Here is a 115,343-nt window from a genome sequence, read left to right as displayed (position 1 = left end):
AGGGAAATTCGCAGCAGCAATGCTACGGTGCCAGTGGTTATGCTGACGGCCCTTGGTGAGAAAGCGCTGGTTAGTCAGTACCTGCTGAATGGTGCTAATGATTATATCGTCAAACCTTTCAATCTGGATGAGGTTTTTGCCCGTATTACCGTGCAGCTGCGCAGCCAGCAGGCTTTGACTGGCGAGGAAGAAGGCCAGTCCTTTAAAAATATCCGTCTACTCAAGGCTACCTTTGAGGCGGTCTGCGGTGAGAAAAGCGTCCGTCTGAGCAAGAAAGAATATCATATCCTCCAGCTCTTGCTCCGTCATCCCAAGAAGATCTACACCAAGGAAGAGCTCTTTGAGCAGGTCTGGGAAGAGAGCTATCTGCCTGGGGATAATACCCTGAATACCCACCTCAGCAATCTACGTAAGAAACTGGCTCAGTTGGACCCAACAGAGGAATACATAGAGACTGTTTGGGGACTAGGTGTCCGGCTCAAGGAGGACTGATATGTTGGTGTTAGTCATTTTATTTGCCCTTATCAGTCTGTTTCTGGCTATTGGTTTCATACGCTATCATCTGGCGGTCAAGGATGTGGCACAGCAGATTCGTCGGAAGCGACAGACAGGGAGCCAGAATCGTCTGGCTCCTGCTGCTCATGCCCCCAGTATTTTGGAATTGACAGAGGAAGCAGAGCTGCTCTTTAGGGAGCTAGATAAGACGACCTTTGTTGTCCAGCAGGAAAAGAAGACGCTGGATATGGCTATCAGTAATATTGCCCATGATATCCGCACCCCTCTGACCATTGCCAGTGGCTACACCCAGCAGCTGCTGAAGGATGATAGTCAGGAAAGTCAGCAGCTGGTCAAAATTGCAGATAGTCTGGGAATGGTATCCAAACGGCTGGAAGCCTTGATGGAGTACCGCCGGTTGATGGAGGGAGCCATTCGGGCCAATGTCCAGCCGACAGATATATCTCAGCTGGTAACCCAGCAGCTTTTTACTTATTATGATGCCTTCCAGAAAGCCCAGATTGACTTGCAGGTAGAGCTGGCTGAAGGTCTAGAGCTAGAGACAGACCCAGAAATTCTAGAGCGCATTGTCCAAAATATGATAAGCAATGTCCTCAAGCACGGCCGTAAGGCTGCCAGCATTTCTCTGAAAAAAGAGGGCGAGCATTGTATCTTTACCGTCAAAAATATCGTCCAGCAGCCTATCCAATATCTGGATAAGCTGACCAATCGCTTTTACTCAGAAAACCTATCCAGCAGCGAGGAGTCTTCAGGGTTGGGGCTCTACATCACCCAGCAGTTAGTCGAAATCCTAGGCGGAGACTTGACAATGAAAGCCGAGGACGACTGGTTTGAACTGGTTGTGACTTTGTAAATGACTTTTAAAAAAGCAAAAAAAGAAAGAGTTAGCTCTATTAGCTAGCCTCAAAATCCGCTCATAAACCTCAGCTAATTTTCGAATTGGTGGAGGTTTATTTTTAGATTAAGTCGAAGAAAGGCATGATAAAGATGCCTTTTTGTTTTGTGGTTTGAAAAGCTAGTCAGCTTAGAGAGGACATTTTACTGGTCAAAGTAAAAAATCAGCCAACTACTCTAAACCCTTGATATAACTGACTTGCAACTGACAGTTGACAAAGATTCCAAGTTCAATCATTCAAAAAGCAACTAGATTTTTTCTTTATTCCAAGTCCAGTCGCTAGAAAGGCAACTGGCTTTTTTGTTAATCTGAAAGCAGAAATCAAGTTTTTGATTTTGGAATGAACGAGTCGCTGTCTTTGAAGATTTGGCTCAAAAACTTGAGTTTAATTATATTATAAGGAGGTATTCTCATGAATACAGAAACAACTATCAAACCACAACCAAAACTAATTTTGCCGTTCCTAGCTTGGAACTTCGGCTGGACATGGGGATTCTGGCTGCTAGACATCATCCTCAAAAAACTTTGGCCTGACAGTCCACCTACAGCCTATCTTGCTCTTGAAGCTATTCTAAATGGTATTGCTATGTTTGGGCCTATGCTGGCTAGCCTGATTGTACTGAAAAAGAAAGGCTTCAAGGCCATTTGCTCCTATCTCTTTTCAGGCAAGAAAGAGACCTGGCTCTACTTGCTAATCTATGGTGGCGGTCTGGCTACCTTCTATGCTCTAGCTTCTGGCGGCAAGTTGGTAGACGGCGCTTTAGTAAGATTTCCTTGGTTTTTTATCTATTGTATTGTCCTATCGGGCGGGATTGAAGAATTTGGCTGGCGGGGCTTCCTACAGCCGGCCTTAGAGAAAAAATTTTCTTTCTTTGTCTCTACCTTGATGACCGGTATTATTTGGGCCATCTGGCATATTCCTCTCTGGTTTTACGATCGCTTTTATGATCGAAGCCAGGATCTTTTCTCAGTTTTTATCATTTTCAGTATCCTTCTATCTTTTTGGCTTGCAGCTCTGTATAAGAAGACCCAGTCTGTCCTTGCTTGTAACATCTTTCATGCGCTCTCCAACACCCTCATCCCGACTTTTGTTGGGATAGCTCAAGCTAACAATTTGGATTTCTCTCAAGTCAATCCCTTCTTTTACTTTGGAGGTGTGATTCTCCTGACACTTTATAGTATCTATCTCTGGTATCGGACGGATAGGGAGGAAAAAGCACTTCCGTCTAAAGAAGAAGTCTAGCATTTTATGAAGAGGTGACAATCAGACTTTGCAGTCTCTCCGCCTTGTGCTATAATAAGTGTCAATGAAAGAAAGTATAAAAAATAAGAAAGAGTAGGTAAAACAATCCATGAATCTATCAGACAGAATCCAGTACCTGCGAAAAGCGCGGGGCATTTCTCAGGAGGGGCTAGCCGACCAACTCGGTGTGTCCAGACAGGCCGTTTCCAAGTGGGAGAGCGAGCAGAGTATGCCTGATTTGGATAAGATCATTTCCATGAGTGACTATTTTGAGGTGACCACAGATTATCTGCTCAAGGGAATTGAGCCTGTAGTCCAGAAAGAGGAAGAGCAGTCAATCAGGCACAGGAGAATAGCCAGCAATATTTGCTATCAGCTCTCTCTTGGCTTGGTCGGTCTGGGCATCATCCTCTCCATTATCCTAGCTGATTTTCTCAAGACTAGTATCTTGCTAACGCCGGTGCTGATTGTCCAGGGAGTAGGGCTGCTGGTGTGGGGAACAGGCCGCAATCTATCCGAGGCAAGGCCTTCTTTTCAGGTTAAGCTAGCCTTGATTTTATTCTTGCTCTTTGTTCCCCTCGGATTTCTATCTAATGTTCTTTTTCCTATGGGCAAGATCTTTCCATATCCGACCAGTCTGGCAGCCAGTCTTGCCTTTGTCACTTTCTACCTTATCCTAGGAGTCTGCATCAATCTGTTCTTGAAAAAGCAAGATTGGAAGCAGTGAAAGAAAGCCGATAAAGAGGGCTAGACCAGAAGGAGTGAAATCCGCTCATAATCCAATCAAAATCCGCTCAAAAAAACTCAGCTAATTTAGTGATTAGCTGAGTTTTTATTTTACAAATCTCTCTTCTTCAGTGTAGCCAGTCCTGCTAAGGTAAAGACCGTAATCAGACTGAGAGCAAAGATAGCTGTTTTGATGATGACACCTAGTATTGAAGCGTCTCCGTAGACGAACTCCATCTTGATAGCCTTGAACCATTCATTATTGGCATCGAACATTTGACTAGGGAGACCGAGTAAGATGTAGGTCATGATATAGGTGATGAAGACGACACTATAGTTTCGAGTCAAGTAGAGAACAAAGCTGGTAATGCAGTACCAAGCATAGGTACAGATGACCTGCATGACAAAGAGTATTGCGAATTGTCCCCAGAAATTAGCTGGCAGGGTTCCCATATTACCGCCGGTTCGGACAAATTCGATGACAATACCTAAAATGTAGAGCAGTATGAACTGCATAGGAAGTAAGCTGCCGATAACCAGTGCTTTAGAGAAGTAATACTGGGTCCGAGTCTTGCCTGTAGTCAGGTTATTGTGATAAAGTTTGTCATTGAGATCAACGCCTAGGAGCAAGCTAGTCATGACATTGCAGGCAATAAAGAGCATGCCACTGTTGTAGGAGACGACATCTATGGCAAAAAAGATACCGTTGTCGGAACTGACGACTTTGGAAGTGAAAATGGCGAGGAGAATTCCAAAGATGCAGAAAGCCTGCACTCCCCAGAATCCTACGGAGCGGAAGAGACGGTAGTAATCCGCCTTGATACTATTAAACATGAGTGTTTCCTCCTTGTTGGTTGATTAAGTCTGTAAAGTATTTTTCTAAGTCTTTGTGGGCGTAGTAGATTTCCCCGATTGGGATGTCGGCTAGGACTAATTCCTTGGCAATCTTGCGAATTTCTTGTACCTTACCGGAAATATGCAGCTCATCTTCCTTTTTGGTCGGTCTGAGCTGGTAGCCTAGCTTGTCTTGCACTAAATGGGCAGCTTGCTTGATATTATCCGTTTTGAGGATGATATAGTCGCCGCTTTCTCGGTCAAATTCTTCCTTAGACAGCTCCTTGATGAAATGCCCTTGATTGATAAAACCAAAGCGAGTTGCTACTATATAAAGCTCGGACAGGATATGGCTGGAAATGATGATGGTGATGCCTAATTCTTGATTGAGGCGCTTGACCATTTCTCTAAATTCCTGAATCCCAACTGGATCTAAACCATTGATGGGCTCGTCCAGGATGAGCAAGTCGGGACGCCCCAAAATGGCAATGGCAATGCCCAACCGCTGTTTCATCCCTAGAGAGAAATTGCGAAATTTCTTCTTTCCAGTATCGGTCAGGCCGACATATTGAAGGGTTTCTTTGATGACTTTGTCAGCATTTGGAATGCCCCGGTCGGTACAGTAGTAGCGCAGATTTTCATAGGCCGACATGTGGGCATGAGCTACAGGGGTCTCGATAACAGATCCAGTATGGCTGAGGGCTCTGGTCCATTCTTGTTGGTTCTGAGAGCCCAGAACAGATACGGTTCCTCCGCTAGGATAGATGACTTGCGTGATGATTTTGATCAGCGTGGTCTTACCAGCACCGTTTTTTCCGATAAGACCGTAGATCTCTCCTTTCTTGATGGAAAGACTGACATCTTTCAGAGCATATTGATCACCGTATTTTTTAGTGAGTCCTTTCACTTCTAAAACATTTTGCATGATGTTTCTCCTTTAATTACTTTGTTTATACTTTTAGTATACAAACTAAATTTCAAATATTTCTCAAGAAATTCTAAAATATTTCTCAAGAATTTTAAAATTGGAAAGATTAAAATGAGCCAGTCAAGAACTGGCTCATTCTCTACTATAAATCCTTTTTGTGGAAAGTATAAAGACTTGCTGCGGTGAAGACGATTCCTAAAAACAAGGCGATTAGAACAATTCTCAAGGTTACACCGTTGCTTTGAAGTGTCTCAAAATCAAAGCTCATGGTTAAATGCTGTAGCCACAGAGACTTGGGATAAAGTTGCGCAAGAGCTCCGGTTAAGGATGCGCAGAAAAGGTAACCTCCCAGGGCAGCAATCATAGATTTACTCAGATAAAGAATAAAGGAAATAATAGCTGTCCAAGCAATGACAGTCAGGCACTGCACAAAGAATAGAAGAATAAACTGAAGCAGGAAGGTAGCGGATAAATCACCAATACCGTTTAGAATGGCTGCTAGGATAAAGTTGATGCTATAATAGAGAGCCAACTGCAGGAACGTTACGCAGACCATGACTAGGGCTTTAGAGACGAAGAAACTGGTACGGGAAACACCGCTGGTTAATGTATTCTTGTAAAGCTGCTTGTTCAGATCTGTCCCGATGACGACCATAGACAGGATAATGATGATAAAAGTATTATTACCGATAGCGTTAGACACCGCTTGTATAAGCTGGACGGCATTTAATTTGCCAAAGACTGCGCTCAAGGTCGTCAGTAGAAAGATGAATTCGGTAATCCAAACAGCCTTGGAACGAAAGAAACGGTAAAAATCTGCTTGAAAAGTATGTAACATGGTTTTTTCTCCTTACTGGACTAAATCTGTAAAGTATTTTTCTAAATCTTTGTGAGCTGCATAGATACCATTGACATGAATGTTGGATAGGACCAACTCCCTGTTGATGTCATTTAGTTCCTGTTCTTGGGCGACAATGTGCAACTCGTCAGATTTATCAGCGTCCTTGAGCTGATAGTGGAGCTTGCCTTGGATGAGATTGGCAGCCTGTTCTTTATCGCTAGTCTTGAGGACGATATAATCTTCGCTGGCTCGGTCAAAGTCATCCTTGGTAAATTCTGCGACAAGCCGTCCTTGGTCAATCACTCCAAACTTGGTGGCTACCAGATAAAGCTCAGACAAGATGTGGCTGGAAATGATAAAAGTGATTCCCAATTCTTGGTTGAGTCGCTGAATCATCAGTCGAAATTCCTTGATGCCAAGTGGATCAAGGCCATTTATGGGCTCATCTAGAATCATGAGTTCAGGCTTGCTTATAAGGGCAATAGCGATCCCCAAGCGCTGCTTCATTCCTAGCGAAAAGTTGCGGAATTTCTTTTTACCAGTATTGCTCAGTCCGACATAGGCCAGGGTTTCCTTGATGAGCTGGTCGGGCTGGGCAATCTGGTGGACCTTGCAGTAGTAGTTGAGGTTTTGATAAGCAGTCATCTGATTGTAAGCGACTGGTGTTTCGATGACAGTTCCTATCTTGCGCAAGGCTTCGTTCCACTCCTTAGAGTTCTGCGAACCAAAGACAGACACGGTTCCGCTGTTGGCATGAATGAGCCGGCTAATGGTCTTGAGAAGAGTGGTTTTGCCAGCTCCGTTCTTGCCAATCAGTCCATAAATTTCGCCCTTCTGGATCGAAAGACTCACATGATCGAGGGCATATTGCTGACCATATTGTTTGGTAACTTGCTTTACTTCTAAAACAGTTTGCATGGTATATTCTCGCTTTCTTAGGTTTGATTTTAGTATACAAGCTAGACTTCAAATATTTCTCAAGAAATTCTAAAATATTTCTAAAGAAATGCAGAACCAATCCAAATGCAATAAAAAAGCAGCCAAAGGGCTGACTGCTTAAATTTATAAGTCCCTGTGCTGAAAAGCTTGGTAACCACCTAAGAGAGAACCAGCTAAGATAAGGAATAAGAATAGTTCAGAATTTATCTGAGGGAAAACGATGACGAGGCTAGACTGAAGCATAATCAGGGCGAAAAAGACGAGATAGCTGGCTAGGGTGGAGCGGGTCAGGTAGAGAAGACAGGTAACTACGGAACTGCAGGTTATAATAAAGAGAAAGGAGCGAAAGAAAGACAAGAAAAAGCTCCAGAAAAAGTTCTTTGGCATAGTTCCAAGTCCGTGGAAGAGGTTTCCAAAGATAAAGGCTGCAGCAAAGGCTGTTATTAGTTGAAAGATGATAATTATGACAAGAACAGCTATTTTTGATAAGTAAAATTCTTTCCGAGAAACCCCGCTAGCCAATATATTTTTGTATAGTTTTCTAGTCAGGTCACGACCTAGCAGAAAGATGATGAGCACAAGGACAGTAATCATGACAAAGGGCAGGAAATCTTTAGCAAGCTGCCCGAGAGCTTCAAATCCTGTCCAACCTTGGATGACTGTTTCTTCTGAATCAGAAGACGTAGAGATATAAAAATTAAAGTTTCGTTCACCAAGAGAGCTGATGAAAATAAGAAAAAAGAGTAGCCCTTCTATTAGCCAAAAAAGTTTGGAGCGGACAAGTTGGTAGAGTTCCGCCTGAATAGTATGTAACATGAAATCTCCTCTGAATGATTAAGATTGTTCCTGCATTTTATAAATCTTTCTTTTTGAAAACCATCAGCCCGCCACCTAGAAAGAGCAGGGTGACCGTTACCACTGTCAGGATAGCCTTGATAACAGCTCCGCCATCTGCTGCCATATCTGTGTTAAATCGCAGAGTCAGATAGATCAGCCATTCATTGTCCGGGTAAAAGATGAGGGGAATAGTCAGTAAGGTACCGCCAAGGAAATAGGTCAGAAAGCTAGACACGATGGAGTGGCTGGCATAGAGTACAAAAGAAATGATGGCAATCCATGCAATCGTGCCGAGAAATTGGACGAAGAGAGCAGCTCCCAGCTGAGGCAAAAAAGAGCCAGGGGCGCTGCCAATTCCGTTGGACAGACTAGCGGTCATAAAGGAGATAGATAAAATCATCAGGAAGTGAAAGGCTGCGATACTAACGCAGACAAAGAATTTAGAAAAATAATAGCTGAGCTTAGAGATGCCGTAGCTCAGACAGTTTTTATAAAGTTTCCGAGACAAATCCACTCCAAGGACCATACTGATACCAATGATAGTGAAAAAGAGCAGACTGTCTGTTTTGCCTGCAAAATAGTCCAGAGCTTGAAGGCCGGTTAGTTTTCCTAGAGATTGACTAGCAGCCTCATTTCTGGAGATATTTGCTCCAAAATGAATATTTGCATGGAAGAAGGTTGTTGAGATAATCGCACAGAATAATAAAAACTCAGTAATCCAAAAGCCTTTTGAGCGTATGAGCCGGTAAAAATCGGCTCGAATGAAATCCATCATGATAAGCCCCCCTTTGTCATTTGACCAAGTCTGTAAAGAAGTTTTCTAGGTTTTGTCGTGCATAGTAAATCTCCTGCACCGGTATATCTGCGGCTGCAAGTTCCTTGACAATATTGCTAATCTCATGCGAATGGGTGAAGATATGAATCTCGTCAGAAGCATTGACCACCTTGATACGATGCATGAGCTGGTCGTGAATCAGACGGCTGGCTTCTTCTAACTGCGATGTTTTAAGCACGATATAGTCTTCGCTCTGTTCTTCAAACTCCGCCTTGGAAATCTCGCGAATCAGCCGTCCTTCCTCGATAATGCCGAACTGGGTACCAACCAAGTAGAGTTCAGACAGAATATGGCTTGAGATGATAAAGGTCATTCCCAACTCCTCGTTGAGCCGCTGCACCAGCTGGCGGAATTCCTTGATGCCGACTGGATCCAGGCCATTGATAGGCTCGTCTAGTATCATTAGGTCAGGTCTGGTAAGAAGCGCGATAGCCAGACCCAGCCGTTGTTTCATCCCGAGTGAGAAGTCGCGGAATTTCTTCTTGCCGGTATCTGTCAAGTCCACGTATTCCAAGGTTTCACGGATGACCTTGTCCGCATGGGGAATATGGCGGAGCTTGCAGTAGTAGCTGAGATTTTCATAGGCTGTCAGGTGGTTGTGAGCGACCGGTGTTTCGATGACCGATCCGACCCGCTTAAGGCTCTGTGTCCATTCTTGATAGTTCTGAGAGCCAAAAAGGGAGACATTGCCACTGCTTGCTTCCAAGAGCTGGGTGATGACCTTGATCAGAGTGGTCTTTCCGGCCCCGTTCTTGCCAATTAAACCGTAAATATCTCCTTTTTTTATCGTCAGACTCACATCGGTCAGAGCGTACTGCCGGCCGAATTTTTTGCTGACTTGCTGTAAAACCAAAACATTTTCCATGATCAATTCTCCTTTTCATGATATTAGGAGAGAAAACTCCTCTTCTTATTAATTAGTATAGCGCCAAACCTTCAAATGTTTCTAAAGAATTTCTCAAATATTTCTAAAGTTTTTGATGAGGATTAAAAGCAAGTGGCAAATTGTGGAACTCTTAGTCCTCAATCTCCAGCTCGTATAATCCCCTGACTGCATTGCAGGCATAGATTTTCTCAGCCTGAGCCAGATCAGCCAGCGTTAAAACTTTCTCAGTAACCTGACCCTTATCCAGTAGCTGCTGGCGGTAGATGCCCTTGAGCAGGCCCAATTCAGCTGGAGGCGTGTAGAGCTTGCCGTCTAGTTCCAACAGCAGATTGCCAATAGAAGTTTCCAGCAGCTGGCCTTGGGCATTGTAATAAATCTGCTCTTGCTGCTCCAAGGTCAGATGTGGCCGATGGCTGGTTTTGAAATAGGTAAAAGGCTGAGCTAGATTGGCTGTTTGCTCAACTAGTTTTGCCTTTCTGAAAGTCTCTGTCAGCGGTAGTAGAGGAGCCGCTGACAGCCCAATACTGCCGTCTTTTTTTAGAGAAATACGTAGCCTGTAATCCTGCCCTTTATCTAGCTGAGCGCAGGTTTCTTCTAACTCTTGCTCTAGCGTGTCTTGGTCAAAAGGATAGGCAAAGTAGCCAGCTGCTTCTGTCAGTCTTTGCAGGTGTTGCTCTTGCAAGGTCAGCTGTCCGTCCGTCACTTTTCCTGTAGAAATCAGGTCGAATCGCGGATTTTTCCGATAGAGGACGGCAGATTTTTGCTGGGTTTCGATGTATTCAGATTTCCACGTGCTGTCCCAAGTGATTCCGCCGCCAACGCCATAGATAGCTTTCCTTCCCTCCAGCTGAATGGTACGGATGGCGACGTTAAAAATCCGTCTCTGGTCTGGCAGGCAGATGCCGACTGTACCGCAGTAGACCCCGCGGGCAGCTTTTTCTGTCGCCTTGATGATAGCCATGGTCGAAATCTTAGGAGCACCTGTAATGGATCCGCAAGGAAAGAGCGCCTTGAAAAGATCTGCCAGCCCAATTCCCTCATGCAGCAGACTTTTAATGGTAGAGGTCATCTGCCAGACTGTAGAGTATTGCTCGACGCTGCAGAGATGCTCAACCCGCTCACTGCCCGTCCGAGAAATGCGATTCATGTCATTACGCAGCAAATCGACAATCATCATATTTTCAGCTCGGTTTTTGGCGTCCTGAGCCAGCCAGGCAGCCTGCTCTCTATCTTGCTCTAAGGTCAGTCCCCTATTGGTAGTTCCTTTCATAGGACGAGTGGTCAGTTGACCTCGCTGCTCCTCGAAAAAGAGCTCAGGGCTGATAGACAAGATGGCAGTCTCGTCATGCTCTACATAAGCATTGTAGGCCGCATTTTGCTCAACAACCAGCCTGTTGTAAATAGCCAAGCTATCCTCAGGATTGAGCTCCGCACACAGCTGTACCGTGTAGTTGACCTGATAGGTATCGCCCTGGCGGATATGATGATGGATAGTCTCGATAGCTTTCTGGTACTCTTGCTCAGAAGTCAGCCCCTGCCAAGCCGCTGGCATCCCCACTTCCTTATAGGTCAAGGGAATGGAAGCCTGCTTGGCCTTATCGTGGATAGTAAAGTAGAGGAGGTATTCTTTCTGGAGCGGAGCGGAATGAACTTGGAACTTTTCCTCGAAGGCTGGCGCTGCTTCATAGCTGACATAGCCGACAGCATAGTATCCTTTCTCCTGCCAGCCCTCAATCTCTGTCAAAAGTTCCTCCACTTGGTCAAGACGGCGAGTCTTTAGCTCCTTGATGGGATTCGTAAAAATCAGGCGTTGGCCTAACTGCTTAAAATCAATAATCGTTTTCTTGTGCATAAAGCTATTTTATCATAAGATAATTTGAATGAAAACGGATTTATCAGATGAGACAGTCATTCTTTTATAAAGGTTGACAGATTAGAAAGTGGCTAGGTATACTATTTTTAAAAAAGAAAGAATGAGATTGCTATGAAATCAAAGAAATTGTTATTAGTAAATGGAATTGCCGGTATCTTAGGAGGCCTGATAATCCTTTACGCTTCTTCGAATAGATGGCACTGGGAAATCGTTGCTTTAGTTCCCAAGATGGTCGAAAACTCTGGTTGGGGCGGCTTGATAGTATTAACAAGCTTGCTGTTTTTGGGGCTTTCTATTGTCGGAATGGCTCATTATAGCGAAGACTCAAGAGTCAATAAGATGAGCCATAAGCTTCTTTTATTTGCTTTCCTTGCAGGAGTTATTCCGTTTTTGGGAGAGGCGGCTGGCCTTCTGGCTCTCATCTCAGGAAGTTTCTATCTTCAAGATTTGCAAAAATTTAAGAGTGAAGACAAAGCTGATTAACCTATTTCCTTTTGCTCGAAAGCCCGCGAAAATTATGATAAAATAAGGAAATGACAAAACCTTAAAAGGAAGCCTTATGAAAAAAATAAATGAATCTTATAAACTGATTGTCTTTGCGGCGCTCGCTCTGGCTCTGGTTCTCTATATCGGGAACATCTGGTCTGGCCTGCAGAGTCTGACTTCGGTTTTTTCGCCTATTATACTGGGTGGAGTCCTAGCCTTTATCTTTAATGTCCCGATGAAGAAACTAGAAGACTTCTTGGACAAATGCCGAGTCCCTCAGAAATTGCAACGCAGTCTGGCCTTGGTTTTAGAGGTGCTGATTTTAGCTCTCATTATGACAGGAATTGTTTCTATTGTCGTGCCGACTCTGACCACAGCGGTCAATCAGCTGAGCGCAACAATCGGCAAGGTAGCGCCTCAGGTAGCCAAGTGGCTGCAGCAGTCTGGCTTGCTTTCTTCTAGTCAGCTGAAAGATTTGACCAAGCAACTGCAAAACAGCGATATTGTCAACCGAGCCATCTCTCTTCTGGGCAGTCTGACGGGCAATATCTCTGCCATTTTTGGCAATTTCTTTTCTATCATCATGTCTATTTTTCTCATGTTTGCTTTTTTGAGCAGCAAGGAGCATTTGCAGACAATCACTAGCCGTCTCCTGCAGGTTATGCTTCCAGAGAAGGCTGTCAAACGCCTGTCCTACGTAGGTTCTGTCATTGTCGAGACCTATGATAAGTTTCTGATGGGTCAGATGATTGAGGCCGTCATTGTAGGGTTCTTAGTCTTTATCGCCTACTCGCTGACGGGTTTGCCTTATGCGGCCTTGACAGGAGTTCTGGCTGGAGTGCTCTCTTTCATTCCCTACATTGGGCCATTCTCAGCTTGTGCTCTGGGAGCTATCTTTATCTTCACCGACAGCCCTTGGAAAGCCCTTCTTTCAATCGCAGTCTTTCAGGGAGTGCAGCTGATTGAGGGCAATATCATCTATCCGCGTGTGGTCGGCCAGTCCGTCGGTCTCCCAACACTCTTTACCTTAGCCGCCGCCCTGATTGGGGGCAACCTCTTTGGCTTGGTCGGCATGATTTTCTTCACGCCTATATTCGCAGTTATCTACCGCTTGGTTAGAGAGTTTGTTGTGGAGAAGGAGGAGAAAAATGAAAGTGGAGAAGCTGCCTAATTACTTAGCCGATGAATTTGCAAAAATAGGAGCTTAATTATGAAATGGACTAAAACAAAAACAGTTATTACCTTGGGAGTAGTATTACTCTCATCTTTACTGGCTTGGACTCTCTATCTCTACTGCAATAAACAATATTACGGACAATTTCATAAGTATACGGGTAAAGCAAAGATTGATGATTATGAAATGATTGCGGATGGTGCGGGCGCTATTGTCCATTGGGTTTCAACAACCCCAGAAGAAGACAAAAAGATGGCTGAGTTCGGTAGTTATGCTTCTTACAAAATTGACCAAAACAGTTCTCGCTATATTCTGCGGCAGAATGTTAAACTGAAAGAGCTCCCCTTTCGTTTGATGGAAAGACCATCTGACGGTGCTTATTGGACTCTTAGTGTCTATCGTATCAATGACAAAAGACTTGAAGAAGAAAAGGAGATAGATCTCTACAAAGTTGTAGAGAATTACAATTCTAATTATTTACCAGCAGAGCTAGGAGGAATTTACACTTGGCAGGGTCAAGACTATTTAAAAATTCGGATACGAGATTTAAAGAATCCTCAGGAGACGAAGCCGCTTTTCCTCAATTTAAAGAATCGAAAAATGGAGGAAATTGAGATCTTAGCTCAAGATTACGTGAGAAAACCTTTTATAAAGCAAGCGACTGATTGGGACCAAAAAGCAAGTGGCATTTATACCACTACTCCTGGTGGAGAAGTTTGGGTAGATAAATCCGTTTTAGGCCAGACTCAATTTGATAGTAGTTCGAAGGCTTACAAGCTTCTAGAAAAAAAAGGGACAACAGTGTATTTATTACACTCGCAGAACAGTGCAGAAGGTTTTAGTAGGGAGGCAGCTGTCTACAGTCTACTTATGCCGGATACTGTGAATGTATATGAAGCTGTGACCATTCCTCCAGAGGTGTCTGTCGACAGTCAGGAGCATATCGTCAACTCTAAAGAAGAGTTTGACAGATACTATGATATTGAAAAAGCTAAGAAGGCTTACCACGAAACAGAATAAGCAAGACAAGCTATTACGAAACCAGCGAGAATAAAAAATCGCTGGTTTTTCTTTTTCCAAGGTCATAACTTCTACCTATAGCAAACAATAATTACAGTCAATGGTGCTTCTAAAATGGGGATTTTGGACTGGTTGACGAGAGGGGTTATAGTTTTAGGCTATATCAAACTCTGGGAAATTCCAATTATACAGAGGGGGGATTTTCTGATAAGATAAAATCAAGAAAAATTTTGGAGGACGTTTATGTCAACGACTATCATTGGTTTCCCACGTTTGGGCGAATTCCGCGAATTGAAATTTACAACTGAAAAATACTTTAGACATGAAATCTCAGCAGAAGAGCTTCTGGCTGCGGCCAAAGAGCTGCGCGCTAAACACTGGAATATTGTTAAGGAAAAAGGAATTTCAGAGCTTCCGTCAAATGATTTTTCTCATTATGACAATGTGCTGGATGCGGCCTTTCTCTTTAATGTGGTGCCGTCATCTGTACAAGGCTTGGAGTTGACTGACTTGGAGCGTTATTTTGCCTTGGCTCGTGGTTATCAGGGCGAAAAAGGGGATGTCCGTGCCCTTCCGATGAAGAAATGGTTTAACACTAACTACCACTATATCGTTCCTAAATTTGAAAAAGAAACCCAAGTCAAGCTGGCTGGGCATAAGATTTTTGATGAATTTGCAGAAGCGAAAGAGTTGGGCTTGGTAACCCGTCCAGTTGTGGTTGGTCCATTCACTCTCCTGCAAGTATCTGACTTTGAAGATGGTGTGGCACCGGCTGACTTTGTAGATGCCCTGGCTGCAGCTTATCAAGAAGTCTTTGCCAAATTAGCAGAGCTAGGTGCAGAGCGTATCCAGCTGGATGAGCCAAGTCTGGTCAAAGATCTGTCAGCAGAAGAAAAAGCTCTCTTCTTGGACCTTTATAAGAAGCTTTTAGCAGACAAAAAAGGTCTTGAAGTTTTGATTCAAACCTACTTTGGTGACGTTCGTGACGTCTATACAGACCTTGTAAACTTGCCAGTAGATGCGATTGGTCTGGACTTTGTAGAAGGCAAGAAAACTCTTGACCTTGTAAAAGGTGGCTTCCCAGCTGATAAGACACTTTATGCAGGGATTGTCAATGGTAAAAATATCTGGCGCAACAACTATGAAAAGAGCTTGGCAGTGCTTGAGCAAATTCCAGCTGAAAATCTTGTTTTGACAAGCTCATGTTCACTTCTCCATGTGCCATTTACGACTGCTAATGAAGAATTTGAACCAGCAATCTTGAACCACTTTGCCTTTGCGGTGGAAAAATTGGATGAAATCCGTGACTTGGATGCTATCCGCAATGGCGGTGGTGCAGAAGCACTTGCAGCTAACAAAGCTCTCTTTGCAGCAGAGCGTGTTGGGCAAAATGCAGAGCTGGCTGCTCGGATCGCTGGCTTGACAGATGCAGACTACACTCGCCTGCCGGTCTTTGCAGAGCGTGAGGAAATCCAGCACAAGACACTCAATCTGCCACCATTGCCAACTACGACAATTGGTTCATTCCCTCAAACTAAGGAAGTCCGTGCTAAACGCTTGGCCTTCCGTAAGGGTGAGTTGTCAGCAGAAGACTATGACAAGTTCTTGGCAGAGCAAATTGACGAATGGATCAAATGGCAAGAAGAAGTTGGATTTGATGTGCTTGTACACGGTGAGTTCGAGCGTAATGACATGGTTGAGTACTTCGGTCAAAACTTGTCAGGTTACCTCTTCTCTAAGAATGGTTGGGTACAATCATACGGTATGCGTGGGGTGAAACCACCAATCATCTGGGGTGATGTGACTCGTCTCAACCCAATCACTGTTAAATGGTCTAGCTATGCACAAAGCCGTACAGACAAACCTGTTAAGGGCATGCTGACTGGTCCTGTTACCATCCTCAACTGGTCATTCCCACGTGAAGACATCTCTATCAAGGATTCTACCCTTCAAATCGCCCTGGCAATCAAGGATGAGGTGCTTGATCTTGAAGCTGCAGGTGTTAAAATTATCCAAATCGACGAGGCTGCTCTTCGTGAGAAATTGCCACTCCGTCGCAGCGACTGGTACGAAGATTACCTTGACTGGGCAATTCCAGCCTTCCGCTTGGTACACTCTACAGTAGCTCCCGATACGCAAATCCACACTCACATGTGTTACTCAGAATTTACAGATATCATCCCTGCGATCGACAACATGGATGCGGACGTGATTTCCTTTGAAGCTAGCCGCTCTAACTTGGAAATCCTGGATGAGCTCAAGGCTAAGAACTTCCAGACAGAAGTGGGGCCTGGAGTTTACGACATCCACTCACCACGCGTGCCAAATGAAGGGGAAATCGACCATACGATTGAAGCTATCTTGGCTAAGGTGCCAAGCAGTAAGGTCTGGATCAACCCTGACTGTGGTCTTAAAACTCGTGGTATCCCAGAAACCAAGGCTAGCTTGGTGCGCTTAGTAGAAGCAGCCAAAGCAGCTAGACAACATTTGCAATAATCCTCCTCGAACCTCAAAAGTTGATCTTGATGGAGGAACATACCAAAATTGAAGCGGAGCTGACAATCCTGCAGGAGCTGTTCTTCTAGGATTGTCCTCGGCTATCACTACCATCATTGAAAGGAACTTTTTGTTATATGGTTCGTCGTCACACACCCAGTCTCTCATTTGAAGTATTTCCTCCCAATCCGGCAGTAGGCAATGATAAGATTTTTCAGGCGTTGAGAGAGATGCAAGATCTGGCTCCTCACTTTATCAGTGTGACAGCCAGCAATAATAAGTTTGACATTGAGGAGACAACGGTTCGTTTGACGGAGTTCATCGCCAACGACCTCAAGATTCCAACGATTGCTCACCTACCTGCGGTCTATCTGACCAAGGATATGGTGTCCAATATCTTGCAGTCTTTGGATCGGGTTGGTGTCCATCAGATTTTAGCTTTGCGAGGGGATATTTTTCCAGATGTAGCGCCTAAGGATGATTTCACCTATGCGACTGACTTGATAGAATACATCAAGACAGAAGCGCCGCACTTTAACATCGTCGGAGCCTGCTATCCAGAGGGCCATCCGGATTCTCCAAATCAAATTTCGGATATTCAAAATCTCAAGAAAAAGGTGGATGCTGGCTGTTCTAGTTTGGTGACCCAGCTTTTCTTTGACAATGAGCGCTTTTATGATTTTCAGGACAAGTGTATTTTAGCCGGTATTGAAGTGCCTATCCATGCTGGGATTATGCCGATTCTCAATCGTAATCAGGCTCTGCGCCTGCTCAAGACCTGCGAGAATATCAAGCTGCCAAGAAAATTCCGGGCTATTCTGGATAAGTACGAACATGACCCAGAGTCTCTGAGAGCAGCAGGTCTGGCTTATGCTGTGGACCAAATTGTTGACTTGGTGACCCAGGATGTGGCGGGCATACACCTTTACACTATGAATAATGCTGCAACAGCCTACCATATCTATAAGGCTACTCATGCTCTCTTTAATCATAATCCATCTGTACAATCTTTTTAAGATGAATGAAGAAACCACTAATCAGATTCAGTTGCTGTTTAGTGGTTTTTGTTTTATAATAAGGATAAAAATTTTATCCAAATCTAAGGAGGAGCTGATGGAGCATTCGCTGACCTTGGTTAAGTCTATGCAGTTTGGCCAAGAAGATTGTTTTTTTGCCTTCTGTGGTTATTCAAAAACGGAAGCCCATCATAGCTTTGGGCCGGCTGTTCGGGATGTTTATGTCATTCATATCGTACTGGAGGGACGGGGGACTTACTCCGTTGGCAATCAGCGCTATGATTTGCAGGAAGGGCAGGGCTTTGTGGTGCCACCGGGTCAGTCGGTCTTTTATCAGGCTGATGGAGAAGAGCCATGGTCTTATGTCTGGATGGGACTGGGTGGGCACCTCTTGCCTCGTTATCTACAGGCTCTGGGACTACAGTCTGGCCAATGGTCTTTTGAGTTGCCTTCTTTGCAGGAATTTAAGGCCTTGGTCTTTGAAAGTCTGGCCTATGAGGGCAGCGGAATAACAGCTGAACTAGCTCTGCAAAGGCAAGTTTATCGCTTTCTAGAGCTCTTGTCCCAACGTCTTAAGCAGACATCTTTAATCACGGAAAGTCGTCGAGTCAATCCTTATGTCCAGCAGGTCTTGGAACTGCTGAGCAGTCATCTGCCAGAAAGTCTATCTGTACAGGAGTTAGCTCAGAAATTGGCTCTGCATCCTTCCTACCTATCTCGGCTTTTCAAGGATGAAGTAGGCAAGGGGATTAAGGAGTACAGTAATGATTTGCGGCTCAATATGGCAGCTGATTTGCTGACGAGCAGCCAGCTTTCGGTGGAAGAGATTGCCAGTAAGACAGGCTTTGCTGGAACACAGAGCTTTTCAAAAGCCTTCAAAAAGGCGCGTGGCCAGTCGCCCTTGAATTTTCGCAAGGCTAGCTCTCATCTGGGACAGGAGCTGTAAAAAGTCACATTTGGATAAATAATACTAGAAAGAAAGGCTTACCAAAAGGGGTGGCCTTTTTTATAATGAAAGGGGAAGCGTGATTGCAGAATGTGAAAGGAGAAGGTCATGAATAAGGCGAGTATTTTGTTTAAGGAAGAGTGCAGGCAATTTCATCTGACTAACGACGAGGTTTCTTATATCTTTCGGGTTTCGGAGGATGGTAAACTCTTGCAGCTATACTACGGAGCGGCGGTTCCGGAGCGGGATTATTCTTATCTGGTGGAGCTGCAGCATCGGCCCATGACAACCTATCGGAAAGAAGGGGATTTACGCTATTCTTTGGAGCATGTACGGCAGGAATTTCCAGAATACGGCACGACAGACTTTCGCCATCCCGCTATCTGTCTGCGGCAGGAAAATGGCTCGCGTATTACTGACTTTGTCTATGTCAGTCATCAGATGGTAGATGGTAAGCCAGCTTTAGAGGGGCTGCCCGCTACTTATACAGAGATTCAAACGGAGGCTAAGACTCTTATCTTGACCCTGCGAGATGAGTTGACAGAAGTGGAAGTTCAGCTGTTTTATACGATTTTTGCTGATTGGCCGGTTATCGCTCGCTCCAGCAAAGTGATTAATCAAGGTAGGGAAACTTGCTATTTGGAATCCCTAGCTAGTCTGTCGCTGGATCTGCCAGATGCTGATTATGACTGGCTGCAGCTATCGGGAGCATGGGCCCGGGAACGCCATATCAAGGAGCGACCGCTTCAGCAGGGGATTCAGTCTATTGAGTCAACCCGCGGCATTTCCAGTCCCCACCACAATCCTTTTGTGGCTCTTAAGCGATCGGAAACGACGGAATTTTCAGGTCCAGTGCTAGGAGCGGCCTTGGTGTATTCAGGCAATTTTCTCATTCAGGCTGAGGTGGATACCTATGATGTGACACGGATGCAGCTAGGCATCAATCCTTTTGGCTTTGAGTGGAAGCTGGCTGCGGGCCAGTCCTTTACCAGTCCAGAAGCTCTGCTGGTATATTCTGAGCAGGGCCTCAACGGTATGAGTCAAGCCTTTCATCAGCTATTTCGTCGACGACTAGCTAGGGGTTACTGGCGCGAGCGAGCGCGTCCTGTGCTCATCAATAACTGGGAAGCTACCTATTTTGACTTTAGTGAGGATCAGCTGCTGGAGCTTGCTGAAAAGGCTCAGGAAGTAGGGGTGGAGCTCTTTGTGTTAGATGATGGCTGGTTTGGCCAGCGGACTAACGATCGTGCTGGGCTGGGTGATTGGTTTGTCAATCCAGAAAGGCTGCCGCAGGGGCTGGGCTCGCTAGCAGAGCAAATTCACGGTTTAGGCATGAAGTTCGGTCTTTGGTTTGAGCCGGAAATGGTCAATAAGGACAGCCAACTCTACCGAACTCATCCTGACTGGCTGCTGGCAGTGCCAGATAGACAGCCCCACCATGGTCGGAACCAGTTTGTTTTGGACTATTCTCGGCCGGAAGTAGTGGATGAGATTTTTGAGCGTCTGTCAGCGATTATCGAGGAAGCGCAGCTGGATTATATCAAATGGGATATGAATCGCCCTCTGACGGATGTCTTCTCAGCTGCCTGGCCAGCTGATCAGCAAGGAGAGATTTTTCACCGCTATGTCTTGGGTGTTTATGACTTGTATGAGCGTTTAATCAGTCGGTATCCAAGCTTGTTATTTGAGTCGTGCTCTTCAGGTGGAGGCCGATTTGATCCAGGTATGCTCTACTATGCTCCTCAAGCTTGGACCAGTGATGATTCGGATGCGATTGAGCGCTTGAAAATCCAGTATGGAACCAGTCTTCTCTACCCTCTTTCGTCCATGGGAGCCCATGTCTCCATCGTGCCCAATCATCAGACCAATCGTCTGACTCCGTTGAAGACGCGGGGCAATGTCGCCTTTTTCGGTTCCTTTGGCTATGAGCTGGATCTTAATCAGCTAAGTCCAGAAGAATTGGCTGAAGTCAGGGAACAGATAGCTTTTTACAAGCGCCATCGAGAGCTAATTCATAATGGAACTTTTTATCGACTGCAGTCGCCCTTTAAGGGAGATGGGCAGACAGCTTGGATGGTTGTCAGTCAGGATCAGAACACGGCACTTTTAGGCACTTTCAAGGTCCTCAATCAAGTCAATCGTTCTCATCAGCGCTTGCAACTGAAAGGACTGGCTGTGGATAAGGTCTATCGGCTAGAGGGGCGTGCCTATACGGGGGCTGAGCTTATGCGAGTTGGGCTGGTTACCACGGACGCTTCCAGCGGTCAGCTTTTAGAGGATTCTGGGCAAAAGCCGAGCTATGACTTTGATTCCAAACTTTGGCTGTTTGAAGCAGGGGATGAGTAGATAAGCTGGGAAATAAAAAAGCAGAAGGAACAAGCTGATTAAAAGCTGTCCTTCTTGTTTTTTCTCTAAATAAAGAAAGGATAGTACCAATATCTCTGATAATTCTATAGGAAAAGGCTTTCGAAAAGATATATAATAGGATGGAGCCTTTATAAAATAGAGCTGGGTCAGAATGAGAGAATTTGTAAAAAATGAAGAAAGCATTTGCCAGATTGGATTATTAGAATAAAGTAATCGGTAAATGCAAGGAGGAGAGGGCTTTATGACAAGAAAAATCATCTTTCTGGATGTGGACGGGACCATCATCGACTATGATAATCATATACCGGAGTCTGCTGTTGTCGCCATTCGCAAGGCACGGGAAAAGGGACATTTGGTTTATGTCTGCACAGGTCGCAGCAAGGCTGAGATGCCGCCGGAAATTTGGGATATTGGCTTTGATGGGATGATTGGTGGCAACGGTTCTTATGTGGAGCATGAGGGGGAGGTTATTCTGCACCAACTGATTCCGCGAGATGTCGCTAAAAGGCTAGTCGACTGGCTTCAAGAGCGGGGGCTAGAGTTTTACCTAGAGAGTAATAACGGTCTATTTGCAAGCAAAGGCTTCCGCGAAGCAGCGCGACCAGTGCTTCGGACCTACGTCCTTGGAAAAGGTGTTAATCCAGAAAAAGTAGTAAATATGGAGGCAGAAGAAGCTCTTCACGGCCTGGTTTATGGCGGGGAGCTCTATCGGGACGACCTGAACAAAGTCAGCTTTATTCTCAGGAGCTACCAAGACCATCTGGACTCTGAGGCAGCTTTTCCTGAGCTCAAGGCAGGAACTTGGGGTGGCAAAGGTGAGCATGATCTCTTTGGTGACCTAGGTGTTAAAGACATCACCAAGGCACATGCCATTGAGGTTCTCCTGAAGAATCTTCACGCTGACAAGGCGGATACTCTGGCTTTCGGTGATGCCAAGGTTGATATTCCTATGCTGGACTATTGTCAGGTCGGGGTCGCTATGGGAAATGGCGGAGCGGAAATCAAGGCTATGGCCGATCTGGTGACAGACTCGGTCAGCCAAGACGGTCTCTACAAGGCCTTTGAAAAGTTAGAACTCATCTAAAGGAGATATGAATGATTGCAAAATCTCTTTATCTGATGCGGCATGGCCAGACGCTTTTCAACCTACGCCATAAGGTGCAGGGTTGGTGTGATGCTCCTCTTACTGATTTTGGCATCTATCAAGCCAAGGTGGCAGGGCAATATTTTAAGGATGCCGGAATTACTTTTGATGATGCTTATAGCTCTACTCAAGAGCGGGCCTGTGATACCTTGGAATTGGTAACGGACGGTAAGATTCCCTATAAGCGTGTCAAGGGACTCAAGGAGTGGAACTTTGGCACTTTTGAAGGGGAAAGCGAGGATCTTAATCCGCCCCTGCCCTATGGAGATTTCTTTGTGACCTATGGCGGTGAATCACAAGATCAGGTCAGGGAGCGCATGGCTGCGACCGTTCTCAAGCTCATGCAAGAGACAGATGGCCAGTCCGTGCTCATGGTCTCTCATGGCGCAGCTATGGCCAATTTTGCCAGAGCTTGGCAGAAAAACTGGCGTCTGGAAAGTCTAGGTCACATGACCAATTGCGGTATTTTGAAGTTTACTTTTGAACATGACCAATTTTACCTAGAAAAAGTGATTGGTCACGATTTTAGCAACTGGAAGGAAAAATAAATGAAAGATTTATACTTGATGCGGCACGGTCAGACTTTTTTCAATCAAGAAGGCTTGGTGCAGGGAGCTTGCGACTCTCCTTTGACTGAACTGGGGCAGGAACAGGCCCGGCAGGCAGGAGCTTATTTGAAAGAGCGGGGCATTCGTTTTGGACGTCTCTACTCTTCTACTCAGGAGCGGGCTTCTGATACGCTGGAACTTGTCTCTGGCCGGACCGACTATACTCGCCTTAAGGGCATTAAAGAATGGAGCTTTGGTCTTTTTGAAGCTCAGCCCGAACGCCTGCAACCGAAATTTCGGCCAGGAGCTACCTCTTTTGAAGACCTCTTCGTCCCCTATGGCGGAGAAGGTGTGGACCAAGTCGGTGAGCGCGTGCTAGTCACTCTGACTGAGGTCATGGAGCAGGCGGATGCAGAGCCAGTCTTGGCCGTCAGCCACGGCGGTGCCATGTGGGCCTTCTATCTCAAGATTGCGGCTCAAGACCTCGACCCCAAGGTACGCTTTGGCAACTGCGCCATTTGTCATTACCATTATGAGCAGGGACACTTTAAGCTAGCAGAAGTCATTGACCCGCTGACGGGTGATGTTTATGAGTGTGAATGAAAAAGCAAATTTTTTTAACGGCTCATAGTAATGAAGAAACAGAAATATTATCACTACAATAAAAACCTCAGATTTTTCTGAGGTTTTTTGGTTTATACTTGACTGTAGGTTTCAGGGCGACTTAGTTCTGCGTCTTCTTTTTTGCTGGGTATTGGCTGTGCTTGGCATTCTTTATTCCATTCACTTCGAGTAAAGACCATGGAGAGTAGTGCCAGAGCTGCAAAGGCCGTTCCTACGTACCAATAAGGCATATCCAGCGTCGTGGAGCGGCCAGATAGGTTGACGATGCCACGGAAGAGCATACCGGCTGTCATAATGGCTACAGCTGAGTTCCAGAGGTTGAGGCTGAGCCGAGAGAGGTTAGGGATGACCTTCATGAAGAGCAGGAGTAGGATTCCGCCCGCTAGAGGAATGGCAAATAGATAGTGCATGTGGCTAGATGTTTCGCCGAAGCTGAATGATTCATAGATTCTGCTGAATGAAAAGAAGAAAATAGTTAATAGTGCGTAGATGAGGGCTGTTTTTCTAAAACGTTTTTTGCTGGGATTAGTAACCGATGTAGACAATATCACTCACCGACCTTTCTGAGATAGTGTTTCCGTTGGTTGTAGGTTTGTTAATGACCTGACCGTTAAAGTAAAGTGTAGAGGAGCCGCCGCCATCAAGGTTATAAGCGGTCTTGACACCGTAAGACTTCATGATTTCTGCCATCTGGTAGAGGGAAAGCCCCTCGCTTTCTGTGGTGCGTCCGTCTGAAACAATGATGATATAGTGGTTTTCATCAATGATACCGATAGCTGTCCGAGGATTGGAAGACATGGACTGGCCGACTTCGGAGTTGGTATCAACGACAATTTCACCATTTTCTACAAGAGATGGGCCGAAGGCCAAGAGATTAACCACGCCGTCTTTAACCAGTTGATCGGCAGAGACTTGATTTTCATAGATAATCTTGAAGGAGCCGTCTTTGTAAATAGCCAAATCACCATTGCTGGAGTCTTCTCGGACGGTATCGCGGTAGACGGCGCCATTGCGGATGACATAGCCAGTTGTGTTGGCTCCATAGTAGTCGCCATTGACCGCTAGGATGGCATTGTTGTTAGCAGCCGTTTCTGAGGTCTTGGCGGTGACATTGTTTCCGTAGGTGTTTTGGGCAAAGGCCGTTTTCAGGTATTCTGATGAGCTGACGGTCACATCAGCGATGTAGACCTGGGTGTTGCTGACGGTCTTTTCAGTCAACGTGACCGAGATGTTGTCGTCTGAATAACTGGTATCCGTCACAGTCGCTGTTTCCGCAGCCTTGCTGGCAGCCTCGGCATTGGACGACGAACTCGTACTTGAAACCGTGGAAATGGTCTCTGCGATGACAAAGGTTTTCAGCATGGAGTAGCTGAAAGAAGCTGTCAGAAGCAGCCCGAAAATGGAGGCATAGGCATAGCGTTTCTTTAAAAATTTCATGATACGGTGTGTGTCCTTTCCTTAAAAATAAATCTCTTTTGGACCATCCAGGAGACGGTGAAGAGTAAAATGCCGACGATGATTTTGACAATCAGAAGATTAAGACCAAAGACAGCGTAGAAGAGGCGAATCAGCAGTGTATCTAGGATAAAGAGCACCACAGCTAGGCTGAAATAGCCAGTTCCTGTCTTGAGTATACTGTCGTCGTTCTTAAAGACCAGCCTTTTATTGGTCGAATAGTTAAATATTGAGCTGGTCACGCGGGCAATTCCGTTAGCTAAAAGAATTCTCAGGCTGGTCGGCACAGCGGCTAAAAACAAGAGAGCCAGAGCATAGACGATGTAGTCAACGACGAAACTGCTGAGAGAAGTCAGAGCGAATTTAAAAATATTTTTATAAATCATGAGCCCATCCCGAATCGGCCGGAAGTGGGAGCCTTGATTGTCATTGATATAGACCGTCTCAATGGGCACTTCCAAAATGGGATATTCCTTGCTGGATTCTAAGAGCATGTTCATTTCATACTCATAGCGCTGGCCCTCTACCTTTAGCATAAATGGGATCATGTTGGTCGTAAAGGCTCGCAAGCCTGTCTGAGTATCGGAGACACCCACGCCAGTCTGAAGCCTGAAGAAAGCCCGAGTCAGACTATTGCCGAAGCGGCTGCGCAGAGGCACCTTGCCAGCAAATGCGCGTGCTCCCAGAATCAGCCGATTGGGATTTTCAGAAGCTTTGGCCGCTACGCGGAAAATATCCCAGACCTTGTGCTGGCCATCCGCATCTGCTGTTACCACCGTTCCGTATATCTTCAGTGCTTGGATAAAGGTAAAAGCAGTTTTCAGCGCTTGCCCCTTGCCTTGATTGACCTGATGACGAAGCACAGTCGCGTACTGCTCCGCCTGCTCAAAGACTATCTGGCATTTAGATGAGCTGCCGTCATCGATAACAATGATATGAAAATCACTCTTATGGTGAATTTTTTTTATCAGCTTAATAAGATTATAATCAGGCTCATAGGCCGGAATCACTAGATAATCCATATCCATACCTCTTTCTTAGATGATTTGTAGAAAGTATACAGACTGCGGCTTAAAAATTCCTAATATAAGTTAGTTTTAAGAAAATGTTAACATTTCTTTAAGGAAAGAGCAGGGGTAGAATGTGGTAGAAATGCGATGGGAAGAGGGGTTGAGGTGAAGTTGTGGGATGAATTATAGAGTATGAAAGGTGATTTATGTATATACTTATAAAAACTAGAAAATTCAAATGTTGGCAATCTATTACTATGATTCAAATATAAATATTGGGAAAATATTTTCCTGCAACAAAAAAACGGCCATAACGGTCGTTTTTTGAAATTATTCTACTTCCAATTCTTCTTGGTCGATTTTATGGGCTGTTCGGTAGGCTTGGTAAAAGATAAAGACAGCCAGAGCAGTCATGGCAGGTACGATGATTGGGATGTCCGTTTCGATAGCAGTCAGCGGTGAATTCCAGAAGAAGTGGAGAACGAAGGCTGCTAGGAAGTAGAAGAGCCCCACTCGGAAATAATTTTTCTGAGTTTTGGCATAGCGTAGCATGAGAGCCAGACCGAGAGTGGTTAGGGCGGTGTAGAGCCAGTGAGAGGCAATGCCGCCAGTGATACGTCCTAGAATCCCAGAGATGGTGAAGGAGAAGCCTTCGGGCAGGTCAGAGAGGATATAAGAGAAATCTTCGCTAATCTGAAAGCCCATGCCAGCCGTAATGCCCAGCAGCAAAAAGGATTTGAGCTTTTTGACGGGCACTAGATAGACAGCAAAGGCAACTGCCAACAGCTTGAGGGGTTCTTCAACCAGCGGAGCTGCGATAGCATTTTCTAGGTCACTGAGCAGAGTATTTGGGAAGCTGGTGCTAACCCACTCGTGGATATAGGTATTAGCCAAGCCAGAGGTCCAGCCAGAAATGAAAAGGCCACCTAGCAGAGCTACCCCAAGGCTAAGTGCAGGCGTCTGCCATTTTTTTCCCAGTTGACGAATCAAAAGCAGGGCAGGGACGATATAGAGCAGAGCCAAGAGGGCTGACAGTCCGACAATCCCATAGGAAGTACCTGACATACTGCCAGTAGTATAGGCTTGTGTCTCGTATTCTAAGCCAATCGCGCTCAGAAGGAGAAAAATGAAAAGAACAATATTTTTCTTCATAAGTAACTTTCTAAAATTTTATTTTCATCCTAGTATAACAAAAAAATCCTAAATAAAACCAATTTAAAAACTGGAAATTAAGGGCTGGTATAATACTTTACTTGCCAAACTGTCTCTTTTTGTTTATATTAGTTCTATAAGGTTTCTTGGAGGCGTTTGCATGACGAAAGATCTGTTGAGGTTGAAATTGCTGGGAAGTCCGAGTGTCTTTCTCAATCAGGAGGAAGTCTTTTTTCCTTTTGCCAAAATCAATGCTCTGCTTTACTATCTCCACATCAATGGTGCAGTCAATCGGGAGGAGATTGCAGGAATCCTCTGGGAAAACAAGGATAATCAGACTGCCAAAAAGAATCTGCGCAATACCATTTATCAAGCTAACAAGCTACTAGGAGGGGAGTGGATTGTCGCTCCTAACCGGACTGTGCTGTCGCTTAATACCGAGTGTGCGATTGAAAGTGATGTAGAACTTTTTACGAACCATCCTGCAGAGCATCTGTCTCTCTATCAGGGTGATTTTCTGCAGGGCTTCTATCTCAAGGACAGCGAGGCCTTTGATTATTGGGTGTCTAAGATGCGGACCCGATATGAGCAACTTTATATCCAAGCCTGCTACCAACAGCTGGAAACAGAAAAAGACCGGCTGGATTTGGAAGGGGCTGAGCGGAATTTGCGCCGCTTGATCAGCATTGATGAGTTTGATGAGAAAAACTACCATCTGCTCATGAAGCTCTATCAGGATAATGATCGGCCTGGCAAAGTGATAGAGACTTACTACAAATTGGTCAATATTTTGGATAAGGAACTGGGTATTAGCCCTACGGAACCTATCCAGCAACTATATCATGAGGTGCTTGCCAAGGACCGTAGCGAGCGCAAGACCAAGCAGTTTCTGCGCAATACGGACCACTTTTTCGGGCGGGTCGATGAAATCAAGCGCTTGGAATCTTATTTCTCTAAAGTGATAGAGACTCAGGAGGCGCGTGCTCTGGTTCTAGTCGGTGGTACTGGTATTGGAAAGCGGACAGTGACTCGTCAAGTACTGGCCAACCAGACCAAGTATTTCCAGATTGTCATGGCTGAGTGCTTCAAGGAAGAGATGAAGGCAGAGCTCCAGCCTTGGCGTGGCTTGCTGGACGGTCTGGGCGACTTGGTTATTCAGCACCAGATTCTCTCTATCAGCCAGTGGCAGGTCATTTTGGAGAGTTATTTTCCCATTTTGACAGGCGGCGCTTCTAGTCTTCAGTTGGATGCGGACAAGCTGGCTCAGTTTGTGGTGGATATTCTGCAGAAGATTTCTAAGAAAAAAGCTTTGATAATCTTGATTGAGGACTGTCACTGGATGGATAAGGCCAGTGTTGCTGTCCTAGAGCAGGTTATGAATCATTTGACCGGCTATCCTGTGGCCTTTGTGCTGACCAAGCATCTGAGCACCCCTTCTTATTTGGAACATTTTTTCAATCACCTGCTGATACGCAATAAGCTGGGCTTTATTGAGCTGCAGCCGCTGAATTTTAAGGATAGTGCAGCTTACTTGCAAGCCCAGACAGGTCAGATAGCCATATCTGAAGAAGGCCTTGAGGATATTTATCGGGTCAGTCAAGGCATCCCTTTCTTCCTGTCGGAATATGCTGAGCAGCTCCTGCGAGGGGAGAAGTTTCATCCGCTGACTCCGTCCATCAAGGCCAAGCTGTCTCTGAAGCTGGATTACCTGAGCAGTCAAGAAGAGGAGTTGGTGGACTATCTGGCTTGTTTTAGGGCTCCTGCGTCGGTTTCGCTCTTAGCTAGGTTATTAGGTCTGCCGATGGAAGAAGTGGTCGAAATCACTGAGGAGTTTGGACAGAAGCAGCTCTTGATGGAAGAGGAGCAGGGCGAGGAATTGGTAGTGCGGTTCAGTCAGGAGCTTTTGAGAATCTACGCCTATGAGCGCTTGTCACTTGCCAAGAAGCGAATGCTGCATCACCAGATTGCCCAAGGCATGGAAGACCAGCTGGGAGACTCTCTCTATCATGCTCAGCTGCTCAATGAAATCGCCTATCACTACAAGATGTCCAAGCAGCCGATTAAGTCTCTGGAGTACGAGCTGCATTATCTTGAGGCTACGCTGCAGTTTCATCACGAGCTCTTTCCAATTTATTCACGGGAGTTTGGTTTTATCGAAAAGACGGATGATATCAATCAGTCCGCAGTTTTAGACCAGTTTGACCGTATACGTCGGGAGATAGAGGGCTTAGAGAGAAAACATCAGAATCACAAGGATTTTCAGCTATTGGTTCTCCGCTTTCTCTATCTAGAAGGACGCTATGCCATTCGGACGGGGAATTACCAGCAGGGGATGGACAATATCCAGCAGGTGATTATTTCGGCCAAGGAGCTGCAGCAGATGGATTTTCTCCTAGAAGGCTATCGGCAGATGATTTACTACTGCATCCAGACGGAGAATATCCCGGAGATGCGTTACTATACGGAGCTGGCTCTGGATGCTTCGGTTCAGGCCAACAATCACGAGGCCATTGCTATCAATCTCCGGCTCAAGGGGCTCTATCATCTCATGATTGGGGATGAGGAGCAGTCGCTTCACCATCTCTACCAGTCTATTGATTGTTTCAGCTTGACGGCTTCGCTGCGTTCCAAGTACTCGATTCAGATTGCGGCGGCTCTAGACTATCTGGCAGAGATTGAGCAGATTCGCGGAAATTTCACGACTGCGCTGACCCATCAGAAGGAGGCCATTAAGCTGACGGAAAATAAAACAGCAGAGCCTTCGATTTTTGCTTTCTACATCGGCTTGGGTATGACCTATTATCAGCTGAAAGATTATGAGCAGGCGGAGCGAATTTTCCTCAAAGCTAAAACAGCTTTGAAATCTCTCAGCTTCCCTTGGAAAGAGACCCAGTTGGAAGTGTATTTGGCCTTGATTGGCTGTGAGAAGAGAGATTATCTGCCTGTGCTTGATCTTCTGAGGAAAAAGGATAGCCTCATTAGTCGCTATGGCAATCCGCGGGACAAGGGGCTGATCTACTATCTGATGGCTGTGGTTAAGTATCGCCTGCTGACTGGCAGCTTGCAGGAAGCAGACTTTGAAGACTTGCTAGATCAGGACTTTGAGACCTACTATGAAACAGCCAAAAGCCAGCTCAATCCCTACCGAGACCGGCACCAGCTAAAGGAATTGGAAAACTTGCGTCAGGGCTTGAACAAAAAATAAGAGAGGATGAAAGCTATCTTCATCCTCTTTTTAATATTTAAAATAGCCAAAAATCTATCAATCATGTGCTTGTGCCCAGACTTGGGTCAGGTAAAAGACAAAGCTGGCTGCCAGATTAGCCGTATGGTTGTCTATATCGTGAGGTGGAGAGACTTCGACGATATCAAAGCCGATCAGTTTGCCTGAGGCAGCAATGTGCTGGAAGACCAGAACCGCTAGATTGGGATCCACACCGAGCGACTGAATGGCACTGACACCAGGAGCGGCACCAGCTGCAAAGCAGTCAATATCAATGGTCAAATAGACCTGCTCCTTGTCGGCCAAAAAGGTATCGACCACCTTACAGACTTCCTTGTAACCCATTTGGTAAATATCCATACCAGTCAGAAATTGGATAGCCTTGGATTTTGCCACAAAGTCAAAGAGAAAGAGATTGTTATTATGCTCCTGAATCCCTAGGATAAGGTAGTTAAAGGCCTGCTTCTGAGCTAGAGTGTCATCGAACATCTGGCGAAAACCGGTACCGGAGTTAGGACCAGTCTGGTCATAGGGCCGCAAATCAAAGTGGGCATCCATATTGATAACGGCCAAGTCTTGGTCAGGTCCTAGTGACGACTTGAGGCCCAGATAGTGGCCGTAGGCTGTTTCGTGGCCGCCACCTAGGACAATGGGCCGGAGATTGAGCTCTCGCAGGCGTTTGACTGCCCGAGCCAAGCTTTGCTGCAGCTGCTCCAGAGAGCGGTTAGGCCCGTCAATATCGCCAACATCAAAGACGCGGACGTTTCTACCAAGATGCCAAGGAAGCTTGGCTAGCTGAGTTCGGATAGCTTGTGGTCCTTCGACAGCCCCCACTCGGCCGTGGTTGATATAAACCCCTTTGTCACTCTTGAAGCCAATCAAAGCAAAGTTGACGCCATCAAAGGGCCTTAAGTTAGGGTCATTTAAGTCCAAAAACTCAATAACCATGCCCCACTTGGCAGCATATAAATCATCATCCAGTCTCTTATGATAGTAGCTGTTATCTAGCTGATAGTAATCTTCTAACATGATTTTATCCTTTTCCATAACGATACTTGCGACTTTATTATAAGAGTTTCCACCAAGCCTGTCAATGACTTTTGGCGGGAAAAGAAGCCCAGCTGAACGAGAGCGGGCTTCTTAGGTTAGCTTTTTTACAGAGTCATCAGCTTTAGAACTGAATGCTCAAGTCTACAGCCTTTTCAACGGCTGCTAGGAATTCTTCGTTTTCAATCAGCTCAGAAGCTTTGTTGAGCTCTTCATAGATTTCGATGTCCTTGTCAAACTCGATAAAGCGGACATGCTGACGGAAGAGGTCGTAGGCTGGCTTGGTTCCTTTACCAAGTTCATGGTTTTCTGGTTTCAGATCCAGAGCTTGGCAGGCTGCCATGATTTCTGTTGCCACGATGCGGCGAGAATTCTTGAGAATTTCAGCTGCCTTACGTGCTGCAGTAGTTCCCATGCTGACAAAGTCTTCTTGGTTTTCACAAGATGGGATAGAGTCTACGCTGGCTGGATGAGACAAGACCTTGTTCTCAGAAGCAAGCGAAGCACAAGCGTACTGGGTAATCATAAAGCCAGAGTTGAGTCCTGGGTGTTTGACCAAGAAGGATGGGAGCTTGCTCAGTTGGCTGTTGACCAGACGTTCCACGCGACGCTCGGATACATTACCGATTTCAGAAATAGCGATGCCTAGGAAGTCGAATGGCTGAGCCATTGGTTCACCGTGGAAGTTACCGCCTGAGATAACATGGCCTTCCTTAGTAATGATAGGGTTGTCTGTAACAGAGTTGATTTCAATCTCAACCTTAGTCTTGACATAAGCGATAGAGTCCTTGCTGGCACCATGAATCTGAGGAATACAACGCAGGGTGTAAGGGTCTTGGACCCGTTGTTGAGTGGCTACGGTTGTGTTGCCACTGCCTTCCAGAAGGTTGCGGATATTGCGGGCTGTAGCTAGCTGACCGCTCTGAGGTCGAATGGTGTGTAAGTCTTCTTCAAATGGACTGGTAATACCATTATGGACTTCCATGGAAAGAGCGCCAGCGACATCTGACAGTTTAAGCAGCTGGATGGCATCGTAGGTAGCCAAGGCTCCGATACCTGTCAGGACAGTCGTACCGTTAATCAGCGCCAACCCTTCCTTAGCTGCTAGAGCAATTTTCTCGATACCGGCCTTGTCCAAAGCTTCTTGTCCAGAGAGCAATTCACCTTGATAGTAAGCGCGGCCCAGTCCTAGCATAGGCAGAACCATGTGAGCTAGCGGTGCCAAGTCACCAGAAGCTCCCAGAGAGCCTTTTTCTGGAATATAAGGCACAACGCCTTTATTGAGCAATTCCAAGAGCTTTTCGACAGTGGACAAACGAATACCAGAATAGCCCTTGACCAAGGAATTAATCCGAATTAACATGATAGCACGGACTGCATCTTCTGGCAGGGGATCGCCATAGCCTGAGGAGTGCGTACGGATTAGGTTTTCTTGCAGCTGGGTCGTATCTTCTGGTGAGATGCTGACATTGCAGAGAGAGCCAAATCCAGTTGTAACACCGTAGACTACCCGTTTTTCGCGGACGATATCATCTACGATTTTGCGGGAAGCTTCTACAGCTTTCTTTGCTTCTTGGACAATTTCGCAGGTGGCTCCATGACGAGCCACTGCGATAACATCTTCAAGTGTTAGACTGTTTCCGTCTAAGTGAATCAATTTTGACATGTAAAATCCTCCATGATGGGATATAATGCTTAGAGTTAGTCAGGGTTAGTAGGAACCTTTTTTCGGCCGTGCATAAAGAAGTATACTAAGCTGGCAACAGCGGCTCCAATGACACCATAAACGACGTTCATCGGATTATCAGCTACAATCATAACCAGGCTGACAACAACAGCTAGGATAGGGATGACAGGGCCGAATGGTACGCGGAAGACAACCTTCTTTTCTGGATACATTTTTCTGAGTTTCAAGACCGCCAAGGCAGTTGGGATGTATTGGAAGAAACGGAAGACCACGCTGAGGGTAGCCAATTCTTCAAATTTTCCAGAGAAGAGCAGAGCGATTGAGAATGCTCCAGAGATTAAGATAGCAACTACAGGAGCGTTTTTAGCATTGGTTTCTGCAATTTTCTTAGGCAGCAAGCCTTCTTCTGCGATAGCTGCTCCAAAACGCGGTACCATGATGGATTCCCCGATATTAAGACCTGCGATAGAGATGAGGGCACCGATAGAAACAATCCAAGCGCCTGCAGGGCCGATCATTTCGACAAAAGCATCTTGTACAGAAGCATCTGTTTGCAAGATACGGCTACCCAGCATAGCGATGGTTCCAGCGATAATCAACATATATAGAACAGATACAATACTGATAGAGCCCAAGATAGCCCGAGGCACATTCTTTTCTGGGTTGCGCATTTCACCGGCAACGATAGACATAGTTTCAAATCCAATGAAGCCGTAGAAGATATAGACAGCTGTGTTGGCAATGGCAGTCATGACATTGGTTCCAGGTTCAAGCTGTAGGAAAGGAGTGAAATTTCCTTTATCTACTCCGCCTTTGATAAAGAAGATAGCACATGCTGCAAAGGCAATGATTGGGATTAACTTAGCTACAGTTGCAGTGAGTGTGAAAATTTTTGAGGTCTTCAAACCAGCAATGTTCATTAAGCTGAGCAAGATAATCAAAGCGATACTAAGCAAACGCTCGTAAGGAGTGAAAGCTGGGAAGGTAATGACAAAGAGTCGGGCAAAACCAGCAGCCATAGCTGACCAGGCAATACCAGTTACGACCCAGCCTAGGAAACCAACGTTAAATCCAATGAAGTCTCCAAAGGCCGCTTTGGAATATTGGAAAGCTCCGCCGTTTTTATTAAAATAACCAGCAGTTTCTGCCAAGCAGACGGCTAAGAGAATAACGAGAAGGGCGGTTCCAAGCATGACAGCTAGAGAGGCAGGACCAAGTCCTTTATAAATCTTTTGCGGTAGGAGGAAAATCCCTGAACCGATAACGGCATTGATACCGTAGAGAGTTGCACCGGAAAAGCTGAATTTCGCTTTTTCCTGTTCTTGTTCTTGTACAGTGAGTTTAGTTGCATCCATAATAATGTTTCTCCTTTAGAGATATGGGATCCTTTCCAAGTAAAGATAGACTGGTGACAAGGCATCATGGTATCTTTACTTAGTAGGGATGTGGGTCAAACCAGCCCAAATAGCAAGGGGTGTCCCCTTTGGCTGGTTACTCGAAAACATTATATGCAGCTCAGTTTCCTGAGTCTCTTTTTCCACTATCAGAAGCTGCTCTGCCTCTAGGTTAAGCGCTGGCAGGTTTGTTCCCGTCACAGTCAGATCCTCTAAAGCATAGATAAATTGAATTTCGTCATCTCGGCTAAGCTCTTGCCCATTCGAGATGGCAATCATCTGTCCCTGATAATGGTCGTTGTAGATTAAGTTAAAGTCGGTACAAGTCCCCCGACTTGTGATAGAATCACTCCCTTCAAATACATAGGGAGTAAAGGGAGCTAGAACCGTTTCCTCCTGCCGGCTGGCATTGTGGAGATGTAGTGTGTGGTCCAGGCTCATGAGAATGCGGTGAAAGCCGCTGAGGTCAGAAAACTGACTTTCAGCCAACTCCACAGTCGCTGTTGAGAGTCGATAGTCAAAGTCCCGCTTGCTATAGTGGCCAGTTGGCGGGGAAAGATAAAGCTGTTTTGTCTTTCCCCCCGACCAATCGGAAACTTGAAAATCGTTTGCTCTTAGAAGGGTTACATTTGTCATTTTTGGTATTTATTAGAACAAACCGCTGATATTGCCGTCTTTGTCAACATCAATCTTTTCGCTGGCTGGTACTTTAGGCAGTCCTGGCATGGTCATAATCGCACCAGTCAGAGCGACGATGAAGCCTGCACCGGCAGAAACTTTGAGCTGGCTGATAGTCACAACAAAGTCTTTAGGTGCGCCTAGCTTTTTAGCATCGTCTGAGAAGGAGTACTGCGTCTTAGCCATACAGATAGGATAGTTGGAGAAGCCCAGCTCTTCCAGTTGTTTGAGCTCGCGTTTAGCAGCAGGAGTCAGGCGAACGCCCTTGCCTCCATAGACCTTAGTAACAATTTTGTTCAGCTTGGTTTCAATAGAGTCCTCTTCATTATATACAAATTGGAAGTGATTGTCTCCTTCGGCCAGTTCAACGACTTTTTCAGCCAACTCTTTACCGCCGGCTCCGCCATTCGCCCAGACGTCAGAAATCACTACGTCAACTCCGCGTTTTTGGCAGGCGTCATAAACTGCTTGTAGTTCCGCTTCGGTATCCAACGGGAATTTATTGATGGCAACGACTGCTGGCAATCCATAAACATCTTGAATGTTTTCCAGATGTTTTTCTAAGTTCGGCAGTCCGTCTACAACAGCTTGGACATTTTCTTCGGCCAAATCACTCTTAGCTACACCGCCGTGCATCTTGAGAGCGCGGATGGTAGCAACTAGAACTACAGCAGATGGGCGCAGGCCAGATGTACGGCATTTGATATCGATGAATTTTTCAGCACCAAGGTCAGCACCGAAACCAGCTTCTGTGACTGCATAGTCGCCATATTTGAGAGCTAGCTTGGTAGCTAAGACGCTATTACAGCCATGAGCAATGTTGGCAAAAGGTCCACCGTGAATCAAGGCTGGTGTGTGTTCCAGAGTTTGAACCAAGTTTGGATGGATAGCGTCTTTGAGCACAGCAGCCATAGCGCCACCAGCTTTCAGATCCTTAGCAGTTATTGGCTTACCTTCAAAGCTGTAGCCAATGATGATTTTTTCCAAACGGTTCTTGAGGTCGGTAATATTTTCTGACAGACAGAGAATAGCCATAACCTCAGAAGCAACTGTGATGTCAAAACCATCTTCACGTGGAACACCGTTGACCTTGCCTTGTAAGCCATCCACGATGTGGCGTAGTTGCCGGTCATTCATATCCACTGCCCGCTTCCAAGTGATGCGACGAGAGTCAATGCCTAAGGCATTGCCGTGGTGGATGTGGTTGTCAATGAGGGCCGCCAGTAGGTTGTTGGCAACACCGATGGCATGAAAGTCACCAGTGAAGTGGAGGTTGATGTCCTCCATCGGCACCACCTGGGCGTGACCACCGCCAGCAGCTCCGCCCTTGATACCAAAGACAGGTCCGAGTGAAGGCTCCCGCAGAGCGATAACGGCTTTTTTACCGATAGCAGCCAGAGCATCGACCAATCCGACAGAAGTCGTGGTCTTACCTTCTCCTGCTGGTGTCGGAGAAATAGCTGTCACGAGAATCAGTTTGCCGTCTGGCTTGTCTTTTAGTGCTTCTAGTTGGCCGGCGCTGATTTTTGCCTTGTAATTTCCATAAAGAGACAAGGCATCTTCAGCAATTCCTAGCTTTTCTGCCACCTCTTTGATGGGCTTCATTTGAACCGAATTCGCAATTTCAATATCTGATAAAACCATATTGTTACCTCTTGAGAAAAGGAAGTCCATTCATGGGAAAGAGCAGACTTCTCTTCCGTTTATCTATTAGACAACTTTCAAAATTTCTTGATAAATTTCATCGGCTAGAGCGCAGCCTTTTTGTAGGAGCTCTTCACCCTTGCTGCGGTAGTCTGCGACGAATGCTTCATCCTTGACACCTGACAGGTTGATGAGGACATTGAGCCAAGCTCCTTGCAGACCCGCCTTAAGGTTGAGAGCTGCGACTCCCAGGTCGCTGGCAGCATTGGTATTGGACTTGCCAACAGCTTTTTGAGTTGTTTGCAGGGCAGCAAAGATATCTTCCATCATACCATAAGGTGACTTGGTCGCTTCCTTGAGAGCTTTCTGCATCGCTTCACGACGGGCAGCCTTGTCTTCCTCTGTTTCCTTAGGCATATCAAAGACAGCAGAGACTAGATTGAAGGCTTCAGTGTCCTTGTCAATAGCTGTGAGCAGGCTTTCTTGCAGTCGAGCACTTTCTGCATGCACTTGAGCAATTTCTGCTTCAAATTCTGCGTATTTTTTCTTGCCAAGGGTTAATTCACAAACCATCTTAGTCAGGGAAATACCGTTCGCTGCGGAAAGAGCAGCGGCAGAGCCGCCTCCTGGTGCAGGAGCATCTGAGCCTAGGACTTGGGCGAATTCTGTCAAACTTAAATCTACTAATTTCATAGGTTTCTGTCCTCCTAGCCCAGCAAATGGTTTTCCAGAACTTGCTTGCCGTAGTCAAAGTCTTCGATTTGCAGATAGTATTCAGCTGCATCAATCAAAGCCTTGGCTGGAGCCAAACCGATGACTTCTGAGCCTAGGATTCCAACTCCATAGCGCTTGGCTTCAAAGCGAACAGTTTCAAAGACACGATAGAGTGGGAATTTTTCCAGATTGACCATGTTGATGGAAACCTGAGCAATGTTGCGGTCTTCCAGCATAACGCCGATAGCTTTACAGTACTTGTAGCCACCGCTTGAACCACGGATGATTTTGGCAATATTGTTGGCAATTTCCAGATTGTCTGTATCCAAGTTGATGTTGTAGGCAATGAGTGGCATTCTAGCTCCGACAGCAGTGACACCAGCAGTTGGGTGAATCTTTCTTTCACCGTAGTCAGGTGCCCAGTCAGCTTCCAAGAGTTTTTCAGGCATGCCTTCAAACTGTCCCTTACGAACCTTAGCCAAGTTCTTACGCTCAGGACGAGTCGCTGCATCTTCATAGAGGAAGATAGGGATACCGAGCTCACGGTTGATCCGCTCAGATACAGTCTTCGCAATTTCTACGCATTCCTCACTTGTGATGTCTTTGATCGGTACAAAAGGCAGGACATCAGTTGCGCCCATACGAGGGTGTTCACCCTGGTGCTTGGTCAAGTCAATATTTTCAGAAGCGTATTTAACCAAACGAAAGGCAACTTCCTGAATATTTTGATCATCGCCGACCAAGGTAAAGACGCTGCGGTTGTGGCTGGCATCAGAAGAGTGGTCCAGAAGTGTTACGCCTGGCACGCTCTTAGCTGTTTCCACTAGACCGTCGATGACCGCTTGGTTGCGGCCTTCAGAAAAGTTAGGAATACATTCAACAATTTTTGCCATAAGATATTACCTCGTGATATCAATTATTTTAATTTATAATATGAACTTAATAAAGCAGAACCTCCTCCTGAGCTAGGCACATACCCAGCTCAGGTTGGAAGTTGGGGGACAAGTTTTTCCTATTAGAACAATTTCTTAACAGATTCTTTGACTAAATCTTCGTCAGTCAGGAATGGAATCGTAATGTGGTCTGTTCCTTCATGGAGACGGTTGTATTCGATAGCTGTCTCAATAGCATGCTCATTGCGAGCCCAGTTACGACGTGCCACTCCGCCGATTGTATCCCAAGCGATAGCAGATTTGATGATTTCATCGATGCGTTCGCTGCCGTCCAGTACCAAGCCAAAGCCACCGTTGATAGACTTACCGATACCAGTTCCGCCACCGTTGTGGAGAGCTACCAGACTCATACCGCGAGCTGCATTACCAGCGTAACATTGAACCGCCATGTCGCAAGTAACATTAGAACCGTCCTTGATATTAGAAGTTTCACGGAATGGAGAGTCCGTACCAGATACGTCGTGGTGGTCACGGCCAATCATGACAGGACCAATCTTGCCTTCGCGTACTAATTCATTGAACTTGAGGGCGATATTGACACGGCCCATACAGTCTTGGTAGAGAATGCGAGCCTGAGTTCCAACAACCAACTGGTTCTTTTCTGCATCGCGGATCCAGTTGTAGTTGTCGCGGTCTTGATAGCGGCGGTTAGGGTCGATGACTTCCATAGCTGCGTGGTCAGTAGCGACTAGGTCTTCGTGCTTACCGCTCAGACATACCCAACGGAAAGGACCATAACCATAGTCAAAGAGCATAGGCCCCATGATATCTTCTACATAAGATGGCCAGATGAAGCCGTCTTTGTCGTCAAAGCCGTTCTTAGAAATTTCCTTGATGCCAGAGTCATAGACTGCCTTCATAAAGGCATTTCCGTAGTCAAAGAAGTAAGTGCCATTGTTAGTCAAGGTCTTGATTGCCTTGAAATGACGTTCCAAGGTTTCGTCAACCAACTTAGCAAAGGTTTCCTTGTCTTCAGCTAGGAGGCGAGTCCGCTCTTCAAAGCTGATACCAGCTGGACAGTAGCCGCCGTCATAGACATTGTGGCAAGAAGTTTGGTCAGACAGCAAATCTACATGGATATTGTTCTCGTTGACATATTCTAAGAGGTCTACGATGTTACCATGATAGGCAATGGAAGTTGATTCGCCAGCTTCCAGAGCTTTCTGAGCTAAGTCGATTGCTTCTTTTGGACTTTCGGCTAACTGGCTAATCCATCCTTGGGAGTGACGAGTTTCAATCCGAGAATAGTCTACTTCTGCCACGATTGCTACAGCTTTAGCAATTTCGGCTGCTTTCCCTTGAGCTCCACTCATGCCGCCCAGACCAGAAGAGATGAAGAGTTTGCTTGTCAGGTCGCCATCATCAGCTACACCCAGTTTCAAGCGTCCAGCATTGAGGAGGGTGTTGAAAGTACCATGGACGATACCTTGAGGGCCGATGTACATCCAGCCGCCGGCTGTCATTTGACCATAGTTGGTCACGCCCATTTCTTCTGCAATTTCCCAGTCCTTCATGTTGTCGTACTCACCGACCAAGAGGCCGTTGGTGATGATAACACGAGGTGCTTCTGGTTTAGATTTGAAGAGTCCGAGTGGGTGGCCAGATTCCACGACCAAGGTTTGATGGTCGGTCATGATTTCCAAGTATTTCATGATGAGGTTGTACTGCATCCAGTTAGCGCAGACAGATCCAGTTTCCCCATAAGTAACCAATTCATAAGGATAAAGGGCGATTTCAAAGCTCAGGTTGTTGTCAATCATGACCTGCATAGCTTTGGCTGCAGTACAGTTCCCTTTATACTCATCAATTGGTTTGCCGTAGATGCGTTCTTTTGGACGCCAGCGGTAGCCATAAATCCGTCCGCGAGTTTTCAGTTCTTCCAGAAATTCTGGAATCACTTCCTCATGGAATCTCTTTGGAATATAGCGAAGGGCATTTTTAAGAGCAATTTCGGTTTGAGCTTGAGTCAAACGGAAGCCCCGGTCAGGTGCTCGACGGATGCCTTCTTGGAAAACTGTTTTTTCAGGCAGTACATCGTCTAATTTGACGGTCATTGCTGCTGCAATTTCATTTTCGCTAAAGTATGACATGAAAAATCCTCCTTTTAGTCAAGTGTAAAATATCTTTCTCCTACATTCTATAAGACTTCCGTCCATAAAGAGTCAAGAAAATGACAAAAACAGTAAAAAAAGCGGAGCTCCTATCTTTTACAAGCTTTTGACTATAATTTGACGATAGTGTATTATGATGAAAAGCAAATATGTCGGAAAATGAAATGGAGGAACAAGCATGACTGCTGATTTACTATTAACTCACTTTAATCAAGTCTTCTGTCCCAAGGACCTCGGCCATCCCCTTTTTGGCGAGGAGATGAAGGAAGCTCAGGTCTTGGAGGACGGCTACATTGCAGTCAAAGACGGCAAAATCCTAGCAGTTGGCAGCGGAGAGCCGGATGCCAGTCTGATTGGACCAGATACTAAGATTCAGTCTTATGAAGGCAAGATTGCCACACCTGGCTTGATCGACTGTCACACTCACTTGGTCTACGGCGGCAGCCGGGAGCATGAATTTGCTAAGAAATTAGCCGGGGTCCCTTATCTGGAAATTCTTGCCCAAGGCGGCGGTATTCTCAGTACGGTCCGGGCGACGCGAGAAGCTTCTTTTGATACTCTCTATGATAAGTCTAAGAGACTGCTGGACTATATGCTGCTACATGGGGTGACGACTGTTGAGGCCAAGAGTGGCTATGGTTTGGACTGGGAAACAGAGAAGCGCCAGCTGGATGTCGTTGGGGCTTTAGACCGTGACCACGATATTGATTTGGTTTCGACCTTTATGGCTGCCCACGCCGTTCCACCAGAATACAAGGGACGCTCTCAGGAATATCTGGAGCTCATCGTCGAGGAAATGCTACCTCGGGTAAAGGCAGAAAATCTAGCTGAGTTCTGTGATATTTTCTGTGAAAAAGGCGTCTTTACAGCTGACGAGTCACGCTACTTGCTTTCTAAGGCTAAGGAAATGGGCTTCAAGCTCCGCATCCATGCTGATGAAATCGAGTCTATCGGTGGAGTAGATGTAGCAGCTGAACTGGGAGCAACTAGTGCAGAGCACTTGATGGTAGCAACTGATGAGGGCATTCGCAAGATGGCACAAGCCAAGGTTATCGGGAATCTCCTACCAGCAACTACCTTCAGTCTGATGGAAGATACCTATGCACCAGCCCGCAAGATGCTGGAAGCTGGTATGGCTATCACTCTGACTACCGACAGCAATCCAGGCTCCTGTCCAACTGCTAACCTGCAGTTCGTTATGCAGCTGGGCTGCTTTATGATGCGTCTGACACCGATCGAAGTCCTTAACGCGGTGACCATCAATGCGGCCTACTCAGTTAACCGCCAAGATAAGATTGGCAGCTTTGACACTGGCAAGCAGGCTGACATTACCATCCTAGACGCTAAGAATATCGACTATCCACTTTATTTCTTTGCGACCAACCTGACCCATCAGGTTTACAAGGCTGGAAAACTGGTCGTAGATCAAGGAAGAATTGTCTAGACTCTCTAAAAACGAATCGTATTTTTCGGACTCTCTCTGGTGACAGAGAGAGTTTTCTTTATATCAAAACTTTCCCTTGCCATTCTGCTGGAAGTCTGCTATAATAATTATTTGTGAGCAAACCTCACTTACCCCTTGCAAAGTCTCGGGGTCATTAGACCAAAAGGAGGAAAAATCAATGGCTAAATACGAAATTCTTTATATTATTCGTCCAAACATTGAAGAAGAAGCTAAAAACGCTTTGGTAGCACGCTTTGACTCTATCTTGACTGACAATGGTGCAACTGTTGTTGAATCAAAAGACTGGGAAAAACGTCGTCTTGCATACGAAATCCAAGATTTCCGTGAAGGACTTTACCACATCGTTAACGTTGAAGCAAACGACGATGCAGCTCTTAAAGAGTTTGACCGTCTTTCAAAAATCAACGCTGACATTCTTCGTCACATGATCGTCAAACTTGACGCTTAAGAAGGTAGACTATGATTAATAACGTTGTACTGGTGGGTCGCATGACCCGTGATGCCGAGCTTCGCTATACTCCGCAGAACCAAGCGGTCGCAACATTTACTCTAGCTGTCAATCGCAACTTTAAAAATCAAAGTGGCGAGCGAGAAGCAGATTTTATCAATGTTGTCATCTGGCGCCAGCAGGCAGAAAATCTTGCAAACTGGGCTAAAAAAGGAGCCCTGATCGGAATTACAGGCCGTATTCAAACGCGTAACTACGAGAATCAGCAAGGCCAGCGTGTCTATGTCACAGAAGTTGTTGCGGACAATTTCCAACTCCTGGAAAGCCGCTCTAACCGTGAAGGTCAGTCATCTGGCGGATACGGTGGGAACAGCTTCGGCGGCAGCTCTGCTCCAAGTTATGGCAGTGCAGACTCGTCTAACCAAGTACCGAACTTTTCTCGTGATGAGAGCCCATTTGGCAATTCTAACCCGATGGATATCTCAGACGACGATCTACCTTTCTAAGGATCGAATCTAACTATAATATAAAGGAGAAAACACATGGCTCAACAACGTCGTGGCGGATTCAAACGCCGTAAAAAAGTTGATTACATCGCAGCGAACAAAATTGAATATGTTGATTACAAAGATACTGAGCTTCTTAGCCGTTTCGTTTCAGAACGTGGGAAAATCCTTCCTCGTCGCGTAACAGGAACTTCAGCTAAAAACCAACGTAAAGTAACAACAGCTATCAAACGCGCTCGCGTAATGGCTTTGATGCCTTTCGTAAATGAAGACTAATTTGAGTCCCTGCCTTTGGCAGGGATTTTTTAGATGCTAGAGGAGTGAAGAGAACACAATGAAAAGACAGCCAAAATTAAGCTGTCTTTTTATTATTTATTTGATTTGCTGGTTAATATCTCGTCGGCCCCATAGTTGCGCTCTTGATATTGAAGCGTTTTTTGAGATAGAAGCGCAGGGCTAGATTGATGAGATAGGGAATGTTGAAGCTAGTTTAGAGCCCTTTACGAGTTAATAGCGCTAGGGAAAATGATATAGGAGTCCAAAATTCTATGAAAAAAGATAAAATGTTATTTAATTAAATTACGCGGGTTAATTAAAATATTTAAAAATAATTAAAATAGCTAAATTAAAATATGTAAATAATTGCACATAAATAGTTGACATTATTTTAATATAGGATTACAATGAGGTTATTAGTGGGAAGGGCTTTCATTTATCTTGTTTCAAAAAATTTAAATTCAAATATTTAATAAAGAAGGTGAAATTATGTTCCGCTTCGACTTGGAAAAACTTTTGGCAACAGTTACAATTTCTGTTGGTTTTGCAACTATTTCTTTTAAACAGTATATTAAAGAACTACGTAAAACTATTTGATATTTTAATATAATAATATTTTAATATGAGATGAAGTCCTTCCTGCTATAGTTTGTAAAATTTTTCTTACTTTTAAAAACTGACGAGGCTTATAATCAACTTTAATAATGATGGAGGTATTTCTAATGAAAATCAAAATATTACTTTCTATTATTTTGGTTCTTTTATTTTCTGGCCTGTTAGTCTTTGTAAATAACTATAATAACCAACAATCAAATGTTCAAGAAAATAAACCGCGTTATTTTAAGGTAGAAGCACAAGAGGATTTGATTTTAGATGGAGTGGTAAAGGCCAGAAAAGTTCAGGAGCTTGAGGATGCAGAAATGAGTCGCCTGCTTGTTGTTAATGGCCAGCACGTTACAAAATGGCAGCAGATTTATAATACGGGCTATGTGGCTCCTATTGATGGTACATTTACTGTTGATGAAAATAAAAAATTTGCCATTATCAGCGATGAACAATACATTTTGTCTTCTTTTTCAGAACTAGATAATGGCTTGATTAATCAGGATATGGAAGTGACTGTGAAGAGTTTAGATGGTAGTCAGGCTTTTCAAAGTCATATAAGTTGGGTTGGACTTTTACCTCGTGAAGGAGGGGAAGATGTCTCCAGATACGGATTTGAAATTCAGAGTAATGGTCTTCATATAGGGCAGCATTTTAATATATATGTTAAGTATAAAGAAGTTGTTATCCCCGAAAAGTACATATCCTCAGGCTTTCTCTATATGAAAAAACCAGATGCAAAAGCATGGGAAAAGTTTAAGCCAAGCTTGGTTCAAAGAGGTGGTGTCTATTATGCACCGCTTAGCGAGGTCCCTGTTGGAACACTTTTAAAGGAACATAAATCATGATTCATTTAGAGCTCATTAATAAGGATATTTTTTATAAAAATGGAGATGCTAAACAACGGATTTTAAATAATATCTCTTTGAAAATAGAGGCCGGGGAGTTTGTTTCTATAGTGGGGCCATCTGGTTCTGGGAAATCAACTTTAATCAATATTATTGGAATGTTGGATTCTGAGTATTCTGGAAAGTATTATTTTAATGATAAATTAGTCAGTAAATTTTCAGATGAAAAGATTTCAAAAATTCGTAATAGAAGTATCGGCTTTATTTTCCAAAATTTTAAACTTTTATCAAAATATACTGTAAAGGAAAATATCCAGTTACCGCTTATCTATAGTCCTTTTGGGGATATGTCTGATCGGCATATTAGAGACTTGCTGGCTATGGTAGAGTTGGAAGAAAAAATAAATGAATACCCGACTAATCTATCCGGAGGTCAGCAACAACGGATAGCTATTGCTAGGGCTTTGGTTAATAATCCAGAAATAATTATTGCTGATGAACCGACGGGTGCCTTAGATTCAAAGATGTCGCAGAAGATTCTCAGCATTTTGAAAAAGATTAATCAGACTGGTAAAACAGTTATTATGGTTACCCACTCCTTGGAAGCTGCATCTACAGCGGACAGGACTCTGCACATTGTTGACGGAGTATTGACAGAAGACTGAAGGGAGAAAAGAGATGAGACTTACCTTTCTTTTAAAGAGTCTGTTTAAATCCTTGAGTGCTAATAAAAGGCAGTCGTTACTGACGATAGGATCCTTGGTTATAGGAGTTGTGAGTCTCTTGCTTGTGCTTAGCCTAGGAAATGGAGTAGGCCAGTCGATTGTTCAACAGTTAAATTCGGTCACTGGAGGACGGAAGACCTTTACTATTAATTGTACAAATTATAAGGATGGGGCTGGATTTACTGAGAATGATAGACAGAGATTGATGGGATTTGCTAATATTCAAAATGTAGAACTCTCAATTAATCCTCAGCTCAACACAGTTTCTGTTCACCTCCTTGGAGATAGGAGTATGGATGGAAGCGTTGTGAATTATGATCAACTCTCATCAAAATATAATGAGAAGAATAATGATATTAAAGTTATTAGTGGGAAAGCCCTAAGCGAGATTCAGCAATCAAACGGAAATGAAATTGCTATTAAGGACACGGCTTCGAAAAAACTGTTTCCTACAACTAGTAGTGAGGGAGAACTCGTTTCAATAGGTGGGGATTACTACAAGATAAGTGCTGTCTATCAGGGAAGTGAGGAGACACCGGATTTATTAGTGACGGAGAAAATGTTTCTTAGGAATACTAGCTACAGAAATCATTTTAACCAAGCAAAAATCAAATATAGAGGAAGTAAAAGCAAGGCTGAAAAGCAAGTCCTCAAGTATTTAGAACGCTATGGTTCCTCAAAAAAGAAGGGTGTCTATGAGATTGAAGATCTTCATCAAGTGGTAGGTCAAATCAATCGAACAACCTCTCTAGCGACTAATTTGATTGCCGGAGTTGCTGGGATTTCTCTAATTGTTGCAGGCTTTGGAGTCATGAGTGCAACCTATTCATCTGTCGCAGGAAGAAAGAGTGAAATTGGTCTCAGGAGAGCATTTGGGGCAAAAAAATCCAGTATTCGCAACCAATTTATCGTTGAAGGATTATTTTTGGCTTTTATTTCCTCATTTATCTCAGTGGTTTTTGTACTTGTCATTAGTCAGCTTTTGGGAAATTCTATGGGGGTTCGTTTAATCGTAACAAGGGATAATATCCTCACAGCTGTCTTGGTTCCTTCGGTGATTTGTTTTATTTTTACCTATTTTCCAGCGGTATCAGCTTCAAGAAAGAATGTCCTGAATTTATTGAGGTAAAAAGATGGCAAAAAGAAAACTAGAAAACGTTTTAGTAGCGGCGGGTCTTGTCGTTCTAGTCTTACTGTTGTCAATGTTTGGAAGCTTGCTTATCCTGATAATAGCCAGTAATAAACTTTCAGTGGATATGTTGTTTTTGTCTACGAGAGTCTGTTTGCTTTTGGCATTTCTAATAGTATTTTACCTATATTATTGTATTTATAGGGAAAATTTTTTAAGATCCTCCAAATTTAAGCAAAAGAGCCCATTGAACGCTTTGTTAATATTTTTCACTTTCTTTGTATCATTTATAGTTCTTATACATGTCATTGATAAATATCCTAGGGAGCAATTGTATACGCTTTTATCAATTTTTTTAATAACTTCTATTGCGGAAGAGTTATTATTCAGAGGGTTGGTAGAGTTTCATTTGAAAAAAGAATTTGATTTTGTTTGGGTCATTATTATTCAAGCTTGTTTATTTGCTTTTTTAGGTCATCAGTCTTTTGATTTTTTTAGCAATCTTTTCATTAGGCTTCCATTAGGAATCGGCTTGTCTTTGATACATCGGTATACACATTTATATAGTTCCTGTATTGTTGTGCATTTTGTTTATGATACAGTTATGTTTGCTTTATCTAAATAAGGAGAGAAACAATGAAAAAATTTGATTATTTTATTTTAACTGCCCTAACTTTAGAAATGATAGTTACTTATGTTTTTAGGTTATCTCTAAGCGCAGGTATTTTAGTTGTTCTAACTACAATGTTACCTTTGGTCGTTTTAGCGCTTGTTGGGGGACGTTTCATCCAGTCTATTAGTAATAAATTTTCAGTGTTTAATATTTTAGCCTCAGCCATAATTGCTACTTTGATAGTTTTGCCCTATAGCTTGCTATTTCCTTGGCAAGAGATACTAAAAACCGATCAGTCAGGCATCGCATTTTCTCCCAGTGTAGGAAGTATAGTATCAACATTGATTACTCAGATAATTCTTACTTCGCTGGTGTTTATCATAGTTAAACATGCTAGAAAAGAGTCAAAAGAATAATAATGAAGTCTCTATATAGATATATCGTTCATCGTAATTTTTTAGGAATTGGAATATTTATACTTCTGCTTTCAGTTGCTGTAAATATTCTGATTCCTCTAATTGTAAGAGAACTTTTTAATGAATTTGTAAAAGGCCAATTTCAATACTCAAAAGTATCTATTTTAGTTCTTTTATTCTCGCTGAATGTACTATTAGGTACAATTGGTAATGCTATTATTGAGATAGTGGGAGAAAAGTCTGTCTACGAATTGAGAACCAAGTTAATTGATGGAATTGAACATCTAAGAATAAGAGTTGCTCAAGATTATAATACTAACGAAACAGTGAATCATGTTGTGAATGATACTGAAATATTGGGAGAGGTAATTTCTTCAACTTTACCAAGCTTCGTTGTAAATGTTGTATCGTGGATAGGAGCAGTTGTCATGCTGTTTGTGATGGATTGGAAGTTGACATCACTGGTTATTGTTTTTGCAATATGTATAATAATTATTATTAAATTTATAGGCAAAAAACTTGCAATCTTAGCTGATAGTTTCCGGAATCAACTTGCAATACTAAATAACAGATTGTCTCAGCTTCTAAATTTTTTGTTGAGTATAAAAATTAGTGATTCAACGAGTACCTTCGTTAGTTATGTAAAATTAGAAAATAAACGCTTATATGATTATGCTTTAAAAGGGGTAAAATATCGTGTTATTTTAGCGCCTTTAATCAATTGTTTGTTATTATCATTGATAGTCTTGGTCTTCAGTTTAGGTTTTTACGAAATTAAAATAGGACTTCTGTCAGTCGGTACTTTTATTTCTTTCATGATGTATTTATATCAATTGGTTCCAACGACTTTAGCTATTTCAACCTCTCTTGGAAATTTTGCTGCAGAAAAAGGAGCTTTAACTAATATAATTGAGCTTATGAAAAATTTCTCGGAAAATTCTCAGGATTTTAGTGTGAGTGCTAGAGAATTTTCTTTAGAAAATATTAGATATGAGGATGTCTCTTTAGAGATAGATGATTTTAGATTACTAGAGCATATTAATCTGGATATAAAATTGGGGGAAATTGCAGTAATTATAGGGCCTAGTGGAGTTGGTAAGACAAGTTTTATCAAGCAATTGTTGAAAGTTTATGATATAAATAGCGGGAAGATTTTTATAGGAGATATTGATTTAAAAGATATTGCTATAGCAGAATGGTACAATTCAGTAAGTTACGTTAGTCAGGAGACTTTTTTCATTGATGGTTATAGTTTGATAAGTAATTTAAAAATGGGGAAAGAATATTCGGATGAGAAAATCAGGAGTGTGCTGAATGATGTAGGCTTGTGGCAAGAGTTAGATTGTGGTAATCAATTAAATGAGATAATCATAGATAAGAATAGACTTTCTGGCGGTCAATTGCAACGTTTGGCTCTTGCAAGAGCTCTTTTGGAAGACAGGAAAATACTTATTCTTGATGAAGCAACATCGTCTTTGGATCAATTTAACGAGAGGAGAGTATTGGATCTTTTAAATAAGAGAAAATCACAAGCATTGATTATCCAGATATCTCACCGAAAACAAGTTATTGAATGCGCCGATCAAATTATAGATTTGGAAAAGTTCAAAATATCATAATAAAAGAGGCTCAAACGAACCTCTTTTTATCGTTTATCTGCCTGGCCCCATAGTCGCGCTCTTGATGTTGAAGCGTTTTTTGAGATAGAAGCGCAGGGCTAGGGCGATAGCGCCGACAATAGCAACTACGATATTGGACAGGCGGGGGTTTAGGAACTCAGGCAGGAGACTAGTCAGGACGATGGACATGCTCCAGAGGAGAATAGCCGCTGCCATGGTCAGGATGGATTTGAGCAGCTTAGGGCGCTGGCTGCGGTCTTTGTCTGGTCCGTAGAAACGGTAGATAAAGTGGTAGAGGGCATAGAAAGAAAGGCCACCGACGATGCTTCCGAGTACGAGAGTCGTCAGCCCATAGACAGACGGTTGAGAGGAAGCTAGATTGACGATTGAGGTCAGGAGGGTAAAGAAACCAAAGATAAAGAGGACGGAGTCCAGCATCATCCATTTAGGATCGTCATTTTCTTTTGGATGTTCGGCATCATAGCGCTCTTTTGCAGTCAGAGAAGCTGCCCAAGTAGTTGGGGCTCCGTAGAGGCCGCGGGCTGTGATACCCTTGGTTTGGTTTTCCAGGATTTCCGGCAGAATGCCTTCTAATATGGTCTGGATTTCCTGATCGGATTTGCCGTCTTGTAAGAGCTGGTTAGTCGCGATATGGATAAATTCTTTGTTTTTTTTGCTGAGTTTGTCGAGGGATACTTGTGACATAGGTCTTCTTTCTAAAGGTTAAAATAGTTTTTTGTGCATGAGATAGGCCATGACCGAAGCACTCATGGCAAAGGCGATGAACATGATAATCCAGAAGGCATGTGGTTCACCGTTGAGAGGCAGTTCGTTATTTTTGAAGTTCATCCCATAGGCCGAGAAAATCATGGTTGGGATAGACATGACGATGGTCACCAGAGCCAAGGCTTTCATGATATTGTTCTGGTTATTAGAAATGATAGAGGCAAAGGTCTCTGTCATACTGTGGAGGATGTTGCCGTAGATATCAGCCATCTCAATGGCCTGTTGGGTCTCAATCAAGGTATCTTCCAGCAAGTCCTCGTCTTCTAGGTATTTCTTGATATTGCTGGTGGAGCTGGTCAGCTTCTTAATCACGCGCTCATTTGTTTTGAGAGAGGCCTTGAAATAGACGATGGTCTTTTCCAACTCCATAAGCTCAATCAGTTCTTCATTTCGCGTGGACTTGTGCAGTTGACTTTCAATCTGCTCACTCTTGCGGTCAATGGAGCGCAGGGCTGTCAGATACAGCTCGGCATTGTGGTAGAGAATCTGAAAGATGAAACGTGACTTCATAAAAGTATAGAAGTTGCGCAGGCGCCTGTGAATGAAGATGTCCAGCAGAGGTAATTTTTCCAAACAAGTGGTAATAATAGCCTCTTCCGTGATGATAATACCAAGGGGGATCGTGACATAGTAAGTCTGGTTATTCCGCTCCTCAGTGATGGGCACGTCAACGATGATCAGTGTATACTCATCCTCGATCGTAAGTCGGGACATTTCTTCTGCATCGAGCGGTGCTCGCAGGTCTGCGATGTCAATACCAAAGGCGTTGGCGATTTCGATTGATTCACTCTGGGAAGGGTTGACAAGATTGATCCAAGTGCCTGATTCGAGCGAATCAATCTCTTTGAATTCTGTCGTAGTTGATAAAAAGACTTGCTTCATAATCATTTTCCTTTCCAGAGTGTTTTTTTGCATACCGTACTATTATACTACAAATTCGGGTTTTTGGGGCAAAAGTTTGCAGAAAAATTTGTTATAATGGAGAAGGTTTATAAGTGAAACGAGGTCAAAATGCAAGATAAAATTGTGATTCACGGAGCGCGAGCTCATAATTTAAAAAATATTGATGTAGAAATTCCGCGGGACAAGCTAGTCGTGGTGACGGGGCTGTCCGGTTCGGGCAAGTCCAGTCTGGCTTTTGATACCCTATATGCTGAGGGGCAGCGCCGCTATGTGGAGAGTCTGTCGGCCTATGCTCGGCAGTTTTTGGGCAATATGGAAAAGCCGGATGTGGACTCGATTGATGGTCTCAGCCCGGCTATTTCCATCGACCAGAAGACGACTAGTAAAAATCCGCGCTCAACAGTAGGAACTGCCACTGAAATCAATGACTACCTGCGCCTGCTCTATGCTCGTGTTGGAACGCCATACTGTATCAACGGTCATGGAGCTATTAAGGCTTCGTCTGTCGAGCAGATTGTTGACAAGGTCTTGGAATTGCCAGAGCGTCAGCGGCTGCAGATATTAGCGCCGGTCATCCGCAAGAAAAAGGGTCAGCATAAGACCGTTTTTGATAAGATTCAGAAGGACGGTTATGTCCGTGTGCGGGTGGATGGCGATATTTACGATGTGACGGAAGTGCCAGAGCTTTCTAAGAGCAAGCAGCATGATATTGAGGTCGTAGTAGATAGAATTGTCATCAAGGAAGGGGTGCGTAGTCGTCTCTTTGACTCGGTCGAAGCTGCTCTGCGGATTGCTGAGGGCTATGTGGTGATTGACACTATGGATGGTCAAGAGTTGCTCTTTTCTGAACACTATGCCTGCCCTGTTTGTGGCTTTACAGTGCCAGAGCTAGAGCCACGTCTCTTCTCTTTCAATGCGCCTTTTGGCTCCTGTCCGGACTGTGATGGTCTGGGGGTTAAGCTGGAGGTGGATCTAGATGTGGTTGTGCCAGAAGCTGGCAAGACCTTGCGCGAAGGAGCGCTAGCGCCTTGGAATCCCATCTCCTCCAACTACTATCCGCAGATGCTGGAGCAGGCCATGGCAGCTTTTGGTATTGATATGGACAAGCCTTTTGAGGAACTGACTGAGGAAGAAAAACAGCTGATTTTCTTTGGTTCAGATGGGCGGGAGTTCCATTTCCACTATGAAAATGAATTTGGCGGCGTGCGCGATATTGACATTCCTTTTGAGGGGGTTGTCACTAATATCAACCGCCGCTACCATGAGACCAATAGTGATTTTACTCGGACACAGATGCGGGCTTATATGAATGAGCTGACCTGTGCAGCTTGTCATGGTTATCGACTCAGTCCTCAGGCCTTGTCTGTCAAGGTTGGCGGCGAAGACGGCTTGCATATCGGTGAGATTTCAGACTTGTCCATTGCAGATCATTTGCTTCATTTGGACAAGCTTAGCTTGACTGACAATGAAGCTACTATCGCACGCCCTATTCTTAAAGAAATTCATGACCGCCTGACTTTCCTCAATAACGTTGGTCTCAATTACCTAACTTTGTCTCGCTCGGCTGGGACTCTATCGGGAGGTGAGAGTCAGCGGATTCGTTTGGCGACCCAGATTGGTTCTAACTTGAGTGGCGTCCTCTATATCCTGGATGAGCCCTCTATTGGTTTGCACCAACGTGATAATGACCGCCTGATTGCCAGCCTCAAGAAGATGCGCGACCTGGGCAATACCCTCATCGTGGTTGAGCACGATGAGGACACCATGCGGGAGGCTGACTGGCTGATTGATGTGGGACCAGGAGCCGGTGTTTTCGGTGGTGAAATCGTCGCAGCTGGCACTCCTCCACAAGTAGCCAAGAGCAAGAAATCCATCACAGGCCAATACCTGTCAGGTAAGCGCGAGATCCCAGTACCATTGGACCGCCGTGTAGGCAATGGACGCTTTATCGAAGTGACTGGTGCTCAGGAAAATAATCTGCAGAATATCACGGCCAGATTCCCCTTGGGAAAATTCATCGCTGTGACGGGAGTTTCTGGGTCTGGTAAGTCAACGCTTGTCAACTCTATCCTTAAAAAGGCCATCGCACAAAAACTCAACCGCAATTCTGCCAAGCCAGGTAAGTTCAAGAAAATCAGCGGCATTGAGCATGTGGATCGACTGATTGATATTGACCAAAGTCCGATTGGTCGGACACCGCGCTCTAATCCCGCTACCTATACTGGAGTCTTTGACGATATTCGCGATCTTTTTGCCAAGACCAACGAAGCCAAGATTCGCGGCTACAAGAAAGGCCGTTTCAGCTTTAACGTCAAGGGCGGTCGCTGTGAGGCCTGCTCTGGTGATGGAATTATCAAGATTGAGATGCACTTCCTGCCTGACGTCTACGTGGCCTGTGAGGTCTGCCACGGCACCCGCTATAATAGCGAAACTCTAGAAGTTCACTACAAGGAGAAGAATATCGCTCAGGTTCTGGACATGACGGTCAATGATGCGGTGGAATTCTTCCAGCATATTCCCAAGATTGCCCGCAAACTCCAGACAATCAAGGATGTGGGACTAGGCTATGTGACTCTAGGGCAGCCAGCCACGACCTTGTCAGGTGGTGAAGCCCAGCGGATGAAGCTGGCCAGCGAACTTCACAAGCGCTCGACTGGCAAGTCCTTCTATATCTTGGATGAGCCAACCACGGGTCTGCATTCTGAAGACATTGCCAAGCTCCTTCATGTGTTATCACGCTTTGTGGACGATGGCAATACAGTACTCGTTATCGAGCACAATCTGGATGTTATCAAGACAGCTGACTATATCATCGACTTAGGACCAGAGGGCGGTGTTGGTGGCGGCACGATCATTGCGACGGGTACACCGGAAGAAGTTGCTGCTAATCCAGCCAGCTATACCGGCCAGTACTTGAAAGGCAAGCTGCACGTGAAATAATTCATCAAATCTCTGTTTGATATTAAAAACAGGGATTTTTCGTGTCGGAGAATGCTCGTTGGATTCTAAGTCCTAGATACGGTTTGTCAAAAAAATGTCCTATTTGACTGGTTTTTTGATATAATAAGCTTAGTTATTTCATGGAGGTGGCTCATGTTATCAAGAGTTGAAAAGTTTGAAGCAGCATTGGCTCAGACAGACTGTGATGCTGTTTTAGTAACCAATCTGAAAAATATTTACTATCTGACTGGTTTCAGCGGGACAGAAGCGACGGTTTTCATCAGCAAAACACGCCGGATTTTCCTGACAGATGCGCGCTATACGCTGATTGCCAAGGGAGTAGTCCAAGGTTTTGATATTGTCGAAACGCGCGATGCGATTGGGGAGATTGTCAAGATTATTGCGGACGACAAGCTGCAAAAAATCGGTTTTGATGACGAGATTTCCTATGCCTACTTCAAGATGCTGGAAAGTGTCTTCTCGGCCTACGAGCTGGTTCCCATGACGGGCTTTATTGAAAATCTGCGCATGATTAAAGATGAGCAAGAAATCGCGACCATTCGTAAGGCCTGTCAGATTTCGGACCAAGCCTTCCTAGATGTACTGGATTTTATCAAGCCTGGTGAGACGACTGAGTTAGCTGTTATGAACTTTTTAGATGCCCGTATGCGCCAGCTAGGTGCTTCAGGCGCCTCTTTTGACTTCATCATCGCTTCGGGCTACCGCTCTGCTATGCCTCATGGTGTGGCTAGTGACAAGGTCATTCAAAAGGGTGAAACCCTGACCATGGACTTTGGCTGCTACTACAATCACTATGTCAGCGATATGACGCGTACTGTTCATGTGGGGCAGGTGACAGATGAGGAACGGGAGATTTATGATATTGTCCTGCGCAGCAATCAAGCCCTGATAGAAGCAGCCAAGGCTGGACTTAGCCGAATTGATTTTGACCGGATTCCGCGCCAGATTATTAATGATGCTGGCTACGGTCCTTACTTTAGCCACGGGATTGGCCACGGTATCGGCCTGGACATCCATGAGATTCCTTACTTTGGCAAGTCAGAAGAGCCGATTGAGGCCGGTATGGTCCTGACTGATGAGCCGGGTATTTATCTGGACGGCAAATACGGCGTCCGCATCGAAGACGATCTCCTCATTACAGAAACAGGCTGCGAAGTCCTAACTCTTGCGCCGAAAGAGTTGATTGTTATTTGAGAATTATCAGGCTTTATGATAGAATAAGTAGAAATATAATTTTAAAAAGAGGTAATATAGAATGATTGAAGCAAGTAAGCTGAAAGCTGGAATGACCTTCGAAACAGCTGATGGGAAACTCATCCGCGTTTTGGAAGCGAGCCACCATAAGCCAGGTAAGGGAAATACGATAATGCGTATGAAGCTGCGCGATGTTCGTACTGGCTCTACCTTTGATACCAGCTACCGTCCAGAAGAAAAATTTGAACAAGCCATTATTGAAACTGTTCCAGCTCAATACTTGTACCAAATGGATGACACTGCTTATTTCATGAATACTGAGACTTATGACCAATATGAAATTCCAGTAGCCAATGTAGAAGAAGAATTGAAATTCATCCTTGAAAACTCTGATGTGAAAATCCAGTTCTACGGAACAGAAGTGATTGGTGTGACAGTACCAACAACAGTTGAATTGGTCGTGACAGATACTCAGCCATCTATCAAGGGAGCAACCGTTACCGGATCTGGTAAACCAGCGACACTTGAGACAGGTCTTGTTGTCAACGTACCAGACTTCATCGAAGTTGGACAAAAATTAATCATCAACACAGCAGAAGGAACTTACGTTTCTCGCGCATAATATAGAAGAGGTAATAACTATGGCAGCTGAACAATTAGGTGAAATCGTCATTGCGCCACGTGTTTTGGAAAAAATCATTGCCATTGCAACGGCAAAGGTAGAAGGTGTTTATTCCTTCGCAAATAAGAGTATGTCAGACAGTCTTTCTATGCGTTCACTCGGTCGCGGAGTATCACTCCATACCGATGAGACAGGTGATGTGACTGTAGATATCTACCTGTATTTGGAATATGGTGTCAGCGTTCCGACTGTTGCAGTAGCGATTCAGAAGGCTGTAAAAAGCGCTGTTTTTGATATGGCTGAGGTAGAGTTGTCTGCTGTCAATATCCATGTGGCAGGCATTGTTCCAGAAAAGGCACCGAAGCCAGACTTGAAAGATCTATTTGATGAGGACTTCCTCAATGATTGATATACTGTTGGAATCCAGAAGAGGTCTGCGCCAGCGGGCTTTTCAGGCCCTGATGAGCCTAGAGTATGAAGGGGATCTTGTAGAAGCTTGTCGCTTTGCCTATTCCTATGATAAGGACGAAGAGGCAGACAAAGCGGCGGAAGCTGATATTCCAGCCTTCTTGCTCAATCTGGTCTCTGGTGTAATCCAGTCCAAGGACGACTTGGACAAGAAAATTGCCCAGCACCTCAAAAAGGGCTGGACAGTGGATCGTCTGACGCTGGTCGAAAAAAACATCCTGCGTCTGGGGATCTTTGAGATTACGGAGTTTGACACTCCACAGCTAGTAGCGGTCAACGAAGCCATTGAGCTTTCCAAGCAATTCTCTGACGAAAAGTCCAGTAAGTTCATCAACGGGATTTTGAGTCAATTTATCGTTGAATAAAATGAAGGTCAAGACAAGTGTCTTGGCCTTTTTGCTTGTCAATTGTCGTTTGAATCGCAAATAGCTTATCGAATCATCAAAATCCGCACAGAGAGCATGAAATATCTGAGTGAAAAAAACTCTTCTTGAAAGCCTTTACAAGTTCAAAAAGAATCTGTATAATAAATACAGAAAACGTTTGCATAGATGTTCTCTATAAGAAAAAATAAAGGAGTTTTCTGTTTATGAAAAATAACGATTACCTACAGTCTCGGATGGGCGAAAAGCGTCATTATTTCGGCATCCGTCGCTTAAAAGTAGGAGTAGCCTCTGTTGTCATTGCCTCAGGTTTCCTACTGGGAAATGCCCAATTAGTCCAAGCGGACGAGGCGAGCACATCGGGCAGTCCAGCAACAGAAGCAGTCTCTGATGCAAATGCGGCAGTCCAACCTAAGTCAGCAGATGAAGAAAAAGCTGGAGAGGCAGATAGTTCAGGAGCAGGGACTTCAGATCAGGCTGCGCCTACTGGTGTGCAAGCAGATCAAGCTCCAGCTAGTGCAGGTTCAGAAGCAACTGGGCAAGATGCAAAGGAAACTGCTACTCCCACTGAAAAAGAGAAGCAAGAGGCAAGTAACCAACCAGTTGTATCAGATACTTCTGCGCAAGATGCTATCGCAGAAGGCAATATTCGCTTTCATTTCAAAACCTTGCCTTCACAAAATCTAGACAGCTTGGGCTTGTGGACTTGGGATGATGTCGAGACGCCTTCTAGCCAAAAGGGAGGTTGGCCAACCGGAGCGACTAGCTTTGCGACGGCTAAAGAAGATGACTATGGTTATTATCTTGATGTTAAAATGGCTGAGAAAAGAAGCAAGATCAGCCTTCTAATCAATAATACAGCGGGTCAGAATATTACAGGTGACAAGACAGTCGAGCTACTCAGTCCTCAGATGAATGAGGTTTGGTTTGATACGGATTATCAACCTCATACTTATGAGCCTTTGAAAAAAGGGATGGTACGGATCAACTACTATCGTACAGATGGTCAGTATGATAAGAAGTCGCTCTGGCTCTGGGGAGATGTCCAAAATCCAAGCAAGAATTGGCCTGACGGAGTGGATTTTGAAAAGACTGGCAAATATGGTCGCTATGTAGATGTTCCCTTGAAAGATGCTGCTAAGATGATTGGCTTTTTGCTTCTAGACGAAAGTAAATCAGGAGATGATGTGAAGATTCAAAATCAGGATTATAATTTCGCTAATTTGGAGAAAAACAGCCAGATTTTCTTGCGTGATGCGGATCCGACAGTTTATACCAACCCTTACTTTGTCAATGATATTCGTATGACGGGTGCCCAGCATGTAGGATTGGCCGAGATTGAAGCCAGCTTTTCTACCTTAGAAAATGCTAAAAAAGAGGACATTTTAAAGAACTTAAAGATTACAGACAAAGATGGCAATGAAGTTGCTGTTAAAGATGTGGTTCTGGATCCTAAGACTAAAAGCGCTAAATTCATAGGTGATTTTAACCAAGCTCAGTCACCTTATCTTATCAAATATGGCAATGATCAATTCAAAACTAGCATGAACTGGCAACTGAAGGATAGTATTTACAAGTATGATGGTGATTTGGGAGCGCGTGTTTCTCAAGCGGGCAAACAAGTAGATGTAACTTTCTGGTCACCAAGTGCGGACCAAGTCGATTTGGTAGTCTATGACAAAGAAGATCAGAACAAGGTCATTGGACGCCTGGCTATGCAAAAAGGCGAAGCTGGCACATGGACCAGTAGCTTGACACCTGAGAGCGGTCTAGGTATTTCAGACTATCGAGGGTTTTTCTATCATTATGAAATTACTCGCGGTGGCAAAAAGGTTCTTGTGCTGGATCCCTATGCCAAGTCTTTAGCTGCTTGGAACAGTGAAGATGCGGACAAGGGGGATGCCTACAAGATTGCCAAGGCAGCCTTTGTAGATCCAAGTGAATATGGACCGAAAGACCTGACCTATGCTACTATTCCGAACTTTAAGAAGCGGGAAGATGCCTTGATTTATGAGGCGCACGTTCGTGATTTTACTTCTGATCCAGCTATTTCAAAGGATTTGAAATCTCAATTTGGAACTTTCTCAGCTTTCATTGAGAAATTAGATTATTTGAAAGACTTGGGAGTGACCCACGTTCAGCTCTTGCCAGTTCTAAGTTATTACTTTGTAAATGAGCTGAAAAATGCTGAGCGCATGGACAAGTACTCTTCCAGCAACAGCAACTATAACTGGGGCTATGATCCGCAAAACTACTTCTCGCTGACAGGTATGTACTCCAGCGCGCCGAAAGATCCAGCCAAGCGCATTGAGGAATTCAAAAATCTTGTCAACGAAATTCATAAGCGCGGCATGGGCGTTATCCTGGATGTGGTCTATAATCATACGGCTAAGACCTCTATCTTTGAAGACTTGGAGCCCAATTACTACCACTTTATGGATGCGGATGGTACACCGAGATCAAGCTTTGGTGGCGGCCGCTTGGGCACTACTCACTATATGAGCAGACGGGTCTTGGTGGATTCGATCAAGTACCTGACAGACCAGTACAAGGTAGACGGTTTCCGCTTTGATATGATGGGAGATCATGATGCTGAGTCCATTCAAAAAGCCTATGAAGAAGCCAAGAAGCTCAACCCAAATCTCATTATGCTGGGTGAGGGCTGGAAGACTTATGCAGGTGATGAAAATAAAGCTGTCCAGCCTGCTGACCAATCTTGGATGAAGTCAACAGACACGGTAGCGGTCTTCTCAGATGATATTCGCAATACCTTGAAATCGGGTTATCCAAATGAGGGAACACCAGCCTTTATCACGAATGGCAAGCGCAACATAGAAAATGTCTTCAAAAACATCAAGGCGCAGCCAACCAATTTTGAGGCAGATAGTCCAGGGGACGTGATCCAATACATCGCTGCTCATGATAATCTGACACTCTTTGATATCATTGCCCAGTCGATCAAGAAAGATCCGGCACTAGCTGCCAATTATCAGGAGATTCATCGCCGCCTGCGTCTGGGAAATCTGATGATTCTGACTTCGCAAGGGACACCATTTATCCACTCTGGTCAAGAGTACGGCCGGACCAAGCAATTCCGCGATCCTGCCTATAAATATCCGGTATCCGAAGACAAGGTTCCTAATAAAGCGCATTTGTTGACCAATGAAGACGGCACGCCGTTTGACTATCCCTATTTCATTCATGATTCTTATGATTCGAGCGACGCGGTCAACCACTTTGACTGGACCAAAGCGACTGATTCGGAGAAGTTCCCTGAAAATGCTAAGAGTCGTGCCTATATGAAAGGCCTGATTGCCTTGCGGAAATCAACGGATGCCTTTACACGCAGCTCCAAAGATGAAGTGGAGCAAAATGTAACCCTTATCACCCAGCCTGGCAAAGATGGTGTTGAGAAAGAAGACCTGGTCCTTGGCTACCAAGTGGTTGCGTCAAATGGCGATATTTATGCAGTCTTTGTCAATGCAGACACCAAGGAACGACAATTCAACTTTGGTGAAGCTTACAAGCATCTAGCAGGTGCAGAGATTGTGGCAGATGGCAATACGGCAGGAGTGACAGCCATTTCTGATCCGGCAGGTGTCACCAGAAACAGCAATGGTTTAGCCCTGGCTCCGCTAACAGCGACTATTTTGCGACTTCGAAAAGCGAACCCAGCTCAGGAAGAAAAATCCCAAGATCCAACAGCTCAAGAAGAGCAGCTATCTGTCCCTTCTGTATCCAGTGCTCAGCCTCAGGCTTTATCCTTGGATGGGCAAAAACTTCAGGATTCAGCAGTAAAAGAAGCGACTAGCCAAACAGAAAAAGCTTTGCCAAAAACGGGAACAAGCGCTTCCCTACTGGCACTTTTAGGCGGCTTCCTTGCTTTCCTAGCTGGCTTACTAACCTTTAGAAAGAAGCAGTAATCATTTGATGAATGCCCTGTGAGAAATTTTTTAGACTATGGCTAAATAAAGACGACTTCCAATAATGGAGGTCGTCTTTGCTTGTTTATATCTGTGTTAAACACTCTTGCCTGGTAAGAGACTGACTGGCAGGAAATAGCCAGTCGTTTGGACTTCTTGGCCAGCTATTTTTTTGAGGAGCAGGTCCACAGAGAGGCAGGCAATATCTTTCAGTGGCTGCTTGATTGTTGCCAGCTGTGGGTAGTAGTTCTCCACAAAGTAAGTGCCATCGTAGCCGATGATTTTCAAATCTTCGGGAATCTGGATGTCTAGCTCCTGAGCGACTTTCATAATTAAGATGGCTGTCAAATCATCTGAAGCAAAAATAGCATCGGGCTTAGTTTGACTCAGGATTTGCTTGATTTCCATTTCCTTTCGGACTGGAGAAAAATCACTGGACACATTGATAATCGGTGCGTCCGGCAGGACGGAAGCAAATCCAGCATGGCGCAGGCCGGTCGGTGAGTTGGAATTGTCATTGCCAGTAATCATGATGATGTTTTGCGCTCCAGCCTTGACCAAGGTCTGAGCCGCCAGCACTCCGCCGCCATAGTTGTCTGAGGAGACAACTGGGATATCCGGCGAAAGATTGCGGTCAAAGGCAATGATTGGTGCGGTCACACGATTGTAGTCCTCGATGCCTAGATTGTGGCTGCCAGAAATGATGCCGTCCACCTGATTGGCTTCCAGCATCTCAAGGTATTCACGCTCCTTGTCAGAGTCATGTTCACTATTGCAGATAATGGTTTTATAGCCTTGTTTAAAGAGCTCATGCTCCAGCTTGTCAATCAATTCTGCATAAAAGACATTGCTGATATTAGGGAAAATGAGTCCAATTAACTTGGCTGATTTTCCTTGGAGACTGCGCGCCAGATTGTTAGGCTTGTAGGCCAATTCTCGCATGGCTGCCTCAACCTTGGAAATCGTTTTGTCAGACAAGTAGCCTTTTCTGTTGATGACGCGGGAAACAGTTGTGGGGCTGACTCCTGCTAGTTTTGCTACATCAGTTAGCTTTGCGACCATATTCTAATTCATAGTAAGTACCGGTTGGATTGCCCTTAGTAATGGCAATGCCTGTCTGGTCTTCTCTCGGGAAGACACGGCCGGAAAATACTTTTTCTCCTTTATTGATGAAAATTTCAAAAATTGATTTATCTATAAATATACTAGCATTTGTAGTTTCTTTGTCAATATTGCAGCTTCGGCTGGTTCCAAAGTCTAGAGCAAATGGCTCACCCGCTTGACTGCGGTCAACGGTCACTTGACCTACCTTGAGGTCGAAGTTGATGCGTAACCCCTTGCCATCCTTGTCTGCAAAGAGGACGATTTCATGCTCAGTGTCCGCAGCGAGATTCAGTTCTAGTTCATAGCTATTCTTACTGTCTGTCCTAGAGGTGAAAGGCTCTTCTTCTGCTCGCAAATTCTTGATAGCAGGCACTGGGTACTGGTAGAGCTTGCCGTCTTTCAGGGTTAATTCCTTGACGAGGGAGAAGGCCCCTTGATGGTCGAAGCGGTCAGATGGGTATTCCACATCAGGCAAGCCTAGCCAGCTGACAGTCAGTGCACGACCGTCAGGTGCGTTAAAGGCTTGGGTCGCGTAGCACTCAAAGCCGTAGTCCAGATTTTGGATAGGGCTAGGATCAATCATAGCAGCTTTGCTTGTGTCAAACGATTGACCTATTTTATACATGTTTGGATAAATGTTGCCATAATCCAGTAGGTCCTTAGACAAACCTTGAGGGCAATAGAGCAGGACTGGTTGGTCGTTGATAAAGACTAGATTAGGGCACTCCATCATATAGGCTGTCTTGTCATTTCCAAAGTCTAAATCGCCGACGGCTTCCCAGTTGGTATAGTCATTATCAAGAGCCTTGTACAGCTTGACATAGCCTTGTTTGTCTAGATTTTGCCCACCAACAATGGCATAGAATTGCCCTTTGTAGTTGAAAATTTGTGGATCGCGGAAGTGGTCGGTCGCTTCAGCAGGCTGCTCAATCAAGACCTTGTCAATTTTTTCCAGCTTACCTGATTTATCTAACAAGGCACCGATTTGATAGGGGTGACGCACCCAGTTCTCATCACGTACATTGCCAGTATAGAAGAGAAAGAGCTTGTCGTCAAACTGCATGGCAGAGCCCGAGTAGGCGCCGTGGCTGTCCAGAGGAGTATCTGGCAGCACCCGAAGACCAGTTTCCGTGAAGTGAACTAGGTCATCGCTTTCCAACTGTATCCAGCACTTGAGACCGTGAGCTGCTCCGAAAGGAAAGTTTTGGTAGAAAACCACCCACTTGCCGTCAAAATAAGAAAAGCCATTGGGGTCATTGAGCAGACCTGTCTGAGGCTCCACATGGTAGTTAGCCCGCCAAGGAGATTTAGCGATGTTTTCTTTGATCTGCTGTAGCTCTTCCTGAGTCCAGTCTTCATAGCGTTTGTAGCGTTTTTCAGTCGTCCAAGCCAATCTTTTGTCCTCCGAATCATATTATTTCTTATTACTATAGTAAACGTTTTCTGCCGAAAAATCAACATTTAAAAGCAAAAAAATATTTTTTCTGCAAAACGCTTGACATATTTTTGAATCATGGTAAAATAATATTCGTAAAGGTGATAAAATCGCTTTCAAAAGTTAAAAATATTTATAAGGAGATTTTTGCAAATGAATAATACTGAAATTGCAAAAAAAGTCATCGAAGCCCTTGGCGGACGTGAGAATGTCAACAGTGTGGCTCACTGTGCGACTCGCTTGCGCGTCATGGTAAAAGATGAAGGTAAAATCGACAAAAATACTGTCGAAAATCTGGAAAAAGTTCAGGGTGCCTTCTTTAACTCAGGCCAGTACCAGATTATCTTTGGTACCGGTACGGTTAATAAAATCTATGACGAAGTTGTAGCCTTAGGATTGCCAACTTCATCAAAAGATGACATGAAAGCAGAAGCTGCCAAGCAAGGAAATTGGTTCCAACGTGCTATCCGTACGTTTGGTGACGTATTTGTACCAATTCTTCCGGCTATTGTTGCGACAGGACTTTTCATGGGAGTTCGTGGAGCAATTGCTCAGGATCAAGTTTTATCTTTATTTGGTACCACAGCAGATGCATTTAAAGCAACTGATTTCTACACCTATACAGTAGTATTAACTGATACAGCATTCGCTTTCTTCCCAGCTTTGATTTGCTGGTCAGCTTTTAGAGTCTTTGGCGGGAACCCAATCATTGGTTTGGTTCTTGGTCTAATGATGGTTAACTCAGCACTTCCAAATGCTTGGGATGTAGCTGGTCAGGCAACTAAATTTGCTGTTGATCCTTCTAAGGATATTTTAGACAAAATTGCTAATATGGATGTTCTTGGAAGTTTGAAATTCACTAGCGAAGTTACAGCAACAAAAGTCCATCCGATTTATTTCTTTGGTTTTATTCCAGTAGTTGGCTACCAAAACTCTGTGCTTCCAGCCTTCTTTGTAGGTTTGTTTGGTGCTAAATTTGAAAAATGGTTGCACAAGAAAATTCCAGACGTTTTGGATCTTCTTCTTGTTCCATTCCTTACATTCCTTGTAATGTCTATTTTAGGACTTTTTGTTATTGGTCCTGTCTTCCACATTGTTGAGACATATGTTTTGAATGGTACAGAGTTCCTTCTTAGCCTTCCGTTTGGTCTTGCTGGTTTGATTATCGGTGCAGTTCATCAACTGATTGTCGTAACTGGTGTTCATCACATCTTCAACTTACTAGAATCTCAGTTGGTATCTCAAACCGGGAAAGATCCATTTAATGCGATTATCACTGCTGCTATGACAGCTCAGGCTGGTGCGACTTTGGCTGTAGCTGTGAAGACAAAATCTAAAAAACTCAAGGCTCTTGCATTTCCTGCGGCACTATCTGCGGGATTGGGAATTACTGAACCAGCTATCTTCGGGGTTAACTTGCGTTTTGTTAAACCGTTTGTAATTGGACTGGGTGCTGGTGCTGTTGGTGGTTGGTTAGCTTCTATTATGGGGCTTGCAGGTACAAGTTTCGGTATCACAATTATTCCAGGTACACTCCTTTACCTGAATGGTCAATTGTTGCAATATATCTTTATGGTTGTTTTAACAACTGGTTTGAGTTTTGTACTGACTTATATGTTCGGTTATAAAGATGAAGACACTGTTGAAGAAAAAGCTGTAACTGAAAAACTAGTCGAAGAAGAAACAACTGGTAATGTGCCAGCTGCCCTCCAAGACGAAACAATTATTTCTCCAATCGTTGGTCAGGTAGTGGCTTTGAGCGATGTGAATGATCCTGTTTTCTCTAGCGGAGCGATGGGAAGAGGAATTGCCATAAAACCTAGTGAGGGTGTGGTTTATGCACCGGCTGATGCTGAAGTGACGATTGCTTTTGCAACAGGTCACGCTTATGGTTTGAAGACAGCTAATGGTGCTGAAATTCTGATTCACGTCGGAATTGATACAGTATCTATGGGCGGCGAAGGTTTTGACCAAAAGGTTGCTCAAGGCGACAAGGTCAAAGCAGGCGATGTTCTGGGAACATTTGAAGCTGAGAAAATTGCGGCCGCTGGTCTGGATGATACGACTATGGTCATCGTTACCAACACAGCTGACTACGCTTCTGTGACTCCAGTAGCAGAAGGAGCTCTTGCTAAGGGCGACGCAGTTATCGAAGTGAAAGCCTAATGGAATTTAGAAAACGAACAAAAGTTGATTTGTTCGTTTTTTATGTCATAAGTACAGTCTTGTTGAAAAAGATTTAAAAAGACTACTTTTGGCAAGAAGTCTGCAAGAGATATGCTATAATGAATAGAGTAGAAATCAAATTTTAAAAGAGGATTTATAATGACAAAATTGTATGGAAGTTTGGAAGCTGGTGGCACTAAGTTTGTCTGTGCTGTAGGCGATGAACGGTTTGAAGTTGTTGAAAAGACACAGTTTCCAACGACCACGCCTATTGAAACGCTAGACAAGACGATTGAGTTTTTTTCTCATTTTGACAATCTAGCTGGTCTGGCTGTTGGATCTTTTGGGCCAATTGATATTGACCCTAACTCAAAGACTTACGGCTTTATCACGACGACGCCTAAGCCGCATTGGGCTAATGTGGATATTGTCGGAGCTCTGCGCCGGGCCCTCAATGTGCCCATTTACTTCACGACGGATGTCAATAGCTCAGCTTACGGTGAAGTAGTAGCCCGCAACAATGCTGGAGGCCGCATTGAAAATCTGGTCTATTATACGATTGGGACAGGAATCGGTGCCGGTGCTATCCAGCGGGGCGAATTTGTAGGGGGGACAGGTCACCCAGAGATGGGACACTATTATGTAGCTAAACACCCTATGGATGTGGAAAAAGAGTTCAATGGCGTTTGTCCTTTCCACAATGGCTGTTTGGAAGGATTGGCGGCTGGGCCAAGCTTAGAGGCAAGGACTGGAGTTCGTGGGGAAAATATTAAACTCAATAGTTCCGTCTGGGATATTCAAGCTTACTATATCGCTCAGGCGGCTATTCAGGCGACAGTGACTTTCCGTCCGGATGTCATCGTCTTTGGTGGCGGGGTTATGGCTCAGCAGCACATGCTGGATCGGGTTCGTGAGAAATTCACAGTTCTGCTGAACGGCTATTTGCCGGTTCCTGATGTTCGTGACTATATCGTGACACCGGCTGTGGCTGGAAATGGCTCCGCAACGCTGGGGAACTTTGTACTGGCTAAAGAAGTTAGCGAGCGCCACGCAAAATAAGCCTATAGGGTCTGATTTATCAGGCCCTTCTCTATGAGGAAAAGCAATGGAAAAAGCAATTGTCAAAGATATTTTCTTCCTGCAGCAACCATCAGAGCAGGCTAGTAGAGAAGACCTTTATCTGGCTCAAGACTTGCAAGATACTCTGCAGGCAAATCAAGAAAACTGTCTGGGACTCGCAGCCAATATGATTGGGGTGCCTAAGCGGGTCATTATCTTTCTGTATGGCATGGTACCGGTAGTCATGTTTAATCCGGTGCTGCGCTCTAAATCAGAGCCTTATCAGACAGAAGAGGGCTGCCTGTCTTTGACTGGAAGCCGTCCTACCCAACGTTATCAGGAAATTACAATCGATTATCTGGATAAAAATTGGCAGCAGCAGACCATGACCTTGAAAGGGCTACCTGCCCAAATCTGCCAGCACGAATTGGACCATTTGGAAGGAATCTTGATTTAAGGAAGTCATTCAGCCTGAGAAGGGCTGAATTTTTTAATCGAAAAAATGGTTCTCATAGAAACTTTTTTCTTGACATCTTTCTTCCATGTGTTAAAATAGTTCTCATGAAAACTAATTGGTTCTCACGAGAACCAATCTAGGAAGGAAGTTTTGATGGAAAAGCCTTTATTAGAAATGAAGCGTTTTGGACGAAAGATTCATCTCATAGTGGAAAAGCTTGCCAAGGAGCAAGGGATTGAGTCCATGGCTGGGCCGCAGGGGCAGGTCTTGCATATTGTCGCCTGTCGTACGGAAGAGGGGAAGGATACCCTTATTAAGGATATTGAGCAGGAGTTGGATATTTCCAAATCGGTGGCCTCTAACTTAATGAAAAGGATGGAGAAAAATGGCTTTATCCAGCTGGAAATCAGCAAGACAGACAAACGGGCCAAATATATCCGTCTCACTCCGCAGTCGCAGGAAAGAATGAAAAAAATCCGTGACTTTTTTGATGAAATGGATCGTTCTATTTTGAATGGTGTTTCTGAGCAGGAACTACTGATTTTTTCTCAAGTCATGGCCAAGTTTTATCAGAATATCGAAAGTTTAGAAAATGGAGGCAAAGATGTTTAAGTTATTTAAACGGCTGACGGCAAGGGAAGTGAGCATGATTGTTCTCAGTGTGCTCTTTACCTTCCTAACGGTATATTTGGAATTAGAAGTTCCAACCTATATTTCGACGATTACAGAGCTATTGCAAACACCGGGGACAGGCTTGGCGGATCTGTGGGAGCCAGGTTTGAAAATGATTGGCCTATCTTTTGCTAGCTTGCTGTCAGCTATTGTGGTTGGCTTTTTTGCCGCTCGTATAGCAGCCAGCTTTACCCAAAGCTTGCGGAGCGATATTTTCAACCGTGTGCTAGACTATTCACAGACGGAGATTAAGAAATTTTCAATCCCTAGTCTGCTGACTCGGACGACGAATGACATTACCCAGGTACAGACCTTAATTACCATGGGGCTTCAGGTAGTGACCAGGGGACCGATTATGGCGATTTGGGCCATGACCAAGATTATTGGCAAGTCCGAGAACTGGCTAACTGCAGTTCTTATTGCTGTTATAGTCAATATCCTGCTGACAGTAGTTTTGGTGACATTGGCCTTTCCCAAGCAGTCAGTGGCGCAGCGCTTGGTCGATAAGCTAAACAGCGTCACTAGAGAGAGTCTGACTGGGATTCGCGTGGTCCGGGCTTACAATGCTGAGGACTATCAGGATGAGAAGTTTGCGGCGGCCAATGATGAAGTAACCCGACTCAATCTTTTCATCGGTCGTCTGATGGCTATGATGAATCCAGTTATGATGGGGATTTCCAGCGGCTTGACACTGGCGATTTACTGGATTGGTGCTTATTTGATCCAGGAGGCTGGGCTGCAGGAGCGTCTCCCGCTCTTCAGTGATATGGTCGTCTTTATGTCCTATGCTATGCAGATTGTGATTGGATTCTTGCTCATGGGTGCCCTCTTCATCGTCCTGCCTCGGACCATTGTATCCGCTGGCCGGATTAATGAAGTTCTGGACCTGCATTCTTCTATCACCAGTCCGGAACAGCCTAAGGCAGCAGCGGATAGCAAGGGAGAGGTGGTCTTTCGAGACGTGTCCTTCCGCTATTCCAAGAATTCAGAAGCGGTCATTGAGCATGTCAGCTTTACAGCGCAGGCTGGTGATACCGTGGCCTTTATCGGTTCAACTGGTTCAGGGAAATCCACGCTAGTCAATCTCATTCCTCGTTTCTACGATGTAACTGAAGGAGAGATTCTGGTAGATGGTGTCAATGTTCAGGATTACCAGCTGGAAGACCTGCATAATAAGGTCGGCTACATCCCGCAAAAGGCGGTGCTTTTCTCTGGCGATATCGAGAGCAATCTGGACTTGGGTCAAAGCAAAGAAAGCCCGCTGGATGAGCAGAAAATGTGGGAGGCTCTTGACCTAGCACAGGCTAAGCCCTTTGTCCAAGAGAAGGAAAAGGGGCTGAAAGCTGAAGTGGCTCAAAGCGGAACCAACTTCTCTGGTGGCCAGCGTCAGCGTTTGGCCATTGCCAGAGCTTTGGCTCGTAAGCCAGAAATCCTCATCTTTGACGACTCCTTCTCAGCGCTGGACTATAAGACAGACCGCATTTTGCGCAAGGGACTGGCTGAGCGGACGCGGGATATGACCAAGCTGATTGTGGCGCAGCGGATTTCTACTATCATGGATGCGGATCAAATCTTGGTCTTGGATGCTGGTAAGGTGGTTGGTCAAGGTACTCACAGAGAGCTTTTGGCCAGCAACGAAGTCTATCAAGAAATTGCCTACTCACAATTATCCAAGGAGGAATTAGAAAATGGAAAATAAGAAGCCTTCATTATTTAGCCAGATACGGCCTTATCTCAAAGGCTTCCAGCTTCCTCTTGCTTTGGCATTTGTGGGAGCTGTCTTGTCAAATATTATCACGGTCTATGGGCCAAATAAACTAAAAGAAATTACCAATCTCATCTCTGAAGGTTTGGCTACCAATATTGATTTAAAAGCTGTGTCTGAGATTGCCCTTCTGCTGACCGTGCTCTATGCAGTCGGAGCTCTGCTCAACTACGGGCAGTCCTTTATCATCAGTACGGTTATCCAGTATTTCTCCAAGCGGCTGCGGAAGGCCATTGCAGAGAAGATTAACAAGCTGCCGCTGGGCTATTTCGATGGTCATTCTCAGGGGGATACTCTGTCGCGCGTGACTAATGACGTAGATACGGTCGGCCAATCCCTCAACCAGAGTCTGGGGAATGTTATCTCTGCCAGCCTGCTCTTGGTGGCTGTGGTTTTGACCATGTTCTTCATGAACTGGATCTTGGCCTTGGTAACCATCTTGGCTACTGTAGTCGGCTTTGTCTTTGTCGGCTTCATCATGGGCAAGTCTCAGGGCTATTTCACCGCCCAGCAAAACGATCTGGCTGCAGTAAACGGTTATGTGGAGGAGATGTACTCCGGTCATAATGTTGTTACCAGCTATAATGCCATTGATCAGTCTAAGGAGCGCTTTGCAGTTCTCAATCATAATCTCTATAACAGTATTTGGAAGTCTCAATTTATTTCTAGCATGATGATGCCGCTCATGTTCTTTACGGGGAATTTTGCCTATGTGCTGGTTATTTTGGTCGGTGCTGCTCTGGCCATTAATGGCTCTATTAGCATCGGAATTATCGTCGCCTTTATGGTTTATGTGCGGACCTTCTCTCAGCCTTTGTCACAGATTGCCCAAGGTATCGCCGTCTTGCAGCAGGCTGGTGCTGCACTGGTTCGTGTCTTTGAATTTCTAGCTGAGCCTGATATGGAAGACGACCAGCATAAAGAGCAGCAGCTTACTGCTGTCAAGGGAAATGTTGCCTTTGAAGAAGTCTTCTTTGGCTACAAGCCGGACCAGACCATCATCCATGATTTCTCAGCCCAGGCCAAAGCCGGACAGAAGATTGCTATTGTCGGTCCGACGGGTGCCGGTAAGACGACTATCGTTAATCTCCTTATGAAGTTCTATGAAATTGACAAGGGACGTATCAGCATTGATGGTATAGATATTAAGGATATGAAACGCTCCGAGGTTCACGATGCCTTTTCAATGGTCTTGCAGGATACCTGGCTCTTTGAGGGAACTATCCGAGAGAACTTGATTTATAATCAGGAGCATGTGACGGATGAAGCAGTTGTTGCTGCAGCGAAGGCGGTCGGTGTTCATCACTTTATCATGACGCTGCCGCAAGCCTACAATACGGTGCTGGATGATACAGTCAACCTGTCGGTCGGTCAGAAGCAGCTGCTTACCATCGCTCGTGCTCTGCTGAAAGATGCGCCGCTCTTGATCTTGGATGAGGCCACTTCGTCAGTCGATACGCGGACGGAGGAGCTGATTCAAAAGGCGATGGACAAACTCATGGAAGGCCGGACTTCCTTTGTCATTGCCCACCGCCTGTCCACTATCCGAAATGCAGATCTTATCTTGGTCATGCGTGATGGAAATATCATCGAGCAGGGCAACCACGATGAACTCATGGATCAGAATGGCTTCTATGCGGACCTCTATAATAGTCAATTTGTAGAGGAAGATGCAGGTTGATGCTCAAATAAAACATCAGGAATGTTCCTTTTCCTGATGTTTTTTTAAATTTAACAGAATTTTAAAAAATGCTCAGTTTTCAGTAAGGACGCTCTAGAATCTTGACTTTTTTCAGAGGTGCTCTAGGAAAAACTTGACAGCTTTTCTTGTTTATATTAAAATAAATTTAATATACGAACTGAAAACGAACACAACGGCGTGTTTGGACGACATATATGTGAGCAACGGTGCTACAAAAAATAAAACTTCTTTATTTTTTGTAGTACTTTTTTTATCAGCAAATCTGGAGTAAAGTAATGAAGCAATTTATGCTGGCTGGTGTTTCCAGCGGTGTCGGAAAGACAACAGTTACCCTAGGGATTTTGAAAGCTCTGGCAGACAGAGGCTATCAGGTTCAGCCTTATAAGGTTGGACCAGATTATATTGATACGGCTTACCATAGTCGGATTACCAAGCGGCCGTCGCGGAATGTGGACAGCTTTATGATTCCTGATGATCAGAGTTTGGCTTGGTCCTACTATAAATGGCATGGAGACGCGGATGTGGCAGTGGTTGAAGGCGTCATGGGCCTCTTTGATGGTCTGGGTACGGACAAGGACTGTGCGTCCTCTGCTTCTGTTGCTAAGAAGTTGGGTATTCCAGTTGTTCTCATCATCGATGGGAAGGCGACATCCACCTCGGCAGCAGCTATGGTCCATGGCTTTGCGACTTTTGATCCGGATTTGGATATTGCTGGGGTCATTATCAATCGGGTGGCTTCACAGAACCACTATGAACTCATCAAGGGTGCCATAGAGCGGTATACGGATGTTGAAGTTCTGGGTTATCTGCCTAAGAATGCAACAGCAGAGCTGCCATCGCGTCATCTGGGTCTCATCCCTGACGTAGAAATGGATGATTTGGACCGTCGATTTGAGGAGTTGGGAGCGGCAGCAGCCACGCATATAAATCTAGACAGGCTGCTAGAAAAGGCAGAACTGCCCGATAAGCGGATGACCAATCCTTTCCATATTCGCAATGACCAGCCCTTGACTTTGGCTTATGCTTTGGATGATGCTTTCCACTTTTACTACGAAGACAACCTGGACTTTCTAAGAGAGCTCAATGTCCAGCTAGTGCCTTTCAGCCCTCTGAAAGATAAGGCACTCCCAGCTGCAGATGCTTATTATTTTGGCGGCGGTTTTCCAGAAGTCTATGCTCAGGAGCTGATGACAAATGCTGATTTCCGGGCTTCGGTTAAGAAAGCTCACGAGCAGGGCCGGCCAATCTACGCAGAATGCGGCGGACTCATGTATCTGGGAGAGCTGCTGGAAGTAGAGGGTCAGGCCTATGAAATGGTCGGCATTTTCAAGGGCAAGAGCCTGATGACCCCCGGCCTGAAAAGCTTTGGCTACTGCCAAGCAGAAACGCAGGTAGACAGTCTTTTTGGTCCTAAAGGTACAGCGGTCAGGGGACATGAGTTTCACCATTCAGTCTTTGAAACGGAGGAAGATACGGTCCTCAAGCTCGAGAAGGTCAGAGACGGTCAGGTCGTAGCTGCCTGGACAGGAGGTTATCAAAAGGGCCGAACCTTTGCCAGCTACCTGCATGTTCATTTTTATCAGGACGAGCAGCTGCTGGCCAACTGGCTGAACTATATCAAAGAGGCGAATTGATATGACACTCATTGCAATTTTTCTAGCCGTCTTACTGGACTGGCTGATTGGCGACCCCTATAGCTGGCCTCATCCAGTCAAGTGGATGGGTTCCTATATTTATCTGTGTATACGCTTGCAGGAGAAAAGGCAGTTTTCGCCCTATCTATTTGGCTTTTTTCTCTGGCTGACAACAGTTGGACTGGCGCTGGGAGTCAGCTGCGGGCTGCTCTGGCTGGCTGGTCTGGTTCATCCTGTCCTCTACTGGATCGTCTGGATCTATTTGGCCTATTCCAGTCTGGCGGCTAAAAGTCTAGCTTTTGAGGCCCAAAAGGTTTACCATAGGCTCAAGTTTGGCACTTTGGAAGAAGCTAGAAAGCAAGTTGGCATGATTGTCGGCCGTGAAACTTCCCAGCTGACACCAGAGGAAATTAGCAAGGCAACGATTGAGACGGTGGCTGAAAATACCAGTGACGGGGTTATCGGCCCTCTGCTCTGCCTTTTTCTGGGCGGACCAATCCTAGCCATGACCTATAAGGCAATCAACACCTTAGACTCTATGGTAGGTTATAAGACGGAGAAATACCGCAAAATCGGCTTGATATCTGCCAAGATGGATGATCTGGCCAATCTGATTCCTGCGCGTTTGACTTGGTTTTTCTTGATTCTCAGCAGTCAGATTTTACTGCTGGATTTCAAGGGAGCTCTGCGGATTGGCTGGCGGGATCGCTACCAGCATGCTAGTCCCAACAGTGCTTTTTCGGAGGCAGTTGTAGCTGGTGCTCTGGGCATTCAGCTGGGCGGACCGCACGTCTATCACGGAGAGCTAATCGAGAAGCCGACCATTGGAGAGGCTTCCAGGCCGGTTGAGGCGGATGATATTCAGACGGCTATCTCTCTCCTTTATACAAGCACCATGACAGGTTTAATCTTGTTCACTCTTTTTTATTTAGTAAAGCAAGCATATTTCTAGGAGTATACTATGACATATATCCAAAATCCTTCCTCTATCGAGGAAAAGAGCTTTCAGATTATTCAGTCTACGATTACTGAAAAAGATCCTGATTATGTCTTCCATTCGGAAATGGAAGAATCCATTATCAAGAGGGCTATCCATACGACGGGAGATTTCGATTATCTCTATACCATGCGTTTTGAGCATAATGTCCTTAAAAAAATAGAAGAAGTAATCAGAGCTAAGGGGACTATTCTCCTGGACTCTAATATCTCTCTTAACGGTATTAACAAGCGCGTGCTTGACCAGCTAGGTGTGAGCTACCGCTGTTTAATCAGCGATGAAGAAGTGGTTGCGTTGGCCAAGGAAAAGCAGATTACCAGAGCTATGGCGGCTGTTGAGATAGCAGCCAAGATTGAAGGTCCTAAGGTATTTGCCTTCGGTGGTGCTCCTACGGCTCTGTCTTATCTGATTGAGCTGGCAGAGCAGGGAATGGTAGAAGCGGATGCAGTGATTGGGGTTCCAGTCGGCTTTATCAATGTCGAAGAATCCAAAGAGGAACTGCTTCAGTCAGGTCTTCCTGCCTTGGTAAATCTCGGCAGAAAAGGCGGCAGCACGATTGTAGTAGCCATTGTCAATGCCATTATCTACCAGCTGAGAGAAGTGGTGACGGATGACTATGTCCGCTACTCTACACCATCCAGTAAAGAAGGAGGAAAGAACTAGATGTCCTATCTAAAAGCAGCGCACAAGATTGAAGAAGCAAGTTTCAGCAAGATTCAGGAAATTATTGACCAAGAGCATCCGGATATTCAATTTTCGGATCCTTTCGAAGAGGCAGTGCTCAAGCGGGTGGTCTTTACCAGTGCAGACTTTGACTACCTTTACAATATTAAGTTTTCCAATCAGGTTATTGAGAAAATTCTCTACGTCCTCCGAAACAAGGGCACGATTTTTACGGATACGACCATGGTCTTGGGCGGTTTTAATAAGAAGTTGCTGGATGACCTAGGTGTTTCCTATCGCTGTCTGGTCAATGAGCCAGCAATCTTTAAGGAAGCTAAGGAAAAGGGAATTACTCGCTCCATGGCCGCTGTAGAATATTCGGCTAAAGTGGACGGTCCAAAGCTCTTTGTCTTTGGGAATGCTCCAACTTCTATCTTTAAGGTTTTGGATATGGTCGAGGAGGGAAGCTTGCAGCCGGATGCGGTTGTCGGAGTTCCGGTCGGCTTTGTCGGAGCGGCAGAATCCAAGCTCAAATTGCATGAAAGTTCTGTGCCTTCTATCGCGGCACTGGGGCAAAAAGGTGGCAGTACCATTGCGGCAGCGGTCATCAATGCCATCCTCTACCAGCTCAAGCTAAACACAACAGACTATGAGCGTTACAGTGTTTCCGATAAAAAACAGGCTCCGGAGAAAGGAGAGGGCTGATGATGGATGAATACGCTTATGTCAACGGTAAGAAATTAAAAAAAGGCTTTACAACTGGTACTTGTGCGACAGCAGCGACCGTTGCAGCCTTGAGCATGATTTTAAATCAGGAAAGAGAAGAAAAGGTCACTGTGCATACGGCTTCAGGTGTGGAAGTGACCATGGATGTCCATAATCCTTCCTTTAGTGAAAAAGAGGCGACAGCAGCCATTGAAAAAGATGGCGGCGATGATGCAGATGCAACGCACGGCCTCTTGATTTATTCGACTGTGACACTTCTACCAGATCAGACGGAAATCGAGATTGACGGTGGTCAGGGCGTCGGGCGTGTGACCGAGAAGGGACTGGCCTGCGATGTCGGCATGGCAGCCATCAATCCGACTCCTAGACGGATGATTGAGCAGCATGTCCGTGAGATTATCGGTCCCAACTGTGGAGCGCGGGTCATCATTTCCGTTCCCGGAGGAGAAGAAACGGCCAAGCTGACCTACAATTCTAGACTAGGCATTATCGGCGGTATTTCAATCTTGGGAACGACAGGGATAGTCAATCCCATGTCTGAAGAAAGCTGGAAGGCGGCTATCACGATCGAGCTGACCATGCTCTATAATCAAGGTCATCGCTCTGTCGTCTTGGTGCCAGGGAATTACGGTGAAGATTTTGCTACTAATACTGTGGGGATTCCAGCCGGGCGCATTGTCAATATGAGTAACTTTGTCGGCCATGTCCTCAAAGAAGTACAGCGGATTGGATTTACCAAGGTTTTGATGATAGGACACATGGGCAAGTTTGTCAAAGTGGCGGCTGGGATTTTTTCTACCCACAGCAAGGACTCAGATGCCCGTATGGAAACTCTGGTGGCTAATCTAGCCTTGATGGGGGCGCCCATGGAGCTGCTGGAAAAGGTTGACAAGTGCTTGACGACCGAGGCGGCTGGTACAGCCATTAAAGAATTTTCTTATGAGGGTGTCTATCAGGTCTTGGCGGATAAGATTAAGGCTAGAAGTGAGCGCCTGCTCCGCTATCGTAAGCCAGAAGTCAGTATTGAAGTGGTCGTCTTTGGGACTGAGGAAGGCTATCTGGCATCAACTCAGCCTTTAGAGCAGATAAAGGAGGAATGGACATGATTTATGTTATCGGAATTGGTCCGGGAGATCCTAGCTATGGTCTTCTAGGACAGGAAGCCTATTTTGAGAAGGCTGACCGCATTTTGGGCAGTGAACGCCATCTGGAAATTTTGCCGCCGGCTTATAAGGATAAGGGCTTGGTTCCTCCTAAAAAATTAGCCGCGCTGGCAGAATTGCTGGAGAGTTTTGGTGAGGATGAAGAAATTCTATATCTGGCCTCAGGCGATCCGCTGATTTACGGCTTGGGTAAGTGGCTGTCAGAGAAGTTCAAAGGGCGCGTGGTCATTTCACCGGGTATCAGCGCTATGCAGTATTTGGCAAGCAGGATTGCTCTGCCTATGAATGATGCTTATCTGACTAGCAGCCATGCTAAGGCGCCTAACTTTGACTTGATTATGAGTCTGTCAAAAGTCTTTATGGTGACCGATCAGAAAGTTGGCCCCTACGAGATTGCTCAAGAGGCTGTTAAAAGAGGCTTGGATAAAGTATTAGTTATCGGCGAGCAGCTGAGTTATGAAGATGAGCGCATTACTATTCTGCCTGCGAGTGAGGTAGAAGACAGAGAATATGAAATGAATGTGGTGGTAGTATTAGATGAGGGATTCGGAATTTATCAGGGCTAAAGTCCCTATGACTAAGGAAGAAGTCAGAGCCATCAGTTTGGATAAGTTGGAGCTGCATCGGGCCAAGCGCATGCTGGATGTCGGCTCTGGAACTGGCAGTGTCACGATTCAGGCAGCCCGAACCTATCCAGAACTGGAAGTGGTGGCAGTGGAGCGCAATGAAGACGCGGTGGCCTTGACGAAGGAGAATATCCAGCACTTTGGCTGCCACAATGTCCGTCTCCATCAAGGACTGGCTCCGATTGAGCTGGAAGGCAGCTTTGATGCCATTTTTGTCGGAGGAACCGGGGGCAATATGCAGGAGATTTTCGACTGGTGTGCCCAACTCATGGAGCCAGGTGGCCGTTTGGTTCTAAACTTTATCCTGCTGGAAAACGCTCTGGAAGCAGCTCAAATAGCAGAACAGATGGACTGGGAGGATTTAGAGATTGTTTCAGTTCAGGCTAGCCGCTGGACAGCTATAGGCAAGGGGCACTATTTCAAGCCTCAGAATCCGACTATTATCGTTTCCTGTAAGAAAAAAGAAAGAGAGGCTAATTGATGTCCAAAGTACATTTTGTTGGAGCAGGTCCAGGTGATGTGGAGCTGATTACGCTCAAAGGTTACAAGCAGCTGTCTGAGGCTGATGTGGTCATTTACGCAGGCTCCTTGGTCAATCCAGACCTGCTCAACTACTGTAAGGAAGGGGCTGAGATTCACGACAGCGCCAGCATGCACTTGATGGAAATCATTGATGTCATGGAGGCTGGCGTCAAGACTGGTAAAGATGTGGTTCGTCTGCAGACGGGAGATTTCTCCATTTATGGTTCCATTCGAGAGCAGATCGAAGAGATGAAGAAACGGGGTATTGAGTTTGACTGTACGCCGGGCGTCAGTTCTTTTCTGGGAGCTGCTTCCAGTATCGGGGCAGAGTATACCGTACCAGAGGTTTCTCAAAGCCTCATCATCACTCGGATGGCTGGCCGGACGCCTGTGCCAGATCGGGAATCCCTGAAAAGCTATGCTCAGCATCGGACCTCTATGGCCATCTTCCTGTCCGTTCAAGGCATCGAAAAGGTCGTCAGCGAGCTGATTGAGGGTGGCTATCCTCCAGAAACGCCTGTGGCTGTCATTTACAAGGCTACTTGGCCGGATGAAAAGAAGGTCTTTGGCGATTTGACAAATATTGCTGAGAAGGTCAAGGAAGCTAAGATTAGAAAGACAGCTTTGATTTTGGTCGGTGACTTTTTAGGTCAGGAATTCTACTATTCCAAACTCTACCATGCGGATTTCCAGCATGAGTTTAGACGGGGGAAGAGCAGCCATGCCAAGTGATTCTCAAACCCGCTACGCAATCGCAACAGTGACAGCAGTCGGCAAGGACTTGGCTCTGACTCTGCGAGAAAAGCTGGGCAAGGAAATTCCTATCTATACGACACCTCGATTGGCAGATGACAGGGTCATTGCCATCGAAGGACGTGTGATTGAGGCGCTTGGTCAGCTCTTTCAGGAAGTGGATGTCCTCATTTGTATCATGGCTATCGGTGCAGTTGTGCGAGCTATTGCTCCGGTCTTGAAAGACAAGGCGACTGACCCAGCAGTGGTAGTCATGGATGAGAAAGCGACCAATGTCATCAGCCTGCTGAGCGGACATCTAGGCGGAGCCAATCAAGTGACGCTAGACATCGCAGAATTGCTCGGTTCCAATCCTGTTATCACGACAGCGACAGATGTGCAGAATGTAACAGCTCTGGACAATCTGGCCCAATCAGTCAATGGCTGGCGGTCGGAATTGAGAGAGTTCATCAAACCTTTCAACAGCTATCTAGGCAGCGGCCGAACAGTCTATTTCTATCAGGAAAAGGATTGGGTCACTGACCTTCGTGGCCTAACTCTTGTGAATGAGGAAGAACTTGCGGCTGTTCTCAAGGGAACAGACCCGCTGATTCTGCTGACTACAGAAAAAAAGGACCTTCAAAGAGACAATCTGGCTCTCATCTATCCTCAACCCTATATCTTAGGAGTTGGAGCGAGAAAGGATGTGTCTCCTGCTGTCTTCCGAGAAGGCTTTGAGGAATTTTGTCAGCAGCAGGGGATTTCTGCCAGCGAGATTTCCAAAATCGTCAGCATTGATGTCAAGAAAGATGAAGCAGCCATTCTGGCCTTGGCCGAGGAATTGGGCTGTCCCTTTGAGACCTTTAGTAAGGAAGAGCTGTCTGTTGTAGCAGACCGCTATCCTCAGTCAGATTTTGTCAAAAAGACAGTCGGAGTCGGCAGTGTCGCCTTGGCCAGCGCAGATCTGGCCAGTCAGGGTCAAGTCCTGACAGAGCGCTTTGCCAAGAACGGCTGTACCTATGCGCTTGCAAAAGCAATAACCAAAAAGTAAATCAAAAGGAAAAAGCAGATGGTCCTATGAACCAACTGCCCTTATAAAAATTTATCATACCCATAAAGGAGAAAAAATATATGTTATACGTTATCGGATTAGGCCCAGGTAAAGAAGAATTGATGTCACAAGAAGCATTGGCTGCTATAGCCGATTGTGAAATTATCGTCGGCTACTCGACTTATATGCGATTGATTCTTGATTTGGTCAAGGACAAGGAGCTCGTAGCGAATGGTATGCGTCAGGAAATCGACCGTTGTCAAAAGGCTATTGATTTGGCTAGAGAGACTGGCAAAAATGTCGGAGTTGTTTCCAGTGGAGATGCCGGAGTCTATGGAATGGCCGGCTTGATTTTAGAATTGCTGGGAGATGCCAGTGATGTAGAAGTTAAGGTGGTTCCAGGTATTACAGCTAGTCTGGGTGCCGCTGCTGCTATGGGTGCTCCCCTCATGAACGACTTCTGTCACATCAGTCTGAGTGACTTGATGACGCCTTGGGAAATGATTGAGAAGCGTCTGCATGCCGCAGCTCAAGGTGACTTTGTTGTCTGTCTCTACAATCCTCGGAGTAAGGGACGTCCAGACCATCTGGCAAAAGCACTTTCTATCATGTCTGAGTACAAGTCAGAGGATACTATTGTCGGTATCGGTAAGGACATTGGCCGTAAGGATGAGGAAATCATCTTGACGACTATCAAAGACTTGGATGAGACATTGGTAGATATGACGACAATTGTTATCGTTGGTAACAAAGAAACTTATGTTAAAAACGGCCGCATGATCACACCTCGAGGATATACTTTATGATGAAATTACTGCTGGGAGGGACATCCGACAGCACCGCTATTTTAGAAGTGCTTGACCGCTTGAAAATCGATGTGACCAGCTCTGTTGTCACAGACTACGGCCGGCACTTGGCTTCCAAGTTCGGCCAGCCGGTCATTCAGGGCCGGCTGACAGCTGAGGACATGGTTGCCTTCATCAAAGAGAATGATGTGGATGAAATCATTGATGCGACCCATCCTTTTGCGGATATCGTTTCCAAGGAAGCCATTCGGGCGGCAGAGATGGCCGGTGTATCTTACCTGCGCTTTGAGCGTCAGGCGACCTTGGATTTGAGCGGAGCCATCGTGGTGCATTCGACCCAAGAAGCGATTGATGAGATTGCCAAGCGCGGCTACAAGACAGTCTATCTGGGAACGGGCAGCAAGACCTTGCCGCTCTTTGTCAAGGGGCTGCCAGAGCAGCGGATTGTGGTTCGCGTTCTGCCGACTTCGGAAGTGCTTCTGGCTTGTGAGCAGCTGGGACTGGTAGCGGATCAGATTGATGCGATTAAGGCTCCATTTTCCAAAGAGTGTAATAAAGAGCTCTTGCTGCGCTCTGGAGCAGATGTCTTTGTTTCCAAGGAGAGCGGTACGGTCGGTGGTATTCGTGAAAAGATTGATGGCTGTCAAGAGCTGGGGATGGACTGCATTATCATCTCTCGGCCAATTGTGGCCTATCCGCAGATGGTTTCTAGCTTAGAAGAGCTAGAGGCTTATCTGACAAAATAGCTAATAAAAGGAGAAAAAATGTCCGGTTTAGTAACATTACTGGGAGCAGGTCCTGGCGATGCGGAGTTGCTGACCCTCAAAGGAAAGAGACGGCTTCAAGAAGCAGATGTCTTGGTCTTTGACCGCTTGGTCAATCAAGAGCTCTTTCAGCATCTAAAGTCTGACTGCGAAAAGATAGATGTCGGCAAAAAGCCAGGCCAGCCCTGCATCCGACAGGAAGAGATTGAAAAGATTCTTATCGAAAAAGCCCGTCTGGGCAAGCGGGTAGTCCGCCTCAAGAGCGGTGATCCCTATATCTTTGGCCGAGGCGGAGAAGAAGGAGTCAAGCTGGTGGAAGCTGGTGTGGATTTTGAAGTGGTGCCAGGAATCACCTCTGCCGTGGCTGGTCTGACCTATGCAGGGATTCCTATGACTTATCGGGATGTAGCGACTAGCTTCCATGTCTTTACAGCCCATCTCAAGGATGAGACAGAAATGCTCAATTGGGAAGCAATTTCTGAGCTCAAAGGAACCTTGGTCTTCCTCATGGGCATGAAAAATCTGCCTTCCATCGTCCAAGAGCTAACGGCTAGAGGCTATAGCAAGGACAAGCCAGCCGCCATCGTTGAATGGGGAACCCATCCTCAACAGCGCTCGGTGGATGGAACCTTGGGTAACATAGTAGAACTAGCAGAAGCTGAGGACTTTAAGGCGCCGAGTGTCATCGTGGTAGGTGATGTCGTGGCCTATAGACAGCTGCTGAATTTCCATGAGAATCTGCCGCTTTTCGGTCGGAAAATCTTCATCCAGCAGTCAGAGACTGGCAGGCTTCCTCGCTTGCTCAGGGATGCTGGAGCTGCACTGACCACTTTCCCTGCTCGAGATTTGGTTGAAGAGTTAGAATTACAGCTGCCGGACTTGGAGCAGGTAGACGGTCTCCTCTTTGCAGATATGCAGAGCTGGCCCCTCTTCTTGAAAGCCCTCCGCAAGGCAGGCAGAGACTTGCGCAGTCTGCCGCACATCCGCTTTGCGGCTATTGGTCATCATACGGCCAAGTCTATCGAAGCGAGTGGGATTGTGCTGGATCGGATGACGCCTCAGCAGTCGGATGCGGATTTTGCAGCTGCTTTGGAAAAAGAAGGCGGCAACTGGTATATTCTGACAGCTGAGCATAAGAAAGCCAGTCTGGCAGAACTCTATTCGCTGCCGATTATTGCTAGTCACAGGCTGGCCTTTGACAGTCAGATTAGCAGTGACAATTGGTCAGAGATGGAAGTTGTCTGTCTTCCGAACTCTGCTGCGGCCATGAACTTTGTAGCAGCTAGTCAAGAAGCTGGATTTGACTGGACAGATGTTCCTATCGTTGTCATGGGTGCCAGCACGCGGGCTGTTTTAGAGGAAGCAGGCTTTAGCGAGATTGTTGAGACAGATGAAGCGACGATTGCTTCCATCCTTGATAAATGTCGGGAAATTCTCTGAAAGGAGGTGAATCATGAGTAAAGCTATAGTAGTTGTCAGTTTCGGAACAACCTATCCCGAGACCAGACGCAAAACAATCGAGGCTTGTGAGCAGGCTATTCAGGAACATTTTCCAGACTATCCGGTCCACCGAGCTTTTACTTCCAATGTCGTTAGACGGCGGATTAAGAAGCAGGAAGGGCTAGATATTCCTACGGTCAAAGAGGTGTTAGAGCAGCTCTTGGAAGCGGGCACTGAAGAGGTCTATATCCAGCCTCTCCATGTCATTTTGGGCAGCGAGTATGAAAAGATTCTTGCCCAAGCCAAAGAGTTTGAATCAGCTTTTAAAAAGCTGGTCGTTGCCAAGCCTCTGCTCAACAGTCAGGAAGACTATGAGGCTGTCAAGGATATTCTGCTGGAACGGTATGGCCATAAAGGTCATGATGCAGCAACCGTTCTGATGGGGCATGGCAGTCAGCATTATGCCTTTACAGCTTATGCGGCCTTGGATCATATGATGAAGGGAAACTCAGTCTATATCGGATGTGTAGAAAGCTATCCTCCGGTTGAGCTGATTGAGCAGGAACTGAAGAAAGAAGGTGTCCGAGAAGTTCATCTAGCACCCTTCATGCTGGTAGCAGGCGACCATGCGACCAATGATATGAGCTCAGATGAGGAAGGTTCTTGGTATCACTTCTTCAAGGAGCGGGGATATGAGGTCAAGGCCCATCTGGTCGGTCTGGGCGAATATCCTAAGGTTCAGCAGCTCTACATCCAGCACTTAGAAGAAATCATCGAATAGGAGGAAGGCATGGCAAAATTTTACGGAATTGGTGTGGGACCGGGTGATAGCGAGCTAGTGACTATCAAGGCCAGTCGGCTTTTGGAAGACTTAGATATTCTCTATACACCTGAGGCTAAGAAAGGGAGTAAGAGCTTTGCATTAGGCATTGCAGAGCCCTACCTGAAAGAGCATCTGGAAATCAAACAGCGGCATTTCCCTATGGTTCGTTCCAATTCGACCAAAGAAGTCCAGTGGCAGGCCATCTCTGCTGAAATCGCAGAGGATGTCAAGTCTGGCAAGAATGTCGGCTTTATCACACTGGGTGACCCCATGGTCTATAGTACTTACAGCTATCTGCTGGCCCTGCTGGAAAAGGAAATCGACTGTCAGACCATCCCTGGTATCACCTCTTTCTGCAGCATGGCTTCTGAGCTAGGTCAGCCCCTGACCATGGATGAGGAGTCTCTAGCGGTCATGCCAGCTACGGCTTCAGCTGAGAAGATCGAGGCGGCGCTTGAGCTGCATGACTCGATTGTGATCATGAAGGTGGCTAATCACCTAGATACCGTCCTGCCCCTGCTCGAAAAGCTCGGTCTCTTGCAGCAGACTTTTATGGTTAGCAATTCTTCGACGGATAAGCAGCAGACCCTGCTGGGCCTCGAGGGAATCACACCAGAAACCAAGCTGCCTTATTTTACTACCTTCCTCGTGAAAAAGAAGATTTTTTAATATCAGAACCCATGTTCATGGATAAACATTCATCCTTTTGAGCTTAGGTTCTTAGTAAAGGAAAAAAATATGAAACTATTGAAAAATAAAAAAGTAACTTTTGTGGCCTTGTTGGCTATTTTGGCGGTACTGAGTACCCAGTCTGTGTCAGCTATGCATATCATGGAAGGCTATCTTCCACTCTTTTGGTGTATCTTCTGGTTCGCCGTATTCCTGCCTTTCTTTGTGGTCGGCTTGATGCGCATCAAGAAAATCGTTGCAGAGGATCCAAATTCCAAGACCATGCTGGCCTTGTCCGGTGCCTTTATCTTTATCCTGTCTTCTTTGAAGATTCCGTCTGTTACAGGATCTAGCTCGCATCCGACTGGGGTTGGTCTGGGGACAGCTATGTTTGGTCCGTCCGTTATCAGCGTTTTGGGAACCATCTGTTTGCTCTTCCAAGCCCTCCTCTTGGCTCACGGCGGCTTGACTACTCTGGGTGCCAATGCATTCTCAATGGCAGTGGTTGGTCCATTTGTCGGTTATTTTGTCTATAAGTTTGCTAAATCCATCAAGCTGTCTACACCGGTATCTATCTTTATCTGTGCGGTGATTGCGGACTTGGCGACTTATGCGACAACTTCTATCCAGCTCGGTTTAGTCTTCCCAGATGCTAACAGCGGTTTTGTTGGTTCTGCATTGAAATTCATGGGTGTCTTCTTGACCACTCAAATCCCGATTGCTATCGTAGAAGGATTGCTGACAGTTGTCCTCTATAACTTGATCTCAGAAAATATCAAAGAAAGAGCAGGTCTGTTCAAATGAAAAAATATAAGAATATCATCTTAATCTTGGCTGCAGTAGCAGTCACTCTAGCTGCCTTTATCTTTGCCCCTAAGGGTGTGGAATACAGTGGAACAGATGACGCTGCTGAAAAAACCATTAGCACTATCCAAAAAGACTACGAGCCTTGGTTTTCACCGATTTTTGAGCCAGCAGGTCCGGAAGTAGAGAGTCTGCTCTTTACCCTGCAAGGCAGTATCGGAGCGGGGATCATCTTCTATGTCATTGGCTACCACAAAGGGAAAAAACAAGGCCAACAAAAGGAAGTTTCTGAACATAAATAAAAGCCTTCAACAGTAAGAGCGAGCTCTGGTTCTTGATAGCGATTCAGCTTGTCTTGGACCGGAGTTGCTCTGTGCTGGGAGGTATTGCAAAACATAGCTAGAAAGGAGAGCTACCTCATGTTTGCGATTGATAAATACGCCTATCAAAACCGGTTGAAAAATCTGCCGGTTGCTTATAAATTTGTCATCTATGTACTCTTGTTAGCTGTCAGTTTTTCTGGTGTCAGGAGTCTGCAGCTAGGGCTCATTGTCTTGGTGGCGCCTCTGACTTGCTATCTAGCTCGGCTTCCGTGGTTGCGCTATCTAAAGTGGTATCTGCACGCCAGTATTTTTATTCTGATTAGTCTCTTGACCTTTGTCTTGACCTATCAGAATAATCAGGAACAGCTCTTGCTGGCCTTGCCTTTAGGTCAGGGTTATCTGGGCATCAGCCAATCCTCTGTTCAGCAGACCATTTTTATCCTCCTGCGCATCTATTCATCCTTGGTTTCGACTTATTTCTTTGTTCTGACGGTACCTTTTGCTCAGATGCTGCGGCTTTTTAAAGCCATGCACGTGCCACGGGTACTACTAGACTTAATCGTCCTCATGTATCGCTTTATTTTCCTGGTCTTCTATGAGTTTGTGACCATTCGGGATACCTTGGACTTGAAATTCTCCTTTTACAATAAAAGGAAGCAACACCAGGCTTGGGGCAGATTAGCCAATACTCTCTTTGTCAAACTGCTGGATGATAATCAGCATTTAAATGAGGTGCTGACGCTAAGATTTGATGCAGAGCACAGTGAATAATGAAAGCGCATTTACAAGAAGACTGCTTTTATACTATAATGGAAAGTAGATAGGAAACTCAGATGTTACAAGTGAAGAATATTTCTTTTGCGTATGACGAAAATCCAACGCTGCACGATATTTCTATGGACTTCGAAGAAGGCCGGATTACCGGCATTCTAGGAGTTAACGGCTCAGGTAAGTCTACCATCATGAAAATTATCACCCGCCTGCTCAAACCGCAGAAGGGCAGCATTTTATATGATGGTCAGCCTGTGGGCGACTCTAAGAAGGCCTTGTTTCAGTATCGGCAGCATGTCAATATGGTCTTTCAGAATCCAGAGCAGCAGCTCTTTTATACCATTGTGAAGGACGATATTGGTATGGCCTTGGAAAACTTAGGCTATGAAGAAGACGAGATAGCAAGCAGAGTCGCGACGGCTTTAGAGATGATGGACATTTCCCATCTGCAGGACAGACCCTTGCAGTATTTGAGCTACGGCCAGAAAAAGCGGGTGGCTATTGCTGGCATGCTGGCCCTGCAGCCCAAGTATCTGCTGCTGGATGAGCCTACGGCAGGACTGGATCCAAAAGGGCGGGACCAGATGGCAGCGACCATGAAAAAGCTGGTCCAGGCTGGAACCAACATCATCGTATCCAGCCATGACATGGATCTGATGTATGACTGCTGTGACTATGCCTACCTACTGGAGAAGGGGCATTTGATCGCACAGGGCAGCAAGTTTGATTTCTTCCAGCAGGGAGATCTGCTAGTAGAGGCAGGCTTGGCTGTACCTTGGATTGTCAAGCTTCATCAGACTATCCAGACGCCACTGGCAGAAAATGAAGCAGCTTTCTTTGAGCAGCTAGGAGGAAATGGAACATGGTCAAATCATTGATGGTACAGGGGACTGCCTCAGATGCTGGGAAGAGCATTATTGCGGCGGGCCTCTGTCGGATTTTCAAGCAGGATGGCCTAGAAGTGGTGCCTTTTAAGTCGCAGAATATGGCGCTTAATTCCTTTATCACCAAAAAAGGAGATGAAATGGGCCGGGCTCAGGTTGTTCAGGCTGAGGCAGCTGGTAAAGAGCCGGATGTCCGCATGAATCCAGTTCTGCTCAAGCCAACATCTGACCGCAAGTCCCAGGTCGTCTTTTTAGGCCGTGTACTGCGGGATATGGATGCCGTCGAATACCATGAATACAAGCAGCAGCTCCTGCCTAAGATTAAGGAAGTCTATGAGGAGCTGGGCGCTGAGAATGATATCATCGTCATTGAGGGTGCTGGCAGTCCAGCTGAAATCAATCTCAATGATCGAGACATTGTCAATATGGGCATGGCCAAGCTGGTCGATGCGCCAGTGATTTTAGTGGCGGATATTGATAAGGGAGGCGTCTTTGCCTCTATCTACGGAACGATTGAGCTCATGCCGCCTGAGGACCGCAAGCGGATCAAGGGGGTTATTATCAATAAATTCCGTGGCGATGTGGCCTTGCTGCAGTCTGGTATTGATATGATTGAAGAGCTGACTCAGGTGCCGGTTATCGGAGTCGTGCCTTATGCCCAGCTGGATATTGACAGCGAAGACAGTGTCGCACTGGTGCAGAAGAGCCGGCGCTTTGATAGCAGAAAGAGTCTGGATATCGCAGTTGTCAGCCTCAAGCGCCTGTCCAACTTTACGGATTTTCATAGTCTTGAAATCCAGCCGGATGTTTCTGTTCGCTATGTTCAGCCTGGTGATGCGATTGGTCGGCCGGATCTCTTGATTTTGCCGGGCAGTAAAAACACCATCGAAGACATGAACTACCTGCGAGAGTCTGGTCTTGAAGCCGAAATTCTCGAGTGTCTAGAGCAGGGCGTGCGAATCTTTGGTATCTGCGGCGGCTATCAGCTGCTGGGGCAGAAGATTAGCGATCCGCTGCACCTAGAGTCTGACTTAGAGGAGATTAGCGGGCTGGGTATTTTAGAGACAGAGACGGTGCTTCAGCCGGTCAAGCGGACGACTCAGGTCAGAGCCCTGCATGAGGGGCAAGAGCTAGAGGGCTACGAGATTCACATGGGGGAAACCCAGCTTGCGGATAGTCTGGAGCCATTCTCCATCATCAAGGAGCAAAATGGTGAAGCAGCCGAGCGTCTGGATGGAGCTGTGGCTTATGGCGGGCAGGTGCAAGGGACCTACCTTCATGGGGTTTTTGACAATCTAGAATGGACTCGTCAGTATCTAAATGAACTTCGTCTGGCTAAAGGCTTAGAACCGCTAGAGGACCGGCTTGTCAGTATCAAAGACTTTAAAGACAGAGAGTATGATAAGTTGGCAGACGTCCTGCGCCAGTCTTTGGATATGGAGCAGATTTATCAAATCATCAACAGAGAAGAAAAATGAGAATTTATACGAAATACGGAGACAAGGGCTTTACACGGCTCTACGGTGGGGATCGAGTATCCAAGACTCATATTCGGGTCGAAGCTTATGGAACGATGGATGAGCTATGCTCTCATCTAGGCTATGTCGTATCTGAGATGCGTGACTATCCCATCTTGGATGACCTACGTCTGGAATGCGAGGAAATCCAGCAGCATCTCTTTGACTGTGGCAGCGACTTGGCGACACCGAGGGAATTGCGTCCCTACAAGCAAGAGCCAGCTAATGTCAGCTGGCTGGAGGAGCGGATGGATGAATATATGCATATTCCTCCGAAAATCGACCGCTTTATCATTCCGGGTGGCCATAGGATTGCGAGTCTTCTACATGTGGCCCGAACCATGACCAGACGCTTAGAGCGGCGCATGGTAGCTGTTATAGAGGCAGAAGAAGCGGTCAATGAGGTAGGATTGATCTATATCAACCGCCTATCGGATTACTTTTTTGTGCTGGCTCGCTTGGTCAATGATCGTCTAGAGGAGCCGGATACAGTCTACAAACGCAGCGCGAAAATCTTTCGGGAAAAGAAATAGGAGAAGCTAGCATGTATCCAGTCATGATTAATATCAGAGAGAAGAAAGTCGTGGTAGTGGGAGGCGGCAAGGTCGCAGCGCGGAAGATTAAGACCCTGTTGACTGAGCAGGCTGCTGTGACGGTGGTCAGTCCGACTCTGCATACTGACATTCCTCAGGCGGAAATTCAGTGGCTAGCTAGACCCTACCAGACAGGTGATTTGGAAGGTGCGAAGCTGGTCTTTGCCTGTACAGATCAGGAGGAAGTCAACCGTCAGATTATGGAGGAGGCGGCACCCAGTCAGCTGGTCAACAATACGGGCGACAAGACCTTCTCTGACTTTTATAATGTAGCCATTGCGCGAAAGAAGGACGTATCTGTCATGATCTCGACCAATGGTCTCTCGCCTAGTCGCTCCAAGGAGATTCGCAAGAAGATAGAAGCAATTTTAGACCAACTTTAAAAGAAGGAAAGAAGTATGCACCTATTATATGTGGGTTTGACCCATCGGGAAACGCCGCTGACAATTTTGGAAAAAACGCACTTTTCAGATCAGGATAAGCTGAAAGCTCTAAAGCTCCTGAAAAGAGAAAAAAGTATCTTGGAAAATATCATCCTGTCCACCTGCAATCGGACCGAGCTCTATCTGGTGGTGGACCAGCTGCACACTGGCCGCTACTATTCCAAGCATTTTTTGGCGGACTGGTTTCAAATTCCTGTTAAGGAGCTGGAAGAGTATTTAGTCTTTCGTGAGGGGGATGAGGCCTTGCGGCATCTGCTGCGGGTCTCTATCGGATTGGAATCCAAGATTGTCGGTGAAAGTCAGGTCTTGGGCCAGCTCAAGCAGGCTTTCTTGACAGCGCAAGATGCTGGTACGACTGGAATTGTTCTCAATCAGGCTTTCAAGCAGGCGCTGACCTTTGCTAAGCGCATGCATGATTCTTATCGGATTAATGATCGGCCCATTTCCATCGGACTGACGGCTATTCAAGAATTGGACCGACTGGGGCTGGATTACATCACTAAAAAGGTAGCTGTTATTGGTTTGGGAGAGATTGGTCAGCTAGTGACTAAGTATGCCTTACAGCGCCCATTCAAATCCATCATGCTGCTCAATCGGACGGTTAGCAAGGCCCAAGCATTTCTGACAGAAGACAGGGTATCTGCCCATGGATGGGATGAGCTAGCAGCAGTGCTGGCGGATGCGGATGTGGTCTTTTCAGCGGTTAAAACGGAAGAATACATTATCTTTCCCTCCATGCTTAAGGCGGATGCGGTCGTGTTTGACCTCTGTCTGCCTCGTTCCTGCCATCCGAGCTCGTCTCTGAAGCTCTATAATATCGAAAATCTAACCAATCAACTGGAGCAATATAAGGCAGAACGGCAGGAGATTGCCGGTCGAATTGCTTTGGAGATTGATGAGGAGCTGGTCAAGTTTGCTGACTGGCGTCAGCAGCTGGGTATTATTCCTCTGATTCAGGAAATCAGGGATAAGGCTTTGGAAGCTCAAGCTTCGGCCATGGAAAGCCTTAATCGTAAGATTCCGGATTTGACCGAGCGTGAGCAGAAGCAGATTTCCAAGCACATGAAGAGTATTATCAACCAAGTCTTGAAGGAGCCAATCTTGCAGCTCAAAGAGCTGTCAGTCGGAGAGCATTCAGACTATGACATTGCCTTGATTGCCAAGATATTTGGCTTGCACAGAGAAAGGGGAAAAGATGAAGGTCATTAAGGTAGGAACCCGCAAGAGTAAGCTGGCCATGACCCAGACCCAACAGTTAGTGGACCAGATCAAGGCGCTCCATCCAGAGCGGGACTTTGTCCTTGTTCCCTATACTACAAAGGGAGATCGTTTGACCCATGTCAGCCTCCAGGAAATTGGCGGCAAGGGAGTCTTTGTCAAGGAAATCGAGCGGGCTCTCTTGGCTGGTGAGATTGATATGGCGGTCCACAGTCTCAAGGACATGCCGGCTAAACTAGCTGAGGGTTGTGCGCTCGGTGCGATTAGTCAGCGAGAAGATGTCCGGGATTGCTTGATTTTCCGTCAAGCTGGCCAGACGCTGGCGGACCTGCCTGAGGGTGCTCTGATAGGAACCAGCAGCATTCGCCGACAAGTTCAGTTGCAGGCTCAGAGACCGGATTTGGCTTTTAAGCCACTGCGAGGCAATATTGATACACGCATCAAGAAGCTGGAAGAAGGTGAATACGATGCGATTGTCTTGGCTATGGCTGGACTTAAACGTTTGGGCTGGCTGGACCAAAGCCGTCTTCACCTTCAGCCTTTAGAAACCAGTCTTTGCCTGCCAGCTATCTCTCAGGGCGCTTTGGCAGTGGAATGCCGGGAAGAGGATGAGGAACTGCGGAGTCTCTTGGCGGCTGTTCAGGATGAGAAGACAGCTGCTGAAGTGGCAGTTGAGCGGGCAGTTTTGGCTCAGATGAATGCAGATTGCACCTTCCCTATCGCTGCTTTGGCCCAGAAAAACGGTCAGGACTATCAGCTAGAGGCCATGCTGGCCAAGGAGGACGGCCAATGTGTCTTTGTCAGCCTGCAGGGGCAGGATGGCCAGCAATTGGCAGAGCAGGCTGTGCGCCAGTTAGCCGATAAGGGAGCAGTAGGAATGCCATGGTTAAAAAAATAATCTTTACCAGAGAGCAGGCGCCAGACTCTACTTGGCTAGAAAAGATCAGACGGGCTGGGTTTGAGACGCATCATGTCCCTCTCATTCGCTGTCAGTCTTTACCTTTGCCTGAAGCTGTCCAAGCAATTCTGTCAGAAGCCGACTGGGTCTTTTTTACCAGTGCTGTCGCAGTGGAGGCTTTCAGTCCCTATTTGAAAGCTGACTACCAGATTGCGACCATTGGGCCGCAGACCAGTCAGGCGCTGAACAAGCTAGGCCGAGTCTGTGATTTTCAGGCCAGCAGCCACTATGGTCTTGACTTTATTCAGGAGTGGCTGGATTTAGCTCTGCCGACGCAGAAGATTTTGCTGCCCCAGAGCAGCCTGTCCAATCCCAGTCTGGCCGAGAAATTAAAAGAAGCAGGTCATGAGGTCTGGGCTTGGCCTATGTACGAAACGACCTCAAATCCTGCTGGTCAAGACCAGCTCGAGACCTATCTGTCCCAGAAGGATGTGATTTGGACCTTTGCCAGTCCGTCGGCTTGGCAGAGTTTTTGTGCTATTAAGCCCCATCTAGCGACCAGCCATCAGATTGCAGTCATTGGCCAGACAACGGCTCAGGCAGTCAAGGAGTCCGGCTATGGGGTAGACTACCAGCCCCAGAGTCCTTCTCTTGAAGAAATGGTCAAGGAAATAATCAAGAAAGAAGAGAAGAAGCATGGAATTTTATAGACATCGCAGACTGAGGAGAAGCAGCGGTCTGCGGCAGTTGGTTCGAGAAACCAAGCTGTCTGTGGATGACTTTATCCAGCCCTTATTTATCAAGGAAGGTCTAACTGAAAAGCAAGAGGTAGCTTCTATGCCGGGAGTTTATCAGTTCTCACTCGAGGATTTGCTGCCAGAAGTTCAGGAATGTGTAGACTTGGGCATTCGGGCTTTTATCGTCTTTGGCATTCCATCAGAAAAGGACGAAATAGGCAGTCAGGCTTCAGCTGAAAATGGAATTGTCCAAGAAGCTATCCGTCTGATCAAGAAACATTTCTCTGAGACGGTCGTCATTGCAGACACCTGTCTCTGTGAGTTTACCAGTCACGGCCATTGCGGCATTTTGCGAGGGGAGGAAGTGGACAATGATCTGTCTCTGACTAGACTGACAGAAGTTGCTGTCAGCCAAGCCAGGGCTGGAGCAGATGTCATTGCGCCTTCCAATGCCATGGACGGTTTTGTGGCGGCTATTCGTCAGGGGCTTGATGCGGCGGGCTTTGAAGAGATTCCCATCATGTCCTATGCGATTAAGTTTGCCTCTAGCTTTTATGGACCTTTCCGAGATGCAGGTGAGAGTGCTCCGGCCTTTGGCAACCGCAAGGCCTATCAGATGGATCCGGCCAATCGCTTGGAGGCTTTGAGAGAAGCCAAGAGCGATGAGGAGCAGGGAGCAGACTTTCTCATGGTTAAGCCGGCTCTGGCCTTTCTGGATATCCTCAGAGAGCTGCGCCAGGAAACCCGGCTGCCTTTGGTGACCTATAATGTCAGTGGAGAATACGCCATGGTCAAGGCAGCAGCTCAGCAGGGCTGGATCAATGAAAAAGCTATTGTTATGGAAACTTTGACCAGTATGAAGCGGGCTGGTGCAGACTTGATTATCACTTATTTTGCCAAGGATGCGGCCGGCTATCTGAAAGAAGGATAGAGACTGTGGAAAATCAGCAGTTTTCTAGATAAGGAGGACGAACTTGAAGAGAGAACATTCCAACCAATATTTCACAGAGGCTCAACAGCTCTTTCCAGGCGGGGTCAATAGTCCTGTCCGAGCTTTTAAGGCTGTGGGCGGTCATCCGCTTTTTATCGAAAAAGCCAGCGGAGCCTATCTGCATGATGTCGATGGCAACCGCTATATTGATTACGTCCTGTCTTGGGGGCCTATGATTTTGGGGCATGCTCCTAAGGATGTGTTACCAGCAGTTGAGGAAGCTATTTGGGAGGGGACCAGTTTTGGTGCTCCGAGTCCCAGAGAGATTGCCCTCGGCCAGCTGGTGCAGGAGCGTCTGCCTTTCATGGAAAGAATGCGGATGGTCAATTCGGGAACGGAAGCGACCATGAGTGCCATTCGGGTAGCGCGTGGAGTGACCAAGCGATCTAAAATTGTCAAATTTATCGGCTGCTATCACGGCCACAGCGATTCCTTTTTAGTTCAGGCTGGTTCAGGCTTAGCTAGCTTTGGGATTGCCGATTCTGCCGGAGTCATTGCTCAGGTAGCTGGGGAAACTCTGGCCTTGCCATACAATGATATATATGCTCTCAAGGCTTGCTTTGAAAAGCATGGAGATGACATCGCCTGTGTCATTTTAGAAGCCGTTGCTGGCAATATGGGCTTGATTCCAGCGGATGCGGACTTTATCAGTACTATTCGCTCCCTCACTCGGGAATACGGCTCTCTATTCATCGTAGACGAGGTCATGAGTGGTTTCCGAGCTCATTATCAGGGGGCAGTTGGCCTCTACCAAACGGAGCCGGATTTGGTCTGCTTGGGCAAGGTCATCGGTGGCGGCTTCCCAGTCGCAGCCTTTGGCGGCAAGGCCGTTTATATGGATCAGGTAGCTCCCCTAGGCAGCATCTATCAGGCTGGTACCCTGTCGGGTAATCCAGTCGCCATGACGGCCGGTTACGAAACCCTGAAACAGTTGACACCTGAGCTCTTTGCTGAGATTGAAGAAAAAACGAGCTACCTCTGTGATGGCTTACGAAGTCTAGCCGATAAGTACAGCATTAATCTGCAAGTCGTGTCCAAGGGAACCATGTTTGGCTTCTTCTTCAGTCAGAAGCCGGTTCGTAACTTTGAGGATTCTAAGGCGGCTGACCATGCTCAGTTTGCAAGACTGCACGGTCTCTTGCTGGAAGAGGGCATTTATCTGGCGCCATCTCAGTATGAAACCAATTTTATGTCCAGTGCCCATACTAGAGCGGACCTAGACCAGACCTTGGCGGCCTTTGAGCGGGCATTTCAAGCAATGAAAGAAGAAGCAAATGGCTAAGATTGTGTTAGTGACAGGCGGTGCCAGAAGTGGCAAGTCGGCATTTGCGGAGGAGCGCCTGGCGGATCGAGAGCAGGTCTGCTACATTGCGACTGGCCTGCCCCGAGGAGATGATCCAGAATGGCAGGAGCGGATTCGGCTGCACCAAGAACGCCGGCCGGCTTCCTGGACGACTCAGGAGCAGTATGCAGGGCTGGCAGACTGGCTGCGAGAGCAGTCGCATCCAGTTTACCTGCTGGATTGTGCCACTCTCCTGACCAGCAATCGCCTCTTTGATTTGATTGCCCAGCATTTTCCAGACAAGCTGGAGCTGACGGAGGAACACTTTCTCAGTCAGCAGGAGCAGTCTTTCCTGCTGCAGCTCTTGGAAGAAGAATGGCAAGAACTCTTGTCTACAATCCGTCAGACAAATGCTGAGTGCTGGATTGTAACGGACGAGGTTGGTCTGGGCATTGTCCCTGAGACCAGACTCGGACGCTTTTTCCGTGATGTGCAGGGCAAGATCAACCAACTGATTGCAAAGGAGGCGAGTGAGGCTTATCTCGTTATCTGCGGCCTCGCTCAGCAGTTGAAATGATAAAGGCGTTGATTATCTATACCCAATTTTTTAGCCGGATTGTGATTCCAAAGGCAGTGGATATCTCCTACTTGCGACGGGGACTTCCTTTTCTGACTCTCTTTGGCCTCTTGCTGGGTTTGATTTCAGGAGGATTTTATTTCCTGACGAGTCTAGTTCTGCCAGGGATGGTCGCTTGGGTTCTGACCCTTGCTTTCGATGTTTTGCTGACAGGTGGTTTTCACTTAGACGCCCTAGCGGATACGGCAGACGGGCTCTTCTCCTCTCGTAAGAAGGAGCGGATGCTAGAGATTATGAAGGACAGTCGCATTGGCAGCAATGGCGTACTGGCACTCATTCTCTACTATGCTCTGATGCTGGTTCTCTACCCTTATCTGCCAGAGCCTCGCTGGTTTATCGTGGCTAGTCTGACCATGATTGGCAAGGCTGGTCTGAGTCTACAGCTCTACCGGATGGCCTACGCCAGAGAAGGCGGTGGCTCGGGGAATTTCTTCAGTGGCAGCAAGACTAGTCATATCCTGCTTGCCCAGCTTTTGCCTTTGCTCCTGTCTCTGCTGGTTTTCAGCTGGAGAGGCCTTCTGGCCTACAGCTTGGTAGTTCTGGGAGCAATCGGCTATCGTCGGTTCGTTTATAATAAAATTGACGGCCACACAGGCGATACGCTGGGAGCCTATGTCGAAATTGCCCAGCTCCTCTATCTCTTAGGATTGGTGGTGCTATGATGAAAAGATGGTATCTGATGCGGCATGGTCAGACAGACTACAACCGCAGGCGCTGTTTCTACGGCAGCCATGATGTCTCTATCAACGAGCAAGGCCAAAAAGATGCCAAGCAGCTGGCGCTGCTGATGCAGGAGCACCCAGTTGATGTGATTTACACCAGTTGTCTCAAGCGGACGCAGGAAACAGCCCAGCTGGCTTTTCCAGACAGGCAAGTTCAGGCCATAGCTGATTTTGACGAGCGTGGCTTTGGACAATGGGAAGGATTGACAGCTGATCAGATTGAAGCGGCTTTTCCAGAAGTCTGGCAGGCTTGGCTGGAAGCCCCCTTTGAGGTCACGCCTCCTGAGGCAGAAGTTTTCGCCGACTTTCAGACCCGAGTCTGGAGTGCAACGGACTGCTTGCTGGAGAGCGGGGGCGAGTCAGTGGCTCTAGTCGCTCATTTGGGAGTGTTGCGCTTGATTTACCAACATTTGGTTGACCCAGAGGCTGTTTTTTGGAACATTGATGTCCCCCAAGAACAAGTGCTGCTCTTGGAAGAGCGGGACCGGACTTGGCAGGCGACTTTACTCTAAGGATTTATTATTTAAAAACAAACAACAGGATTTGTCTTGGGAAAGAGGTGACCAGATGAATACACAGATTCAGGATAAATTTACTTTTAAAAATGGTCAGACCATGCGCAATCGCGTTGTCTTGGCGCCTATGACCATCTGCGCTAGTGAGCCCGGTGGCTATGTATCTCAGGCAGATATTGACTTTTTTGCCCGCCGCTCTAGGTCGGTTGGCATGGTCATTACTGGCAGTACCTATGTCCATCCTCTGGGCAAATCCTTTGCGGAGAGCTTCAGCGGCGCCGAGGACGATAAGATTGAGGGGCTTAGCCGTCTGGCCAAGGCCATCAAGGACCAAGGGGCTCTGGCTATTGTGCAGCTCTATCATGGTGGTCGTATGGTTCTGCCTGATTTGATTGACGGTCAGCCAGTAGCACCCAGCGCTGTCAAGGCTCCGCGCGATTATTTGGCAGAGCCAAGGGCGCTCAAGAACGCTGAAGTGGAGCAGGTCATAGAGGACTTTCTGTCAGCTATCAGACGGGCGATTCAGGCTGGATTTGATGGAGTCGAGCTTCATGGCGCCAATACCTACCTGATCCAGCAGTTTGTCTCTCCTCATTCAAATGTCCGTCAGGACAAGTGGGGCGGCAGCCTTAACAACCGCCTACGCTTTCCAAAGACCTTGCTGAAAAGAGCCAAGCAACTAGTCAAAGAAGAGGCCGACCGCCCCTTCCTGATTGGCTATCGCTTTTCTCCAGAAGAACTTGAGGAGCCAGGTATCCAGCTTTATGATACCCTGCAGTTACTGGAGCAGCTTATCTATCATCAAGTAGACTATCTGCATATTTCGACCTCTGATGTCTGGCGCACGTCCATCAGAGATTCTCAGGACTCGGAGCCAGTGATTCAGAAAATTATCAGAAAAATTAATGATAGAGTGCCCCTGATTGGTGTCGGTCAGATAGAGACCAAGCAGGATGCCCAGCGAGTATTGGATGCGGGGATTCCGCTCTTTGCCCTCGGCAAGGCCCTGCTCCTAGACCCAGATTGGACAGAAAAGGTTGTCTCTGGCCGGGAGGCAGAAGTCATCCGAGCTTATCGTGATGAGCTGCAGGCTGACTTGGCTCTACCAACTGCCTTTGTCGAAGATGCTCGAAGCTATCTGGAAGGAAAAGATTAAGACATACCAAGCCAGAAGGAGGACAAATAATGAGCAATCATTTGTTTTTCACTCGTTTGCTCTCTCATCTTCAGGACATAGAACCACCTTAGACAGAGAGCGAAGCGTATTTAGATTTGACTAGGACAGATCGTCTTAAAGTAGTTTACAAAATAGAAAAGGAAGTTGAATATTTTATGAAACATTTTAAAAAAATTATGGTTTTAGCCTTGGCAGGCCTAGCCCTGGCCTCCTGTGTAAACCCTAGCAAAACCAGCGAACCTGCTGGTGATAGTGGCAGTAAGACTGTAACCATTGGTTATACGCAATTTCCAGCAAATGTAGATCCAGCAGCGGAATACAATGGCTGGTTCACGGTCCGTTACGGAGTGGGAGAAACCCTCTTTAAGATGGACGACAAACTTGAAGTAAAACCTTGGCTGGCTGAGAAAATCGAAGCAGTCTCAGACCTAGAGTGGAAAATTACCCTCAAGGATAAGGTGACTTTCCAAAATGGTGAAAAAATGACCGGTGAAAAGGTCAAAGCTTCTCTGGAACGCTTGATTAAGACCAGCGAACGGGCAGCATCAGATATGGGCATTGACAGTATCTCTGCGGAGGGTCAAACCGTGACCATCAAGACAAAGGCTGTGCAACCTATCATGGCGAATCTCTTGGCAGAGCCATACTCCGCCATTGTCGATACGACTGGCAAGAGTGCATCTGACAAGGCTCCTGTCGGAACTGGCCCTTACATGGTGACCAAGTACACTCCTGAGAGCGGAGCAGAGCTCAAGGCTTATGATGACTACTGGGATGGCAAGCCAAAAGTTGCTAATCTGAAGATCAAATACTTCTCTGATCCGACGGCCATTTCCGCAGCTCTCAAGTCTAAGGAAGTCGATGCCGTCTATGGTCTGCCTTATGCAAATCTAAGTACCTATGCTTCCGATAAGAACTACAAAATCTCTGAGGTAGAAGGTTCCCGCTACCTAGCTTATTACTATAACTTTGAAAATCCTTACGTAGCAGATGACAAGTTCCGTCAGGCTTTAGATACCTTGGTAGACAAGAAGACCTACTCTGAATCCCTCTTTAAAGGCTCAGCTGTGCCTGCTGTTGGACCTTTCCCTACTGGCTTCGCCTTTGCCTTGCAAAAGAGCGTTCATGAATTTAACGTAGACAAGGCTAAGAAACTCTTGGATGAAGCTGGCTACAAGGATACTGACGGCGATGGCTACCGTGAAAAAGACGGTCAAAAAGTCAGCATTGAGCTGCTGTCCTTTACTCGTCTGCCTGAAATGCCGCTGGCTGTAGAAGCAAGCCAGCAACAGCTCAAGGAAGTCGGAATCGAAGCGACTATTAAGAAAGTTGAAGTCAGTGCCGTTGCCAGTGAAAAGGACTATGCCTTCACACCTTACGCGGTGGTAGCAGCTCCTATCGGTGATCCATATGCCTTCTTCAACAGTGCCGTTAAGACCAATGGTACAGCCAATATCGGTCACTACAGCAACCCAGAAGCAGACAAGAAAATCGAAGAGTTAGCGACTGAAACTGATCCAGCTAAGCGCAATCAGCTCAGCAAGGAAATCCAAGAAATCATGGATAAGGACTACGGCTTTACCATCATCGGCTTCTTCAAGGTCGCTCTGGTAATGGACAAGTCCGTCTCTGGTTTGGAATCCCATCCAACAGACTACTATCACGTCAGCAACAAACTTTCAAAGGAATAAAACATGCTGGAAATGAAAGATCTGCTGGTGCAGTCAGCAGATAAAGTCATTCTCGATCGGGTCTCCCTCTCTCTTGCTGAGGGGGAGTCCCTTTCGATTGTGGGCGAGAGTGGCAGTGGCAAGTCCACCCTGCTCAAGATGCTGCTGGGTCTCCCTCTTAGGGGGCTGACAGTAACAGAGGGCAGTATTACCTTTGAGGGGCAGGAAATTCAGCCCCAGGACCACCGCATTTATCTGCCTTTTGTAGGCCGAGAAGTGGCCTGGATTAGCCAGCATGCCAGTCTCAGCTTTAATAACCGCCGTAAGATCAAAAAGCATTATCAGGACTTGGTGAAAAATCAGGGCAAGCAAGCAGCAAATTTCCGCCCCTTGGAAGAATGCCTAGAGATGGTGGGGTTGCTGCCTGAAAAAGTCGTCAATAAGTATCCTTTCGAGCTCAGCGGTGGTATGATGCAGCTAGTCGGTGTAGCGCTGGCTCTAGCCAGCAGGCCCAAACTGCTGCTGGCTGATGAGCCGACTAGCGCTCTGGATGTCCTGTCGAAAATGAAGCTGCTTGATCTCTTGAGCAAGCTTCATCAGGAGGAAAACATGGCCATTCTTTTTGTCACACATGATATCAGTGTAGCTGAGCATCTGGCGCAAAAAGTAGTTGTCATGAAAGAAGGGCAGATTGTCGAAAGCGGTCCAGCCCATCAAGTTCTTCGCTATCCTGAGCAGGCTTATACCCAGAAATTGCTGAAGGCAGTGCCTAAATTGGCGGAGTTTAGAGAAGGGGGGCGGCTATGAATCAAGTATTAGTTGGTCAGCAGCTGACTTACGAGTATGATCAGATAGGCGAGCGGAGAATCGGTGTCTTTGATATTGATATTAGCTTGGGAAAGGGACAGGCTTTGGGTCTGGTCGGTGAATCAGGCTCTGGAAAAAGTACTATTGCCAAACTCATTTGCCGCTTTTTAAAGCCAGACCAAGGGGAGCTGACTCTACTGGGCCAGCCAGTCTCTGCCTACAAGGATAGGGACTACTATGCTCGGGTCCAGTATATTGCCCAGCAGCCCCAGTCGACCTTTCATCCCAAGCGCAGCATTCAGCAGAGCCTAGAAGAGGTCTGTCGAAACTTCTCTCTCTATCAGCAGCAGTCAGATAGAAAGCAGGCCATCCATGACTTGCTGAGATCGGTTGGTCTGACACCTGAGCTTGCCCAACGGCTTCCGCATCAACTGAGCGGAGGAGAATGCCAGCGGGCAGCCATTGCCCGTGCCCTGCTGATTAATCCAGATGTGCTCATCTGTGATGAAATCACTAGTGCCTTGGATGTGACCGTTCAGTATGAAGTCATGCAGCTGCTGGCAGATATCAAGGAACGCTCGCAGACCTCCTTTCTCTTCATCTCACATGACATCGCTCTGGTCAGCAATTTTGCGGAAGATTTGATTGTCCTCAAGGACGGAATCGTGCAAGAAAAGGGCAGCATGCGAGAGGTCGTCTCTGCTCCCAAGAGTGACTATACCAAGCTCTTGCTCAGTCAGTACAGGGAGGATAAAGATGAGGATTAAGCAACAACTAGACTCTATGGCGCCATGCAGCAGCTATCAAGGCAGTCTGCCCATCACAGATGAGCTGGCTATCCAGTACACCCTGCTCAAAGGACAAGCCTCCCAGCCCTTGCTGACCATCAGTGCGGCGGTCCATGGCTGCGAGTATGTCGGAGTAAAGGCGCTGATGGACTTGGCGCATGAGTGGGACTTTAACTTTCAGGGCTCTGTCCTCCTCCTGCATGCAGTCAATGTCAGTGGCTTTTGGGCTCGGGAAACGACGCTTGTACCTGAGGACGGCCTCAATCTGAACAGGATTTTTCAGAATCAAGAGCCAGTTTCCAGCCTCAGCTATCAGATTCGGTCTGTGATTGAGAGTCAGGTCTTTAGCGTCAGTGATTTCTTGATTGACCTGCATAGCGGTAATCGAGAAGAGCTGCTGACACCGCATGGCTATTACTCACTGCGGGCGAATCCAGAGGTGGTTGAAAAGTCTTATCAGATGCTGCAGGCTTCTGGGACACCGATAATCTACCAATCTCAGGACCGTGGCAACCTCTACCACGCTGCCTCGGTGGACTATGGTTTGCCTAGCATCCTGCTGGAGCAGGGAGAAAATGGCACCTGTCTGCCAGAGGATGTGCTGGCCATGAAGCAGTCAGTCAAGCAAGTCGCCCGCTATCTTTTTGAAGGGGTTATGCCCTATTATAAGCAGGCGCCACTGATCTTTGATGACAGCTACTATCTGACCTGTCAGAGGTCGGGCTGCTGGATGTGCTTTGTTCGGCCCAATTAAACAGTACAGGCTGGTCAGGTCATCGGTGAAATCTGTGATATTTATGGCAATATTTTAGAAAAGGTGATTGCCAAGGAAGACGGTCTGGTCCTCTACCAGAAAGCGACCTTGGTCGTCCACCAAGGCGAAGTGCTGTTGGCTGTAGCTAGCAAGAAGCCTGGAAGCTACCAGACATCTGAAAGGGAGGCGCATGATTAAATTTATTATCAAAACAATTCTGCAATTCGTCCTTATCCTGCTCTGCGTCAGCTTTATCTCCTTTTTACTGGTTTATCTAGCACCGGGAGATCCGGCTGAGAGCATCCTCAACGCTCAGGGCATTCCTTTTACCAAGGAACTGCTGGAAATCAAGCGGGCAGAGATGGGACTGAATGGCAGCTTTATGGAGCAATATCTGGCCTGGCTGGGCAGGATTGTCCATGGTGACTTTGGTGTGACCTATAATTCTGGAGCTTCGGTCTGGGAGCAGCTGGTTTTCTATTTTCCCAATACAGTCTACCTAGCTTTTTATACCCTGTTAGCGACTCTGGGGATTTCCCTGCCGACAGCTCTCTACACATCCTACCATGCTGGAAAGCCTATCGACCGCTTCCTGATGGCAGGTCTGGCCTTCCTGAATGCCATTCCTAGCTTTGTTATGGGAATTATCCTGATTCTGATCTTTTCCGTTCAGCTTCACTGGCTTCCCATTCAGGCAACGGCCAATGAGCTGGGCCTAGTCCTGCCAGTCATGACACTGGCCATGATCATGTCTACTCGCTATATCCCGCAGCTGCGGACCGCTTTGATAGAAATACTGCATTCACCAGAAGTCGAAGGTGCGCGAGGTCGGGGGATTCGAGAGGGACATATCCTGCTGCATGATGTGATTTACAATGTTCTGCCCTTTCTTCTGACCTTGGTCAGCCTTTCTCTGGGCTCGCTCCTAGGAGGGGTGGCTATTATCGAGCACCTCTTTTCCTGGCCGGGCATCGGTAAGATGCTGATAGGAGTCGTCGCCAAGCGGGATTATCCCCTTGTTCAGGGGGCGGTCCTCTTTATCACAGCGGGAGTCTTGACTGTAAATCTAGTCTTTCAGCTGCTCATGGTTTGGCTCAATCCTCGCGTCCGACTGGCTCAGGAAAATCCCAAACTGCTGCCGCGCATGAAGAGACTAAAAACAAGCAAGGAGGGCTCGTATGGATAAAAAAATCAATCGAAAACTCCTGATTTTGGGCGGCCTTATCATCCTAGCCCTAGTCCTATCCTCCTTGGCTCCTCGTCTCTTGGGTGACAGTTTGACCAAGGTCAATCTGGGACAAGCCTTGCAAGGACCGAGCAGCAGTGAGTGGTTCGGAACAGACGCTCTAGGCCGGTCTGTCTTTGCGCGTGCAGTGAGCGGGGGTGCGGAAACAGTTCTGCCGGCCCTGATGATTCTGATGTTGATTGCGGCAGTGGGTTCCTTTATCGGGGTGACCAGTGCCTTCATCGGCGGGAAATTCGACCAGCTCATCTTGCTGGTTATCACGGCTTTTCAGTCTTTCCCATCTATCATTTTGGTCATTGCTATCGTTAGTATATTGGGCATCGGTCTCCAGCAAACCCTCATCGCTATCTGCCTGACGGCCTGGACCAAGTATGCCTACCTGATGCGCTCCATGACTCTGCAGCTGAAAAATGAACCCTATATCCAGTCCTCTAAAATGTATGGCAATAGTTTTTGGACAACTCTGAAAAACTATTATTTCCCTAGTCTTTTTCCTCAGATTCTGACGACCATGAGCTTTGACATCAGCACCATTATCATGGAAATCGCGGGTCTCAGCTTTGTCGGACTGGGCGCTCAGGCGCCCTCGCCTGAGTGGGGAGCCATGATTAATGACGGCCGGATTTATATCCAGGAAGCCCCTTGGATTGTGGTCTTCCCGTGTATCTTGCTGATTTTGACTATTCTCCTCTTCACCAAGTTCGGAGATGCGCTCAACAGCAAGTACAATCGCATGAGTTAATCATCAAAAATCACCAGCTAAACTGCATCTCCTATCTCTTGGGACTGCAAACAAAAAATATGAATACAAGAAAGTGATTCAATAAAAATGAGAAAAAAATTATTTTTATTAGTTGTCCTCTTGCTGCCTTTATTCTTGGTAGCCTGCCAGCAAAACTCAAACTCTTCCCAACAGGTCAATGAGAAAGACAAACTCACCATGGTCTGGGGCGAAGACTTTGGGGATGTCAATCCTCACCGCTACAATCCAGACCAATTTGTCATTCAGGATATGGTCTATGAAGGCCTAGTCCGCTATGGTGACAATGGTAAAATCGAGCCAGCCTTGGCAGAAAGCTGGGATATTAGTGAAGATGGTAAAACCTATACCTTCAAGCTGAGAAAGGCAAAATTCTCAGACGACTCTGATTTTAATGCAGAGAATGTCAAACGCAATTTCGATACCGTCTTTTCAGAAGAAAATAAGAAAAACCACACTTGGTTTGACTTCACCAACCAGCTGGAAAGCTACCGAGTTGTCGATGAGCATACCTTTGAGATTAAGCTCAAACAAGCCTACAGTGCGACTCTCTATGATTTATCAATGATTCGTCCGATCCGTTTCGTAGCTGACGCTGCCTTCCCTGACGGAGACGACACGACTAAGGATAATCTCAAAAAGCCAATCGGAACCGGTCAATGGGTTGTCAAAGACAAGAAGGCAAATGAGTACATCACCTTTGCCCGTAATGAAAATTACTGGGGTGAAAAGCCTAAACTCAAAGAAGTAACGGTCAAGATTATCCCAGATCCACAAACCCGTGCTCTTGAGTTTGAGTCTGGAAATGTAGACTTGATCTATGGAAATGGCGTTATCGGTCTGGATAACTTTGCTAAGTATGCCAAGGATGACAAGTATACGACAGACGTATCTCAGCCAATGTCCAGCCGCCTCATGCTCTTGAATGCCAAGCAAGAAATCTTCAAAGATAAGGCTGTTCGTCAGGCGATGAACCATGCGGTTGATAAAAAGTCTATCGCGAAAGACATTTTCCGCGGAACAGAAACACCAGCTGATACTATCTTCTCTAAGTCTACACCGCACTCTGATGCCAATATCACTCCGTATGAGTATGATATCGAGCTGGCTGAAAAGATGCTGGATCAAGCAGGCTGGAAGAAAGGATCTGACGGTATCCGCGAAAAAGATGGCAAGAAATTAAGTCTAAATGTTCCTTATATCTCGTCTAAGGCGACAGACAAGGACTTGGTTGAGTACTTCCAAGGCGAATGGAAGAAAATCGGAATTGATGTTCAGCTCAAAGCTATGGAAGAAGATGACTACTGGGAAAATATTAAGACTGGCGACTTTGATTTGATGCTGACCTTCTCTTGGGGAGCACCTTGGGACCCACACGCTTGGATGACTGCCTTGACTTCACCAGCAGATCATGGCCACCCAGAAAATGTTTCCCTAGAAGCTCTGCCATCTAAGTCAGAAATGAATAGCATTATCAAGGCGACTCTGGTTGAGCCAGACGAAGCAAAAGTTGATGAAGGTTATAAGAAAGTTCTCACTATGCTCCATGATGAAGCTATCTATATTCCAATCACTTACCAATCCGTTGTCTCTGTCTATCGCAAGGGAGAACTCGATGGCATGCGCTTTGCTCCAGAAGAAAATGCTTTCCCACTGCGCTATATTGAGAAAAAATAAAAACTGGCTTCATAACTGCAAATTTGCATATAAAGGGAGTAGTGCTGCCAAGGTTAAAAACTTAGCAGCCGCCCCTTTTCTTTTAAGAAATATGAAAAAAGATTTATTTAAAACAATAGTTTCTCTCTTTGCTGCCCTCTTGATGATTTCAGTATTGACCTTTCTCTTGGCCAAGCTGTCCTCGGCGGATCAAGCAGAAAACTATTTAAGAATATCTAAGATTCAAGTGACTCCTCAATCCTTGGAAAAAGCCAGAGAATATCTGGGACTCAATCAACCTTGGCCCCAGCAGTATCTAGGCTGGCTGACTAAGGCTCTTCGTGGGGATTTTGGGACATCTTATCTATTAAAGGTTCCTGTCCTGCCCCTGGTGTTGGAGCGTTTCCAGTCCACCCTTTCTCTGGGCTTGACTTCCTTTGCCCTCATTTTGCTTACGTCTATTCCTTTGGGAATTTTTAGTGCAGTCTACAAGGGTTCTCTCTTTGATAAGGTCAATCGCTTTCTATCCTTTTCCAGCGTTTCCATGCCCAGCTTTTGGCTAGGTTACATGCTGATTGTGGTTTTTGCTGTTCAGCTCAGATGGCTGCCAGTTTCGGGCAAGCAGGATTTTAGCAGCTTGATTCTTCCCAGTCTGACCCTTAGTATGTCATTGATTGGCCAATATACCGCCTTGATCCGTAAGGCCGTGATAGAACAGATGAAGAGTGTCCATGTTGAAAATGCCCTCCTGCGCGGAGTCAGCAAGTTCTTCCTGGTCAAGAATCATCTCTTGAGAAATTCCCTGCCAGCCATTGCGACAGGCCTGAGCCTGACCTTGGTCTATCTTCTGACAGGCTCCTTGATTGTCGAAGAAGTCTTCTCTTGGAATGGTGTCGGCTCTCTCTTTGTGGATGCTTTGCAGGCTGTGGATCTACCCATCATCCAGTGCTGTATGCTTTTATTTGGCCTATTATTCTTGGAAAATAACATTCTAACCCAGCAGCTGCCGCTCTGGATAGACCCTAGAGTCAGAAAAAGGAGGAGCAATGTCTAAACGATTTATTTTTTCAAGTGTCATTTTGCTGGTCCTCTTTATCTGCGCTCTCTTTGCTCCCTATCTATCCTCCTTTGACCCCCAGCATGTAGAGATTTCCAATAAACTGATGCCGCCTGATGCTGTTCATCTATTGGGAACTGATCAGCTGGGCAGAGATGTCTTGTCTCGTCTGTTGCACGGGGCTCGTTATTCTCTCTTTTTATCCTTGACTATTAGCCTGCTGGAAGTGGTCATCGGTGTCACAGTCGGCTTGCTGATTGGATGGTACCAGGGAAAGGCTGAAGCGACTTTCTTATGGTTTGCAAATGTTATTTCTGCATTTCCAAGCTTCCTGCTCTCGCTAGCTACCGTTGGGATACTAGGGCAGGGAATGACCAATATGATTTTAGCCATTGTCATCATAGAGTGGGTTTACTACGCTCGGGTGACGGCCAATCTGGTCAAGAGTGCCAAGGAGGAAGCCTATGTCATTTCTGCCCAGACCATGGGACTCTCCCAGTTCCATATCCTCAAAACCCATATCCTGCCCTTCATCTACAAGCCTATTTTGATTATTGTGCTGATGAATATTGGGAATATCATTCTCATGATTTCTGGTTTTTCCTTCTTGGGAATCGGTGTACAACCCAACATTACCGAGTGGGGCATGATGCTGCATGACGCTAGAAGCCATTTTCAAACGGCAACTTGGATGATGCTGGCGCCCGGCCTGGCTATCTTTCTGACGGTGGTTGCCTTTAATCTTTTTGCCGAATGCTTTGAAGAGAAAGGCTGGAAACAGATATGGAAAAAATAGCAGTAAAGAAACTGACAGCCCAGATTGAGCAAAAGACCATTCTGCAGGACATCAGCTTTGAAGTGGAGGCAGGGCAGTCGCTGCTCATTATCGGGGAGAGTGGTTCTGGTAAAACTCTCTTAACCAAGATATTGATTGGTCAGCTGCCTCCATCCTTGAGTATGCAAGGAGAAGTCCACTATGGTTCCATGGCTTTGGAGCGAAATTCTCTCAAAGCTTGGCAGAAGCTGCGAGGCAGTAAAGTAGCCTATATGACTCAAAATCCGATGGCTATGTTCAATCCCTTTCAGACCATTCAAAGCCATTTTTGGGAAACCCTGCGCAGTCATAGCAAGATTTCAAAAGAGGCCTGTATAGATAAGGCAATAGCTTCCATGAAAGAGGTGCGACTGGGAGAGCCGGAAGAACTGTTGAAGAAATATCCTTTTGAGCTCAGTGGCGGTATGCTGCAGCGGGTCATGTTGGCTATCTTGCTCTGCCTAGAGCCGGAGACCATCATTTTGGATGAGCCTACTTCGGCGCTGGATATCCACAATCGCGAGCAGATTATCCTCATCTTAAAGGAGCAGCTGGCTAAGGGAAAGACCCTCATCACAGTGACCCATGATTATCATTTGGCGCGAGAGCTAGGAGGCAAGATGCTTGTCATGTATCAGGGCGCTATCATGGAGGAAGGGCCAGTGGCCAAGCTCCTTGAGAGTCCTTCGCAGACCTATAGTCAAGACCTTATCTTAGGAAATCCATACGAACGGTTGGTGAGACAAGATGCTGGAATGTAGACATGTTTTTAAAAAATTCAATGGGAAAATGGTTGTCAAAGACTGTGATTTTACAGTTCAGAAGGGTGAAATTATCGGCCTGATGGGCGAGAGCGGCAGTGGCAAGAGCACGCTAGCTAAATTACTGATTGGCCTAGAAAAACCTAGCCAGGGTGAGATCCTGCTGGATGGCCAGCCCTACTCAGTCAAAAAGTCTGGCGTGAGAATTCTGCTGGTTTTTCAGGACTCGCTTCACTCAGTCAATCCGAACTTTACAGTCGAGCAGGTCTTGACAGAAGCGCTGCCAAAAGATGTCGCAAGGGAAGAGATAGAAGCTATTTTAGAAGACGTCGGTCTAGATAAAAGCTATCTGAGTCAGCCGGCGCGCCAGCTCAGCGGTGGCCAGCTTCAACGGATTTGCATCGCCCGTGGCCTGCTCTTAAAGCCAGATATTCTTATCTTTGATGAGGCTCTGAGCGGCCTGGATCCCATTGTTCAGGGAAGGTTGTTACGCCTCCTATATGATTTGTGGGAGAAATACCAGCTGACCTATCTTTTCATCTCGCATGACTTCAAGCTGAGCTACGCTCTCTGCCATCGGATTTTGGTCATGGCAGACGGGGAAATCGTTGACGAGATAAAGGACTTTGAGCTTCCTATCCAGGCTCATCACCCTGTGACAAAAAAATTGATAGGGGATAAGGGACATTTCAGTTGATCATGCCCCAGCCAGCTAATCTATTTTAGAATTAAAAATAAAGGAACATATATGAAACGTACTTTTGAAACGAGAAAACTTTACTTCGGCTTTCCAGTCTTCTTTTTAGGCTATAAGGACGATGTGCACGGCTATAATATTTCGACTTCAAGCTCGGTTTATTCCTTGGGAAGTATGATGGTTATTGCCATGCGTACCAAGGGGAATGCCATTACAGAGATTACCAAGCACCAGCAATTCACAGTCAATGTCCCTGAGAAGGATTTGACTAAAGAGTCTGAAATTGCTGGTTTCAACAGCCGCAAGGACAAGTTTGCCCTGACCGGTCTTAGCTACACAATTGGCGAGACGGTGGATGCTCCGCTGGTAGACCAATGCCCTGTATCCATTGAGTGTCAGGTGCTGGATATGGTCGAATGCGGTGCATTGACCAATGTCATCGCCCGTGTCACTCGGCGCGTGGTGGATGAGGATTTGATTGATGAGAATGACGCTTTCCGCAGTGACCGCTTTTCTCCTATCAGCTACATGGGAGATGGCGATGGACGCCTTTACCGCTATTTCAGCGACGAGTCAGTCAAGATGGGCTCCATTATCAAAGAAATCCGCAAACAAGAAGAAAAATAAAGAAACCGCTGAGATATTTAGGTCTCAGCGGTTTAGTTTTTTATCACAAGCTTTTCTTCTAGACCAAATTTCTCTAGGAAACGGCCTTGCTCTTCTTGGATTTGCGGAGTTGGATTTTTGATGCCCATGACCAGTTCTATCATTTCTGGATGGGCCTCACGGACCAGCTGACTCAGAGCCCAGATAGCCGTAGCGACATGAATGGGATTTTGCCCCTTGTCGATAATTTCCAGCAGTTTGGGAATGGCAGAGCGATCGTTGGCATTTGCCAGAGCGATAATGGCATTGCGTTGAAGGATGTTTTTCCCCCGCCAGCTGCCGGCCACATGACCGAATTTCTCCTTAAACTGACCGTTGGAAAGCTCCAAGAAAGGTAGGAGCTCGGGATGAGAGAGCTCAGGGTCAATCTCTGTTGCGAGCGGATTGTCCAAGCCTTTATTGTAAGGACAGCAGATTTGGCAGATATCGCAGCCATAGATGACAGTCTTAATCTTCTTGCGAAATTCCAAATCCATGACGCCCTTGTCCTGAGTCTGAAAGGATAGACAGCGCTTGGCATTCATGCTGCCATCGCCAATCAGGCAGGAAGTAGGGCAGGCTGTCACACAGCGGTTGCAGTCTCCGCAGCCATAGTCGACAGGCTGATCAGGCTCGATGTCCAGATTGGTGATCAGCTCTCCTAAAAACATATAGGAGCCAAATTCCTTGGAGATGACCAAGCCGTTCTTGCCGATAAAGCCGATTCCTGCTCTTTGGGCTACAGCAGTATCGACCAAGGCACCCGTGTCCACCATGCCCTTGTATTCAAAGTCAGCGGTCAGCTCTTCGATTCCCTTGGCAAGCCGATCCAGCTTGTCCTGCAGGACATAGTGGTAGTCCAGTCCCCAGCTGTTGGGGGTGAATTTCCCCCGCTTGTAGGTCGTTTTCTGAGGTTGCTGCTTGAGCTTGTGGGGGTAGGCGACTGCGATAGAGATAATGGTCTTGGCCGAAGCCAGACTCAGCTTGGGCTTGATTCGCTCCTCGATGTTCTTATGCTCAAATCCTGAATTTCGTCCCTCTTCTACAGCCAAGCGTAGCGACTTCTCCAGATAGTCAAAATCATCCGCTGTCGTAAAGCCAATCTTAGAAATCCCAATTTCTTTTGCTAAGTTAATAATTTCTTCTTTGATGTTCATCCTTACTATTATAACGGAAAAATGCCAACTTGGCGAATGATTGAGAAAGGCCTCCCCTCTAAAGATATACCAATATTTTATAAGACTTCCTAATCCTATAGCCTATATGATATAATGAAATGTGGAATTTTTTATAGAAAGTTCCGCAAAGTTTAGGGAATTTTTTTAATAAATGGGAGTTATAATATGAAAAAGAGATATTATGAGTTTTTGAATGTCCTTATTACGGATGATAGTCCAATCAGAAATTTGGATTTTTATAAAGCCGGTTTGATTGAGTTATTTTTTATCTCACTGGTATTTATCGTTTCGATTTTCTTGCGTGGTGAGATCCATGATCGGAGCATGATGGTCATGCAGTTTACGATTGGGCATATCGCTATCTTGTTGCTAGCCTTCTTGTTATTCCAAAAGTTTTTTGATACCAAAGTGCTACAGATCATTCCGACCAGCTCTTACCTATTTCTTCATTTTGAATTGCTTTTTTGGGGCTCCATCTTTTTTGGTGAGAACTACTTAGCATTTTTTATGATTTTTATCATACTTAGCTTGTCTTATCAGCTGATCAATTTGCTCTATCAGATGGTAATCGTCTCAAAATTGAGATATTTTGAACAGAAACAAAAGATCAACATTTTGCAGATTCATGCTATCGTCCTGTGCTGCCTGTCAGCAGGAGTAGCAGTCATCACTCGCCTGTTTATGCTGTCAGGACTCTATATGATTATTGCCTTGGTAGGCTTGAGCATCGCATTGACGCCCTTGTATCTACTGGGCTATGCACAAGTTTTCACAGGCTGGAGAAATCAAGTGCCTGAAAAATGGTAGAATTGAAGGGGGATTGGTCTGTCTAGTCTTGAATACGTTTGGTTTCCTCTAACACGTTGATTGAGAAGATTAGAGTAAATGCATTTTAATCAGTAAGGTAGAGAAATAATTTTCTCTGCCTTTATTTTTTCACAAATCTGAAAGCGCTTCATTGACAAAGTCAATCAGATAGTTTATAATATAATAACAGTATAGAAAATGGCAAGGAAGCCTGATTTGATCGCAATGAAGCGAGTGTTTCAGAATCAAAGGGTTTTTTCTCTGCCATTTTTTTGCGCACTATTATTTTTTTATGGAGGATTGTTTCTATGCGGACAAAAGGAATTGTGCTGCTTTGTGGTTTGGCTTTGCTTCTGGGAGCCTGTCAAGCGGGGAATAATAAGACGACGACTGAGTCATCCTCGGCTAAGACGGAGACAACAGATAAGGACAAGGCTAAGACTTTGGATAAGGGCGTCTGGGAAGACAAGCTTTACGCTCGTCTGACTAAGCTTATCAAGGAGAATGGGAACACCAGCTCTACCTACGATAAAAATAAAAAACCTTATGCCGTCTTTGACTGGGACAATACGACAGTCATTAATGACATCGGCGAAGCAACCTTTACCTATCAGATTGAAAATCTGGCCTTTAAGATGACGCCAGAAGAATTTGACCAAGCAGTGCGGACCAATATACCGAGCGACGATTTTGTTGAGGATTACCATAACAAAGATGGTGAGCCAGTGAATATTGACAAGATTGCGGCTGACTTGCTTTCTGACTACACAGCTATTTACAATAGCTATAAGGGAATGAAAGGGGACAAGTCTCTGGAAGAAGTCAAAAAGACTGATGAATACCAAGACTTTGCTGCTAAACTCCGCTATCTTTACGAAGCGATTGGTGACACCTTCAGCTCAGACATCAGCTATCCATGGGTGACCTACCTCTATTCAGGTATGACTTCTGAAGAAGTTCAAGCCCTATCTGAAAAGTCTATTGACCAGGCTCTTCAAGACAAGCTGACTTCTGAAACCTGGGAAAGTCCTGAAGGCTTGAAAGGTGAATCAGGCCAAATCAGTGTAACCTTCAAGCGGGGTGTTCGCTCAGTCAAGGAAATGCAAAATCTCTACAAGACTCTGATGGCTAACGGCATTGATGTCTATATCTGTTCAGCGTCTTATATTGATGTGATTATCCCTTATGCTAGCAATTCTAAGTATGGCTACAATATTCCTAAAGAAAATGTCACTGCTATGCGCCTGAAAAAGGATGATAAGGGTGTGATTCAGCCGGAATACGATACCAACTATGCTCAGACTCAAGGTGAGGGCAAGACAGAAACCATCAAGAAGCTGATTGCTGTCAATCATGACAATCAAGAACCAATCCTGATTGCCGGCGATAGTAATGGCGACTATGCTATGCTCAAGGACTTCCCTAAACTGCAAATGGGTATCATCTTCAATCTTCTGAGAGATCCTAGCAAGGGAATCGGTCTTTTGCAAACCAAGGCAATTGAAACTTATGGCCAAGAAGATGCCCTTTACTATCTGCAAGGCCGCGATGAAAATAAAGGTGTACTGCTCAACGGCAGGGAAACTATCAAACTAGATAGTAAGGAAGCCCAGCTCAGTAAATAGCGGGCAGTCCCCTGTCATAGAGAGGAATGGATGCAAGATATGAAAAAAATCATGTTTGTCGGTCCGGTCGGAGTGGGTAAGACCACTCTGACTCAGCGACTAAAGGGTTTGGAGCTGACCTACTATAAGACTCAGGCGGTTGAGTTTCATGATACCATCATTGATACTCCTGGAGAATTTCTCCAGCATCGTAGGTATTATAATGCCTTGAACGTGACGGGTGCAGATGCCGATGTGATTGGTCTCCTGGTAGCAGCTTCCAATCAGATGCAGACCTTTCCTCAGGGCTTTTCCTCCCTTTTCAATCAAGAAGTGATTGGCATTGTCACCAAGATCGATATGGCTGATAAGGAAGAACAGATTGAAAAAGCACGGCGGCAGCTGAAAGCGGCTGGAGCCAAGGAAATTTTTGAAATATCAGCGACGGAAAACGAAGGAATCGACCGTCTCCAGGCCTATTTGGAGGCAGAATAGGGACGAGAAGGCGAATATGGTATACTAGATTCTAACAAGGAAACGAGGAAGGAATGTCTATTTATGAAAGTAGAGCACGGGGGAAATGCGGCAGCTTTGGCTGAGGAATTTGGTTTTTCTCTAGAAGACTGTCTGGATTTCAGTGCCAATATCAATCCTTTGGGGATTTCTCAAAAGCTGAGGGCTTGTCTGACCGAGTCCATTGATTGGCTGGTTCATTATCCAGACATCAGCTACAGCCACTCCAGAGAGCTTTTGGCACATCATCATGGCCTAGAAAAGGACAATGTCCTGCTGGCAAATGGTGCAGTAGAAGTCTTTTATGAGCTGGCCCGCTTCCTGCGTCCAAAAACAGTCCTGACTCTGAGCCCTACTTTCATGGAATATGAAAAAGCCTTTTCGCAAGTGCAGGCCAAGGTGGAGCGCTTTAGCCTCCCTTCCCCATCCTATGAGTGGAATCTAGCTGACATGATGCCGGCCTTGGATTCACTGACTGCAGGAGACGCTGTACTCATCTGCAATCCTAATAATCCGACGGGTAGCTTGATTCGGCGTACTGAGTTAGAAAAGCTAGCTGAGGACCTGCAGGAGCGGCAAATCTTTTTGATACTGGATGAGGCTTTTATGGACTTTCTGGACGATGAGGAGGACTATAGCTTCGTCTCACGTCTGGCCACCTATCCAAATGCAGTAGTGGTGCGGTCTCTGACCAAGTTTTATGCTATTCCTGGTCTGAGATTGGGCTATGCTCTTAGCTGTCATCCGACTTGCTTTGATGAGATAGAGAGGAGCCGAGCTCCTTGGTCGGTCAATGCTATGGCTGATCGCGCCCTGCCTGTCCTTTTGGAAGATCAGGCCTATCAGGAAGCTACCAAGCAGTGGCTTCGACTAGAAAGAGATTTCCTTTTTCAAGGGCTGACTGAATTTTCACAGATTCGACCGGTCAAGCCTAGTGTCAACTATATCTTCTTTGAGTATCTAGGTCGGCAGGACTTGCGTCAGGAGCTTCGGCAGAGAAAGATTTTTATCCGTTCCTGTCAAAATTATCATGATCTGACAGACCGGCATTACCGCATAGCCATCCGCAGCCATCAGGAGAATGAACAGCTTTTGGCTTGTCTGACAGAGGTCTTGGCGAAAGAGGCTCCTTATGACTAAGGTAATCGTGTCCTGTCCAGGTTCCTGCGGTGAATTATTTCAAGGTTTAGTAGGAGAGCAGGAGGTCCTGCTCTCCTATGGGATTGAGAAGCGCAGTCGAGTGAGATTGGACGGGGCTTCGTCTCTCGCAAGGCAAGCCCAAGGTGAAAAGGTAAGGCGAGCTCTGGAGCTCCTGCCTGAGTCCAATGATTTCTCTTTTGTTCAGGAGTCAGACCTGCCTATCAGCAAGGGTTATTCTAGCAGCACAGCTGATATGATTAGCTGCCTGCAGGCAGCTGCTCTGGGACAAAAGCAGCCTCTAAAGGCGGCAGATTTGACGCGTCTCTGTGCCAAGATTGAGCCTACTGACTCGGTGGCTTTTGCGGACTGGACGGTCATTAATCCCCTGACTGGTCAAGTTGTCTGGCAGACAGACTGGCGACCGGAGCTCTATGTTTATATCTTGGAGCCTGTGGAGATGGTGACAACTCTTGACTTGGTTCGGATGAAGGACAGTCCTAGCTATCCGGCTGCGGAATCTCAAGACTTGCTTCCTCTCTTTCAGGAGGCTTGTCAGGAGAAAAGCTTGGAACAAATTGGCCATTTAGCGAGCTATAGTGCTTTGTTGAACAACCAACGGCTACCCAAGCCCTATCTGAAAGAATTACTGAATTTGGTAAAAGAACACCAGTGTTTAGGCCTCAATGTTGCACATAGTGGTACATTGGTTGGTTTGTTGCTGAGCAGGGAACAGCTAGAAGTCTTGCCTAAGCTAGAGGCTGAACTAGCTCGCTCAGCCAGTGGGGCTTATTATCAGACTCGGACTTTGAGCAGGATTATTTTTGAAGGGGTGCAGCCGGTCAGGGAGGAGATAGACTAGTTTGAAAGACTTAGAAAAAATTATTGAGCAGATTCTTCCGATAGATAAAGACAAGCTTCAAGAAGGCCAGTGCTATTGTGATCAGCTAGGAAAGCCGCCGGGCTCCTTGGGAAAGCTTGAGACCATCTATGCTCGCTTGTATGCCATGTTTTCTGGTCCCATTGATTTGGATAAGAAGATTGTTCTCGTCTATGTGGCAGATAATGGCATTGTGGCTGAAGGCGTTTCTGCCAACCCTCAAGAAACTACTTATACTGTTGCTCGCAATATTCTAGCAGGGAAATCAGGCTTGTGTGCTATTTCCAAACATGCAGGTTCAGACATCTGTCTGGTAGATATTGGCTGCAAGAAGGATATCTTTGAGGAGAATGGGGATAAGGTCTGTCATGGGACGCGCAATATGCTCGAGGAGCCAGCCATGACTCGTGAGCAGGCAATAGCGGCAGTTCTAGTCGGCTACAAGAAGACAGAGGCCTTGATTAAAGATGGATATCGTCTCTTTGGAACAGGAGAAATGGGGATTGGCAACACTACCACCTCGGCTGCTGTCATTGCGGCAGTTCTTGGTCTCAAAGCAGAGGACGTCACAGGCTATGGAGCTGGTCTGACTCAGGATATGAAGGCTCATAAAACAGCCATTATCCAGCGGTGTTTGGAGCGTCACACTCCTTATGGAGATATTCTTGATCTGACCTCTAAGCTTGGTGGGCTAGATATGCTGGCTATGGCAGGCACTCATCTTGCCTGTGCCCGCTATCAGCTGCCTTGTGTAGTGGATGGTCTTATCTCTCTGACGGGGCTTTTGATTGCCCATCAGCTGACCCCTCATGTCTTGGACTATACCTTTGCTTCCCATGCTTCGACGGAGCCTGCTTACAGACTGGTCAGTGACTTTCTAGGACTGGATCCCATGCTTTTGCTGGACATGAGACTGGGTGAAGGCACAGGCTGTCCTTTGGCTTTCTTTCT

Annotated in this window: 109 protein-coding genes and 2 pseudogenes (2 of these 111 only partly in view); 85 read left to right on the top strand and 26 right to left on the bottom strand. The window is 46.0% G+C overall.

Annotated features, from left to right (window positions below; translation table 11 throughout):
- The 4 genes from ELZ47_RS09770 to ELZ47_RS09755 form a co-directional block, all read left to right on the top strand.
- A protein-coding gene (locus tag ELZ47_RS09770) for a response regulator transcription factor (protein WP_002896543.1) crosses the window boundary here: on the top strand, nt 1–492 show its 3' portion. It extends 189 nt beyond the left edge of the window; 492 of the gene's 681 nt are visible here — the last part of the coding sequence; its start codon lies off the left edge, out of view; the stop codon is at nt 490–492.
- Between the two features lies 1 nt (nt 493).
- The gene (locus ELZ47_RS09765; protein WP_125332592.1) at nt 494–1,369 is read left to right on the top strand and encodes a sensor histidine kinase; all 876 of its coding nucleotides are present in this window, start codon (nt 494–496) and stop codon (nt 1,367–1,369) included.
- Nucleotides 1,370–1,823: 454 nt separating this feature from the next.
- Nucleotides 1,824–2,654, top strand: coding sequence for a CPBP family intramembrane glutamic endopeptidase (locus ELZ47_RS09760; RefSeq protein WP_126435910.1), 831 nt, complete (start codon nt 1,824–1,826; stop codon nt 2,652–2,654).
- Between the two features lie 109 nt (nt 2,655–2,763).
- On the top strand, nt 2,764–3,381 hold the full coding sequence (locus ELZ47_RS09755; protein WP_126435909.1) for a helix-turn-helix domain-containing protein: 618 nt from the start codon (nt 2,764–2,766) through the stop codon (nt 3,379–3,381).
- Between the two features lie 110 nt (nt 3,382–3,491).
- On the opposite strand, the gene ELZ47_RS09750 is transcribed toward ELZ47_RS09755, so the two are convergent.
- The 8 genes from ELZ47_RS09750 to pabB form a co-directional block, all read right to left on the bottom strand.
- Nucleotides 3,492–4,214, bottom strand: coding sequence for a lantibiotic ABC transporter permease (locus ELZ47_RS09750; protein ID WP_126435908.1), 723 nt, complete (start codon nt 4,212–4,214; stop codon nt 3,492–3,494).
- A complete protein-coding gene (locus ELZ47_RS09745) occupies nt 4,207–5,139 on the bottom strand; it encodes an ABC transporter ATP-binding protein (protein ID WP_126435907.1) in 933 nt (310 codons plus the stop codon). The genes ELZ47_RS09750 and ELZ47_RS09745 overlap by 8 nt, the downstream gene beginning before the upstream one ends.
- Before the next feature lie 145 nt (nt 5,140–5,284).
- Complete coding sequence (locus ELZ47_RS09740) at nt 5,285–5,980, bottom strand: lantibiotic ABC transporter permease (RefSeq protein ID WP_126435906.1); 696 nt, start codon at nt 5,978–5,980, stop codon at nt 5,285–5,287.
- 12 nt (nt 5,981–5,992) lie between these two features.
- Entirely contained in the window at nt 5,993–6,901 is a 909-nt protein-coding gene (locus tag ELZ47_RS09735) for an ABC transporter ATP-binding protein (RefSeq protein WP_125331993.1), read from the bottom strand.
- Nucleotides 6,902–7,045: 144 nt separating this feature from the next.
- Nucleotides 7,046–7,738 (bottom strand): ABC transporter permease, encoded by a 693-nt coding sequence (locus ELZ47_RS09730; protein WP_125331995.1) that lies wholly within the window; start codon nt 7,736–7,738, stop codon nt 7,046–7,048.
- A 37-nt stretch (nt 7,739–7,775) separates the two neighbouring features.
- Nucleotides 7,776–8,534, bottom strand: coding sequence for an ABC transporter permease (locus ELZ47_RS09725; RefSeq protein WP_125331997.1), 759 nt, complete (start codon nt 8,532–8,534; stop codon nt 7,776–7,778).
- A gap of 16 nt (nt 8,535–8,550) precedes the next feature.
- Complete coding sequence (locus ELZ47_RS09720) at nt 8,551–9,459, bottom strand: ATP-binding cassette domain-containing protein (protein WP_125331999.1); 909 nt, start codon at nt 9,457–9,459, stop codon at nt 8,551–8,553.
- A 151-nt stretch (nt 9,460–9,610) separates the two neighbouring features.
- Entirely contained in the window at nt 9,611–11,332 is a 1,722-nt protein-coding gene (gene pabB, locus ELZ47_RS09715) for an aminodeoxychorismate synthase component I (RefSeq protein ID WP_125332001.1), read from the bottom strand.
- Between the two features lie 132 nt (nt 11,333–11,464).
- On the opposite strand from pabB, the gene ELZ47_RS09710 reads away from it, so the two are divergent.
- The 10 genes from ELZ47_RS09710 (at nt 11,465) to ELZ47_RS09665 (ending at nt 23,153) form a co-directional block, all read left to right on the top strand.
- Nucleotides 11,465–11,836: an insulin activator factor gene (locus tag ELZ47_RS09710; RefSeq protein WP_125332003.1), complete on the top strand. Its 372-nt coding sequence runs from the start codon at nt 11,465–11,467 to the stop codon at nt 11,834–11,836.
- Nucleotides 11,837–11,912: 76 nt separating this feature from the next.
- Complete coding sequence (locus ELZ47_RS09705; protein WP_126435905.1) at nt 11,913–13,010, top strand: AI-2E family transporter; 1,098 nt, start codon at nt 11,913–11,915, stop codon at nt 13,008–13,010.
- A 39-nt stretch (nt 13,011–13,049) separates the two neighbouring features.
- A complete protein-coding gene (locus ELZ47_RS09700; RefSeq protein ID WP_126435904.1) occupies nt 13,050–14,033 on the top strand; it encodes a hypothetical protein in 984 nt (327 codons plus the stop codon).
- Between the two features lie 243 nt (nt 14,034–14,276).
- Nucleotides 14,277–16,529, top strand: coding sequence for a 5-methyltetrahydropteroyltriglutamate--homocysteine S-methyltransferase (metE, locus tag ELZ47_RS09695; RefSeq protein WP_125332009.1), 2,253 nt, complete (start codon nt 14,277–14,279; stop codon nt 16,527–16,529).
- A 137-nt stretch (nt 16,530–16,666) separates the two neighbouring features.
- Nucleotides 16,667–17,545 carry a methylenetetrahydrofolate reductase [NAD(P)H] gene (gene metF / locus ELZ47_RS09690; RefSeq protein WP_072073413.1) on the top strand — a complete coding sequence of 293 codons (879 nt, stop codon included), beginning with the start codon at nt 16,667–16,669 and terminating at the stop codon, nt 17,543–17,545.
- A gap of 1 nt (nt 17,546) precedes the next feature.
- Nucleotides 17,547–18,491, top strand: coding sequence for an AraC family transcriptional regulator (locus ELZ47_RS09685; RefSeq protein ID WP_164549607.1), 945 nt, complete (start codon nt 17,547–17,549; stop codon nt 18,489–18,491).
- A gap of 108 nt (nt 18,492–18,599) precedes the next feature.
- Nucleotides 18,600–20,837, top strand: coding sequence for an alpha-galactosidase (locus ELZ47_RS09680; RefSeq protein ID WP_125332013.1), 2,238 nt, complete (start codon nt 18,600–18,602; stop codon nt 20,835–20,837).
- Between the two features lie 241 nt (nt 20,838–21,078).
- Nucleotides 21,079–21,942, top strand: coding sequence for an HAD family hydrolase (locus tag ELZ47_RS09675; RefSeq protein ID WP_232011357.1), 864 nt, complete (start codon nt 21,079–21,081; stop codon nt 21,940–21,942).
- 11 nt (nt 21,943–21,953) lie between these two features.
- Nucleotides 21,954–22,550, top strand: coding sequence for a histidine phosphatase family protein (locus tag ELZ47_RS09670; RefSeq protein ID WP_125332017.1), 597 nt, complete (start codon nt 21,954–21,956; stop codon nt 22,548–22,550).
- Nucleotides 22,551–23,153 carry a histidine phosphatase family protein gene (locus ELZ47_RS09665; RefSeq protein WP_125332019.1) on the top strand — a complete coding sequence of 201 codons (603 nt, stop codon included), beginning with the start codon at nt 22,551–22,553 and terminating at the stop codon, nt 23,151–23,153.
- Between the two features lie 92 nt (nt 23,154–23,245).
- On the opposite strand, the gene ELZ47_RS09660 is transcribed toward ELZ47_RS09665, so the two are convergent.
- From ELZ47_RS09660 to ELZ47_RS09645, 4 genes are all read right to left on the bottom strand, one after another.
- Entirely contained in the window at nt 23,246–23,719 is a 474-nt protein-coding gene (locus ELZ47_RS09660) for a hypothetical protein (RefSeq protein WP_164549606.1), read from the bottom strand.
- Nucleotides 23,700–24,611 (bottom strand): phosphodiester glycosidase family protein, encoded by a 912-nt coding sequence (locus tag ELZ47_RS09655; RefSeq protein WP_125332022.1) that lies wholly within the window; start codon nt 24,609–24,611, stop codon nt 23,700–23,702. Before ELZ47_RS09655 ends, ELZ47_RS09660 begins: the two co-directional genes overlap by 20 nt.
- A complete protein-coding gene (locus ELZ47_RS09650; protein WP_126435902.1) occupies nt 24,608–25,657 on the bottom strand; it encodes a bifunctional glycosyltransferase family 2/GtrA family protein in 1,050 nt (349 codons plus the stop codon). Before ELZ47_RS09650 ends, ELZ47_RS09655 begins: the two co-directional genes overlap by 4 nt.
- Nucleotides 25,658–25,969: 312 nt before the next feature.
- Nucleotides 25,970–26,791, bottom strand: a complete 822-nt coding sequence (locus ELZ47_RS09645) for a PrsW family intramembrane metalloprotease (protein ID WP_125332026.1) — start codon at nt 26,789–26,791, stop codon at nt 25,970–25,972.
- Nucleotides 26,792–26,951: 160 nt separating this feature from the next.
- On the opposite strand from ELZ47_RS09645, the gene ELZ47_RS09640 reads away from it, so the two are divergent.
- Nucleotides 26,952–29,996 carry an AAA family ATPase gene (locus ELZ47_RS09640; protein ID WP_126435901.1) on the top strand — a complete coding sequence of 1,015 codons (3,045 nt, stop codon included), beginning with the start codon at nt 26,952–26,954 and terminating at the stop codon, nt 29,994–29,996.
- Nucleotides 29,997–30,053: 57 nt separating this feature from the next.
- Here ELZ47_RS09640 and hutG read toward each other — a convergent pair whose 3' ends face one another.
- The 8 genes from hutG to ELZ47_RS09600 all read right to left on the bottom strand — a co-directional run bounded on the left by hutG (nt 30,054) and on the right by ELZ47_RS09600 (nt 40,221).
- Nucleotides 30,054–31,043, bottom strand: coding sequence for a formimidoylglutamase (gene hutG / locus ELZ47_RS09635; RefSeq protein WP_126435900.1), 990 nt, complete (start codon nt 31,041–31,043; stop codon nt 30,054–30,056).
- 142 nt (nt 31,044–31,185) lie between these two features.
- Nucleotides 31,186–32,727, bottom strand: a complete 1,542-nt coding sequence (gene hutH / locus ELZ47_RS09630; protein WP_126435899.1) for a histidine ammonia-lyase — start codon at nt 32,725–32,727, stop codon at nt 31,186–31,188.
- A 35-nt stretch (nt 32,728–32,762) separates the two neighbouring features.
- Nucleotides 32,763–34,103: an APC family permease gene (locus tag ELZ47_RS09625; RefSeq protein ID WP_125332033.1), complete on the bottom strand. Its 1,341-nt coding sequence runs from the start codon at nt 34,101–34,103 to the stop codon at nt 32,763–32,765.
- 75 nt (nt 34,104–34,178) lie between these two features.
- The gene (locus ELZ47_RS09620) at nt 34,179–34,778 is read right to left on the bottom strand and encodes a HutD family protein (RefSeq protein ID WP_125332035.1); all 600 of its coding nucleotides are present in this window, start codon (nt 34,776–34,778) and stop codon (nt 34,179–34,181) included.
- A gap of 12 nt (nt 34,779–34,790) precedes the next feature.
- Nucleotides 34,791–36,464, bottom strand: a complete 1,674-nt coding sequence (locus ELZ47_RS09615) for a formate--tetrahydrofolate ligase (RefSeq protein ID WP_048777176.1) — start codon at nt 36,462–36,464, stop codon at nt 34,791–34,793.
- 66 nt (nt 36,465–36,530) lie between these two features.
- Entirely contained in the window at nt 36,531–37,157 is a 627-nt protein-coding gene (locus tag ELZ47_RS09610) for a cyclodeaminase/cyclohydrolase family protein (protein ID WP_125332037.1), read from the bottom strand.
- A 14-nt stretch (nt 37,158–37,171) separates the two neighbouring features.
- On the bottom strand, nt 37,172–38,071 hold the full coding sequence (ftcD, locus tag ELZ47_RS09605) for a glutamate formimidoyltransferase (protein ID WP_101771756.1): 900 nt from the start codon (nt 38,069–38,071) through the stop codon (nt 37,172–37,174).
- Between the two features lie 122 nt (nt 38,072–38,193).
- Nucleotides 38,194–40,221: a urocanate hydratase gene (locus tag ELZ47_RS09600; protein WP_125332039.1), complete on the bottom strand. Its 2,028-nt coding sequence runs from the start codon at nt 40,219–40,221 to the stop codon at nt 38,194–38,196.
- A 199-nt stretch (nt 40,222–40,420) separates the two neighbouring features.
- Here ELZ47_RS09600 and hutI point away from each other — a divergent pair, with 199 nt between their 5' ends.
- The 4 genes from hutI to rpsR all read left to right on the top strand — a co-directional run bounded on the left by hutI (nt 40,421) and on the right by rpsR (nt 42,937).
- Nucleotides 40,421–41,686, top strand: coding sequence for an imidazolonepropionase (gene hutI, locus ELZ47_RS09595; RefSeq protein WP_125356084.1), 1,266 nt, complete (start codon nt 40,421–40,423; stop codon nt 41,684–41,686).
- Nucleotides 41,687–41,864: 178 nt separating this feature from the next.
- The gene (gene rpsF, locus ELZ47_RS09590; RefSeq protein WP_002896497.1) at nt 41,865–42,155 is read left to right on the top strand and encodes a 30S ribosomal protein S6; all 291 of its coding nucleotides are present in this window, start codon (nt 41,865–41,867) and stop codon (nt 42,153–42,155) included.
- An 11-nt stretch (nt 42,156–42,166) separates the two neighbouring features.
- Nucleotides 42,167–42,661 carry a single-stranded DNA-binding protein gene (locus ELZ47_RS09585; protein WP_002896496.1) on the top strand — a complete coding sequence of 165 codons (495 nt, stop codon included), beginning with the start codon at nt 42,167–42,169 and terminating at the stop codon, nt 42,659–42,661.
- 36 nt (nt 42,662–42,697) lie between these two features.
- On the top strand, nt 42,698–42,937 hold the full coding sequence (gene rpsR / locus ELZ47_RS09580) for a 30S ribosomal protein S18 (protein ID WP_000068664.1): 240 nt from the start codon (nt 42,698–42,700) through the stop codon (nt 42,935–42,937).
- 112 nt (nt 42,938–43,049) lie between these two features.
- Here rpsR and ELZ47_RS09575 read toward each other — a convergent pair.
- Nucleotides 43,050–43,127: pseudogene (locus ELZ47_RS09575) on the bottom strand (DUF1129 domain-containing protein); the annotation flags it as partial.
- 532 nt (nt 43,128–43,659) lie between these two features.
- Between ELZ47_RS09575 and ELZ47_RS09570 the strand changes: the two are divergent.
- Genes ELZ47_RS09570 through ELZ47_RS09545 form a run of 6 tightly spaced genes read left to right on the top strand, consistent with a single transcriptional unit; the run spans nt 43,660 to nt 48,890 of the window.
- Nucleotides 43,660–44,388: a hypothetical protein gene (locus ELZ47_RS09570; RefSeq protein ID WP_125332043.1), complete on the top strand. Its 729-nt coding sequence runs from the start codon at nt 43,660–43,662 to the stop codon at nt 44,386–44,388.
- Nucleotides 44,385–45,053, top strand: coding sequence for an ABC transporter ATP-binding protein (locus ELZ47_RS09565; RefSeq protein ID WP_125356085.1), 669 nt, complete (start codon nt 44,385–44,387; stop codon nt 45,051–45,053). Before ELZ47_RS09570 ends, ELZ47_RS09565 begins: the two co-directional genes overlap by 4 nt.
- A 13-nt stretch (nt 45,054–45,066) precedes the next feature.
- Nucleotides 45,067–46,242, top strand: coding sequence for an ABC transporter permease (locus ELZ47_RS09560; protein ID WP_125332047.1), 1,176 nt, complete (start codon nt 45,067–45,069; stop codon nt 46,240–46,242).
- Nucleotides 46,243–46,246: 4 nt separating this feature from the next.
- Nucleotides 46,247–46,867, top strand: coding sequence for a CPBP family intramembrane glutamic endopeptidase (locus ELZ47_RS09555; protein ID WP_125356086.1), 621 nt, complete (start codon nt 46,247–46,249; stop codon nt 46,865–46,867).
- Nucleotides 46,868–46,878: 11 nt separating this feature from the next.
- Entirely contained in the window at nt 46,879–47,271 is a 393-nt protein-coding gene (locus tag ELZ47_RS09550) for a hypothetical protein (RefSeq protein ID WP_125332809.1), read from the top strand.
- A gap of 2 nt (nt 47,272–47,273) precedes the next feature.
- Nucleotides 47,274–48,890: an ABC transporter ATP-binding protein gene (locus tag ELZ47_RS09545; protein WP_126435898.1), complete on the top strand. Its 1,617-nt coding sequence runs from the start codon at nt 47,274–47,276 to the stop codon at nt 48,888–48,890.
- A 33-nt stretch (nt 48,891–48,923) separates the two neighbouring features.
- Here the strand turns inward: ELZ47_RS09545 and ELZ47_RS09540 are convergent, their stop codons facing one another.
- Together ELZ47_RS09540 and ELZ47_RS09535 are read right to left on the bottom strand one after the other, a co-directional pair.
- Nucleotides 48,924–49,595: a DUF1129 domain-containing protein gene (locus ELZ47_RS09540; RefSeq protein WP_125331258.1), complete on the bottom strand. Its 672-nt coding sequence runs from the start codon at nt 49,593–49,595 to the stop codon at nt 48,924–48,926.
- An 18-nt stretch (nt 49,596–49,613) separates the two neighbouring features.
- The gene (locus ELZ47_RS09535) at nt 49,614–50,558 is read right to left on the bottom strand and encodes a magnesium transporter CorA family protein (protein ID WP_032912532.1); all 945 of its coding nucleotides are present in this window, start codon (nt 50,556–50,558) and stop codon (nt 49,614–49,616) included.
- A gap of 129 nt (nt 50,559–50,687) precedes the next feature.
- On the opposite strand from ELZ47_RS09535, the gene uvrA reads away from it, so the two are divergent.
- From uvrA to ELZ47_RS09505, 6 genes are all read left to right on the top strand, one after another.
- Nucleotides 50,688–53,519: an excinuclease ABC subunit UvrA gene (uvrA, locus tag ELZ47_RS09530; RefSeq protein ID WP_126435897.1), complete on the top strand. Its 2,832-nt coding sequence runs from the start codon at nt 50,688–50,690 to the stop codon at nt 53,517–53,519.
- Nucleotides 53,520–53,672: 153 nt separating this feature from the next.
- Nucleotides 53,673–54,734: a M24 family metallopeptidase gene (locus ELZ47_RS09525; protein ID WP_125331256.1), complete on the top strand. Its 1,062-nt coding sequence runs from the start codon at nt 53,673–53,675 to the stop codon at nt 54,732–54,734.
- 61 nt (nt 54,735–54,795) lie between these two features.
- Entirely contained in the window at nt 54,796–55,356 is a 561-nt protein-coding gene (efp, locus tag ELZ47_RS09520) for an elongation factor P (RefSeq protein WP_125331255.1), read from the top strand.
- Nucleotides 55,357–55,375: 19 nt separating this feature from the next.
- Nucleotides 55,376–55,765, top strand: a complete 390-nt coding sequence (locus ELZ47_RS09515; RefSeq protein ID WP_002896484.1) for an Asp23/Gls24 family envelope stress response protein — start codon at nt 55,376–55,378, stop codon at nt 55,763–55,765.
- Nucleotides 55,758–56,189, top strand: coding sequence for a transcription antitermination factor NusB (nusB, locus tag ELZ47_RS09510; RefSeq protein ID WP_164549604.1), 432 nt, complete (start codon nt 55,758–55,760; stop codon nt 56,187–56,189). The genes ELZ47_RS09515 and nusB overlap by 8 nt, the downstream gene beginning before the upstream one ends.
- Before the next feature lie 224 nt (nt 56,190–56,413).
- Entirely contained in the window at nt 56,414–60,130 is a 3,717-nt protein-coding gene (locus ELZ47_RS09505; RefSeq protein ID WP_125331253.1) for a pullulanase, read from the top strand.
- 96 nt (nt 60,131–60,226) lie between these two features.
- Here the strand turns inward: ELZ47_RS09505 and ELZ47_RS09500 are convergent, their stop codons facing one another.
- Both ELZ47_RS09500 and ELZ47_RS09495 read right to left on the bottom strand, forming a co-directional pair.
- A complete protein-coding gene (locus tag ELZ47_RS09500) occupies nt 60,227–61,192 on the bottom strand; it encodes a LacI family DNA-binding transcriptional regulator (protein ID WP_125331252.1) in 966 nt (321 codons plus the stop codon).
- Nucleotides 61,173–62,627 (bottom strand): sucrose-6-phosphate hydrolase, encoded by a 1,455-nt coding sequence (locus ELZ47_RS09495; RefSeq protein WP_125331251.1) that lies wholly within the window; start codon nt 62,625–62,627, stop codon nt 61,173–61,175. The genes ELZ47_RS09500 and ELZ47_RS09495 overlap by 20 nt, the downstream gene beginning before the upstream one ends.
- Before the next feature lie 195 nt (nt 62,628–62,822).
- Between ELZ47_RS09495 and ELZ47_RS09485 the strand changes: the two genes are divergently transcribed.
- The 48 genes and pseudogenes from ELZ47_RS09485 (at nt 62,823) to ELZ47_RS09250 (ending at nt 108,255) form a co-directional block, all read left to right on the top strand.
- Nucleotides 62,823–64,835: a sucrose-specific PTS transporter subunit IIBC gene (locus ELZ47_RS09485; protein ID WP_125331250.1), complete on the top strand. Its 2,013-nt coding sequence runs from the start codon at nt 62,823–62,825 to the stop codon at nt 64,833–64,835.
- Nucleotides 64,836–64,994: 159 nt separating this feature from the next.
- A complete protein-coding gene (scrK, locus tag ELZ47_RS09480; protein ID WP_125331249.1) occupies nt 64,995–65,894 on the top strand; it encodes a fructokinase ScrK in 900 nt (299 codons plus the stop codon).
- Between the two features lie 46 nt (nt 65,895–65,940).
- The gene (locus tag ELZ47_RS09475) at nt 65,941–66,351 is read left to right on the top strand and encodes a peptide deformylase (RefSeq protein ID WP_125331248.1); all 411 of its coding nucleotides are present in this window, start codon (nt 65,941–65,943) and stop codon (nt 66,349–66,351) included.
- A gap of 153 nt (nt 66,352–66,504) precedes the next feature.
- Nucleotides 66,505–66,963 (top strand): MarR family winged helix-turn-helix transcriptional regulator, encoded by a 459-nt coding sequence (locus tag ELZ47_RS09470; RefSeq protein WP_125331247.1) that lies wholly within the window; start codon nt 66,505–66,507, stop codon nt 66,961–66,963.
- Nucleotides 66,956–68,722, top strand: a complete 1,767-nt coding sequence (locus ELZ47_RS09465) for an ABC transporter ATP-binding protein (protein ID WP_125331246.1) — start codon at nt 66,956–66,958, stop codon at nt 68,720–68,722. The genes ELZ47_RS09470 and ELZ47_RS09465 overlap by 8 nt, the downstream gene beginning before the upstream one ends.
- The gene (locus ELZ47_RS09460) at nt 68,712–70,469 is read left to right on the top strand and encodes an ABC transporter ATP-binding protein (RefSeq protein ID WP_126435896.1); all 1,758 of its coding nucleotides are present in this window, start codon (nt 68,712–68,714) and stop codon (nt 70,467–70,469) included. Before ELZ47_RS09465 ends, ELZ47_RS09460 begins: the two co-directional genes overlap by 11 nt.
- Nucleotides 70,470–70,765: 296 nt before the next feature.
- On the top strand, nt 70,766–72,124 hold the full coding sequence (locus tag ELZ47_RS09455; protein ID WP_126435895.1) for a cobyrinate a,c-diamide synthase: 1,359 nt from the start codon (nt 70,766–70,768) through the stop codon (nt 72,122–72,124).
- A 1-nt stretch (nt 72,125) separates the two neighbouring features.
- A complete protein-coding gene (cbiB, locus tag ELZ47_RS09450) occupies nt 72,126–73,076 on the top strand; it encodes an adenosylcobinamide-phosphate synthase CbiB (RefSeq protein ID WP_126435894.1) in 951 nt (316 codons plus the stop codon).
- Between the two features lie 9 nt (nt 73,077–73,085).
- Entirely contained in the window at nt 73,086–73,784 is a 699-nt protein-coding gene (locus tag ELZ47_RS09445) for a cobalt-precorrin-8 methylmutase (protein WP_126435893.1), read from the top strand.
- Nucleotides 73,785–74,489 carry a cobalt-precorrin-8 methylmutase gene (locus tag ELZ47_RS09440; RefSeq protein WP_126435892.1) on the top strand — a complete coding sequence of 235 codons (705 nt, stop codon included), beginning with the start codon at nt 73,785–73,787 and terminating at the stop codon, nt 74,487–74,489. It begins immediately after the preceding gene.
- Nucleotides 74,489–75,616, top strand: a complete 1,128-nt coding sequence (gene cbiD / locus ELZ47_RS09435) for a cobalt-precorrin-5B (C(1))-methyltransferase CbiD (RefSeq protein ID WP_126435891.1) — start codon at nt 74,489–74,491, stop codon at nt 75,614–75,616. Before ELZ47_RS09440 ends, cbiD begins: the two co-directional genes overlap by 1 nt.
- Nucleotides 75,607–76,239 (top strand): cobalt-precorrin-7 (C(5))-methyltransferase, encoded by a 633-nt coding sequence (locus ELZ47_RS09430; RefSeq protein WP_002929324.1) that lies wholly within the window; start codon nt 75,607–75,609, stop codon nt 76,237–76,239. The genes cbiD and ELZ47_RS09430 overlap by 10 nt, the downstream gene beginning before the upstream one ends.
- Nucleotides 76,211–76,780 carry a decarboxylating cobalt-precorrin-6B (C(15))-methyltransferase gene (locus ELZ47_RS09425; protein ID WP_126435890.1) on the top strand — a complete coding sequence of 190 codons (570 nt, stop codon included), beginning with the start codon at nt 76,211–76,213 and terminating at the stop codon, nt 76,778–76,780. The genes ELZ47_RS09430 and ELZ47_RS09425 overlap by 29 nt, the downstream gene beginning before the upstream one ends.
- Complete coding sequence (locus ELZ47_RS09420) at nt 76,780–77,553, top strand: cobalt-precorrin-4 methyltransferase (protein WP_126435889.1); 774 nt, start codon at nt 76,780–76,782, stop codon at nt 77,551–77,553. Before ELZ47_RS09425 ends, ELZ47_RS09420 begins: the two co-directional genes overlap by 1 nt.
- Nucleotides 77,543–78,604 (top strand): cobalt-precorrin 5A hydrolase, encoded by a 1,062-nt coding sequence (cbiG, locus tag ELZ47_RS09415; RefSeq protein WP_164549603.1) that lies wholly within the window; start codon nt 77,543–77,545, stop codon nt 78,602–78,604. The genes ELZ47_RS09420 and cbiG overlap by 11 nt, the downstream gene beginning before the upstream one ends.
- 80 nt (nt 78,605–78,684) lie before the next feature.
- Nucleotides 78,685–79,410 (top strand): precorrin-3B C(17)-methyltransferase, encoded by a 726-nt coding sequence (cobJ, locus tag ELZ47_RS09410; protein ID WP_002910545.1) that lies wholly within the window; start codon nt 78,685–78,687, stop codon nt 79,408–79,410.
- Nucleotides 79,407–80,156, top strand: a complete 750-nt coding sequence (cobK, locus tag ELZ47_RS09405; RefSeq protein WP_002919592.1) for a precorrin-6A reductase — start codon at nt 79,407–79,409, stop codon at nt 80,154–80,156. The genes cobJ and cobK overlap by 4 nt, the downstream gene beginning before the upstream one ends.
- A gap of 18 nt (nt 80,157–80,174) precedes the next feature.
- On the top strand, nt 80,175–81,614 hold the full coding sequence (gene cobA, locus ELZ47_RS09400; protein ID WP_126435887.1) for a uroporphyrinogen-III C-methyltransferase: 1,440 nt from the start codon (nt 80,175–80,177) through the stop codon (nt 81,612–81,614).
- Nucleotides 81,615–81,627: 13 nt separating this feature from the next.
- A complete protein-coding gene (locus ELZ47_RS09395; protein WP_126435886.1) occupies nt 81,628–82,395 on the top strand; it encodes a sirohydrochlorin cobaltochelatase in 768 nt (255 codons plus the stop codon).
- A gap of 9 nt (nt 82,396–82,404) precedes the next feature.
- A complete protein-coding gene (locus ELZ47_RS09390; protein WP_002910536.1) occupies nt 82,405–83,106 on the top strand; it encodes a cobalt-factor II C(20)-methyltransferase in 702 nt (233 codons plus the stop codon).
- A 69-nt stretch (nt 83,107–83,175) separates the two neighbouring features.
- The gene (locus ELZ47_RS09385; protein WP_002898257.1) at nt 83,176–83,910 is read left to right on the top strand and encodes an energy-coupling factor ABC transporter permease; all 735 of its coding nucleotides are present in this window, start codon (nt 83,176–83,178) and stop codon (nt 83,908–83,910) included.
- Nucleotides 83,907–84,212, top strand: coding sequence for an energy-coupling factor ABC transporter substrate-binding protein (locus ELZ47_RS09380; RefSeq protein ID WP_002917642.1), 306 nt, complete (start codon nt 83,907–83,909; stop codon nt 84,210–84,212). Before ELZ47_RS09385 ends, ELZ47_RS09380 begins: the two co-directional genes overlap by 4 nt.
- Nucleotides 84,213–84,329: 117 nt before the next feature.
- Nucleotides 84,330–85,004, top strand: a complete 675-nt coding sequence (locus tag ELZ47_RS09375) for a CbiQ family ECF transporter T component (protein ID WP_032908916.1) — start codon at nt 84,330–84,332, stop codon at nt 85,002–85,004.
- 62 nt (nt 85,005–85,066) lie between these two features.
- Nucleotides 85,067–85,882, top strand: a complete 816-nt coding sequence (locus ELZ47_RS09370) for an energy-coupling factor ABC transporter ATP-binding protein (RefSeq protein WP_048772443.1) — start codon at nt 85,067–85,069, stop codon at nt 85,880–85,882.
- On the top strand, nt 85,867–87,366 hold the full coding sequence (locus ELZ47_RS09365) for a cobyric acid synthase (RefSeq protein WP_126435885.1): 1,500 nt from the start codon (nt 85,867–85,869) through the stop codon (nt 87,364–87,366). The genes ELZ47_RS09370 and ELZ47_RS09365 overlap by 16 nt, the downstream gene beginning before the upstream one ends.
- Nucleotides 87,363–87,938 (top strand): cob(I)yrinic acid a,c-diamide adenosyltransferase, encoded by a 576-nt coding sequence (locus ELZ47_RS09360; RefSeq protein WP_002919585.1) that lies wholly within the window; start codon nt 87,363–87,365, stop codon nt 87,936–87,938. Before ELZ47_RS09365 ends, ELZ47_RS09360 begins: the two co-directional genes overlap by 4 nt.
- Before the next feature lie 11 nt (nt 87,939–87,949).
- Nucleotides 87,950–88,381, top strand: a complete 432-nt coding sequence (locus ELZ47_RS09355) for a precorrin-2 dehydrogenase/sirohydrochlorin ferrochelatase family protein (RefSeq protein WP_126435884.1) — start codon at nt 87,950–87,952, stop codon at nt 88,379–88,381.
- A gap of 15 nt (nt 88,382–88,396) precedes the next feature.
- The gene (hemA, locus tag ELZ47_RS09350) at nt 88,397–89,650 is read left to right on the top strand and encodes a glutamyl-tRNA reductase (protein ID WP_126435883.1); all 1,254 of its coding nucleotides are present in this window, start codon (nt 88,397–88,399) and stop codon (nt 89,648–89,650) included.
- Nucleotides 89,637–90,557 (top strand): hydroxymethylbilane synthase, encoded by a 921-nt coding sequence (gene hemC, locus ELZ47_RS09345; protein ID WP_126435882.1) that lies wholly within the window; start codon nt 89,637–89,639, stop codon nt 90,555–90,557. The genes hemA and hemC overlap by 14 nt, the downstream gene beginning before the upstream one ends.
- Nucleotides 90,542–91,267: a uroporphyrinogen-III synthase gene (locus ELZ47_RS09340; RefSeq protein ID WP_126435881.1), complete on the top strand. Its 726-nt coding sequence runs from the start codon at nt 90,542–90,544 to the stop codon at nt 91,265–91,267. The genes hemC and ELZ47_RS09340 overlap by 16 nt, the downstream gene beginning before the upstream one ends.
- Nucleotides 91,254–92,225 carry a porphobilinogen synthase gene (hemB, locus tag ELZ47_RS09335; protein WP_126435880.1) on the top strand — a complete coding sequence of 324 codons (972 nt, stop codon included), beginning with the start codon at nt 91,254–91,256 and terminating at the stop codon, nt 92,223–92,225. The genes ELZ47_RS09340 and hemB overlap by 14 nt, the downstream gene beginning before the upstream one ends.
- Before the next feature lie 43 nt (nt 92,226–92,268).
- Nucleotides 92,269–93,567, top strand: coding sequence for a glutamate-1-semialdehyde 2,1-aminomutase (gene hemL / locus ELZ47_RS09330; protein ID WP_126435879.1), 1,299 nt, complete (start codon nt 92,269–92,271; stop codon nt 93,565–93,567).
- Complete coding sequence (gene cobU, locus ELZ47_RS09325; protein ID WP_126435878.1) at nt 93,560–94,144, top strand: bifunctional adenosylcobinamide kinase/adenosylcobinamide-phosphate guanylyltransferase; 585 nt, start codon at nt 93,560–93,562, stop codon at nt 94,142–94,144. The genes hemL and cobU overlap by 8 nt, the downstream gene beginning before the upstream one ends.
- Entirely contained in the window at nt 94,141–94,866 is a 726-nt protein-coding gene (cobS, locus tag ELZ47_RS09320; RefSeq protein WP_126435877.1) for an adenosylcobinamide-GDP ribazoletransferase, read from the top strand. The genes cobU and cobS overlap by 4 nt, the downstream gene beginning before the upstream one ends.
- Nucleotides 94,866–95,438, top strand: a complete 573-nt coding sequence (locus tag ELZ47_RS09315; RefSeq protein WP_126436117.1) for a histidine phosphatase family protein — start codon at nt 94,866–94,868, stop codon at nt 95,436–95,438. Before cobS ends, ELZ47_RS09315 begins: the two co-directional genes overlap by 1 nt.
- 55 nt (nt 95,439–95,493) lie before the next feature.
- Nucleotides 95,494–96,597, top strand: a complete 1,104-nt coding sequence (locus ELZ47_RS09310) for an NADH-dependent flavin oxidoreductase (protein ID WP_126435876.1) — start codon at nt 95,494–95,496, stop codon at nt 96,595–96,597.
- Nucleotides 96,598–96,713: 116 nt separating this feature from the next.
- The gene (locus tag ELZ47_RS09305; RefSeq protein ID WP_197715322.1) at nt 96,714–98,309 is read left to right on the top strand and encodes an ABC transporter substrate-binding protein; all 1,596 of its coding nucleotides are present in this window, start codon (nt 96,714–96,716) and stop codon (nt 98,307–98,309) included.
- 3 nt (nt 98,310–98,312) lie between these two features.
- Nucleotides 98,313–99,095 (top strand): ABC transporter ATP-binding protein, encoded by a 783-nt coding sequence (locus tag ELZ47_RS09300; RefSeq protein ID WP_126435874.1) that lies wholly within the window; start codon nt 98,313–98,315, stop codon nt 99,093–99,095.
- Nucleotides 99,092–99,862 carry an ABC transporter ATP-binding protein gene (locus ELZ47_RS09295; RefSeq protein WP_126435873.1) on the top strand — a complete coding sequence of 257 codons (771 nt, stop codon included), beginning with the start codon at nt 99,092–99,094 and terminating at the stop codon, nt 99,860–99,862. Before ELZ47_RS09300 ends, ELZ47_RS09295 begins: the two co-directional genes overlap by 4 nt.
- A pseudogene (locus ELZ47_RS09290) lies at nt 99,852–100,835 on the top strand (M14 family metallopeptidase). Before ELZ47_RS09295 ends, ELZ47_RS09290 begins: the two are co-directional and overlap by 11 nt.
- A complete protein-coding gene (locus ELZ47_RS09285; protein ID WP_126435872.1) occupies nt 100,828–101,823 on the top strand; it encodes an ABC transporter permease in 996 nt (331 codons plus the stop codon). Before ELZ47_RS09290 ends, ELZ47_RS09285 begins: the two are co-directional and overlap by 8 nt.
- Nucleotides 101,816–102,625: an ABC transporter permease gene (locus ELZ47_RS09280; RefSeq protein ID WP_125331222.1), complete on the top strand. Its 810-nt coding sequence runs from the start codon at nt 101,816–101,818 to the stop codon at nt 102,623–102,625. Before ELZ47_RS09285 ends, ELZ47_RS09280 begins: the two co-directional genes overlap by 8 nt.
- A gap of 87 nt (nt 102,626–102,712) precedes the next feature.
- Nucleotides 102,713–104,320: a nickel ABC transporter substrate-binding protein gene (gene nikA, locus ELZ47_RS09275; protein ID WP_125331221.1), complete on the top strand. Its 1,608-nt coding sequence runs from the start codon at nt 102,713–102,715 to the stop codon at nt 104,318–104,320.
- Between the two features lie 91 nt (nt 104,321–104,411).
- Nucleotides 104,412–105,353, top strand: coding sequence for an ABC transporter permease (locus ELZ47_RS09270; protein WP_126435871.1), 942 nt, complete (start codon nt 104,412–104,414; stop codon nt 105,351–105,353).
- On the top strand, nt 105,346–106,152 hold the full coding sequence (locus ELZ47_RS09265; RefSeq protein WP_126435870.1) for an ABC transporter permease: 807 nt from the start codon (nt 105,346–105,348) through the stop codon (nt 106,150–106,152). Before ELZ47_RS09270 ends, ELZ47_RS09265 begins: the two co-directional genes overlap by 8 nt.
- A complete protein-coding gene (locus ELZ47_RS09260) occupies nt 106,140–106,931 on the top strand; it encodes an ABC transporter ATP-binding protein (protein WP_126435869.1) in 792 nt (263 codons plus the stop codon). Before ELZ47_RS09265 ends, ELZ47_RS09260 begins: the two co-directional genes overlap by 13 nt.
- Nucleotides 106,918–107,628 (top strand): ABC transporter ATP-binding protein, encoded by a 711-nt coding sequence (locus ELZ47_RS09255; protein ID WP_126435868.1) that lies wholly within the window; start codon nt 106,918–106,920, stop codon nt 107,626–107,628. The genes ELZ47_RS09260 and ELZ47_RS09255 overlap by 14 nt, the downstream gene beginning before the upstream one ends.
- A 51-nt stretch (nt 107,629–107,679) precedes the next feature.
- Nucleotides 107,680–108,255: a flavin reductase family protein gene (locus tag ELZ47_RS09250; RefSeq protein WP_002901082.1), complete on the top strand. Its 576-nt coding sequence runs from the start codon at nt 107,680–107,682 to the stop codon at nt 108,253–108,255.
- A 32-nt stretch (nt 108,256–108,287) separates the two neighbouring features.
- Here ELZ47_RS09250 and queG read toward each other — a convergent pair whose 3' ends face one another.
- Complete coding sequence (gene queG, locus ELZ47_RS09245; RefSeq protein ID WP_126435867.1) at nt 108,288–109,430, bottom strand: tRNA epoxyqueuosine(34) reductase QueG; 1,143 nt, start codon at nt 109,428–109,430, stop codon at nt 108,288–108,290.
- A gap of 186 nt (nt 109,431–109,616) precedes the next feature.
- Here queG and ELZ47_RS09240 point away from each other — a divergent pair, with 186 nt between their 5' ends.
- From ELZ47_RS09240 to cobT, 6 genes are all read left to right on the top strand, one after another.
- Nucleotides 109,617–110,258 carry a lantibiotic ABC transporter permease gene (locus ELZ47_RS09240; RefSeq protein WP_125331216.1) on the top strand — a complete coding sequence of 214 codons (642 nt, stop codon included), beginning with the start codon at nt 109,617–109,619 and terminating at the stop codon, nt 110,256–110,258.
- Between the two features lie 308 nt (nt 110,259–110,566).
- Nucleotides 110,567–111,883: a haloacid dehalogenase-like hydrolase gene (locus tag ELZ47_RS09235; protein WP_125331215.1), complete on the top strand. Its 1,317-nt coding sequence runs from the start codon at nt 110,567–110,569 to the stop codon at nt 111,881–111,883.
- 39 nt (nt 111,884–111,922) lie between these two features.
- Entirely contained in the window at nt 111,923–112,357 is a 435-nt protein-coding gene (locus ELZ47_RS09230) for a EutP/PduV family microcompartment system protein (RefSeq protein ID WP_125331261.1), read from the top strand.
- Between the two features lie 63 nt (nt 112,358–112,420).
- A complete protein-coding gene (gene cobD / locus ELZ47_RS09225) occupies nt 112,421–113,515 on the top strand; it encodes a threonine-phosphate decarboxylase CobD (RefSeq protein WP_125331214.1) in 1,095 nt (364 codons plus the stop codon).
- Nucleotides 113,508–114,374, top strand: coding sequence for a kinase (locus ELZ47_RS09220; protein ID WP_125331213.1), 867 nt, complete (start codon nt 113,508–113,510; stop codon nt 114,372–114,374). Before cobD ends, ELZ47_RS09220 begins: the two co-directional genes overlap by 8 nt.
- Nucleotide 114,375: 1 nt before the next feature.
- On the top strand, nt 114,376–115,343 hold the 5' portion of the coding sequence (gene cobT / locus ELZ47_RS09215; RefSeq protein ID WP_125331212.1) for a nicotinate-nucleotide--dimethylbenzimidazole phosphoribosyltransferase. The gene runs 100 nt beyond the window's last position; only the first 968 of its 1,068 coding nucleotides appear in the window; the start codon lies at nt 114,376–114,378; its stop codon lies beyond the right edge, outside the window.

The organism is Streptococcus sanguinis, assembly GCF_900635155.1.
In the GTDB taxonomy this organism is placed as follows: Bacteria; Bacillota; Bacilli; order Lactobacillales; family Streptococcaceae; genus Streptococcus; species Streptococcus sanguinis_G.
The sequence above is the reverse complement of the archived record's forward strand: the minus strand, read 5'-3'. Positions and strand labels throughout refer to the sequence as shown.

Coding starts and splice junctions, on each gene's coding strand:
- ELZ47_RS09765 (WP_125332592.1), top strand. CDS start 494: ATGTTGGTGTTAGTCATTTTATTTGCCCTTATCAGTCTGTTTCTGGCT.
- ELZ47_RS09760 (WP_126435910.1), top strand. CDS start 1,824: ATGAATACAGAAACAACTATCAAACCACAACCAAAACTAATTTTGCCG.
- ELZ47_RS09755 (WP_126435909.1), top strand. CDS start 2,764: ATGAATCTATCAGACAGAATCCAGTACCTGCGAAAAGCGCGGGGCATT.
- ELZ47_RS09750 (WP_126435908.1), bottom strand. CDS start 4,214: ATGTTTAATAGTATCAAGGCGGATTACTACCGTCTCTTCCGCTCCGTA.
- ELZ47_RS09745 (WP_126435907.1), bottom strand. CDS start 5,139: ATGCAAAATGTTTTAGAAGTGAAAGGACTCACTAAAAAATACGGTGAT.
- ELZ47_RS09740 (WP_126435906.1), bottom strand. CDS start 5,980: ATGTTACATACTTTTCAAGCAGATTTTTACCGTTTCTTTCGTTCCAAG.
- ELZ47_RS09735 (WP_125331993.1), bottom strand. CDS start 6,901: ATGCAAACTGTTTTAGAAGTAAAGCAAGTTACCAAACAATATGGTCAG.
- ELZ47_RS09730 (WP_125331995.1), bottom strand. CDS start 7,738: ATGTTACATACTATTCAGGCGGAACTCTACCAACTTGTCCGCTCCAAA.
- ELZ47_RS09725 (WP_125331997.1), bottom strand. CDS start 8,534: ATGATGGATTTCATTCGAGCCGATTTTTACCGGCTCATACGCTCAAAA.
- ELZ47_RS09720 (WP_125331999.1), bottom strand. CDS start 9,459: ATGGAAAATGTTTTGGTTTTACAGCAAGTCAGCAAAAAATTCGGCCGG.
- pabB (WP_125332001.1), bottom strand. CDS start 11,332: ATGCACAAGAAAACGATTATTGATTTTAAGCAGTTAGGCCAACGCCTG.
- ELZ47_RS09710 (WP_125332003.1), top strand. CDS start 11,465: ATGAAATCAAAGAAATTGTTATTAGTAAATGGAATTGCCGGTATCTTA.
- ELZ47_RS09705 (WP_126435905.1), top strand. CDS start 11,913: ATGAAAAAAATAAATGAATCTTATAAACTGATTGTCTTTGCGGCGCTC.
- ELZ47_RS09700 (WP_126435904.1), top strand. CDS start 13,050: ATGAAATGGACTAAAACAAAAACAGTTATTACCTTGGGAGTAGTATTA.
- metE (WP_125332009.1), top strand. CDS start 14,277: ATGTCAACGACTATCATTGGTTTCCCACGTTTGGGCGAATTCCGCGAA.
- metF (WP_072073413.1), top strand. CDS start 16,667: ATGGTTCGTCGTCACACACCCAGTCTCTCATTTGAAGTATTTCCTCCC.
- ELZ47_RS09685 (WP_164549607.1), top strand. CDS start 17,547: ATGAATGAAGAAACCACTAATCAGATTCAGTTGCTGTTTAGTGGTTTT.
- ELZ47_RS09680 (WP_125332013.1), top strand. CDS start 18,600: ATGAATAAGGCGAGTATTTTGTTTAAGGAAGAGTGCAGGCAATTTCAT.
- ELZ47_RS09675 (WP_232011357.1), top strand. CDS start 21,079: ATGCAAGGAGGAGAGGGCTTTATGACAAGAAAAATCATCTTTCTGGAT.
- ELZ47_RS09670 (WP_125332017.1), top strand. CDS start 21,954: ATGATTGCAAAATCTCTTTATCTGATGCGGCATGGCCAGACGCTTTTC.
- ELZ47_RS09665 (WP_125332019.1), top strand. CDS start 22,551: ATGAAAGATTTATACTTGATGCGGCACGGTCAGACTTTTTTCAATCAA.
- ELZ47_RS09655 (WP_125332022.1), bottom strand. CDS start 24,611: ATGAAATTTTTAAAGAAACGCTATGCCTATGCCTCCATTTTCGGGCTG.
- ELZ47_RS09650 (WP_126435902.1), bottom strand. CDS start 25,657: ATGGATATGGATTATCTAGTGATTCCGGCCTATGAGCCTGATTATAAT.
- ELZ47_RS09645 (WP_125332026.1), bottom strand. CDS start 26,791: ATGAAGAAAAATATTGTTCTTTTCATTTTTCTCCTTCTGAGCGCGATT.
- ELZ47_RS09640 (WP_126435901.1), top strand. CDS start 26,952: ATGACGAAAGATCTGTTGAGGTTGAAATTGCTGGGAAGTCCGAGTGTC.
- hutG (WP_126435900.1), bottom strand. CDS start 31,043: ATGTTAGAAGATTACTATCAGCTAGATAACAGCTACTATCATAAGAGA.
- hutH (WP_126435899.1), bottom strand. CDS start 32,727: ATGTCAAAATTGATTCACTTAGACGGAAACAGTCTAACACTTGAAGAT.
- ELZ47_RS09625 (WP_125332033.1), bottom strand. CDS start 34,103: ATGGATGCAACTAAACTCACTGTACAAGAACAAGAACAGGAAAAAGCG.
- ELZ47_RS09620 (WP_125332035.1), bottom strand. CDS start 34,778: ATGACAAATGTAACCCTTCTAAGAGCAAACGATTTTCAAGTTTCCGAT.
- ELZ47_RS09615 (WP_048777176.1), bottom strand. CDS start 36,464: ATGGTTTTATCAGATATTGAAATTGCGAATTCGGTTCAAATGAAGCCC.
- ELZ47_RS09610 (WP_125332037.1), bottom strand. CDS start 37,157: ATGAAATTAGTAGATTTAAGTTTGACAGAATTCGCCCAAGTCCTAGGC.
- ftcD (WP_101771756.1), bottom strand. CDS start 38,071: ATGGCAAAAATTGTTGAATGTATTCCTAACTTTTCTGAAGGCCGCAAC.
- ELZ47_RS09600 (WP_125332039.1), bottom strand. CDS start 40,221: ATGTCATACTTTAGCGAAAATGAAATTGCAGCAGCAATGACCGTCAAA.
- hutI (WP_125356084.1), top strand. CDS start 40,421: ATGACTGCTGATTTACTATTAACTCACTTTAATCAAGTCTTCTGTCCC.
- rpsF (WP_002896497.1), top strand. CDS start 41,865: ATGGCTAAATACGAAATTCTTTATATTATTCGTCCAAACATTGAAGAA.
- ELZ47_RS09585 (WP_002896496.1), top strand. CDS start 42,167: ATGATTAATAACGTTGTACTGGTGGGTCGCATGACCCGTGATGCCGAG.
- rpsR (WP_000068664.1), top strand. CDS start 42,698: ATGGCTCAACAACGTCGTGGCGGATTCAAACGCCGTAAAAAAGTTGAT.
- ELZ47_RS09570 (WP_125332043.1), top strand. CDS start 43,660: ATGAAAATCAAAATATTACTTTCTATTATTTTGGTTCTTTTATTTTCT.
- ELZ47_RS09565 (WP_125356085.1), top strand. CDS start 44,385: ATGATTCATTTAGAGCTCATTAATAAGGATATTTTTTATAAAAATGGA.
- ELZ47_RS09560 (WP_125332047.1), top strand. CDS start 45,067: ATGAGACTTACCTTTCTTTTAAAGAGTCTGTTTAAATCCTTGAGTGCT.
- ELZ47_RS09555 (WP_125356086.1), top strand. CDS start 46,247: ATGGCAAAAAGAAAACTAGAAAACGTTTTAGTAGCGGCGGGTCTTGTC.
- ELZ47_RS09550 (WP_125332809.1), top strand. CDS start 46,879: ATGAAAAAATTTGATTATTTTATTTTAACTGCCCTAACTTTAGAAATG.
- ELZ47_RS09545 (WP_126435898.1), top strand. CDS start 47,274: ATGAAGTCTCTATATAGATATATCGTTCATCGTAATTTTTTAGGAATT.
- ELZ47_RS09540 (WP_125331258.1), bottom strand. CDS start 49,595: ATGTCACAAGTATCCCTCGACAAACTCAGCAAAAAAAACAAAGAATTT.
- ELZ47_RS09535 (WP_032912532.1), bottom strand. CDS start 50,558: ATGAAGCAAGTCTTTTTATCAACTACGACAGAATTCAAAGAGATTGAT.
- uvrA (WP_126435897.1), top strand. CDS start 50,688: ATGCAAGATAAAATTGTGATTCACGGAGCGCGAGCTCATAATTTAAAA.
- ELZ47_RS09525 (WP_125331256.1), top strand. CDS start 53,673: ATGTTATCAAGAGTTGAAAAGTTTGAAGCAGCATTGGCTCAGACAGAC.
- efp (WP_125331255.1), top strand. CDS start 54,796: ATGATTGAAGCAAGTAAGCTGAAAGCTGGAATGACCTTCGAAACAGCT.
- ELZ47_RS09515 (WP_002896484.1), top strand. CDS start 55,376: ATGGCAGCTGAACAATTAGGTGAAATCGTCATTGCGCCACGTGTTTTG.
- nusB (WP_164549604.1), top strand. CDS start 55,758: ATGATTGATATACTGTTGGAATCCAGAAGAGGTCTGCGCCAGCGGGCT.
- ELZ47_RS09505 (WP_125331253.1), top strand. CDS start 56,414: ATGAAAAATAACGATTACCTACAGTCTCGGATGGGCGAAAAGCGTCAT.
- ELZ47_RS09500 (WP_125331252.1), bottom strand. CDS start 61,192: ATGGTCGCAAAGCTAACTGATGTAGCAAAACTAGCAGGAGTCAGCCCC.
- ELZ47_RS09485 (WP_125331250.1), top strand. CDS start 62,823: ATGAATAATACTGAAATTGCAAAAAAAGTCATCGAAGCCCTTGGCGGA.
- scrK (WP_125331249.1), top strand. CDS start 64,995: ATGACAAAATTGTATGGAAGTTTGGAAGCTGGTGGCACTAAGTTTGTC.
- ELZ47_RS09475 (WP_125331248.1), top strand. CDS start 65,941: ATGGAAAAAGCAATTGTCAAAGATATTTTCTTCCTGCAGCAACCATCA.
- ELZ47_RS09470 (WP_125331247.1), top strand. CDS start 66,505: ATGGAAAAGCCTTTATTAGAAATGAAGCGTTTTGGACGAAAGATTCAT.
- ELZ47_RS09465 (WP_125331246.1), top strand. CDS start 66,956: ATGTTTAAGTTATTTAAACGGCTGACGGCAAGGGAAGTGAGCATGATT.
- ELZ47_RS09460 (WP_126435896.1), top strand. CDS start 68,712: ATGGAAAATAAGAAGCCTTCATTATTTAGCCAGATACGGCCTTATCTC.
- ELZ47_RS09455 (WP_126435895.1), top strand. CDS start 70,766: ATGAAGCAATTTATGCTGGCTGGTGTTTCCAGCGGTGTCGGAAAGACA.
- cbiB (WP_126435894.1), top strand. CDS start 72,126: ATGACACTCATTGCAATTTTTCTAGCCGTCTTACTGGACTGGCTGATT.
- ELZ47_RS09445 (WP_126435893.1), top strand. CDS start 73,086: ATGACATATATCCAAAATCCTTCCTCTATCGAGGAAAAGAGCTTTCAG.
- ELZ47_RS09440 (WP_126435892.1), top strand. CDS start 73,785: ATGTCCTATCTAAAAGCAGCGCACAAGATTGAAGAAGCAAGTTTCAGC.
- cbiD (WP_126435891.1), top strand. CDS start 74,489: ATGATGGATGAATACGCTTATGTCAACGGTAAGAAATTAAAAAAAGGC.
- ELZ47_RS09430 (WP_002929324.1), top strand. CDS start 75,607: ATGGACATGATTTATGTTATCGGAATTGGTCCGGGAGATCCTAGCTAT.
- ELZ47_RS09425 (WP_126435890.1), top strand. CDS start 76,211: ATGAGGGATTCGGAATTTATCAGGGCTAAAGTCCCTATGACTAAGGAA.
- ELZ47_RS09420 (WP_126435889.1), top strand. CDS start 76,780: ATGTCCAAAGTACATTTTGTTGGAGCAGGTCCAGGTGATGTGGAGCTG.
- cbiG (WP_164549603.1), top strand. CDS start 77,543: ATGCCAAGTGATTCTCAAACCCGCTACGCAATCGCAACAGTGACAGCA.
- cobJ (WP_002910545.1), top strand. CDS start 78,685: ATGTTATACGTTATCGGATTAGGCCCAGGTAAAGAAGAATTGATGTCA.
- cobK (WP_002919592.1), top strand. CDS start 79,407: ATGATGAAATTACTGCTGGGAGGGACATCCGACAGCACCGCTATTTTA.
- cobA (WP_126435887.1), top strand. CDS start 80,175: ATGTCCGGTTTAGTAACATTACTGGGAGCAGGTCCTGGCGATGCGGAG.
- ELZ47_RS09395 (WP_126435886.1), top strand. CDS start 81,628: ATGAGTAAAGCTATAGTAGTTGTCAGTTTCGGAACAACCTATCCCGAG.
- ELZ47_RS09390 (WP_002910536.1), top strand. CDS start 82,405: ATGGCAAAATTTTACGGAATTGGTGTGGGACCGGGTGATAGCGAGCTA.
- ELZ47_RS09385 (WP_002898257.1), top strand. CDS start 83,176: ATGAAACTATTGAAAAATAAAAAAGTAACTTTTGTGGCCTTGTTGGCT.
- ELZ47_RS09380 (WP_002917642.1), top strand. CDS start 83,907: ATGAAAAAATATAAGAATATCATCTTAATCTTGGCTGCAGTAGCAGTC.
- ELZ47_RS09375 (WP_032908916.1), top strand. CDS start 84,330: ATGTTTGCGATTGATAAATACGCCTATCAAAACCGGTTGAAAAATCTG.
- ELZ47_RS09370 (WP_048772443.1), top strand. CDS start 85,067: ATGTTACAAGTGAAGAATATTTCTTTTGCGTATGACGAAAATCCAACG.
- ELZ47_RS09365 (WP_126435885.1), top strand. CDS start 85,867: ATGGTCAAATCATTGATGGTACAGGGGACTGCCTCAGATGCTGGGAAG.
- ELZ47_RS09360 (WP_002919585.1), top strand. CDS start 87,363: ATGAGAATTTATACGAAATACGGAGACAAGGGCTTTACACGGCTCTAC.
- ELZ47_RS09355 (WP_126435884.1), top strand. CDS start 87,950: ATGTATCCAGTCATGATTAATATCAGAGAGAAGAAAGTCGTGGTAGTG.
- hemA (WP_126435883.1), top strand. CDS start 88,397: ATGCACCTATTATATGTGGGTTTGACCCATCGGGAAACGCCGCTGACA.
- hemC (WP_126435882.1), top strand. CDS start 89,637: ATGAAGGTCATTAAGGTAGGAACCCGCAAGAGTAAGCTGGCCATGACC.
- ELZ47_RS09340 (WP_126435881.1), top strand. CDS start 90,542: ATGGTTAAAAAAATAATCTTTACCAGAGAGCAGGCGCCAGACTCTACT.
- hemB (WP_126435880.1), top strand. CDS start 91,254: ATGGAATTTTATAGACATCGCAGACTGAGGAGAAGCAGCGGTCTGCGG.
- cobU (WP_126435878.1), top strand. CDS start 93,560: ATGGCTAAGATTGTGTTAGTGACAGGCGGTGCCAGAAGTGGCAAGTCG.
- cobS (WP_126435877.1), top strand. CDS start 94,141: ATGATAAAGGCGTTGATTATCTATACCCAATTTTTTAGCCGGATTGTG.
- ELZ47_RS09315 (WP_126436117.1), top strand. CDS start 94,866: ATGAAAAGATGGTATCTGATGCGGCATGGTCAGACAGACTACAACCGC.
- ELZ47_RS09310 (WP_126435876.1), top strand. CDS start 95,494: ATGAATACACAGATTCAGGATAAATTTACTTTTAAAAATGGTCAGACC.
- ELZ47_RS09300 (WP_126435874.1), top strand. CDS start 98,313: ATGCTGGAAATGAAAGATCTGCTGGTGCAGTCAGCAGATAAAGTCATT.
- ELZ47_RS09295 (WP_126435873.1), top strand. CDS start 99,092: ATGAATCAAGTATTAGTTGGTCAGCAGCTGACTTACGAGTATGATCAG.
- ELZ47_RS09285 (WP_126435872.1), top strand. CDS start 100,828: ATGATTAAATTTATTATCAAAACAATTCTGCAATTCGTCCTTATCCTG.
- ELZ47_RS09280 (WP_125331222.1), top strand. CDS start 101,816: ATGGATAAAAAAATCAATCGAAAACTCCTGATTTTGGGCGGCCTTATC.
- nikA (WP_125331221.1), top strand. CDS start 102,713: ATGAGAAAAAAATTATTTTTATTAGTTGTCCTCTTGCTGCCTTTATTC.
- ELZ47_RS09270 (WP_126435871.1), top strand. CDS start 104,412: ATGAAAAAAGATTTATTTAAAACAATAGTTTCTCTCTTTGCTGCCCTC.
- ELZ47_RS09265 (WP_126435870.1), top strand. CDS start 105,346: ATGTCTAAACGATTTATTTTTTCAAGTGTCATTTTGCTGGTCCTCTTT.
- ELZ47_RS09260 (WP_126435869.1), top strand. CDS start 106,140: ATGGAAAAAATAGCAGTAAAGAAACTGACAGCCCAGATTGAGCAAAAG.
- ELZ47_RS09255 (WP_126435868.1), top strand. CDS start 106,918: ATGCTGGAATGTAGACATGTTTTTAAAAAATTCAATGGGAAAATGGTT.
- ELZ47_RS09250 (WP_002901082.1), top strand. CDS start 107,680: ATGAAACGTACTTTTGAAACGAGAAAACTTTACTTCGGCTTTCCAGTC.
- queG (WP_126435867.1), bottom strand. CDS start 109,430: ATGAACATCAAAGAAGAAATTATTAACTTAGCAAAAGAAATTGGGATT.
- ELZ47_RS09240 (WP_125331216.1), top strand. CDS start 109,617: ATGAAAAAGAGATATTATGAGTTTTTGAATGTCCTTATTACGGATGAT.
- ELZ47_RS09235 (WP_125331215.1), top strand. CDS start 110,567: ATGCGGACAAAAGGAATTGTGCTGCTTTGTGGTTTGGCTTTGCTTCTG.
- ELZ47_RS09230 (WP_125331261.1), top strand. CDS start 111,923: ATGAAAAAAATCATGTTTGTCGGTCCGGTCGGAGTGGGTAAGACCACT.
- cobD (WP_125331214.1), top strand. CDS start 112,421: ATGAAAGTAGAGCACGGGGGAAATGCGGCAGCTTTGGCTGAGGAATTT.
- ELZ47_RS09220 (WP_125331213.1), top strand. CDS start 113,508: ATGACTAAGGTAATCGTGTCCTGTCCAGGTTCCTGCGGTGAATTATTT.